Genomic DNA, 111,457 nt, shown 5'->3' with positions numbered 1-111,457 from the left:
GCCTTCACCAGCAGCGGGTTGAGGTCGAGGTCGTCGAGGTGCTCGCCGCCGCGGGAGACCTGCATGAGCAGGTCGGTGCGGCCGACCGCCTCCTCGAGCGAGCGCAGGCCTAGCTGGCTCAGGATCTCGCGGACTTCCTCGGCGATGAAGGTGAAGAGGTTGATCACCTTCTCCGGGCTGCCGGAGAACTTGGCGCGCAGCGCATCGTCCTGGGTGCAGACCCCCACCGGGCAGGTGTTGGAGTGGCATTGGCGCACCATGATGCAGCCCATGGCGATCAGGCTGGCGGTGCCGATGCCGAACTCCTCGGCGCCCAGCATGGCGGCGATCACCACGTCGCGGCCGGTGCGGATGCCGCCGTCGGTGCGCAGGCGCACGGAGTGGCGCAGGTTGTTGAGCGTCAGGACCTGGTTGGCTTCCGAGAGGCCCATCTCCCACGGTCCGCCGGCGTACTTGATCGAGGTCTGGGGCGAGGCGCCGGTCCCGCCGACGTTGCCGGAGATCAGGATGACGTCTGCTTTTGCTTTGGCGACGCCCGCCGCGATCGCGCCGATGCCGGTCATGGCCACCAGCTTCACGGTCACCCGCGCGTCGGGATTGATCTGCTTCAGGTCGTAGATGAGCTGGGCCAGGTCCTCGATGGAATAGATGTCGTGGTGCGGCGGGGGTGAGATCAGGGTCACGCCGGGGGTGGCGTGGCGCAGCTTCGCGATCAGCTCGGTGACCTTGAAGCCGGGCAGCTGGCCGCCTTCGCCGGGCTTGGCGCCCTGGCTGACCTTGATCTCGATCTCGCGGCACTGGTTCAGGTATTCGGCGGTGACGCCGAACCGGCCGGACGCGATCTGCTTCACCGCCGAGTTGGGGTTGTCGCCGTTGGGCAGCGGCTTGTAGCGGGCGCGGTCCTCGCCGCCCTCGCCGGAGACGCTCTTCGCGCCGATCCGGTTCATGGCGATGTTGAGCACGCCGTGCGCTTCGGGGGACAGCGCGCCCAGGCTCATGCCGGGGGTGACGAAGCGCTTGCGGATCTCGTTGACGCTCTCGACCTCGTCGATGGCGACGGGCTTGCCGTCCGCACGGATGTCGAGGAGGTCGCGCAGCTGGATGGCGGGCAGCTTCCGCATGCCCTCGGAGAAGCGTTTGTAGACCTGGTAGTCGCCGCGGTCGCAGGCGGTCTGCAGCGTGTGGATCATGCGCGCCTCGAAGGCGTGCGCCTCGCCCGCGCGGCGGGCCTTGTAGAAGCCGCCGACGGGGATGGAGAGGGCGGCCGGATTCCAGGCGCGGCGGTGCAGTTCGACGGCCTTGGCTTCCAGGCCGGCCAGGCCGATTCCGGAGATGCGCGAAGGCATGCCCGGGAAGAACTCGGCGACGAGACTGCGGGACAGGCCGACGGCCTCGAAGTTCAGGCCGCCGCGGTAGGATGCGATGACCGAGATGCCCATCTTGGCGATGATCTTCAGCAGCCCCGCCTCGATCGCGGTCTTGTAGTTCAGGCAGAGGTCGCGAAGGCTGAGCTCGCCGGTCAGGCCGCGGTCCTGGCGGTCGAGGAAGCTCTCCTGGGCCAGGTAAGCGTTCACGGCGGTGGCGCCGACGCCCACCAGGACGGCGAAGTAGTGGGTGTCCAGGCACTCGGCCGAGCGGACGACGAGCGAGACGTAGGACCGCAGGCCCTTGGCCACGAGCCAGGCGTGCACGCCGCCCGTGGCCAGGATCATCGGCAGGGCGACGCGGTCCTGGGCGGTGTTCACGTCCGACAGCACGATGGTTGAGCAGCCGCGCAGCGCCGCGTCCTCGGCCTCCATGCGGATGCGGTCGAGGTTGGCGCGCAGCGCATCGCCGGCCCGGGCCTCGGCGGCCGGGAGCGGCATGGTGCAGTCGACGACGGCGACGTTCTTCTCGCCGATCGCCTCGACCAGCCGCGCGTACATGCCGGTGGTGAGGACGGGGCTGTCGAGGACGAAGACGTCGGTCTGGGTCTCGTCCTCGGCGAGGATGTTGCCGAGGTTCTTGAAGCGGGTCTTCAGGCTCATCACCGCCGTCTCGCGCAGGGAGTCGATCGGCGGGTTGGTCACCTGGCTGAAGTTCTGCCGGAAGAAGTGGCTCAGCGGACGGTACTCGGCGGACAGCACCGCCAGCGGGGTGTCGTCGCCCATGGAGCCGACCGCTTCCTTGCCGTCCTCCACCATGGGGGCGAGGATCAGCTCGAGGTCCTCCAGGCTCATGCCGGCGGCGACCTGGCGGCGGACCAGCTCCTCGCGGCCAAACAGGCGGTCTTCCGAGCCTGGGCCGATGCGCTCCTCCAGCTCGACCATGTTGCCGAGCCAGCGGTCGTAGGGGTGCTGGGCGGCGAGCCGGTCGATGATCTGGTCCTCGCCGTAGAGGCAGCCCTCGGCCAGGTCGACGGCGAGCATGCGGCCGGGCGAGACGTGCGCCTTGCGGACGATGCGGCTCTCCTCGATCCGGCACATGCCGGCCTCGGAGCCCACGATCAGCAGGCCGTCGTCGGTGTAGGCCACGCGCATGGGGCGCAGGCCGTTGCGGTCCTTGCCGGCGACGACCCAACGGCCGTCGGTGCCGCAGACGGCGGCCGGGCCGTCCCAGGGCTCCATCACCGCGTTGCAGTAGGCGTAGAGGGCGCGGTGCGCGGGCTTGATCTGCTCCTGGGTGCGCGCGTTCCACGCCTCGGGCATCAGCAGGGTCTTGGCCATGGGGGCGTCGCGGCCGGCGCGCACCAGCACCTCGAAGGTGTTGTCCAGGGCGGCGCTGTCCGAGCCGCCCGGCTGGATCACCGGCTTCACGTCCTCCTGGTAGTCGCCGAAGGCGCCCGCGGCCATGCGGATCTCATGGCTCTTCATCCAGTTGCGGTTGCCCTTGAGCGTGTTGATCTCGCCGTTGTGGGCCAGCATCCGGAAGGGCTGCGCGAGGCGCCATTCGGGGAAGGTGTTGGTGGAGTAGCGCTGGTGGAACACCGCCACCGCGGCCGTGAACCGGGGGTCCTGCAGGTCGGGGTAGAAGGCGTCGATGTGCTCGGCCAGGAACATGCCCTTGTAGATCAGGGAGCGGGCCGAGAGGCTGCAGATGTAGAAATGCTGGATGTTGGCGGCGGCGACCTGGCGCTCGATCCGCTTGCGGCACAGGAACAGCGCGCGCTCCAGCGCCTCGCCCTCCAGGCCCTTCGGCGGGGAGAGCATGATCTGCTCGATCTCGGGGCGGGTGGCGTTGGCCTTCTCGCCGATCACCGAGGTGTCGGTGGGCACCTGGCGCCAGCCGTAGATGTAGAAGCCGAAGCGCAGGGCCTCGGCCTCGACGATGGTGCGGCACGCCTCCTGGGCGGCGAGATCGGTGCGCGGCAGGAAGACCTGGCCCACGGCGATCGGGCCGGGGCGCACCTGGTGCCCGATCCGCTCCACGTGGGCGGCGAAGAAGTCGCGGGGCACCGAGACCAGCACGCCCGCGCCGTCGCCGGTCTTGCCGTCGGCGTCGACGGCGCCGCGGTGCCAGACGGCCTTCAGCGCGCGGATGGCGAGCTCGACGACTTCGCGGCGCGGCTTGCCGTCGATGGCGCAGACGAGGCCCACGCCGCATGCGTCGCGCTCGCTGTCTGGATCGTAGGCGTGGCCCGCGATCAGCGCCTGGCGGTTCTTCCGGTAGAGGGAGACGTCGTTCATGGCTCTCACTCCGCGGCCATGAGCGCGTCGGCGCTGGCGTGGGCCTGGCAGTAGCGGTGGATGGCTTCAGCCGCGTCGCGGCCGTCGCGGATGGCCCAGACGACGAGGCTGGCGCCGCGCACGATGTCGCCGGCGGCGAAGACGCCCGGGATCGAGGTCTGCATGTTGCGGAAGTCGGCCTTCACCGTGCCCCAGCGCGTGGTGTCGAGGCCGGGGGCGGAGAACTCCGGATCGAAGCCGAGCGCCTTGATGACCAGGTCGGCCTTCAGCTCGAAGTCGGCGCCTTCCACCTCCTCCGGCGCCTGGCGGCCGGTGGCGTCGGGCGGGCCGAGCCGCATGCGGGCGGCCACGACGCCGGCGGCGGCGAGCGCATCGCCCGTGACGGCGCGCGGCGCGGCCAGCCATTCGAAGATCACGCCCTCTTCCTCGGCATGCGCCACCTCGCGCACCGAGCCCGGCATGTTGGCGCGGTCGCGGCGATAGAGGCAGGTGACGCTGGCGGCGCCCTGGCGGACGGCGGTGCGGACGCAGTCCATGGCGGTGTCGCCGCCGCCCACCACCACGACGTGCTTGCCGGCGGCGTCGAGGCCGGCGGGCAGGGGCTCGCCGAAGGCGGTGCGGTTCGACGCGACCAGGTAGTCGAGGGCGGGGACCACGCCTTGGGAGCCGGCGCCCGGCGCCTCCAGTTCGCGGGCTTTGTAGACGCCGGTGGCGACGAGGACGGCGTCGTGCTTCTGCCGCAGCTCGGCGAGGGTGGCGTCGCGGCCGACCTCGAAGTTCAGGCGGAAGGCGATGCCGCCGTCGGCCAAGCGCGTGGTGCGGCGCTCGACGACGTCCTTCTCCAGCTTGAAGCCCGGGATGCCGTAGATCAGCAAGCCGCCGGGGCGGTCGTGGCGGTCGTAGACGGTGACGGCGTAGCCCAGCTCACGCAGGCGCTCGGCCGCGGCGAGGCCGGCAGGGCCCGCGCCGACGACGCCGACGCTGCGGCCGCGGTCGGGACCGGCCACGAGCGGCTGGACCCAGCCTTCTTCCCAGGCCTTGTCCGTGAGGTACTTCTCCACCGCGCCGATCGTCACCGTGCCGTGGCCGGACTGCTCGATGACGCAGTTGCCTTCGCACAGCCGGTCCTGCGGGCAGATGCGGCCGCAGATCTCGGGCATCGAATTGGTGGCCTGGCTGAGCCGGTAGGCCTCCTCCAGCCGGCCGGCGGCGGTCATCCGCAGCCAGTCGGGGATGTTGTTGTGCAGCGGACAGTGGGTCTGACAGAACGGCACGCCGCACTGGGAGCAGCGGGAGGCCTGCTCGGCGGCCTTCTGGTCGATGAACTCGGCGTAGATTTCGTGGAAGTCGCCGGTGCGCGCGCCGGCATCCCGCTTGGGCGGGGTCGCCCTAGGCGTGGTGACGAACTTCAGCATGCGCTCGGCCATGAGGCGGCTCCCCGACAGGAGCGGCCCATGTAGGGCCCGTTCGCGCCTCAGGAAAGCCGATCATCCACAAACTGGACTACAAAGCTCAGCCGGACGGCGGTTTGGCGGCTGTGCCGCATCAATGTCTCAGAAGATAGTCCAATTTTGAGATGAACCCCATGTTCACCATAGTGCCGCCCCTCTTCCCCCCTGCCGATTTGCTTGGAGTGCGCCGTGCTGCCGGACTGGGCCTATGCCGTCATCCTTGGGGTCATCGAGGGGCTGACGGAGTTCATCCCGGTCTCGTCCACGGGGATGATGCTGCTGGCGAAGCATGGCATGGGGCTGACGGACCCCTTCTGGAACACCTTCGCGGTGATGATCCAGCTGGGCGCGATCCTGGCGGTGGTGGTGCTCTACTTCCAGAAGCTCTGGGGCGCCCTGATCACCTTGCCCACGCGGCCGGAGAGCCGGCACTTCGCGCTGACGGTGCTGATCGCCTTCATCCCTTCGGTGGTGCTCGGGCTCCTGCTGCACGACTTCATCAAGGGCGTGCTGTTCGACAATCCGACGGTGCAGTGCATCTCGCTGATCATCGGCGGCGTGGTGCTGCTGCTGATCGACCGCATGGCCCCGGCGCCCACCCAGGACGACCCGACGAAGCTCACCTACCGGACGGCGCTGGCCATCGGCCTCTTCCAGGTGCTGTCGATGATCCCCGGGACCTCGCGGTCGGGATCGACCATCGTGGGCGCCATGCTGATGCGGGTGGAGAAGCGGGCGGCGGCGGAGTTCACCTTCTTCCTGGCGATCCCGACCATGATGGGGGCCTTCGTGCTCGACGCCCTCGAGAGCAAGGACCAGCTCATGGCCAGCGGCCGGCTGGAGTTGCTGGCCATCGGCTTCGTGACCGCCTTCGTGGTGGCCATCGTGGTGATCAAGGCCATGCTGGCCATCGTCACCCGCCGCGGCTTCGCCCCGTTCGGCTGGCTGCGGATCGCGATCGGGGTGGTCGGCCTGGCGCTGCTGAACTTCGCCTAGCGGACGCCGCCGGCGAGGGCGCGCGCTTCCTGGTCGGCGTACTGGCCCCCGCGGCGGTAGCGGTAGAGGTAGCTCGGCAGCACCGACTCCAGGCTGGTCGGCGTGATCCCCAGGTCCTCGAGGCCGGGGTAGGCGCCGCTCACCACATTGTCGGCGCGCAGCATCCGGACCTGGTCGGTGGTGATCGGCGGCGGCAGGACCATGGCGGCGAGGTCGCCCAGCGTTCCGAGCATTTCCGCCGCGGGCCACGGAAGCGGCAGGAGCAGGCGCCGCCGGCCGGTCTCGGCCAGGGTCATCTCCAGCATCTCGCGGAAGGTGATCGTCGCGGGCCCGCCGAGCTCGTAGGTCCCGGCCGCGTCCGGCAGGGTCACCAGCCGGGCCAGCGCCTTGCCGACGTCGCCCACGAACACCGGCTGCATTCGGGTCCTGCCCCCGCCCATCAGCGGCAGGACCGGGCTGAAGGCCGCCATGAAGGCGAACTTGTTGAAGAACTGGTCCTCGGGACCGAACACGAACGACGGCCGCACGATCACTGCGTCCGGATAGACAGCCTGTACGGTCTGCTCGCCCTCGGCCTTGCTCCGTGCGTACTTCGACGCCGACGCGGCGTCGGCGCCCAAGGCCGACATCTGGACGACGCGGGTGACGCCGAGGTCGCGGGCGGCTTCGGCGACCGCGCGGGCGCCCTCGACGTGCACCGACTGGAAGCGCTGGCGGCCGCCTTCGTAGAGCACGCCCACCAGGTTCACCGAGGCCGTGGCGCCTTCCAGGGCGCGGCGGATGGACGCCTCGTTGCGGACGTTGGCCTGCACGACGTCGATCTGGCCCACGTCGCCCAGGAGGCGCATGCGATAGCCGAGGTTGGGATTGCGCACGGCGACCCGGATCCGCCAGCCGGCCTTGGCGAGCTGCCGCACCGCATGGGTCCCGATGAAGCCGGATCCGCCGAAGACCGTGACGAGATTTTGCATGGCCTGCCGATAGACGATGCCGCCCCGCGCCGCAATGCGGCGACGGCGTTGACCAGACGGGGCCGGGGCTCTAAGGAAGCCGCCTCGCGCGATCCGACGGGTCGGGCCCAGGTGGCGGAATTGGTAGACGCGCTGGCTTCAGGTGCCAGTGGCTTAACGGCCGTGAAGGTTCGAGTCCTTTCCTGGGCACCATCGGTTGGTCGGAGGTTCGCTCGGCGGTCCTTTCCCGGACGCCGCCCCGCTCTCTATATTGGAGAGCCGGGATTCGCCGGGGCGAACGAGTTTAGAGCGACGTGGCCATCTTCCTTCACAAAGGCGACCTGCCGGACGACGGGCTGGCGAACGCCGCCAGCGTCGCCATAGATTCGGAGACCATGGGCCTGCGGCTCGGCCGCGACCCGCTCTGCGTCGTGCAGCTGTCCGACGGCCAGGGCGACGCCCACCTGGTCCAGCTCGACCGCTCCAGCTACGACTGCCCGAACCTGAAGCGGCTGCTCACCGATCCGGCGGTCACCAAGCTCTTCCATTTCGGCCGCTTCGATATCGCCATGTTCTGGCTGCACCTTGGGGTGGTGACCGCCCCTGTGTACTGCACCAAGATCGCCTCGAAGCTCGCGCGCACCTACACCGACCGCCACGGGCTCAAGGACCTGGTGAAGGAGGTCCTGGGCGTCGACCTGTCGAAGGCGCAACAGAGCTCCGACTGGGGCGCGGCGGAGCTGACGGAAGAGCAGCTGAACTACGCCGCCTCCGACGTCCTGCATCTGCACGCGCTCCGCGTCCGTCTGGACGAGATGCTGGCCCGCGAAGGCCGCGACCGGCTGGCGAGGGCCTGCTTCGACTTCCTGCCGCACCGCTCGGTGCTGGACGTCGCCGGCTGGGAAGACGTCGACATCTTCGCGCACGCGTAGAGAGGGCCCTGCCTGTGTCCGCGGCCGAGTTCACCGTCGTTGCAGCGCCGCTCCGCCAGCGGGGCGTCGAACGGTGGCGGCGGCGCTCGCGGCTGGTGCGGACCCTGCGGCTGGTCCTGCCGGCGCTGATCGTCCTGATCCTGGGAGGCCTGGCCGGCGTGGTGGTCTACAATTCGGTCACCGCCGCGCCGCAGCAGCAGGCGGAGGACGACGCGCCCATCCGGCTGGTGAACCCCCGCTTCGTCGGCCGCGACGACAAGGGCCGCGCCTATGTGATCACCGCCGCAAGCGCCGTGCGCGACGCCAGCGACTATCAGCGGGTGATGCTCGACCGCCCGGCCCTCGTGCTCGACGAGGAGGGGCCCGATCCGCTGCGGATCGAGGCCAGGCAGGGCGTCTATCACGAGGGCACCCGCAAGCTGGACCTGCAGGGCGGGGTCAAGCTCGCCGGCGCCCAGGGGATCTTCGAAACCGCGGCGTCCCTGTTCGACACCAAGAGCGGCGAGATCGTCGGTTCAGGCCCTATTCACGGGTCGGGGAGTGTTGGAGAAATCACCGCGAAGTCCTATGCCGTGCAAGGCAAAGGCGAGCGGATGATCTTCAAGGGCGGGGTCAAGACCCGCCTGAATACGAATTAGCGGGCAGTCAGCACGATGCGCATCAAACTCCTGACGACGATCGCCGCGGTTGCGGCCCTCGCAGCCGCCTGGCCGGCAGCCGCGCAGGCGCCGGGTGGACCCACCGGGTCCGAGCCGATGGATATCGAGGCCGACGAGCTGGAGACGCTCCAGAGCCAGTGCGTCCTGATCTGGCGCGGCCGCGCCGAGGCCCTGCAGGCCGGCGCCCGGCTGCGCGCCGACGTCATGACCGCCCATCTCGAGAAGAAGAGCGGCGGCGGCGCCGGCGAGGGCGGCAACTGCGGCAACGTCCAAACGGTCGAGGCCAAGGGCACGGTCTACTACGTCTCGGCCCAGGGCGACCGGGCGCGCGGCGACACCGCCTTCTACGACGCGGCCAACAACACCGTGACCATGACCGGCGACGTGGTCGCCGTTCAGGGCAAGAATGTCCTGCGCGGCTCCAGGATGGTCTGGAACACCAAGACCGGCGAAGGTCGGATGCAGGGCCAGGCGACCGGCCGCAACAAGTCCGGCCGCGTGCGCGGCGTCTTCTATCCGGACCAGGACAACGCCCGGTCCGCCAAACGCTAGGCTGGTGAACGCCTTGAAGCAGGAGCGCTTCGCGACGCTGCCCGGCCTGGCCGGGGAAGGCCTCGTCGTCGACAACATCGGAAAGTCGTTCCGCGGCCGGCCGGTGGTGAAGGGCGTGTCCCTGCGCCTAGCCCGCGGCGAGGTGGCGGGCCTGCTGGGTCCCAACGGCGCCGGCAAGACCACCTGCTTCTACATGATCACAGGCCTGATCCCGGCCGACTACGGGGCCATCTACCTGGACGGCGAGAACATCACCGCCCAGCCGATGTACCAGCGCGCCCGCATGGGCGTGGGCTACCTGCCGCAGGAGACCTCGATCTTCCGCGGCATGACCGTGGGCGAGAACGTCATGTCGGTCGTGGAGCTTCGCGAGCGCGACAGGCGCAAGGCGCGCGAGATGGTCACCGAGCTGCTCGAGGAGCTGCACATCGAGCACCTGCGCAACGCTCCGGCGGTGTCGCTGTCGGGCGGCGAGCGCCGCCGCGTCGAGATTGCCCGCGCGCTGGCGTCCGAGCCCTCGTTCATGCTGCTGGACGAGCCGTTCGCCGGCATCGACCCGCTGGCCATCGCCGACATCCGCGAGGTGATCGCCTATCTGAAGAAGCGCGGCATCGGCATCCTGATCACCGACCACAACGTTCGCGAGACGCTCGACATCATCGACCGTGCGTCAATCATCCACGCCGGCGAGGTCTTGTTCGAAGGCCGGCCGGAGGAGATCGTGGACGACCCGGAAGTCCGCCGGGTCTACCTGGGCGATCGATTCAGCTGATGACACACAAGATCCTGCGCCGGACGATGCTCGCCGGCGCGCTGGCCGCGGCCCTGGCCTCGCCGGCGTCTGCCGCCGACGACCGCACGGTCGAAGCCAAGAAGGCGTTTCCGTTCCTGGACGCCTACTATCGCATCGCGCCGGCCGAGCGGTCACGCTTCCGGGTGGGCTACCTGATCTCCAACGACAAGGCCGCACCGGACATGGTCCTCGTCCATGAGGGCCGCCGCACGCCGATCCCGCTGGGCCGCGACGGCAAGGCGATGCGGTTGCCGACCGCCCAGGAGCTCGCGACAGGGCAGATCGAGACCTCGGCTGCGGCGGCGGCCGGCAAGACCAAGGTCAGCATGTTCGTGGAGCCGGCCGTGACGCCCGCGTCCGAGATCGATGCGGCGGCGATCTCGGCGGCGATCTCGCAGGCGGCGGTCAGCGTGAAGAAGGCCGCGCCCCTGGTGCTGCGGATGGCGATCCCCAAGTTCGACCAGGCGAGCTTCCGCGGCGTGGCCTCGGGCGAGGTGATCTATGGCGACGGCCGGCGCGCGGCCCTTCCCATGCCGAACGGCCGGCCGGTGTTCGAACCGGCCAAGCACCCCGGCGCCAAGACCCTACGCTTCCCGAGCGCGCCCTACCTGATCGTGCTGGGCAGCTAACCTCTCCCTCTCCGTCTTCGTGTGGAGAGGAGGTCAGGCCATCAGCTTTTCCATCTCGTCCAGCGTGCGCGAGAACTTGGTCAGCATGGCGCGGTAGGGATCGGCCGTGGTCATGTCGACGCCGGCGCGCTTCAGCACCTCCACCGGATAGTCCGAGCCGCCGGCCTTCAGGGCGCCCAGGTAGAGGTCGCGCTCGCGGGCGCCGCCGCCCAGGATCCGCTCGGCGAAGGCCGAGGCCGCGGTCACCGAGGTGGCGTACTGGTAGACGTAGTAGGTGTAGTTGAAGAAGTGCTGCGGCATGGCCCATTCGATGCCGTAGGCGTCGGGGACCTGCACCTTCGGCCCATGGTAGCGGCGCAGCAGGTCGAGGTAGATGGCGCTGAGCCGCTTGCCCGACAGCGCCTCGCCCTTCTCGGCCGCCTCGTGTGCCGCCAGTTCGAACTCGGCGAACATGGTCTGGCGGTAGAAGGTGGCCCGCATCATCTCGCAGACCCGGTCGAGGTAGAACAGCCGCTCGTCGCGGCCCTTGGCGCCCTTCAGCATGTGGGCGACCAGCAGCTGCTCGTTGACCGTCGAGGCCACTTCCGCGGTGAAGGTGGGATAGCCGGCCAGCTCGAACGGCTGGGCCTTCTGCGCCAGCAGGGTGTGCATGGCGTGGCCCCATTCGTGGGCGTAGGTCGACAGCCCCTCGTAGTTCTCGGTGTGGTTCAGCAGCATGTAGGGGTGCACGTCGTAGGCCGCGCCGAAGACGTAGGCGCCGTTCGCCTTCCCCTTCTGCGGATAGACGTGGACCCACGGCTGGGCGGTGGCCTGCGCGAACGCAGCGGAATACTCCGGCCCGAGCGGCTTCAGCGCCTCGATCGAGAGCCGCCGGGTGCTGGCGAGGTCGAACTTCGCCTCGAGCTTGGTGACCGGCGGATAGAGGTCGTAGTAGGCCATGTCCGGCAGGCCCAGCAGCCGGCGGCGGATGTCGAAATAGCGGTGCAGGATCGGCAGGCCGCGGTTCGCCTCGGCCACCAGGGTCCGGTAGACGCTCTCCGGGATGTTGGGACCGTCCACCGCCGCGGCCAGCGCCGTGGGATAGTTGCGCGCCTTGGCGTTGAAGACGTCGCCGTTGACCTTGGCCGACAGCGCCGCGCCCAGGCTGGATTCGAAGCCCTTGAAGGCGCCGAAGAAGGTGTCGAACACCTTCTTCCGCTCGGCGCGGTCCGCGACGGCGCGCAGGCGGGTGTAGCCCTGCAGGTCGAGCCGCTCGCTCTTGCCGCCCACCTCGACCTGGGGCCAGGGGATGTCGGAGAGCACCAGCTGGTTGCGGATCGACTGCGGCCCGTTCAGCGGATTGGCGGCGGCGGCCAGGAGCTGCTCGCCCTTGTCGTCCAGGGTGTGAGGCGCCTGGCGCACGGTATCGAGCAGACCGAACCGGAACTTGGCCAAGCCGGGGTCCGAGCTCACCAGCGTCTCGATGCGGGCGCGGCCGATGCGCAGCACCTCTGGGTTCACCCAGGCGGTAGCCTCGCCGGCCTTGGAGCCCAGCGCCTGGGCCCGGTCGCGGCGCTCCTGGTTGGCCGCGACCTGCAGGTCCTCGTCGGCCTTGAGCGTCGCGTAGACGATCAGGCGCAGGAGCCGCTTGTTGACCGCGGAGATGGCCTCCATCGCCGCCTTCAGCGTCGCGGCGCTCTCGCCGAGCCTGCCCTTGTAGGCGGAGAGGCCGGGCAGGGCGGCTTCCACCGCCTTGGCCTCGGCGTCCCAGGCCGCGTCGTTCGGATAGAGATGCGTCAGGTCCCAGACGGTGGGCAGCTGCGCGCCGGCGGTCTGGGCGAGGCTGAGCGACGGCGCGGCGGCGGCCGCGGCCGCCAGCAGCAGCGCCTGGCGGCGGGAAAGTTCGGTCATAAGAAGAGCCCCCAAGAAACTGCCGCGCACGCTAAGCGCCGCCGGGGCCGGGCGACAAATTACAGGATGTTCAGGATCTAAGCCGCGTCCGGCCGTTCGGCGGCTTCGCGGGCAGACTTGTGACGCTTCCACTGCTCGTAGGCGGCCTTGCGCCAGCGGGCGCGCAGCGCGGCGGGACGTTCGGGGAAGCGTTCCTCGAGGAAGGTCGCCTCGGTGACGCGGTCGGTCCGGAAGCTGCGGAAGTCGCCGCGCAGCTCGCACCAGCCGACCAGCAGGCGCACCGCCTCGTAGTAGCCCACGCCCACCGGCCAGATGACCCGCCGCGTCACCCGCTCCTGCTCGTCGGCGTAGGCGAGCGCGATCTTGCGGCCCCCGTGAATGGCGCGGCGCACCGCGGCCATATCGAGGGCGTCCTTGGGCCCGTTCCACTTGGGGATGGCGCGGCTCGCCGGCTCCATGACCAGCGGGCGCAGGTGCTCGGGGATGGCGACGGCGATCTTGGCGATCAGGTCCTGGGCGGCGCGGGAGAGCTCCGGGTCGCCGCGTGCCATGACCCACTGGGCGCCGAGCACGGCGGCCTCCACCTCTTCGGCCGTGAGCATCAGGGGCGGCAGGTCGAAGCCGCCTTCCAGCACATAGCCGACGCCCGCCTCGCCGCGGATCGGCACCCGCTGGCCGACCAGGTCGGCAATGTCGCGATAGACGGTGCGCTTGGAGGTCTCCAGCTCCTCGGCGATCGCGTCGGCGGTCACCGGGCCGCGGTGGCGGCGCAGGATCTGGATGATCTGGAACAGGCGGTCGGCGCGGCGCATCTGCTGACAGAGTGCTGCCAGCGATCGGGAGGCGCAAGCCGAAGACCGGCGATCGGCGAAAGAAGCCTGTGCAGTTAACCAATCGGTTGCGAACGCACCGATACGCTCCTCAGCAAGAAACAGGCCAGAGGGGACGTAACTTGGCGCTCGGCGCTCGACTGGAGATGCGGCAAGGCCAGGGGCTGGTGATCACGCCCCAGCTGCAGCAGGCGATCAAGCTGCTGCAGCTCTCCAACATGGAGCTGGAGGCCTTCGTCGAGCAGGAGCTGGAGCGCAATCCGCTCCTGCAGCGCGACGAGCGCGACGCCGATCCCGAGCCGGAAGCGCCGGTCGAGGCGCCGGCCGACCTCTCCACGGACCGGATCGACGATTCTTCGGCCCGCGCAGATCTCGACACCAGCCACGACGAAGCCTCTCCCGGCGAGCGCGCCACAGGCGACGCGGCCGACGAGGCGGCGGGTGACGCCGGCGGGGCCATCGACTGGTCGCGCGTGGGCAAGGGCGGCGGCGGGTTCGACAACGATGGCGAAGGCCTCGAAGGCGTGCTCACCCGCGAGAAGAACCTGCCCGAGCACCTGCACGACCAGCTGGCGGTGGCCGGCCTCACCGGCGTGGAAGCGGCGGTGGCCAGCGTGCTGATCGACGCCGTCGACGAGGGCGGCTACCTGCGCGCCGAGCTGGCGGAGATCGCTGACCGCCTGGGCTGTAGCCTGGAGCTGGTGGAGAAGGTGCTGGGCGTGATCCAGGGCTTCGAGCCGACGGGGGTGGCCGCCCGCGACGTGCGCGAATGCCTGATGCTGCAGCTGAAGGACCGCAACCGGTTCGATCCGGCCATGGACGCCCTTCTGGAGAACCTCCACCTGCTGGCCCGCCGCGACATGGTCGCGCTTCGCAAGGCCTGCGGGGTGGACGAGGAGGACCTGCGCGAGATGGTCGCCGAGCTGCGGGCGCTGACGCCCAGGCCCGGCTCGGCCTTCGGCGGCGAGCCCGCCCAGCCGGTGGCGCCGGACGTATTCGTGCGCGAAGGCCCCGGCGGCCTGTGGCACGTGGAGCTGAACTCCGAGACCCTGCCGCGGCTGCTGGTCGACCAGCGCTACCACGCCCGCGTCAGCTCCAAGGCCCGCTCGGACCAGGAGAAGACCTTCGTCGCCGACTGCATGGCGCAGGCGAACTGGCTGGTGAAGAGCCTCGACCAGCGGGCCAAGACCATCCTGAAGGTGTCCTCCGAGATCGTCCGCCAGCAGGACGCCTTCCTGGCGTTCGGGGTGGAGCACCTGCGGCCGCTGAACCTGAAGACCGTCGCCGACGCGATCGGCATGCACGAGTCGACGGTCAGCCGGGTGACCTCGAACAAGTACATCGCCACGCCGCGCGGGATGTTCGAGATGAAGTTCTTCTTCACCTCGGCCATCGCCTCCTCCGAAGGCGGCGAGGCGCACTCGGCCGAGAGCGTGCGGCACAAGATCAAGCAGCTGATCGAAGCCGAGCGGCGGGAGGACGACGTCCATTCCGACGACCGAATCGTCGAGATCCTCAAGGAGATGGGCGTCGACATCGCCCGGCGCACGGTCGCCAAGTACCGCGAGGCGATGCGCATCCCCTCCTCGGTGGAGCGGCGCCGCATCCTGAAAGAAGCGGTCTAAGCGTCACTTTCCCGGCGGGTGTGGCGCGGAATCCCTAGGCGGGAACGCCGGCGCCCACCAGATGTTCGGCTGTCCGATGCCCGACAGATCCGGCCACGATCACCTGCCCCTTTCAGAGGTCCTCCTGGAGCTCGGGGAGCATCATGAGTCGCAGATCAGCATCGGCCAGATGATGGAGCGGTTCGGCGGCCGGGCGATGGGCGGCCTGCTGCTGCTGTTCGGCCTGGCCTGCACCCTGCCCCTGCCGCCGGGCGGGACGACCATCTTCGGCCTGCCGCTCTGCCTGCTCGCGCCGCAGCTGCTGATCGGCGCGCGGGCGCCGTGGCTGCCGCTGCGGGTGCGCCAAGGCTCGATCGCCACCGCCGACCTGAAGAAGGGGCTGCCGAAGGTGCTGCCCTGGATCCGTCGGATGGAGGCGGTCTCGCGCCCCAGGCTCGACTTCCTGTTCGGCGGCATGGGCCAGCGGATGATCGGGCTGGTGTGCACCCTGCTCGCCCTAGTGCTGATCCTGCCGATCCCGCTGGGCAACATCCTGCCGGCCACGGCGGTGACGGTGCTGGCGCTGTCGCTGGTGCAGAGGGACGGCGTGCTGGCGCTCCTGGGCTACGCGCTGTCGGCGGCCAGCGTGGGCGTCCTGGTGCTCGCCGCAGGCGCCATCAGCAGCGTCGCCCAGCATGTTTTCAGACTCCTCGCCGGCGCTTGACACCTTCTGGCGTCGGGCGCGTTGATCGTCTCATGCAAGTCCAAGTTACCGGCAAACACGTCGACGTCGGCGAGGCTTTGCGATCGCGAGTCTCCGACGAACTTTCCAACAGCATCGAGAAGTATTTCGACCGCGGCGGCGGCGCCGACGTGGTGGTCAGCCGCGAGGGCCAGTCCTTCAAGGTCGACTGCGCCGTCACCCTGGCGTCAGGCCAGCAGCTGACCACGCACGGGGTCGGCGGCGACGCCCACGTGGCCTTCGACGCGGCCATGCAGAAGATGGCCAAGCGCATGCGGCGCTACAAGAACCGGCTGAAGGACCATCACACCCAGGCGCTCGCCAAGCAGGCCGAGACCGCCTCCTACTTCGTGATCCGCGCCACCGAGGACATCGAGGACGAGGGCGACGACACTGAATCGGCCGAGAGCTTCCCCGAGCCGATGGTGATCGCCGAGACCGAACGGCCGGTGCGCACCATGACCGTTTCCATGGCGGTGATGGAGCTGGACCTGACCGAATCTCAAACAATCGTGTTCAGGAACGCTGCGCACGGCGGATTGTCGGTGGTATATCGCCGCCCCGACGGGAACATCGGCTGGATCGACCCCGAGAGGACCAGCGGCGGGGACGGCGCCGACGGAACCAGCGAAGCCTGACTGCGCTTCGCCTCCCGTCGCGTACGGACCGCCGCGGGAGGCGGGCCGCCAGTAACAGGTTTCGTAGAGACAGATGCACATCGGCGAACTCCTCGATCGCAACGCGATCGCCCTGCGCGTGAGCGCGGCCAACAAGCGCCAGGCGCTGGCGGTGGTCGCGGAGATCGCCGCGCGGAACCTGAAGCTGGACGCCGGACAGATCCTGGACGCGCTGACCGAGCGCGAGCAGGCCGGCTCGACCGGCGTCGGCCACGGCGTGGCCGCCCCGCACGCCCGGCTGGAAGGCCTCGAGCGCATGCGCGGCGTCTTCGTGCGCCTCGAGCAGCCGGTGGAATTCGACGCAGTCGACGACCAGCCGGTGGACCTGATCTTCGCCCTCTTCGCGCCCAAGGGCGCCGGCGCCGAGCACCTGCGGGCTCTGGCCCGCGTCTCGCGCCTGCTGCGCCAGGCGGAGCTGCGCGAACAACTGCGCCAGGCGCGCACCGCCGACGCGATCCACGCCCTGCTGGTGCAGGAAGGCGGCTCGCCGGCCCGATCGAGCGCGGCCTAACCCTCGAGGCAATAAAAAAGCCGGCTCGCGCCGGCTCTCCACCCTCCCCGGCAGGGGAGGGGACGTTCGTCGCATCTGACTAGTGCACCGACACCGGGGCCAGTTCGTGGGCCAGGGCCGCGGCGACCGCGGATTCCTTGTCGGTGAGGACGGCGAGGCGTTCGCCGTCGGCGCGGTGCACCGCGTACAGGGTCTGCTCGGGATCGAGCTCGAAGCCCTGGACGGCGGCCGAAGGCACGCTGGCCAGGATCTCCGCCGCCTTCACGGGCCGCACGTAAACCAGGTGCGGCGCGCCGAGAGCAGCGAATGCTTCTGTTGTCAAGACCGGTGTCATCATGACCACCTCCAAAACCTCAACGCGTCGGACAGCGGGGGGTTCAGCCCTTTCTGTCCGCCCCTCAGGCCGCCGGACATCCGCACGCCCCCGGGGTTAACTAATGTGACCAGCTCAACCGCCCTTCCGGATCGGGATCGTAGTGATCCGCTTCTCCGGCTCGGGCCGGGCCAGGTCGATGTGGAGCAGGCCGTGCTCCAGGGTCGCGCCGTCCACCACCATGCCGTCGGCGAGCACGAAGCTGCGAACGAAGCCCCGGGCGGCGATGCCACGGTGGAGGTAGGCCTCCTCGGACTTGCCCGCGCCGTCCCGCTTGCCGGTCACGGTGAGCTGGCGGTCCTCGACGGTCACGGAAAGCTGATCCGGCGAGAACCCGGCCACCGCCAGGCTGATGCGAAGTCGCCCGCCGCCGTGATCCTCCACATTGTAGGGGGGATAGCTCTCCGCGGCCGCCTTGGCGGCGCGCTCTATGAGGCTGCGGGTGTGCTCGAAGCCCAACAGGAACGGGCTGTCGAAAAGTAGCGTCCGGTTCATCCTTCAGAGCCCTCTTGCGAAGCGACTCTCCGGCCGGACCGCCCTGGAGCGGCGCGGCTCGGCCGGACAGGTTCCATATGGGAACCGGGCTTGGCCGGTTCAATGCGGCCCCGGCTCAGGGCGGCAGGGCGCCCGCGAACCCGGGCGCGAAGCTGACCAGGTCGTAGGCGACGCTGGCGCGGCCGAAGGCCCCGTCGCCGCCGGCGGAGGTGAGGCGCATGGCGGTGACCGGCTCGCCGCCGCCTGCGGCCGGATCCAGCAGCACCGGCGCGGACAACGGCCACGCTGCCGGCAGCGGGGAAACGGCCGTCCCGAGCTCCGCCATGGCCGGCACGAAGCGGTAGGTGACCTCCCGTCCGGCGGCCGTGCGCAGGCTGATCCGCATCACCGGCTCGCGGAACAGGAAGCCCACGGCCCGGCCGGCAAGCGTCCGCTCGACGGAGACCCGCGCCATGATCAGGCGCCCCGGCGCGGCCGGGATGCGGTGCCAGGCGCCGAGCGTCAAGGACTGCGCCCGCGTGCGCTCCACCTGCATCGGCCGCGGCGTGGCCCGCCGGCGCAGCACGAGGCCCAGCGGGTCACGGTCGAGCGCGTCGTACCTCTGGCCGATCACCGGCAGCGAGGGCCCCAACGCTAGCGACGGCAGCCGGCCGTCTACGTCCTCTATGCGCAGGATCAGGGTGTCCGGCGCCGTGCGGCCTGCGAAGTGGGCGGCGTCCAGGGCCTGCAGCTTGGGGGTGTTGGACTGGTAGTTCTGCGGCACGGGGCGCGGCCGATACTCCAGGCCCGAGGCAATCAGCGGGGCGAGGTCCCAAGGCACGGCGTCTACCGTGCCGGTCACCGAGCGCGGGAAGTCCCGGGCAAGCGCGGCTTCGGCCTTGCGGCGCTTATCCGCGGCCTGGCCGAAGCCTTGGCCCGTGGCCCATTTCAGGCCGGTCTGCATGCGCGGCGCGAGACGCGTGACCACGCGTCCCGCATCGTGAGCAAGCGCCGGGCCCTCGACCTTGGCCGGCCGCACGGCGCGGTCGAGCGAAAACCGGGAGAGCAGCACGCTGCGCCAGTAGAAGGAGAAGAACAGGGCCCCAACCAGCCCCAGGAGGAAGAGCGCCGTCCGGGGCGCGCTGCGGTACTCCGGCCGGTCGAAATAGCCGACGGCGAGCGCCAGACCCGCGGGCGCGGCCATGTGGAAGACCATGGTGTGCACGTCCTGGCGCAGGAACCCCATCTTGAAGAGGCCGAACAGCAGCCAGACGAAGCCCAGCCAGGCAGCGACCGGACGCAGGTCGCGGCGGTCTTCGGCCCAGCGCCGCGCCGCCACAACGCCGACGAAGGCGATGCCCAGGCTCCAGGTCGTCAGGGTGGCGGCGAGTTCGGCGCGGTCCCCGGGGATCTGCTGGGCCGGGCCGTAGCCCAGGATGATCTCCAGGGCGTTGACCGCAAAGGTCGGGAAGGCGCCGAGCGGCTGTCCCGCGGCGACATAGGCGGCGACGATCGAGGCGGCCATGGCGACGGTGAGGTAGGGGACGCGCCGCGCGGTGGCCCGCTCCAGGTCGGCCAGCACCATCAGCGGCGCCAGCACCACGATGAAGGAGAGCTTGGCGAGCACGATGGGCCCGGTGAGCGCCACGAAGACCAGCGGCCAGGCCCGCTGCCGCTGCAGGGCGATCAGGAAGATGGCGAACAGGGTGACGGGGAAGAGGGCGTCGCTGGGCAGCCGGAGCACCAGAACCACCAGGGTGAGCCCTACGAGCGCGGCCAGCGAGCGGCGCCCCAGCGGCGTCCAGAACAGCGCCACGATGCAGAACACGTCGTAGGCGAGGACCAGCCGAAACCAGGCCGGGTCGTAGAAGCGCGTCGCGAGTGGATTGTACGGCCCGAAGGTGAAGATGAAGTCCCGTCCGAAGACGAGCCCGTGCTTGAGGGCGTACTCGCTGGCCATGGCCCAGGAGGAGTCCAGGTCGCCAGCCGGCATCGCCGGGTCGTAGAAGCTGAGCAGCAGCGACAGGCCCGCCAGCGCCAAGCCCACGGCGAGGGTGATGCGGTTCAGGCGTCGGGCTGCTGAATCGGACGCGCTCATGGCGCGCGGAACCTACCCAGCACACGGCCTGGGTGAAAGTGCTCCGCCGACGGAACCCAGCTCAAGCTCTGCCATTACCGCAAGGTGCAGCTTTTTTGAGTCGGCGGGATGGCCGGGGTGCTGACAAAGTTCCGGACAGACAGGCGTGGCGGCGTGGCCGTCATGCTGGGACTGGCGCTCGTGCCGCTGACCCTCGCCTCGCTCGGCGCGGTAGATGTCGCCTCCCTCTATACGGCGCGAGCCGAGCTGCAGGATTCCCTCGACGCGGCGGCGCTGGCGGCGGCGAAGGATGGCGCGATCAGCGACGCGACCGCGATGGAGGTCGGCTCCAAGATGCTCACCCAAGGCGTGGGCCCGCTGGCCAAGCTCGACGACCTGTCGATGAGTTTCCGCCTGACGGACAACGGCCGGATCGTCGAAGCCCAGGCGTCGCATAAGGTCGAGAGCATCGTGTTCGAGAGGTTCACCGGCCAGCCGATGATCGCCCGCGCCAAGACCCGGGCGCTGACCACCGGACCCTCGGCCTGCGTGATTGCCTTCAACCCCACCGCCGCCCGCAGCCTGTGGGTCAGCGGCTCCTTCTCCGTGACGCTGGAGTCCTGCTCGGCGTACGCCAACTCGGTCAGCAACGGGGCGTTCGAGATGAGCGGCTCGTCCTACCTGCAGGCGACCTCGGTGGAGGTGGTGGGCGGCGCAGGTTCCCTCGGCGGCCGGCTCGACGCCAAGCTGAACACCGGCGCGCGCCCGGCGATCGACCCGTTCGGCAATGTGCCCGTCCCCGCCTACGGCGGCTGCGAGCACAACGCCCTGGAGGTCACCAACAGCCAGCGCTTCGCCGCCGGCCCGACGCCGATGGTGTTCTGCGGCGGCCTGCAGGTCAGTGGCGGGACGGTGAATTTCGGACCGGGCATCTATGTGGTGCGGGGCGGGCCGCTGATCTTCAACGGCAACACCAACATCCGGGGCCAGGGCGTCACCTTCCTGCTCGCCGACGGCGCGACGGTGCAGATCAACGGCGGGGCCGACGTGAAGCTGTCGGCGCCGCGAGGCGGCGCCACTGCGGGGATCCTGTTCTTCCAGGAACGCGTGGCGACCGGCGCGACCAACATCTTCAACGGCGGCGCCGACCAGGATCTGGACGGCGCGCTTTATTTCCCGAAGCAGGCGGTGCGGTTCAACGGCAATACGCGGGTCGGCGGCGGTTGCACCACGCTCTACGCCGACACGGTCGAGTGGATCGGCAACGCCCATCTGCAGCTCGCCAACTGCGCCCGCGGCGGCGGCATGGTCAGGCTGCTGGAGTAGCCCCGGAAAGGCGAAAGCCCGCCGGGGTCACCGGCGGGCTTTCATGGTGGAGCTAAGCGGAGTCGAACCGCTGACCTCTTGAATGCCATTCAAGCGCTCTACCAACTGAGCTATAGCCCCGAGGTCGTCTTCCCGGTCGCCCGGAAGGCGCGGAACCTAGTCAGAAGCCTTGTTCCGATCAAGCCCGCGCCTTGGCATTTTTGTCGCGGGTGTTACCGCTCGTCGTCGCCCTCGTCGGGCAGGCCCTCGATCTCGGAATCGTCGAAGTCGTCCTCTTCCTCTTCCAGGAAGGGCACGTCGGCGTCGTCCTCCACCTCGTCCTCGTCGGCGAACTCACCGAGGTCGTCGGCGACCGGGCTCACGCCAGGCTCGGCGGTGTCTTCCTCGTCGTCGTCGGCGACCAGCGGCGGCTCGTCGGCCACTTCGTCGAGTTCGGGGGTGACAACGTCCTCTTCCTCTTCCTCCTCGGCCTCGGCCTCATCGCCCAGGACCTGGTCCTCGCGCTCTTCCTCGGCCTCGGGTTCGGGCGTCACCGCGCGGGCGCGCACGCGCCGGTTCCGGACGGCCTCGTCAGGATCGAAGTCGGACTGGCACTTCGGGCAGTGCGCCGGGCGCTTGTTGAGGTCGTAGAACTTGGCTTGGCAGGTGGGGCAAATCTGTTTGGTGCCCAGCTCGGGATTGGCCAAAGGCGGCGATCCTCTTTGATCAGGCGGTGCGGGAAGGGGGCTCCCCGCGGGAAGCGGGCTCCCTTGCCACGCGCGAACGTGGCTGTCAAAGCAATCGCCTGCCCACGAATCCGACCTCTTCGGGAGCCTCGATCATTCCATGTCCGCAGCTGGTCTGAGCGCCCGGCGCGGCGGCCCGCTGAAGGGGGTCGTGCGCGCCCCGGGCGACAAGTCGATCTCCCACCGCGCTCTGATCCTGGGCGCGCTCGCCAGCGGCGTCACCGAAGTCGAAGGGCTGCTGGAGGGCGAGGACGTCAAGCGCTCCGCCGCCGCCATGGCGGCCTTCGGGGCGAAGGTGGAACGGCTGGGCGAGGGACGGTGGCGCGTCGAAGGCCAGGGGGGCTTCGTCGAGCCGGTGGACGTGATCGACTGCGGCAACGCCGGCACCGGGGTGCGCCTGATCATGGGGGCCGCGGCCGGGTTCGAGCTGTCGGCCACCTTCACCGGCGACGCCTCGTTGCGGTCGCGGCCGATGATGCGGGTGCTCAAGCCGCTGGGGGAGATGGGCGCGACCTGGATCTGCCGGGCGGGTGGGCGCCTGCCGCTGACGCTGAAGGGCGGCGGGCTGCGCCCTCTGGCCTACCGCCTGCCCGAGCCCTCGGCGCAGGTGAAGTCGGCGGTGCTGCTGGCCGGCCTCAACGGCGCTGGCTGCGAGGTCATCGAGCCCGAGCCGACGCGGGACCACACCGAGCGGATGCTGCGGGCGTTCGGCGTCGAGGTGGATGTGACCGACACCGCCCACGGTCGCCGCGTCGTGCTGGCGGCCGGCCAGAAGCTGCGCGGCGCGACGCTACGGGTGCCGGGCGACCCCTCATCGGCGGCCTTCCCGCTGGTGGCGGCGCTGATCACCCCCGGCTCCGCGGTGACGGTGGAGGGCATGCTGCTCAACCCGCTGCGGATCGGCCTGCTGGAGACCCTGGGCGACATGGGCGCCGACCTCAGCGTCACCAACGTCCGCGACGATGGCGGCGAGACGATCGCCGACGTCACCGCGCGGCACTCGCAGCTGGAGGGCGTCGAGGTCCCCCCGGAAAGGGCGCCCTCGATGATCGACGAGTACCCGATCCTGGCCGTAGCCGCGGCCTTCGCGCAAGGCCGCACAGTCATGCGCGGCATCGCAGAGATGCGCGTGAAGGAAAGTGACCGCATCGCCCTCATGGCGGCCGGGCTATCGGCCTGCGGCGTGGCGGTGGAGGAGGGGCCGGACTTCATGACGGTGACCGGCGCTGGCCGCGTCGGCGGCGGCGCGCGGGTGACGACCGCCGGGGACCACCGCATCGCCATGAGCCACCTGGTGCTGGGCCTGGCGTCGGACCAGCCTGTGGCAGTGGACGAGCCCGGCATGATCGCCACGAGTTTCCCGGGCTTCGTGGACCTCATGCGCGGCCTGGGCGGCGAGATCGCGGAAGAGGCGTCGCAAGCAGCGTGAGGCCGCCGTTCGTGATCACGGTGGACGGGCCCGCGGCGTCTGGGAAGGGGACCGTCGCGGCTGGGCTGGCGGCGGTCTACGGGCTGGCGATGCTGGACTCGGGCCTGCTCTACCGGGCGGTGGGCGTGCTGGCGGAGCGCGCGGGGCTTGATCTCGACAACGCCGAGGCGGCCGCGGGGATCGCCCGCCGGCTGCGCGCCGAGGACCTGGGCGACCCCGCCTTCCGCACCCGTGGCGCCGGCGAGGCGGCGAGCCGGGTGGCGGTGCATCCCGCGGTTCGGCTGGCCTTGCGCGACCTTCAGCTGGCCTTTGCGCGGCGGCCCGAAGGCGCCGTGCTCGACGGCCGCGACCAGGGGACGGTGATCTGCCCAGAGGCGCCGGCCAAGCTCTATGTCACCGCCGCCCCCGGGGTCCGCGCCGAGCGCCGCTGGAAGCAGCTGCAGGCCCAAGGCGAGGCCGTGGGCTACGACGAGATCCTCGCCGACATCGTCAAACGCGACGAGCGCGACGGCAGCCGCGCCGACTCGCCGATGCGCCCGGCGGCGGACGCGGTCTTGCTGGACACGTCCCAAATGACTATAGAGCAGGCCGCCGATGCGGCCCGCCGCATCGTCGAGGCCGCGCGAGCCCGCTGGGAAGCCAGCTGAGCAAATCCAACCGCGCAGGCTTCCGTTCAGAAAACGACGGCTGCGGGCAGATCGAATTCACTTGAACCGACGCGACGACTCCGACTGCGGCTGCAGCGGGGCCTTACCGTCATTGCTAGACGAAAGAGCACATGGCTGACGATTTGAGCCTCAACCCCTCGCGCGACGACTTCGCCGCGCTTCTCGACGAGTCCCTCGGCGGACGCGACTTCATGGAAGGCCAAGTGGTCCACGGCAAGGTCGTGGCCATCGAGAAGGACTTCGCCATCATCGACGTCGGCCTGAAGACCGAAGGCCGCGTGTCGCTGAAGGAGTTCCTCGCCGGCCCCGGTGAGGAAGGCAAGCCCGCCCTCAAGGCCGGCGACACGGTCGAGGTCTTCCTCGAGCGCGTCGAGAACGCCATGGGCGAAGCGGTGATCAGCCGCGACAAGGCCCGCCGCGAAGAAGCCTGGACGCGCCTCGAGGCCGTCTACGAGCGCAACGAGCCGGTGATGGGCTCCATCGTCGGCCGCGTGAAGGGCGGCTTCACCGTCGACCTCGGCGGCGCCTCGGCGTTCCTGCCGGGCTCGCAGGTCGACATCCGTCCGGTGCGCGACGTCGGCCCGCTGATGGGCCGCGAGCAGCCGTTCGCCATCCTCAAGATGGATCGTCCCCGTGGGAACATCGTGGTTTCGCGTCGCGCGATCCTCGAGGAAGCCCGCGCCGAGCAGCGCACCGAGCTGGTGAGCCAGCTGCAAGAGGGTGAAGTCCGCGAAGGCGTGGTCAAGAACATCACCGACTACGGTGCGTTCGTGGACCTCGGCGGTATCGACGGCCTGCTGCACGTCACCGACATGAGCTGGAAGCGCGTCAACCACCCGAGCCAGGTGCTGGCGGTGGGCGACACGGTCAAGGTGCAGATCGTCAAGATCAACCCCGAGACCCAGCGCATCTCGCTCGGCATGAAGCAGCTGCAGTCCGACCCCTGGGACGGCGTGGAAGCCAAGTACCCGGTGGGCGCGAAGTTCACCGGCCGCATCACCAACATCACCGACTACGGCGCCTTCGTGGAGCTGGAAGCCGGCGTCGAGGGCCTGGTGCACGTTTCTGAAATGTCCTGGACCAAGAAGAACGTCCACCCGGGCAAGATCGTCTCCACCAGCCAAGAGGTGGAAGTGGTCGTCCTGGACGTCGATCCGTCCAAGCGCCGCGTGTCGCTCGGCCTCAAGCAGGCCATGGCCAACCCGTGGGACGCCTTCCTGGCCGCCCACCCGGTTGGCTCGACGGTGGAAGGCGAGGTCAAGAACGCCACCGAGTTCGGCCTCTTCATCGGCCTGGAGAACGACATCGACGGGATGGTGCACCTGTCCGACCTCGACTGGGCGACCCCGGGCGAGGAAGCGATCGCCAAGTACAACAAGGGCGACGTGGTGAAGGCGCGCGTGCTCGACGTCGACGTCGAGAAGGAACGCATTTCGCTGGGCATCAAGCAGCTCTCGGGCGACCCGATGCAGGGCGACACGTTCCGCAAGGGCCAGACCGTGACGGCGACCGTCACCGAGGTCACCTCGGGCGGCATCGAGGTGAAGTTCGGCGAAGACGCGGCCCCGATGACGGCCTTCATCCGCAAGTCGGACCTCTCCCGAGACCGCGCCGACCAGCGCCCCGAGCGCTTCGCCGTGGGTGACCGCGTCGACGCCCAGATCACCAACATCGACAAGGCGGCCCGCCGCGTGTCGCTGTCGATCAAGGCGCTGGAGATGGTCGAGGAAAAGGAAGCCATCGAGAAGTTCGGCTCCTCGGACGCCGGCGCCTCGCTGGGCGACATCCTGGGCGCCGCCCTGCGCGAGAAGGCCAAGAAGGACTAAGGTTCAGCTTGAAGGCTGAGCTTGTGAACGGCGGATCGGGAAACCGGTCCGCCGTTTTCATTTGTTGGCTGTGAGGTTGCGGCCACGGAGCGGCGAAAGCTGCGCCATTCCCGCAGCGTAAACCCTATTGATCCCTTGAATCGAAAGACTAACTCGCCCATGGTCCGCGCGTCTTAAGGGGCGCGCATGATCAAGTCGGAACTGATCGCGAAACTCGCGGAAGAGAATCCGCATCTCACCCAGCGCGACATCGAGCGCGTGGTGGGCGTGATCCTGGAGCGCATGATCCAGGCGCTCGAAGAGGGCGGCCGCGTCGAGTTGCGCGGCTTCGGCGCGCTGTCCGTGCGCTCGCGCGAGGCCCGCGCCGGGCGCAACCCGCGCACCGGCGAGCCGGTGGACGTGCGCGCCAAGCACGTGCCGTTCTTCAAGAGCGGCAAGGAGCTGCGCGAGCGGCTCAACATCAGCGGCGACGAATAGGCCTGAGGGATGCCCGTGGGCATCGAGCTGCCCGAGCCTGCCGAGGTCCTGAAGCGTCCGGTCAGCTGGATCCAGGAATTCCGCGAGTTCATCGCGCGCGGCAACGTGATCGATCTCGCGGTGGGCGTGATCATCGGCGCGGCGTTCAACGACATCGTCAAGGCGCTGGTCGACCTGGTGCTGATGCCGCCCATCGGGCTGCTGCTGTCGGGCCTCGACTTCTCACGCCTGCAGTGGGTGCTGAAGCCCGACAACCCCGCCACCAAGGTCAACGAGCTGGTGGCCGTCCAGTACGGCGCCTTCCTCAACACCCTGATCAAGTTCGTCATCGTCGCCTGGGCGGTGTTCATGCTGGTGAAGATGATCAACGTCATCCGCCGGCGTGAGGCGGAGAAGGGCGCACCCACCAAGCCCGCAGCGCCGCCGCAGGAGGTGCTGCTCGCCGAGATCCGCGACCTGCTGAAGGCGCAAGGGGACGCCTCGAAGGTCCCCTAGGCGCCCATCGGCGCGCTGATCGGCGCCTCCTCCTCGGCGGCTTCGCCGCCCTGCAGCGACAGCCCATGCTCTACGAAAGCCAGCTCGACCACGGTCACCATCTGCCGCGCGCGCCAGGCCGCCATTAGCACCCACAGCAGGCCGAAGCCGCTGATGGCGAGGAGCACCCAGTCCTTCGCATCCATGTGGACCCGCTTCAGCAGCGCCGGAGAGACCTGGGCGATCATCAGGATCGCCGAGGCCGGGGCGGTCACCGCCGCCACCGCCGTCCAGCGGGAGATCGCCTCCAGGCGTCGGTGATTGATAAGCGCGATGGCGTGCAGGCGCCGGGCGTCGACGGGGGCGAGGCGGCCGACGAGGCCGAAGACCCGGCGGCTGGAGCGGTTGAGCCGAAGCCCGCTGACGTAGTCCACGCCCCACTGCGACCAGACGCTGCGGGAGAAGAAGAACTCCAGCAGCAGGCTGCGCACGGACATGGTCCGCACGAGCTCCCGCCATGCCTGCCAGATGTCGTCCGCCATCGCGCCCCTCGTGAGGCGCAGATTGGCGGCGGCGCAGGGAGCCGTCTAGGCCACCTTGAAGCCTTCCCAGTTCATCATCCGCGTGAGGCGGGCGTTCTCCTCCGGCGGCAGGGCGTCGCGGAAGGCCGGGAAGATGTCCTCTTCCTCCTCGCGCATGTGCTCCTGCAGCTGGCCCCAGAACGCGCGGGCCTTGATCAGCCAGCGCGGGTCGGTGGAGCCGGTGCGGCGCAGATCGTAGATGAAGGTCTTGATCTCGGCGTGGTCATGGGTGAGGTGGTGCGCCTGGTCGGTGCGGGCGTTCTCGGCCAGCGCCGGGTAGATGACGTTCTCCTCCTCGATGCCGTGCTTGGTGATGGCGTAGGCGATCTTCGCCAGCAGCATGTCGCGCTTCATCTTCTCGTCGTCGCCGGTGGCGAGCAGCTGGTCGAACATCTTCTCCACCAGGCGGTGCTCGGCGGTCAGGGCCGCGACCCAGTCCCCGGCGGCAAGCGAGGGCCCCTGCATCACCGCCTTCTTGGCGTGCGGAATGGCGAGGCCGGCCATCAGGCCGAGGCCGGCGGCGGTCGCGATGCGGCCGAGGTGTCCGTTGGAATGGGTCATGGAAAGGCTCTCCTGGCGTCGGCGGAAGAACCGGCCGGGTCTTGCCCATGTTCCGGCTGATCCCCTAATCCCCTCCCATGAGCGTGCAGGCGAAGATCTGCGGGGTCTCGACCCCGGAAGCCGTGCGCGCCGCCCTCGACGGCGGCGCGGGCTACCTGGGCTTCGTCTACTTCGAAAAGAGCTCACGGCACCTGGCGCTGGAGGCCGCACGGCGGTTGGCCGAGCCGGTGCGCAACCGGGCCAAGGTGGTGGCCTTGGCCGTCGATCCGTCCGACGCGGTGGTGGACGCCATCTCCCGCGAGCTTGCGCCCGACTTCATCCAGCTGCACGGCAAGGAGAGCCCGAGCCGGGTGCGGGAGATCGCCGCCCGCAGTGGGGTGGGCGTGATCAAGGCGCTGCCGGTGTCCGACGCCTCGGACGTGGACGCGGCCGGCGACTACGACACCGTGGCCGACCACCTGATGTTCGACGCACGGGCGCCGAAGGACTCGCCGACGCCGGGCGGCACCGGCCGTTCGATCGACTGGGCCCTGCTGAAGGGCCGCCGCTTCCGCCGGCCGTGGTTCCTGGCGGGCGGGCTGGACCCCTGGAACGTGGCCGAGGCGGTGCAGCAGTCCGGCGCGCCGATCGTCGACGTTTCCTCTGGCGTGGAGCGCGGTCCCGGCCTAAAGGACCCGGCCTTGATCACGGCGTTCCTCGACGCCGTCCGCCGAGCCTGACGAGCCGCAAGAGACCGACCCGTGAACGCGCCGGCCCGCCCCAACGACTACACCGCCTATCCCGACGCCGACGGCCGGTTCGGGCAGTTCGGCGGGCGCTACGTGCCCGAGACGCTGATGCCGCTGGTCCACGAGCTGGACGCGGCCTATGCGGCGGCGAAGGCGGACGAGGGGTTCCAGGGGGAGCTCAAGAGTCTCCTGAAGCACTATGTGGGGCGGCCTAGTCCGCTCTACTTCGCCGAGCGGCTGACGGCCCACTACGGCGGCGCAAAGATATATCTAAAGCGCGAGGAGCTGAACCACACCGGGTCGCACAAGATCAACAACTGCATGGGCCAGATCCTGCTGGCCATGCGGATGGGCAAGACCCGGATCATCGCCGAGACCGGGGCCGGGCAGCACGGAGTGGCGACGGCCACGGTGTGCGCGCGGTATGGCCTGCCGTGCGTGGTCTACATGGGCGCGGTCGACGTGGAGCGGCAGAAGCCCAACGTCTTCCGGATGAACCTGCTGGGCGCGGAGGTCCGGCCGGTGACCTCGGGGTCGGCCACCCTGAAGGACGCCATGAACGAGGCGTTGCGGGACTGGGTGACCAACGTCCACGACACCTACTACCTGATCGGCACGGCGGCCGGGATGCACCCCTATCCGGCCATGGTGCGCGACTTCCAGGCGGTGATCGGCCAGGAGGTGCGCGAGCAGGTCCTTCAGATTGAGGGCCGGCTGCCGGACGCGATCGTGGCCTGCGTCGGCGGCGGCTCCAATGCGATCGGCCTGTTCCACCCGTTCCTGAACGATCCGGAGGTGAAGATCTTCGGCGTCGAAGCGGCGGGCGAAGGGATGGAGAGCGGCCGGCACGCCGCGGCCATCAACGGCGGGCGCCCCGGCGTCCTGCACGGCAACATGACCTACCTGCTGCAGGACCGCGAAGGCCAGATCGAGGAGGCGCACTCCATCTCGGCCGGCCTGGACTACCCCGGCATCGGGCCCGAGCATTCCTGGCTGCACGACGTGGGCCGGGCGACCTACCTCACCGCCACCGACGCGGAGTCGCTGGAGGCCTTCATGCTGCTCTCCAAGCTGGAGGGGATCCTCCCGGCCATCGAGTCCAGCCACGCCCTGGCGCGGGTGGGCGAGATCGCCCGCGACGTGGGCAGGGACGGGATCGTGGTGCTCAACCTCTCCGGCCGCGGCGACAAGGACGTGGCGACCGTCGCGGCGCACCTGGGACGCACCGTTTGACCAAGGCGCGCATCGACGCCCGGTTCGCGGCGCTGAAGGCGGAAGGCCGTGCGGCCTTCGTGGCCTATGTCATGGCCGGGGACCCCGACGCCGAAACGTCGCTGAAGATCCTCCAGGGCCTGCCGGGCGCCGGCGCCGACCTGATCGAGATCGGCTTTCCGTTCTCCGACCCCATGGCCGAGGGCCCGCCGATCCAGCGGGCGGCGCAGCGGGCGCTGATGAAGGGGATGACGCTGCGGGGCACGCTCGAGTTGGCGGCGGCCTTCCGCAAGGGAAACCAAGACACCCCGCTGATCCTGATGGGCTACATGAACCCCCTGCTCACCTGGGGGATCGAGGCCTTCGCCCACGACGCCGCGGAAGCCGGGATCGACGGCCTGATCGTGGTGGACTGCCCGCCAGAGGAGGCCGGGCCGCTGGCCGACGCCCTGGACGCCGCGGGCGTATCCCTGATCCGCCTGGCGACGCCGACCAGCGACGACAACCGCTTGAAAACCATCGTGAAACGCACCTCCGGCTTCGTCTATTACGTGTCGGTCGCCGGGGTCACCGGGGTGAAGGAAGCCGACGCCGAGGCGGTGGCGCCGCACGTCGAGCGGGTGCGCCGCGCCTCCGGCCTGCCGGTGGCTGTGGGCTTCGGCATCAAGACTCCGGAAAGGGCCGCTGCGATAGCACGCGTCGCGGACGCAGCAGTGGTTGGTTCTGCGCTGGTCGACGAGGTCGCCCACGCCCTGGAGAGAAACGAAGACGTGACCGTTCGAGTTCTTTCCAAAGTTGAATCCTTGGCTAAGTCTGTGCGCCTCGCGCGAACCGGCCAAACGACGACGGTCTAGAACCATGGCGATGGCTGAGCAGAAGAACGACAAGCCCCAACGTCCCACCCCGGCTCCGCGCCAGCGCGGCGGGTGGCTCTCGAAGATCGCGCCCGGGGTGCGCGGCGCCTTCGCCAAGCGCGAGACGCCTGAGAACCTGTGGGTGAAGTGCCCCGAGACCGGGGAGATGATCTACCGGCCCGACCTGGAGGCGGCCCTGTGGGTCACCCCGTCCGGCCACCACATGCGCATCGGCGCGGCGCAGCGGCTCTCCATCACCTTCGACGACGGCAAGTACGAGCCCATCGTGGCCCCCGTCGCCCCGGACGATCCCCTGAAGTTCACCGGTGACAAGCCCTACGCCGACCAGCTGAAGGCCGCCCGCAAGGCGCACAACCAGCAGGACGCCATGGCCATCGGCTACGGCCACATCCAGGGCCAGCCGGCGGTGGTCGTCGTCCAGAACTTCCTGTTCCTCGGCGGGTCGCTGGGCGTCGGCGCCGGCGAGGCCTTCATCAAGGCCGCGCAGGAGGCCGTGAAGCGCCAGGTCCCGTTCGTGATCTTCACCGCCTCGGGCGGCGCGCGCATGCAGGAGGGCACGCTCTCCCTGATGCAGATGGCGCGCACGACGCTGGCGGTGAACGAGGTGAAGGCCGCGGGCCTGCCCTATGTGGTGGTGCTCACCGATCCCACCACCGGCGGCGTGCTCGCCTCCTACGCCATGCTGGGCGACGTGCACCTGGCCGAGCCCAACGCCACCATCGGCTTCTCGGGGCGCCGGGTGATCGAGCAGACCATCCGGGAGACCCTGCCCGCCGCCTTCCAGAAGTCGGAATTCCTGGTAGAGCGCGGCATGGTCGACAAGGTCGCCACGCGCGCAGAGATGCCGGCGGTGCTGGCGTCGATCCTGAAAACCCTGATGATGGGGCGTGAGCGACTTCCCTCCGCCGCCTGACGCGACGACAGCCCTGGACCACGACCCGATCCGCGCCTCCGACGCGGTGATCCAGCGGCTGCGCGCCAACCACCCGAGCCTGATCGACCTGACCACCGGGCGCGTGGAGCGGCTGCTGGCCGCGCTGGGGCACCCGGAGAAGCGCCTGCCGCCGGTGATCCACGTGGCGGGCACCAACGGCAAGGGCTCGACGGTCGCCTACCTGCGCGCCATCGCCGAGGCCGCGGGCCTGAAGGTCCACGCGATCACCTCCCCGCACCTGGTGCGCTTCGCCGAGCGCATCCGGGTGGCCGGCGAGCTGATCTCCGACGCCCGGCTGGAAGAGCTCACCGACCAGCTGGAGGCCGCCAACGACGGCCAGCCGATCAGCTTCTTCGAGATCACCACGGTGCTGGCGTTCCAGGCCTTCGCCGAGACGCCGGCGGACCTGTGCGTGGTGGAGGTGGGCCTGGGCGGCCGCTTCGACGCCACCAACGTCTTCGACGCTCCGGCGGTGAGCGTGATCACCCCGGTGGACTACGACCACCTGGAGATGCTGGGCCCGGGCCTGGCCAAGATCGCCTGGGAGAAGGCCGGGGTCATCAAGACCGGCCGGCCGGTGGTGGTCGCCCGCCAGATGGACGAGGCGCTCGACATCATCGAGCGCGAGGCCGACGCCAAGATGGCCCCCATGCTGCTCATGGGCCGCGACTTCGACGCCTGGGAGGAGCGCGGGCGGCTGCTCGTGCAGATGCCGGAGCGACTGCTCGACCTGCCGCCGCCCAGCCTGTTCGGCGGCTACCAGTTCGCCAACGCAGGGCTCGCCGTGGCGGCGGCGCTCACGCTCGACCACGCGCTCTCGGAAGAGGCGATCGGGCAGGGGGTGGCCGCGGCCGTGTGGCCGGCCCGGTTCCAGCGCCTGACCAAGGGCCCGCTGGCCGAGCTCGCCCGGGCGCGGGGCTCGGACCTGTGGCTCGACGGCGGACATAACCCGCATGCCGGCAGGGCCCTGGCGGAGGCCGCGTCGCGGCTGGTGGACCGGGACGGACGGCCGCTGGTGCTGGTGGCCGGCATGTTCGCGCGCAAGGACGCCAAGGGCTTCTTCCAGCCGTTCGCGGAGATGCATCCCAAGGTGCTCGCGACGACGTTCGACTCGCCGCAGGCGGCGCCGGCCGACGACATCGCCGAGGCGGCGCGGTCGGCGGGGCTGAGCGTCGAGACCGTGTGTGATGTGGAGGCGGGCGTCCGCCGGGCGCTCTCCGGTGAGGGCCCGGCGCCGCACGTGCTGGTCTGCGGGGGGCTGCACTTCGCCGGCGAGGTGCTGGCGATGAGCCGCGAGACCTGGCCGACCTAGCGCGCACAAGAAAGCCCGCTCGTTCCCGCGAAGGCGGGAATCCAAGCGGGCTCTCCGCTAGATCAATTCAGCTTGGGTCCCCGCCTTCGCGGGGATGAGCGGCTTAAGCTGCGGCCGAGACCCCGACCTCGTTGAGCCACTCGAGGATCTTCTGCTTGGGCATGGCGCCGACCTTCATGGAGGCCATCTGGCCGCCCTTGAAGAGCATCATGGTGGGGATGCCGCGGACGCCGTAGCGGGAGGGCGTGGTGGGGCTCTCCTCGATGTTCAGCTTGGCCACGACGACCTGCTGGCCCAGCTCTTCGGAGATCTGCTCCAGGGCCGGCGCGATCTGCTTGCAGGGGCCGCACCACTCCGCCCAGAAATCCACCAGCACCGGCCCGTCGGCCTGCAGGACGTCCTTCTCGAAGGACTCGTCGGTGACCTTCACAGTGGCCATGGATAGCTCCTTATGCGTGGGCCATTTCCAAACGCGACCTCACGCTCGTTCGATCCGCGATGTAGGCGGCCCCTGACCTGGTATCAACCGCTGCGGCCAAGCTCGGCAAGGCTTTGGCCCATGAGTAATTCTGGCACCGGCATCAGCTTCGGGCCGTCGGTCCAGATCAGCGCCGCCTCGATGCGGCGGCCGGGGAACACCTCGCCCAGCACGGCCGCATAGACCGCCATCTGGCGCAGGTAGGCCGGGTCGGCGTCCTCGATGCGCGCCGGCGAGGGCCGGTTGGTCTTGAAATCGGCGACCAGCACCCGGTCGGGCAGCACCACCAGCCGGTCGATGCGGCCGGAGATGGCCAGCCCCTGCGGCAGGGCGGCGGCCGTGCCGGCTATGGCGACCTCCGCGCGGGAGCCGGGGCCGAACACCTCGGCGAAGCGCGGGTCCTCCAGCACCGACAGCGCCGCGGCGGTCATCTCCGCGCGCTGGACGTCGGTGAGGTCCGGCTCACGGGCGAGGATGCGGCGCGCGCCGTCCGAACGCGCGGCGGGGTCCAGGTCCGGCAGGATCTGCAGCAGCCGGTGGATCAGGTCGCCACGCCGGAAGCGCCCGAGGCCGCCCGCGTCGCGCAGCGGCGAGGGCGCCGGCGACCTCGCGCCGTCGCCCAGATCGGACGGAGAAGCGTAGCGAGCGAAGGCTTCCACGGCAGGCGCCTCGGCCGTCCAGGCGGGCAGGACGCCGGCCGTTTCCGCCGCGGCGGCGGCGCGGCCCATCGGCTGCGGGTCCGGCCCGTAGCGGCGGATCTGGAGGTCGCCGCAGGCGGTCTCGCGCACGTGCGGCTCGACGTCGGCGTGGGCGAAGGCGGCGGCGAGCGCGCCCCACCAGCCCTTCAGGTTCTCCGGCTTCGTCGTCGAGCCGATGCGGCCGCAGAGCACAAGCCGGTCACGGGCGCGGGTGAGCGCCACGTAGAGCAGGCGGTAGGCCTCGTCCTCCTCCGCACGTGCGCGGCGCTCGCGGGCCGCGGTCGAGGCTTCGCAGTCGCTGTCCTTCGAGGCGCACCACAGGAAGCCGCCGTCGGCCGTCTCCAGCAGCGGCGAGCCGCGGGCGGTGCGCGACAGGGTGGTCTCCGGCAGGATGACGATGGGCGCCTCCAGGCCCTTGGCGCCGTGGGCGGTCATCACGCGCACCTCGTCGCGGCCGGCCTCCATCTCCCGCTTCACGGTGATGTCCAGGCTGGCGAAGGCGTGGGCCAGGCTCTGCAGGTCGTGCACGCCGCGGGCCTCGGCCGCCAGCACCTGGGCCAGGAACTCGTCCAGCGCGTCCTGCGCCTCCCCGCCCAGGCGCGTGAGCAGGCGCCGGCGCATGGACTGGCCGAGCGTGTCGTTCAGCCCGAGGACGCGGCTGTAGAGCTCGAAGGGCCGCGCCCTGGCGGCGATCGCGCGCGCCGCGTCGAGGAAGGCGAGCGCCGAGCCCCAGTCCGTCCGCTCTCCCGCGCGCCGCTGCAGCTCCGGCCAAAGCCGGGCGCGCCGTCCGTGGGCGAGCGCGTAGAGGCTGTCGTCGGAGACGTCGCAGAACGGGCTGCGCAGCAGGGCCGCGAGCGTCAGGTCGTCCTCGGGGTAGAGGCAGAAGCGGGCCAGGGCCACGAGGTCGTCGAAGACGATATGCTCCGAGAGCGCCAGCCGGTCAGCGCCGGCCACCGGGATGTTGCGCCGCTTCAGCGCCCGCAGGATCTCCTCGAACAGCGCCTTGCGGCGGCGCACCAGGATCAGGACGTCGCCGGCGGTGGCGGGGCGGGGCTGGCGGGTCTCCTTGTCGAACACCGCATCGCCGCGGGCGATCAGGGCGTCGATCTCGCAGGCGATCTTCTCGGCCAGCCGGCGGTTGGCGCTCTGCTCCGGCTCGGCGTCGAGGGGGGCGTCCCAGGCGTCGCGTTCGGCGCCTTTCTCCTCCTGCTCCAGCGGCCAGAGGTCGACGCAGCCGGAATCGGTGCGGGTCGCCCGGTGGACGATCGGCTCCGGCTCCAGGCGCGGCATCACCGCCTGCGACAGCTCAGGCGGCGAGAAGGTCGCATCGACGAACGACAGCACCTGCGGGGCAGAGCGCCAGGAGGTCAGCAGGTCGACCCGCTCGAACCGGAAGCCGGCGCCGGTCGCCCGGTCGCGGTGGAACTCGAACTTCTTCAGCAGCAGCTCGGGCCGGGCGCCCTGGAAGGAGTAGATCGACTGCTTCTCGTCGCCGACCACGAACATGTTGCGCTCGAGCGCGCGCCCCGAGGGGCGGCCGGCCCCGGAGAAGAACTCCTCGGTCAGGGCATCGACGATGGTCCACTGGTCCTGGGCGGTGTCCTGGGCCTCGTCGACCAGGATGTGGTCGATGCCGCCGTCCAGCTTGTAGAGCACCCAGGCCGCCGCCGGGCGGCTGGCCAGCAGGGCGCAGGTCTTCTCGATCAGGTCCGCGAAGTCGAGGGCGCCGGCGTGGCGCTTCTCGGCGGCGTACTGCTCGACGTAGGTGGCGGCCAGCGTCAGCGCATAGACGGTGTCCCAGGCGACCGTCGCGGCCTTGGCCAGGCGGAATGCGTCGGCGATCCGCGCCTGCTCGGCGGTGAGCCACTCGCAGGCGTCGGGGTCAACCTGCTTGGTGGCGCAGGTCTTCCTGGGCTCGCCGGCGGCGGTGAACAGGATGGCGCGCACAATGTCGGGCCGGCTCTCGCCGCGGGCGGCGGCCTCGGCGACCTGGGCGGCCTTCAGGCTGTTGGGGACGTCGGTCTTCTCGCTGCCTTGCGCCAAGGCCTCGGCGGCCCAGCGCCAGGCCTCCGCGTCGAGCGCGGGGGGTAACAGCGCCTCGGCTTCGATGGCGGCGGGGTCCAGGAGTTCGGGTCCGCCGAGGCAAACCCGCGCCACGGCAGAAGGCACGCCCCCCCGGCCGCCGCAACGCCGGACGTACGCGTCGATCGCGGCGCGCTTCGTCTCGAAGGCCACGAACATCTGGTTGAAGCTCTCGAAGTCGAGGGCCACCGAGAAGCGGGCGTAGGCCTCGGCCACCGGGCCGTCCCCGCCCATGGCCTCCCGGGCCACGGCCTTGCGCGCGGCGGCCGCCACGGCGGCGGACGCGGCGTCGTCCATGACCCGGAAGCCGGGCGAGACGCCGGCCTCCAGCGGGAAGCGCCGCAGCAGCTTCTCGCAGAAGGCGTGGATGGTCTGGATCTTCAGGCCGCCGGGGGTCTCCAGGGCGCGGGCGAAGAGGGCGCGGGCCTTGGACAGCGCGAGGTGGTCGTAGGCGTCCTCGCTGCGGCCTTCGAGCTTCGCCAGCGCCTGGCGCAGACTCTCGTCGGGCGCGACGGACCAGCCGCCCAGCAGGTCGAAGAGCCGCCGCTGCATCTCGGCCGCCGCGGCCTTGGTGTAGGTCACGCAGAGCACGGTCTCGGGCGTCGCGCCGGCGAGCAGCAGCCGCGCCACCCGGTCGATCAGGGTCTTGGTCTTGCCGGACCCGGCGTTGGCGGTGACGAAGGCGGAGAGCTGCGGGTCGGCGGCGGTGCGCTGAGCCTCGCCGGCGGCGGGCCGCGGGTCAGGCTGGCGGGGAAACTGGACGACGGTCATTCGTCGCCCTCCTCGCCGGAGGTGGACCACTCGAACACGCGGGCCAGGTGGTCGTAGTCCGACGCGTAGAGCTTCACGAACTGCGGGGCCAGACGCGAGGTGTAGCCGCGCTCGGGGTCGCGGTACTGGCGGACCAGGTTGACCAGGCCCTCCAGCGCAGCGTCGGTGGCCTGGCGGCTCTCCAGCACCTTGTCGCCGTCGGCGCCGGGAGCGGCCCGGACCACCTCCTCACCCGCCGGCTTGCGGCCGGTGACGCGGACATAGACCAGCTCGCCGGGCTCGGCCGCCGCGATGTCCTCGAACCCGCCCTGGGCCAGGATGGCCGCCGTCAGGGTGAGCTGCGGCGAGAAGCCGGTGCGCACCATCTTGGCGGTCGGGGCGGCGCCGGTCTTGTAGTCCAGCACGTGGCCGAGGCCGTCCGGGCCGATCTCGATGCGGTCGGCCTTGGCCGAGAGCGTGAACGGCTCGCCGTCGATGGGCAGGGTGAGGCGGCCGGTCTTCTCGACGTGGACGGCGCGGCCGTCGGCTCGGCGGCGCGCCTCCAGCTCCACGACCCAGGCGGCCGCCTCGGCAGCGAGCGCCTGCTCGCGCACCAGGGCGTCGTCGGCCATGCCGCCCTCGTGCAAGGCCTCGAGGTAATAGGCCCGGAAGCGGTCGGCGGCGTCCTCGGGAAGGCGGTCGGGGAAGTCGGTGGCGAAGCGCTCGAAGGCGGCGTGGATGGCGGTGCCGCGGATGCGGACGTCGACGGTCTCGTCCGGCGGCGACAGCTCGCGCAGGTTCAGAATGTCGCGCGCCCAGACCGAATAGGGATCGCGGGTGAGGGCCTCCACGCGGGTGACGAAGAGGCTCGCCGGACGGTGCTCGATGGGGGGCTTCGGCGAGGGCCGCTTCTCCGGGGCGTATTTGCCGGGCGCGTCGAGCTGGCGGGCCCAGGCGAGCACGTCGGGGCGCATAGGGATCTCGACGCCGGCGCCGCGCGCCAGCGTCTCCAGCCGCCACAGCCAGCGGGACTTCACCGAGGGCCCGCCCTCGCGGCGCTCGGTGTGCAGCAGGACGACCTCGGGCGCGCAGGCGGCCTGGGCGAAGTCATGGGCGGAGAGGCCGACGCGGCGCTCCGGCGGCGGCAGGCCGAGCTTCGCGCGCATGGGGCGCGAGAGGAACGGGTCGAGCGGGGCGCCGCGCGGCCAGACGCCTTCCTCCAGGCCGGCCACGACGAGGCGGTCGGCGCGGACCAGGCGGGCCTCGATGGCGCCCAGGATGCGCAGGCGCGGATGGGTGGCGCCGCCGGTGCGGACGGTCTCGCCTTCCATCAGCCGCGACAGCAGGTCCGCGAAGCCGCGCCGCGTGGTGGGGGGCAGGCCGTCGGTGTCGTGGATCAGGCCGGACAGCAGCCGGCTCATGGCCTCGCCGCCGTGGCCGGTCCACAGCTCGCCGAGCTGGCCGTCGGCGTCGCGGGCAAGCGCCTCCATGGTCTCGGCGACGGAGGCCGCCATGTCGCTGACCGCCACGGTCTCGACGGCGAGGGGGGCGAGGCGCGCCTTCAGGTCGTCGGCGAGGGCGGCGGCGGCGTCGTGCCCGGCCAGCCGGCGGGTGAGCTCGTCCCAGTCGCGCGCCCTCGGGCCCCGCAGGCCTCGGCGCTCCAGGCCGGCGCTGTCGCCGGGCGCGCGGACGTAGGGGTGCTTGAGGATGGCCAGCAGGTTGACGGGGTTGAGCGGCTCGGCCGCAGCCTGGGCCACGAGCCCCGCCAGCACGCCGCACGGATGGCCCGCCAGCGGCTCGCCGGCGGAGTTGTCGGGGACGATGCCCCAGCGGGCGAGCTTCGCGGCGACGCGGCAAGCCAGCGCCTGGTCCGGGGCGACGAGGGCTGCAGTCTTGGTCGGGTCCTCCAATGCCTCGCGCAGCAGCAGGGCCGCGACGGTGGCCGCCTCCTCCTCAGAGCGGGCGCTCACCAGGGAGAGGCCGGCGAGGCCCAGGGCGATGCCGTCGAGCTTCTCGTCGGCGCCGCGGGCGGTGAGGTCGGTGATCACCTCCAGCCAGTCGGCGGTGCGCTCGGCGGGGCGCAGCGCCTCGTTGATCACCCGCTGGCGCCAGCGGCCCTGGGCGTCGAAGCTGAAGGAGGCGGGCCAGGGCTGCACCGCGGCGCGGGCGACGCCGGAGCGCTCCAGCAGGCGCTTCATGGCGCCCTGTGGATGCTGTTCGCCGACGTCCGCCCAGGCCTCCTCGGAGAGGCTCTCGTCGAGGCCCGGCAGCACCACGCAGCCCTGGGGGGCGCGGGCGATGACGGCCAGGAGGTTGGCCGTGGCGGGGGCTGTGCCGGTGGAGCCGGCCGCGACCAGCACGCCCTGCGGCGGCTTCGCGTGCCAGGCCTCGGCCAGGCGGCGCAGCAGGATGACGCGGCGCTGGCTGACGTCGACCACGCCGAGCTCGTCGAGGCGCTGGGGCCACAGGCGCAGGGCGGTCTCCAGGAACTCGCGGCTGACCCGCCAGTGCTCGGCGAGGTCGGCCTCCACCAGGTTGGCGAGGCGGTCGCCGGCCTCGATCTCCTCGATCTGCAGGCTGTCGAGGAAGCCGCCCAGGGCGTCGGCCAGCTCGAGCGCGGCCGAGGCGGTGATCTCGCGCCCGGGCAGCAGGTGGTGGTTCTCGGCGATCAGGCGGGTGAGCTCGAAGCGCCGGCGGAGCGGCTCGATGGCCGCGGGCAGGTCGAGGGAGAGGTCGCCGGGCTCGAAGGGCGGCTCGCCTTCTTCGAGGTCGCCAAGCGGGCGCATCTGCGGCGGCAGGATGGCGCGGCCGCCGCCGGCCTGGACGAAGGCGTCGGCGAGCGCGCGGGCGCCGCGGCGGGTGGGGGTGAGCACGATGGCCTGGGACAGGGCCTCGGGGTCGGGCCCGAGGGTCTCCACGAGGCCGGCGGCGAGGTCCTGGGCGAACGGGCGGTGCGCGGGGATCGTGAACCAGCGCGGGCCCGGCCGGTCCAGGAAGGCGGTCACTTCAGCCTCGCTTCCGCGGCGTCGCGGGCGGCGGGGTCGCCGACGTGCATCCAGAAGGCGTCCATCACCGCCCCGTGCAGCCGGCCTTCCGCCTGCAGCCGGCGCCAGACGGGCTGGATCTTGAACGGGCCGGTGCTGGGCTCGCCGTCGAGGACCTGCGGCTTCATGATCCCGAAGCCGACGTTGGCGAAGGGGGTGACCACGTCCTGGGCCACCGAGTGGGTGAGGCGGCCCTCGGCGTCCATGAAGAACCCCTGCGGGCCTTCGAAGCCGATGCCGTTGCCGCGCTTCACGAGCATCAGCAGCAGGTCCATGCGCGCCGGGTCCCAGGCGGCCTTGAGAGCCTCGAGCGCCGGCTTGCCCTGCTCGATCCAGAGGCTGTCGATGTTGGCGAGCATGATGGGCGCCTCGCCCAGCAGGGGCCGGGCGTGCTGGATGCCGCCGCCGGAATCCAGCAGCTGGTCGCGCTCGTCGGAGATCAGCACCTCGATGTCGCGCCGCCACTCCAGGTGGGCGGTGATCTGCTCGGCGTAGTGGTGCACGTTGACGACGGCGCGGCGGATCCCGGCCGCCGCCAGCCTGTCGAGCACGTGGTCGATCAGCGCGCGGCCGCCAACGGGCACGAGGGCCTTGGGCATGTGGTCGGTCAGCGGCCGCATGCGGGTGCCGAGCCCTGCGGCCAGCACCATGGCGGTGGTGGGGCCGGTCAAGCGCGAGCCTCGGCCGGGACGTGCGCGTCGAGCCAGGCCTTGAGCGGAGCGTTGGCGGGGTCGGCGAGGCAGCGGTCAAGGTAGCCCCAAAGCCTGGGCATCATGGCGGCGTAGCGGGGCTTGCCGTCGCGGGTCACCAGCCGGGCGAAGATGCCCAGGATGCGCACGATGTTGAGCGCGCCCAGGGTGTGGAAGTCCGCGAGGAACTGGCCCCCGTCGATGTCGGGGCGCAGGCGGAAGTAGAGGTCGAGGCAGGCCTGCTCGCGCTGGGCGGAGACGTCGCGCCGGGCGTCGTGCAGCAGCATGGACATGTCCCAGGCCGGGTGGGCCTTCACGGCGTCCTGGAAGTCCAGCAGGCCGACTCGCTGCGCGCCCTGGCGGTCCGGCAGCCAGATCAGGTTCTCGGCGTGGTAGTCGCGGTGGCAGAAGACGTGCGCGCCCTGAGCGCCATGCGCGCGCACCGGCGCCCAGAGCGCGTCCCAGTCGGCCAGGGCGCCGGCGTCGAAGGCCAGGCCGGTCTTCAGCCTGGGCAGCCACTCGACGAACAGGTTGTCGGCGGTCTGCAGGGCGACCTCGTCGTAGGCCAGCAGCGGCCAGCTGGAGCCGGCGTGCTGCAGCACGTCCGGCGGCTCCACCTCGTGCAGGCGCACCAGGGCCTCGATGGCGGCGTCGTAGAGGGGCGCCTCGTCCGCGCCGGCCTCGATGAGCCGCGCGAAGAGGTCGTCGCCCAGGTCTTCCAGCACCGCCAGCCCGCGCGGCGGGTCGGAAGCCAGGATGGCGGGCGCCGACAGCCCCTGCTCGCGCAGCCAGGCGGCGGTGCAGACGAAGGCGTCGACGCGGCCGGCCGCAAGCCTGGCCAGCGCATTGTAGCCCGACGCGCGGCGTTCCTCCGCCGTCCAGCCGGGCAGGCAGGGCGCGCTCTCCAAGGCCGGCGGCTGATCCATGAAGATGAGCGTGGTCCCGCCGTCGAGGTGAAGACGCTCGTAGGCGCGCGTGGAGGCGTCGCCGCTCAGCGCCTCGCGCCGGGCGGCGCCGAAGCCGTGGATCTGCATGAATTCGGCCTTCTCGGCCTCACGATCCGAACTCAAGCCCTCGTCCTTCCCAGGCGCCGTGGGGAATCAGCCGCACATACCGCGCCTCGTCGTCGCCCGTCTCGCCGAGCGCGATCTCTACATCGAGTCGGTCGGGGGGCAGGCGGCCCTCCAGGCGCTCAGGCCACTCGATGACGGCGGCGCCGTCCTCCAGCGCCTCGTCCAGACCGATCTCATAGGCCTCGTCGGGGTCCGAGAGCCGATAGAGGTCGAAGTGGGCGACCTTCAGTCGCGGGCCTTCGTAGAACTGGACCAGGGTGAAGGTGGGGCTGGGCACGTCCTCGTCGGGCGTGGTGAGCGCCCGGACCAGGGCCCGCGCCAGTGTGGATTTCCCCGCGCCCAGCGGCCCCGAGAGGCACACGGCCTCGCCGGCGGCGAGCTTCCCCGCGATCGCCGCGCCGAGCCGCGCGGTGGCGGCCTCGCCGGCCAGGCGGACGCCGCGTGCGGCGGGAAGCGTCATGCGAATGGCCGGTCGGGATCGGCGGGCAGCACCCGCTCCACGTAGTGCTTCACCTTCAGGGTCACCTCGCCGGCCTCGCCCTCCAGGGCGGACGGCGGGATCGGCTGGCCGACGATGAGGCCGAACTGCTGGCCCTGCTTGTTGAGGAGCTCGTGGAAGAGGGTGATGTCGCGCAGCTCGCCGGAGAAGCGGTTGAAGAAGTGAAAGAGGGTCGACCAGGGGCCGGTGACGTGGATCGGGACCACGGCAGCCTCGTGCTTGCGGGCGATGGAGATCGCGCTGGGCGCCCACGGCGGATCGGTGAGCAACCCCTCCGGCGAGCGGCGCGCCAGCCGGCCGGACGGGAAGATCACCAGGCAGCGCTCGGCCTCCAGCGCTTCGCGGGTGAGCTGCAGGGTCAGGCGGGTGCGCTCGCGGGTGCGCTTGGCCTCCACCCACTCCACGGGGATCAGCACCTCGTCGAGGCGCGGCGAGACGCGGTGGGCGTCGGAGTTGGCGTAGAAGCAGATGTCGGGGCGGAGGGCCTTCAGGGCGTCGTAGACCGCGACGCCGTCGGCGATGCCGGTGGGATGGTTGCAGACCACCACCAGCCGGCCCTGGCGCGGGATGCGCTCGAGGCCGCGGGCGGTGACCTGCACGGAGAGCAGCTTGGAGACGTGCTCCAGCGCCGCGCGGCCGGACAGCGGGGCGATGGCGTCGGCCATCCGGCGGGCCTTGGCATAGTCGAGGAGGGCGTAGAGCAGCGGCCGCGCCACCGGCCAGGCAAGGCTCTTCGACAGCTTGGGCGCGCGCTCGGCGATCAGCACGTCGACGATGTGGTCGCGGGCGCGTGCGGGTGTGACAGCCTGGGCCGGCGAGGCGACGGACATGGCGCGAAGATGCCCTTGGGCCGGAGTCCGGGGCAAGGCGCGAAAAACCCCCTCCCGTTTCCGGAAGGGGGCTTCGAGGCGAGCGCGACGTTGGGGCCTCGCGGCCGCGCCCGCCCAGACCTCCCCAAGCGGGGAGGCGGGGCTCTATGACCTAGTAGCCGTAGTAGGGCCGGCCGTAGCGGTCGTAGCGCGGCGTGCTGTAACGCGGAGCGCTGTAGCCGTAGCGGCTGTAGCTCGGGGCAGCGTAGTAGCCGCGGGCGTAGGGCTGCGAGTACGGCTGAGCGTAGCGGCCGTTGTAGTAGCCGTTGTTGTAGTAGCTCGAGTTGTAATCGCGGCAGTTGTCCTTGCCCTTGGCGATGGCGCTGCCGAGCAGGGCGCCGGCGACGGCGCCAAGCGCGGCGCCTTCCGTCCGGTTGTGGCGGTCGCCGGAGAGGCTCCGGCCGATCACCGCGCCGGCCACGCCGCCGACGATGGCGCCGGTGGCGGTGTTGGCGCTGCCCGAGCGGCACTCGTCGTAGGAATAGCTGCGGTACGGCTGGGCCGAGGCCGGGGCGGCGACCGCGCCGGCCGCAACGGTGGCGACGGCGGCCGCGGTCAGGGCGATCTTCTTCATGATCTGGCTCCTCATTCGCGTGCTGCGGCCAGGGACTCCCGACCACTTGAGGACGCACAATGGCGCATCGTCCCTGAACCGAGTCCGAGGGGGCCGGTCAGCTTCGGTTCATCGGGAAAGCAGGCGCTCCAGCGTCACCGGGCGGTAGTCCCAGACGTCGACGCCGACGTCGAACTGGCGGGGCATTTCCTTCAGGCGGCCGTGGCTGTGGCCGTGCAGGTTGAGGGCGCCCTTGTGCTGGCCGTTCCAGCTGCGGAAGGGGTAGTGGCACAGCACCAGCCTCCGGCCGGAAAGCTCCAGCTCGGCATAGGGCTGGACGCTCGCCCAGCCGTGGGCCGCCTCCGGACCAGGGTCGTTGTTGCCGACCACGAGGTGCTTCGTCCCGTTGAGCTCGCCTAGCACCTCGCCGGCCCGCCTGGACGTGCGGGCGAAGTCGCCGAGGTGCCAGACCTCGTCGTCGGGACCGACGGCGGCGTTCCAGCGCCGGACCAGCTCGGCGTCCATCTCGGCCACCGTGGCGAAGGGGCGCGGGTAGAGGTTGAGCACCCGATGGTCGCCGAAATGGGTGTCGCTGGTGAAGAAGACGGTCACGGCGGCTCAAACGCTGGCGGCGGCTATTGGGAGGCACTAGAACGCGGCCATGCGTGAGATCACCCACTTCATCGACGGCGTGTCCGTCGCAGGAACCTCCGGCCGCTACGGCGACGTCTTCAATCCCAACACCGGCGAGGTGCAGGCCCGCGTGACCCTGGCCACGGCGGCCGAGCTGGACGCCGCGGTCGGCTCCGCGGTCCGGGCGCAGCAGACCTGGGCGCTGGTGAACCCGCAGCGGCGGGCCCGGGTGATGTTCGAGTTCAAGCGGCTGGTGGAAGCCCGCATGGACGAGCTGGCCGAGCTGCTCTCGTCCGAGCACGGCAAGGTCATCGCCGACTCCAAGGGCGACATCCAGCGCGGCCTGGAGGTGATCGAGTTCGCCTGCGGCATCCCGCATGCGCTGAAGGGCGAGTACACCGAGGGCGCGGGTCCCGGGATCGACGTCTATTCCATGCGCCAGCCGCTGGGCGTGGCCGCGGGCATCACCCCGTTCAACTTCCCGGCGATGATCCCGATGTGGATGTTCGGGATCGCCATCGCGGTGGGCAACACCTTCATCCTGAAGCCGTCGGAGAAGGATCCGTCCGTGCCGGTCCGCCTGGCCGAGCTGATGATGGAAGCCGGGGCGCCCAAGGGCGTGCTGAACGTGGTGCACGGCGACAAGGTGGCGGTCGACGCCATCCTGGATCACCCCGACATCAAGGCGGTGAGCTTCGTGGGCTCCTCCGACATCGCCCACTACGTCTATTCCCGCGGCACGGCCAATGCGAAGCGCGTCCAGGCCATGGGCGGCGCCAAGAACCACGGCATCATCCTGCCGGACGCCGACCTGGAGCAGGCGACCAAGGACATCATCGGCGCGGCCTACGGCTCGGCAGGCGAGCGGTGCATGGCGCTGCCGGTGGTGGTGCCGGTGGGCAAGACGACCGCCGACGAGGTGCGCGAGCGGGTGCTGTCGGAGCTGGAGACGCTGAAGGTCGGCGTCTCCACCGACGCGGCCGCCCAGTACGGGCCGGTGGTCAGCGGGGCGCACAAGCAGCGGGTCTCCGACTACATCCAGATGGGCGTCGAGGAAGGCGCCGAGCTGGTGGTCGACGGCCGGGGCTTCGCCCTGCAGGGCTACGAGAAGGGCTTCTTCATCGGCCCCACGCTGTTCGACAACGTGAAGCCCTCGATGCGCACCTACCAGGAGGAGATCTTCGGGCCGGTGCTGCAGATCGTGCGGGCCGAGACCTTCGAGGAGGCCCTGCGGCTTCCGTCCGAGCACCAGTACGGCAACGGCGTCGCCATCTTCACCCGCAACGGCCGCGCGGCCCGCGAGTTCGCATCGCGCGTCAACGTCGGGATGGTCGGCATCAACGTGCCGATCCCGGTGCCGGTGGCCTACCATACCTTCGGCGGCTGGAAGCGCTCGGCGTTCGGGGACGTGAACCAGCACGGGATGGAGGGGGTGCGCTTCTACACCAAGGTGAAGACCATCACCGCCCGATGGCCGGAGGGCGCGGTCGAGGACTCGGCCTTCGTCATCCCGACCATGCGTTAGGACCGTCATGAACCGCCTGAAGCTCTGGGCCGGCCTGGCCCTCGTCCTCGGCGTCCTGGTCGGGGGCGTCTGGGCCTACTGGAACTTCGAGCTGCGCTGGCGGCCCAAGACGATCACCAAGCACCAGGCGGAGATCGCCGCGATCCTGCAGGCTTCGGGCTGGGTGTCGCCCAACCTGCCTGGCAAGAAACTCTACATGGTCTCGTTCCGGACCTGCCCCGACTGCATCCGCTTCAAGGACGAGCAGTTCCCCGACCTGCACAAGGCCAACGTCGATACCCGGGTGATCGAGATCGCCCGGCGCGACGTGAATGGCGTCGCCAAGTCGACGCCTGCGGAACGCGCCACCGTCGCCCAGCTGTGGATCACCCGCGACTGGAAGCTGCTGAACGCGTGGCACGCCGTCCCCCCCGCCGCGTGGAAGGCGACGGGCATCCCGCCGGCCGACGGCGACATGGCTCGCACGGCGGTCGTCGAGGCCGGACGATCCACGGTCGACAGGCTGAAGCCGCTGCTGAAGGACAACGGCGTCAACTTCGCCTACCCGCTGCTGGTGTGGTGGAACGACAAGGGCGAGATGAAGAGCTGCGCCTGCGAGAAGCGTGAGACGTACCGGTTCGTTCGCAAGGAGCTGGGGGTCTAGTTTCCCTCCCTTGATGGGGAGGGTGGCCGAGCGGAGCGAGGTCGGGTGAGGAAGTCGGGATCAAGCTCCGACGACGGCGCCTGGTCCACGCTTCCTCACCCGGACCGCTTCGCGGTCTGTCCCTCCCCGAAGGGAGGGAAACCTAAGCCCTACGTCCTTCGGCTGAACTGGTCCTTGTTGAAGGCGCGGGTCTTGGCGCCCTGGCCACGTTCCAGCTCGGTGCGGCCGCCGCGGTTGGAGTTGGTCGAGGAATAGACCGCGTCGGGAGCAGCCGGCTCGCCCCAATCCTGCTCGGGCTTGTCCCCCTGGCCCAGGTTGTGGATGTCGACGTTGGCCGGCGTGCCTTCGCCGAGGTCGCCGACCTCGCCGATCCCAGCCGCGTTGCGGTCGTCGCTGCCCTGCAGCCCGCCCTGGGGCTCGCCATCCGTGCCTTGGCTTTCGGAGCCTTCCTCCGAGCCGCCGAAGCTGCGGTCCTCCATGGCCGCGCCGGAGGCGTTGGCGCCGCCCTGGCTCACCGCGCCGGCGCCCATGTCGCTGGAGCCCTGACCACGGTCGTCGCCGGTCCCGGCGGGGTCGTTGTCGAAGCTGTCGGTGCGCTGTGGCGAGGTGGCGTGCTCGTCCCGGGTCGGCTGCTGCTGCTTGTCCATGTCGCTCTGGCCGAAGCCGTTGCCCTGCATGGCGGAGCGGTTGGAGTTGACGGTGCTCGGCTGATAGGTCCGGGGGTCTTCGGCCATAGGGGCTCTCCTTCTCTTCGTAGGGGACAACCCCCTCGCGCGGCGGGCCGTTCCTTGCGCTCGGGTGGAACGCTGAGTACGCCATCCAAAGATGCCTGAGACCCTCGCCGACGCCTTCGCCGCCCGCCTGGCCGCCGGCGAGATCCGCCAGGACCCGGCGCAGGACGCGGGGCTGCAGGCGCTGGTGCGGCTGGAGGCCGACCTGGCGAACGGGGGGCGCCGGCGGCTGTTCAAGAAGCCGGAGAGCCAGCGGGGCGTGTACCTCTTCGGACCGGTCGGCCGCGGCAAGTCCATGCTGATGGACCTGTTCTTCGAGACGGTCCCGGTGGAGCGGAAGCGGCGGACCCACTTCCACGTCTTCATGGGCGAGGTCCACCGGCTGATCGATGCCTGGCGCAAGGGCGATGCCGCCGCGCGCCGCGCCAGGTTCGGGCAGGCCAAAGGCGACGATCCGATCCCGCCGGTGGCGGACGTGGTGGCCGACGGCGCGCGCCTGCTCTGCTTTGACGAGTTCCAGGTCACCGACATCGCAGACGCCATGATCCTGGGGCGGCTGTTCGAGGCGCTGTTCGCCCGCGGCGTGACGTTAGTGGCGACGTCGAACCGCCACCCCGACGCGCTCTACAAGGACGGCATCAACCGACAGCTCTTCCTGCCGTTCATCGACCTGCTGAAGGCCAACGTCGACGTGGTGGAGGTCGCAGGCGCGCACGACTACCGGCTGGACCGGCTGCGGGCGGCCGGCACCTGGTTCTCGCCGAACGATCCGGACAACCGGCGCAGCTACGAGCGGCTCTGGAAGGAGATGCTGGCGGGCGAGGATGAGAGCGGGGCGACGCTCGAGGTGCTGGGCCGCAAGATCACCCTGCCGCATGCCTCCGGCGGGCTGGTGCGGGCCACCTTCTCCAGCCTCTGCTCGGTGGCGCTCGGGCCCAACGACTACGTGGCGCTGGCCGAGCGCTTCCACACCGTCTTCCTGGAGGACGTGCCGAAGCTGACGCCCAACCGGCGCGAGGAGGCGCGGCGGTTCGTGATCCTCATCGATGCGCTCTACGAGGCGAAGGCCCGGCTGATCGTGCTGGCCGAGGCCGAGCCCGCGAAGCTCTACCCGCAGGGCGACGGGGCCTTCGAGTTCGAGCGCACGGCCTCGCGCCTGCAGGAGATGCGCTCGGCCGACTGGCTGAAGGACCGCGACTGATGGCCAGCGTCGTCTATGGCGACCCGCCGGCGGACCTGGTGGAGCGCCCGGCCGGAGCGGTTCAGGTGTCGCCGCTGGTCCCCGGCGCCGCGTCGCTGGAGGACAGGGCGGCGGCGAGTCTGGACGCGGTGGCGATGGCCGCGCCGCCGGGGACGCTGGAGCGCCGCTACGCGCTGGCGCTGGCGCTGCGGGCCCTGAAGCCGGGCGCGCCGCTCACCGCGCTCGCGCCCAAGGACAAGGGCGGGTCGCGCATCGGCCGCGAGCTGGCGGCCTTCGGCTGCAAGGTCGAGGAAGAGGGCCGGCGCCACCAGCGGATCTGCCGGACGGTGCGGCCGCCGGAGCCGGTCGGCGTGGAGGCTGCGATCGCCGAAGGCGAGCCACGGCGGGACGGCGAGCTGTGGACCCAGCCCGGCGTGTTCAGCTGGGACCGCCTGGACCCCGGCAGCCGGCTGCTGCTCTCGGCGCTCCCGCCGCTGAAGGGGCGCGGCGTCGACCTCGGCTGCGGGATCGGCGTGCTGAGCCGCGCGGTGCTGGCCTCGCCGGCGGTGACGCGGCTGGACCTGGTGGAGATCGACCGCCGCGCGCTGGAGGCCGCGCGCCGCAACGTGATGGACGAGCGGGCGCAGTTCCACTGGGCGGACGCCCGGACGGCGCCGGAGCTGGACGGGCTCGACTTCGTGGTCACCAACCCGCCGTTCCACGAGGGGGGCAATGAGGATCGGGCGCTGGGGCTGGCGTTCCTGCGGCGCGCGCACCGGGCGCTGCGGAAGGGCGGCGTTCTGTGGGTGGTGGCCAACCGGCACCTGCCGTACGAGGCGCTGCTGGCCGAGCTGTTCGGCAAGCCTGTCCTGAAGGCCGACAGCGGCGGCTTCAAGGTCTACGAGGCCCGCAAGTGAGCGCCACCCTGAGGCTTGACAAGCTCCTCGCCAACATGGGCTACGGCTCGCGCCGCGAGGTGCAGGAGCTGGTGCGCCTAGGGGCGGTGGTGCTCGACGGCGCGCCGGTGCGGACCGCGGACATGCGCATCCCGGCGACGCCCGACCTGCCGGCGCGCATGGTGGTGGACGGCGAGCCGCTCGACCCACCGCCGGGGCTGGTGCTGATGCTGCACAAGCCGCTGGGCGTCACCTGCTCGCACAAGGAGACGGGCGCGCTGGTCTACGAGCTGCTGCCGTCCCGGTGGCGGCAGCGGGAGCCGGCGATCTCGACGGTGGGCCGGTTGGACAAGGAGACCTCGGGCCTGCTGCTGATGACCGACGACGGGGCGCTGCTGCACAAGATCATCTCGCCGAAGCGGCACGTGGCGAAGCGGTACGTGGCGACGCTGGACCGGCCGCTGAAGGGCGACGAGGGCGAGCTCTTCGCGTCGGGCGAGATGATGCTGGAGGGCGAGGACAAGCCGCTGCTGCCGGCGGTGCTGGAGCCGCTCACGCCCACCAGCGCCCGCCTGACCATCACCGAGGGCCGCTACCACCAGGTGCGGCGGATGTTCGCCGCGGTGGGCAACCACGTGGTCGCCCTGCACCGCGACCGCATCGGCGGCCTCGAGCTTCCGGCCGACCTGGCGCCCGGCCGGTGGCGGCTGATGGATGGGGACGACGTCGCCGCGGTGTTCGCCTAGGCCCTGAGGCTCTCCACCAGCTCGCGGGCGTAAGGGCGCAGCTCGTCTTCGGTGCGGACGACGATCTTGAGCTCGCGGAGCGCCCAGTCGTCCGCGAGCTGGACCACGGCGAGCGCCATCGTCCTCGACGCCCGGGCGGCGGTGGTGGCGGGCACGACGCCGATGCCCACGCCGCACTCCACGAGCCGGCAGACGGCGTCGAAGCTGCGGAGCTGGACGCGCAGGCGCAGCGGCCGGCCTTCGCGCGCGGCCTTGGAGGCCAGGAACCGCTGCAGGGAGCTCGACCGGTCGAGGCCGACGAAGTCCTGGTCCAGCACCTCGGCGAACGGGACCTTCTTGCGCCGGGCCAGCGGGTGGCCTGCAGCGGTCACCACCACGAAGCGGTCCTCGCGGAACGGGTAGGTGGCCAGCGCCCCGACCTCGACCGGGCCGGCGACGATGCCGATGTCGGCCACCCCTTCGGCGACCAGGCCAACGATCTCGTCGGAGAGCCGCTCTTCCAGGTCGACGCTGACGTGCGGATGGCTGGCCAGGAAGGACGACAGCGCCTCGGGCAGGAACTCGGTCACCGCGTTGGTGTTGGCCAGCACCTTCACCTCGCCGGAGAGGCCGCCTGCGTAGGCGCCGAGGTCCTCCCGCAGCCGGGCGCTCTGGGCGAGGATGGCGCGGGCGTGCTTGAGCAGCATGCGGCCGGCCGGCGTCGGCGCGACGCCCTGGCGCGAGCGGGTGAGCAGGGCCGAGCCCAGGGTCTCCTCCATGCCGCGGATGCGGGTCGAGGCGGCGGCCAGGGCGAGCGCGCTGCGTTCGGCGCCTTTTGTTATGGAGCCGGCGTCCACCACTTCGCAGAACAGCCGCAGGTCGGTCAGATCGAAGCGCATCCTTCGCCTTTCGCGAAGGAACGCTACAGCAAAGACGGATTGCGCGGGAGAGCCGAAGTGCGCGACTTAAGCTCCCGCGAAGGCCGGGCCTTGGCCGGCGCGGGCGTTTGACACCCTCCCGCACCGGCTTAAAAGCGGTCGCGTCGAGGGGTTGAGGGAGCGAGCATGAGCGACGCAAGAGTCCCGCGGGAGAGGCCGCTCTCGCCCCACCTCACGGTCTGGCGCTGGCACATCACCATGGCCGCCTCGATCCTGCACCGGGTGACCGGTGTGGGCCTGTATCTGGGCGCCCTGATCGTGGCCTGGTGGGCGGTCTCGCTGGCGGCCGGTCCCGAGGCCTACGACCAGTTCCGCGGGCTGATCGGCTCGCCACTCGGCAAGTTCGTGCTGTTCGGCATGACCGTATCGTTCTTCTACCACCTGGCCTCGGGCATCCGGCACTCGGTGTGGGACCTCGGCCACGGGCTGACCATCAAGAGCGCCAATGCGCTGGCGGTGGCGAGCTTCGCCTTCGCGATCGCCGCGACCGTGGCGGTCTGGTTCATCGCCTTCACGACGGGAGCGCTTTGATGGCCAGCTACCGCACTCCGCTGGGCCGCGCCCGCGGCCTGGGCAGCGCCAAGCACGGCGCCGTCGACTGGCTGTCCGAACGCTTCGCCGCGCTGGCGCTCGTGCCGCTCACCCTGTGGGCGGTGTTCGGCGTGCTGCGGCTCGCCACGCTCGACTACCTGGGGGCGGTGCAGTGGGTGGCGCATCCGCTGAACGCGACGCTGCTGGTGCTCACCGTGGCGGTGAGCTTCTGGCACATGCACCGCGGCATGCGGGTGGTGGTGGAGGACTACATCCACAAGAACATGAGCAAGCTCGGCCTGCTGCTGCTCAACTTCCTCGTCTGCGGCCTGGCGGGCGCGCTGGCGGTGTTCTCGATCCTGAAAGTCGCGTTCAGCGGCGGAGCCTACTGATCCCATGGCGGCCTACGAATTCATCGACCACAAGTTCGACGTCGTCGTGGTGGGGGCCGGCGGCTCCGGCCTGCGCGCCGCACTGGGCTGCGCCCAGGCTGGGCTGAAGACGGCCTGCGTGACCAAGGTCTTCCCGACGCGCTCGCACACCGTGGCGGCGCAGGGCGGCATCTCCGCGAGCCTCGGCAACATGAGCGAGGACGACTGGCGCTGGCACATGTACGACACCGTCAAGGGGTCCGACTGGCTGGGCGACCAGGACGCCATCGAATACCTGTGCCGCAACGCGCCGGCGGCGGTCTACGAGCTCGAGCACTGGGGCGTGCCGTTCTCGCGCACGCCGGACGGCAAGATCTACCAGCGCGCCTTCGGCGGCATGACGCGCAACTTCGGCGAGGCGCCGATCCAGCGCACCTGCGCCGCAGCCGACCGCACCGGCCACGCCATGCTCCATACGATGTATGGCCAGTCCCTGGCGCACGACACCGAGTTCTTCATCGAGTACTTCGCCCTGGACCTGATCATGGACGAGGGCGTCTGCCGCGGCGTCACGGCGTGGAAGCTGGACGACGGCACCCTGCACCGCTTCCAGGCGCAGCTGGTGATCCTGGCCACCGGCGGCTACGGCCGGGCCTACTTCTCATGCACGTCCGCGCACACCTGCACCGGCGACGGCAACGCCATGGTGCTGCGCGCCGGGCTGCCGCTGCAGGACATGGAGTTCGTGCAGTTCCACCCCACGGGGATCTATGGCGCGGGCTGCCTGATCACGGAAGGCGCGCGCGGCGAGGGCGGGTACCTGACGAATTCCGAGGGCGAGCGGTTCATGGAGCGCTATGCGCCGACCGTGAAGGACCTCGCGCCGCGCGACATGGTCAGCCGCGCCATGACCATCGAAATCCGTGAAGGGCGCGGCGTCGGCCCGAACAAGGACCACATCTTCCTGCACCTCGATCACCTCGACCCGGCGATCCTCGCCGAACGGCTGCCGGGCATCTCGGAGAGCGCCAAGATCTTCGCCGGGGTGGACGTCACCAAGGAGCCGATCCCGGTGCTGCCGACCGTGCACTACAACATGGGCGGCATCCCGACGAACTTCTACTCGGAGGTGGTGACCAAGGCCGGCAAGAACCCGGACCAGGTGGTGCCGGGCCTGATGGCGGTTGGCGAGGCGGCGTGCGTGAGCGTGCACGGCGCGAACCGGCTGGGCTCCAACAGCCTGATCGACTTGGTGGTGTTCGGCCGCTCCGCCGCCCTGCGCGCCGCCGAGACGGTGAAGCCGGGCGACAAGCAGCCCGAGCTCTCCGACGCCATGACCCAGTCCCACCTGGCCCGCTTCGACCGGCTGCGCCACGCCAACGGGGCGATCCCGACCGCGGCGCTGCGTCTCGAGATGCAACGCGCCATGCAGGAGGACGCCGCCGTCTTCCGCACCACGGAGGCGCTCAAGTCCGGCGTGAAGCGGCTCGCCGCCGTGCAGGCCAAGCGCAAGGAGATCCGCGTCTCGGACCGCGGCCTGATCTGGAACACCGACCTGATGGAGACCCTGGAGTTCGACAACCTTGTCGGCCAGGCCACCGTCACCGTCGCCGGCGCCGCCAACCGCACCGAGAGCCGCGGCGCGCATGCCCACGAGAACTTCCCCGATCGCGACGACAAGACCTGGATGAAGCACACGCTCGCCTGGTTCGATGACGCCTCCGGCAAGGTGAAGATCGACTACCGGCCGGTGCACAACTTCACCATGACCAACGACATCGCCTACATCCCGCCCAAGGCGCGGGTGTACTGAGGACAGCCCATGGTCGAGCTCGCGCTTCCCAAGAATTCCCGCGTCACCAAGGGCCGGCACTGGCCTGCGCCTGAGGGCGCCAAGCGGGTGAAGACCTTCAAGGTCTACCGCTACGATCCGGAGGGGACCGAGAACCCCCGCTGGGACACCTACGACGTGGACGTGGACGCCTGCGGGCCGATGGTCCTGGACGTGCTGATCCACATCAAGAACACCATGGACCCAAGCCTGGCGTTCCGGCGCTCGTGCCGCGAGGGGGTGTGCGGGTCGTGCGCCATGAACATCGCCGGGCGCAACACCCTGGCCTGCACCCATGGCTGGGAAGAGGCGCCGGGCAAGGACGTGTCGATCAGCCCGCTGCCGCACATGCCGGTGGTCAAGGACCTGGTCCCCGACCTGACCATGTTCTACGCCCAGTACGCCTCGGTGGAGCCGTGGCTGCACACCACCACGCCGGAGCCGCAGCGGGAGTGGAAGCAGTCGCCTGAGGACCGCGAAAAGCTGGACGGCCTCTACGAATGCATCCTGTGCGCCTGCTGCACGACGAGCTGCCCGAGCTACTGGTGGAACGGCGACAAGTACCTGGGCCCGGCGGCCCTGCTGCACGCCTACCGCTGGCTGATCGACAGCCGCGACGAGGCGACGGGGGATCGGCTGGATGCGCTGGAGGATCCGTTCAAGCTCTATCGCTGCCACACCATCATGAACTGCGCCCAGGTCTGCCCAAAGGGCCTGAACCCCGCCAAGGCCATCGCCGAGGTAAAGAAGATGCTGGTGGAGCGGGTGGTCTAAGAAGCCTCCCTCTCCCGCAGCGCGGGAGAGGGCCGGGGTGAGGCCCGGCTCGTACCGCGGGATTGCACCGGATGCCGGTGCGCGGGCCCTCGCTCTGTCTTCCGGTGTCAGCCCAGCCGGACCCTCACCCTGCCCTCTCCCGTTCGCTGCCGCTCACGGGCGAGGGTAATGATCCTCGTAGGTCCCCAGCTTGCAGCTGTAGCCCTCGGGCGGCGGGGTGAGCTTGAAGCGACGGGGGTTCGATCCCTTCGGGTGTGAGGCGAGGGTCTTGAGCGCCCAGCTGTTGAACGCCTGGGTGTTCTTCTGCGGCCACATGTGGCCGTGGTCGGCGGTGCAGGCGACGTGGACCACGTTCCGGAAGCTCGAGAAGTAGTTGGCGCCGGCCTGGGTGCTGGGACGGTAGTCGGCGCAGAGCACGCCGTTGCAGTTCCACAGGTCCTTCTCGCCGCCCCAGACGGTGATCACGATCATCGGAGAGAGCCTGGTCTTCAGCGGGTAGGGACCCACGCGGCCCTGGTGGATCTTCTTCGGCGCGGCGATCACCGCCTGGCGGGCGGCGTCGAAGGAGAGCGGGCTCCCGTCGTCCTTGCTGACGTACCATTCGCCGGAGATCGGCAGGCCGCCGGCCCAGAAGCCGGTGTCGAAGGTCAGCGCGCGGTTGGTGAAGGTCCCGCCGGAGGAGATGCCGCCGAGGTACAGACGCCGTTCGTCAAGCGTCCACTTGGTGGCGACGCAGCGCGCCGCCGCCTCCAGGAACGACACGTCGGGGCCCGCGTCCTGCTTCCACTTGTCTCCCGCGGCCGATGCGGCGCGGCCCTCGCGCCAGGGCATCCAGTTCCAGCCGTCCTTGCCAGGGCCGTTGCAGGCCTGGCTGCGGTCGTTGGGGTCCTGGTTGGAGCAGTGGCGCACCGGCCCGATGACCATGAAGCCGTGGTCGGCCATGAGGGCGTTGGCGCCGCTGCGCGGGGTGCGCAGGTTCTGCTCGGTGGACTCGACGGTGCCGGTGAGCGGGATCCAGAGCGGCGCGGGGCCCTTGGCGCCCTTCGGCGGCACGACCACGAAAGCGCGCATCTCGCCCTTGTGCGGGAAGTCGCGGTTCAGGCCTTCCTTCACTTGGTAGCCGTCGGGGCACTGGCCCTTCAGCGCCGCGGAGGCGGCCTGTGGCGCCAGCGCGGCGATACCGAGAGCAAGAACCGCCAGTCGACGAGCGAGCATCATGGTTGATTGCCTCCCGTGCGAACGGTGCGGCAGGCGGGCGAGGGCGTCAAGCCGAGCCCTGAGTATCTGGTATGGGTGTACAGCAAAGACGGGGCCGCCGCCGTTGAGTATCCGGTATGCGATCGGTCGCGGCGAGACCTTGACCTGCGCCCACGTGCACCTCCAACCTGGACCCAGGAGGACGCCGTCATGGGATCCAAGCTGTGGGCCGCCGCTCTGGCGGTGGTGGCCCTGGTCGCGCTCGGGGCGAGCGCGCCGGAGCCGGACAGCAACGGCGTCATGGGCCACCTCACCGGAGAGGCGGGCGATCCGAAGCTGGGCGCGGTGCTCTACGCCGCTCGCTGCGCCTCCTGTCATGACAACCCCGTCGAGCGGACGCCCTCGAAGGCGCAGCTCTCGGGGCACACGCGCGCCTTCATCGCCCAGACGATGTTTCAGGGCGTGATGCGGCCGATGGCGCAGGGCCTGAAGCCGCAGGAGATCAGCGCGATCGCCGCGCACCTTTCCAACCGCACCGGCGGCCGTCCGCTCGCCGAGGAAGCCCCGCTCTGCCGCGCCCGCCCGCCCATGCACCTGGATGGCCCGAGCTGGGCGGACTGGGGGAACGGCGTCACCCACGGGCGCTACCAGCCGAACCCGGGCTTCGCCGCCGCGGACGTCCCGCGGCTGAAGCTGAAGTGGGCCTTCGCGCTCTCCGGCGGCCGGAACGGACAGCCAACGCTGGCGGGAGGACGGATCTTCGTGAGCTCGTTCTCCGGCGCCGTCTATGCGCTCGACGCCAAGACCGGCTGCGCCTACTGGCGCTTCGACACCAAGGCCGGCGCCCGCAGCACCGTGGCGGTGGCCCGGCTGGCCGGCGCCAAGCCGCGCTACGCGGCCTTCGTCACCGACTTCGCCCGCATAACCTACGCCATCGACGCCGAGACCGGGAAGCTGATCTGGCAGCGGCAGGTGGACGAGCAGCGGGAGGTCCAGATGACCGGCTCGCCAATCGTCGCGGAGGGCAAGCTCTTCGTGCCGGTTTCCTCGGCCGAGGAGGCGATCGCGACGGACGACGCCTATGAATGCTGCAAGTTCCGCGGCGCGCTGGTGGCGCTGGACGCCGCCACCGGGCGGGTCCTCTGGAAGACCTACATGGCCCCGCCGGCCAAGCCATTCCGCAAGAACGCCAAGGGCGTCCAGATGTACGGTCCCGCGGGCTCCGCCATCTGGTCCGCGCCCACCTATGACTCGAAGCGCAGGCTCATCTATGTGGCGACCGGCGACTCCTACACCGAGGCTCCGCTGGACACGTCCGACGCGATCGTCGCGCTGGACGCCCGCACCGGCGCGATCCGCTGGAAGAACCAGCTCACCGCCAACGACAACTACATCATCGGCTGTGGACGGGAGCAGCGGGCGGCGAACTGCCCGGAAGAGGTGGGGCCGGACCACGACTTCGGCGCCTCCCCGATCCTGCACACGCTGGCGTCCGGCAAGCAGGTCCTGCTGGCGGGCCAGAAGTCGAGCCAGGTCTATGCGCTGGATCCGGACGCCAACGGCCGCCTGATCTGGGAGCGGCGGTTGAGCAGCGGCGGCGCGCTGGGCGGCATCGAGTTTGGCATGGCCGACGATGGCGAGGTCCTCTACGTGCCGGTTGCCGACGTCTATCCGACCCCGCCGGGTCCGCCGAAGCCGGGCCTCTCCGCCATTCGGGTGGCGGACGGCGCGTTGCTGTGGACGACCCCCACGCCCAAGCTGCCGTGCGCCTGGAAGGGCAATTACTGCTCGCCGGCCATGTCGCAGGCCGTCAGCGCCATCCCTGGCGCAGTCTTCGGCGGCTCGATGGACGGCCGCTTCCGGGCCTTCGACGCCAAGACCGGGCGCGTGGTCTGGGAGATCGACACGGCGGCCAAGCCGGTCATGACGGTCTCCGGCCGCGAGGCGCAGGGCGGGGTGATCGACGCGGCGGGACCGACGATCGCGGGCGGCCACGTCTATGTGCTCTCCGGCTACCAGGCGCGGTCGGGCGTTCCCGGCGCGGTGCTGATGGCGTTCTCAGTGGACGGACGCTAGCTTCGGGCCACGACAGCCCGGGGTGACCATGCAGACGCGTATCCTCTCGCCGGCGCTCGGCGCGCTGAGCCTCCTCCTCGCCACCTGCGCGATGTGCGCCGTCCCCGCGCCGGCCCAGGCGCAGACGGCGGCCAGCGCGGAAGATGCGCGGATCACTGCCTTCTTCGACCGCGAGTTCGAGCAGGAGCTGGAGCTTCGCCCGCAGCTCGCCACGCGCCTGGGCTTGAGGACCGGCATGGACCGGCTGGACGACTTCAGCGAGGCCGGCCAGCTGACGCTGCTGCAGTGGCGGCGCGGCAGCGTCGCGCGCCTGAAGGCCCAGTTCGACCGGTCGAAGCTCTCGCCCGAGCTGCAGGCCAGCTACGACATGTGGGTGGGCGAGCTGGAGCGGGCCGAACTCGCCCACCGCTTCCGCGCGTATGCGCCGCCGCTCTACTCGTTCCTGGACTCCGTCCACACCGACCTGCCGAGCTTCCTGGTGAACACCCACCCCGTGGCCGAGGCGTCCGACATGCGCGGCTACGTCGCCCGCCTGCGCGCCGTGCCGGCGGCGCTGGACACCGCAATCGCGGAGACCCGCAAGTCCGCGGCCCAGGGCATCCGGGCGCCGCGCTTCCAGTACGAGTCCATCGTCTCCGGCAGCCGCCAGCTGATCGCCGGCGCGCCATTCGACGCCTCGGGCAAGGACTCCCCGCTGTGGGCGGACGCGAAGGAGAAGGTCGCCAAGCTGCAGTCGGCCGGGAAGGTCACACCCGCTGAGGCGCAGGCGCTGCTGGCGGACGCCCGCGCGGCGGTGCTGGCGCTGAAGCCCGCCTACCAGCGGGTGATCGCCTGGGCCGAGGTCGACAAGGTCCACGCGAAGTCCGGCGCCAGGGGCGCGGTGACCCTGCCGGGCGGCGGGCCGTGGTACGCGGCGGCCCTGAAGCTCCACACCACCACGGACATGACGCCGGAGCAGGTGCACCAGCTCGGCCTCTCGGAAGTCGCCAGGATCACCCGCGAGCAGGACGCGCTGGCCCGCAAGGCCGGCGTCGCCGACGCGGCCGCCTACTACGCCGAGCGCGCCCGGCGCCACCCGCCGGCGCCATGGACTGACGCGCTGCGCGCCGAGTACCTGGCCGAGTCCAACCGGTTCGTCGGGGCCGTCCGGGCGAAGCTGCCGGCCTGGTTCGGCGAGCTCCCCGTGCACCGTGTGGAGGTCGTGCGCGAGCCTTCCTTCAGCGAGGTTGCAGGCGGGGCCGCGCACGCCGCGCCGCCGACGCCGGACGGCTCACGGCCCGGACGGGCCTATGTGCACCTGCTGGGCGTCACCGAGGACCCGGCAGCGCTCTACACCCTGATGTGCCACGAGGCGATCCCGGGGCATGTGCTGCAGGGCGACATCCAGGTGCGCAAGCAGGGCGGGCCGAGGTTCCGCCGCGGCTACCGTTACGTGTCGTACGGCGAAGGCTGGGCGCTGTACGCCGAGCAGCTCTGCAGCGAGATGGGCGCCTTTCCAGACGTCGCGGCCGACTTCATGCGCCTGGACGCCGAGCTGTTCCGGGCCGCGCGGCTGGTGGTCGACACCGGCATCCACGCCAAGGGTTGGACCGAGGACCAGGCCGTCGACTACATGATCAGGATCGGCCGGCAGACGCCCGACGGCTCGCGGGCCGAGGTCCGGCGCTACATCACCTGGCCCGGCCAGGCGACGGGCTACAAGATCGGCATGATCCGCATCCAGCAGCTCCGCGCCAAGGCGCAGCGCGAGCTAGGCCCGCGCTTCGACATCAAGGGTTTCCACGACCTAGTAGTGGGCGGCGGCTCTGTGCCGCTGACCGTGCTCGACCGGGCGGTGGACGAGTGGATCGCGCGGCGGAAGGCGGCGGCCTAGGCCACCACCCAGCCGTCGTCGTCGAGGATGGTCGCCGGCGCCGAGCCCACGCCGATCGTGGCGCCGCGGGCGTTGGAGAGGCCGACCATGAAGTCCTCGTCGGGCTCGGCGATGGAATCGCCCACCACCTCGATGCGGACCACCTTCGAGGTCTCGCCTGCCGCGAAGTAGACGGTGCCCGTGGTGCGGCCGGTGAAGTCGGCGGCGTTGGTCTCGCCCACTAGCCAGTAGTCGACCATCACGAAGTTGCTGGCGTCGCCCGAGCGCGTGACGGTGAAGTCAAAGAAGGTGTTCGAGCCATCGCCTTCCGCCAGGGCGCCGGGGCCGCTGATCGACACGCTGGCCGGCGGGGTGGCGCCGGTGTCGTCGTTGACGATCTTGCCCGGGTTGCGGGGGTTCTGGATCGTGGCGCCGGGCGAGTTGAACAGCTCGACGTAGAAGCCCTCGTCGCCCTCCGGCGCGGTGTCGCCGGCGACGTTGACCGTGAACTGCTTTGAGGTCTCGCCGGGCGCGAAGCTGAGGGAGCCGGTCATGGCGCCTGTGAAGTCGTCGGCGCTGGAGGCGGCGCCGCCCGGCTGGGTCGCGGTGGGCAGGACGCGCCACTCCACGGTGGTCGTGCCGCTCGTCTCGCCGGAGCGGTTGACCGTGTAGGTGTAGGCCGTGGTCCCGCTGTCGCCCTCGTTCTGCGTGATGCCGCCGGGCGGCGTGCCCCAGGTGAGGGTGGCCATCGGCGGGGTGTCGGAATCATCGTTGAGGATGGCGGTGGTGGCCTGCTGGGTGGTGATCGTGCCGCCCCGAGGGTTGGAGATGCCGACGAAGAAGCTTTCGTCCCCCTCGCGGGCGGAGTCGCCGACCACGTTCAGCGTGATGGTCTTGGAGGTCTCGCCGGCGGCGAAATAGACCGTGCCGCCCGTTGGGCCGGAGAATTCGGCGGAGTCGGTCTGGCCCACGGTGTACCAGTCGACCATGCCGAGCTGCGAAGCGTCGCCGCTGCGCGTCACGGTGAACTGGAAGGGCGTCGTCCCACCCGTGCCTTCGGCGGCGGGCGCGGGGCCCGAGATGGCGAAGGTGGGCGTGGTGGCGATGCCGTCGTCGTTGTTGATGCGGCCGGGGCGGCTGTCGAAGGGCAGGGTGGCGCCGGGCGCGTTGCGGAGCTCGACCTGGAAAGCCTCGTCGTTTTCAGGCGTGGTGTCCCCGCGGACCTGGACGTCGATAGTCTTGGAATTTTCGCCGGGGCCGAAGGTGATCGTCCCCGACAGCGGGCCGGCGAAGTCGTCGGCGTTGGCCGAGCTCGGGCGGACGAGCCAGTCGACAGTCGTCGTGCCGCTCGTATCGCCGGCGCGGTTCACCACGTAGCTGAAGGTGGTGACGCCCGCGTCGCCTTCCTGGCGGGTCACCCCGGCGGAGCTGGTGCCCCAGGTGATGTTGCTGACCGGCGGCGTCTCCGCCCCGTCGTCGTTGAGGATGGTGGTGGTGGCGCGTCCCGCGGTCCCGGAGATGGTGTCCCCGCCGCGCGGATTGGAGAGTGCGATGGTGAAGCTCTCGTCCGGCTCCACCGTGGTGTCGCCAGCCACCTGGATAGTGATCGTCTTGGTGGTCTCGCCAGCGGCGAAGTAGACGGTCCCGCCCGGCATCCGGTTCGGCGTGCCGAAGTCGGTGGTGTTGGTGAAGCCCGGTCCGCCGTTATCCCACGCCTTGTAGTAGTCCACCGCGGCGGCCGCGCTGGCGTCCCCCGAGCGCGTCACGGTGAAGGTGAAGGTCTTGAACCCGGAATCGCCTTCGGTGGCCGGTTCGGGGGCAGTGATCGAGATGACAGCCATGGTCTGATAGCTCCTGAACGAACCCACGGGCACGCCACCGCTCCCCGCATGGAAGGCATGCGGGAGCGGGCGCACGGGCCGTGTCGCCCTCGTCTGGGCGGTCAACCTGGAACCCAGGCGCGATGTTCCGCAGGCGGACCGCACGACATACCGATAACTCGAAGGTGAAATGGCGACGCTCCCGCGGAGGCGGCGTTTCCCGTGGCGCGGCAGGAGCGCTAAGAGGGGCCGGGAACCTTCCTCAGCCGGCGGCATCCAAGTTGACGCTGCCGTCACTTTTGGGCATCCGGGGCCGATGAGCGAAGCCGTAGGGCATGTGGTGATCGTGGGCGCCGGCCACGCCGGCGGGACCGCCGCGGCGCTGCTGCGCCAGTACGGCTACCCGGGTCCGATCACCCTGCTCGGCGAGGAGCCGATCCCGCCGTACCAGCGGCCGCCACTGTCGAAGGCCTGGTTGAAGGGCGAAGCCAACGCCGAGGACCTGGCCCTGAAGCCGCTGGAGTTCTACGCCGACCACGACATCGACTTCCGGGCGAACACCACGGCGGAACGGCTCGAGCGGGCGGCGAAGAAGGTGGTGCTCTCCGACGGCTCGGAACTCACCTACGACAGCCTGATCCTGGCGACGGGCGCGCGGGCCATCGCCCTGCCGATCGCCGGCGCGGACCTGGACGGCGTGCTCTTCCTGCGCACCGCCGCGGACGCCGAGACCCTCAAGGCGCGCGTCGGGCCGGGCAAGCGGCTGGCGGTGGTCGGCGGCGGCTACATCGGCCTGGAGGTCGCCGCCTCGGGCCGGGCCCTGGGCGCCGAGGTGGTCGTGCTGGAGCGCGAGCCCCGCCTGTTGGCGCGGGTGGCCTGCGAGGCGCTTTCCGACTTCTTCAAGGGCTACCACGAGGTCAAGGGTGTCGCCTTCGAGCTGGGCTGCAGCGTCACCGCGTTCGAGGGCGAGGGCGGGAAGATCGCCGGCGTGCGCCTGGCCGACGGGCGGGTGATCCCCTGCGACGCGGTCGTCGTAGGCGTGGGCGCCCAGCCCAACGACGAGATCGCCCGCGACGCCGGGCTCGAATGCGCCCGGGGCGTCGTCGTGGACCTCGAGGGCCGCACCTCGGACCCGGCGGTCTTCGCCATTGGCGACGTGGCGCACCGGCCGCTGCCTCTCTACGACCGCATGTTCCGGCTGGAGAGCGTGCCCAACGCGCTGGAGCAGGCCAAACAGGCGGCCTCTGCCATCGCCGGACGTCCCGCGCCGGCCGGCGAGGTGCCCTGGTTCTGGTCCGACCAGTACGACCTGAAGCTCCAGATCGCGGGCCTCCCCTTCGACGCCGACCGCATCCTGCTGCGTGGCGATCCCGCCAGCGCGAAGTTCGCCGTCTTCCATCTGAAGGGTGACCAGGTGCAGGCGGTGGAGGCGGTCAACGCCCCGCCGGAATTCATGATGGGCAAGCAGCTGATCGGGCGTCGCCAGCCGGTGAACGTCGATAAGCTTGCGGACCCGGCGGTTTCCATGAAAGAGGTCGCGGCCTGAGCGGGCTGCGGAAGACGATGGCCAAGATCACCTACATCGAGTTTGACGGCACGGAGCACCAGGTCGAGGTGAAGCCCGGCCTGTCGGTCATGGAAGGCGCCGTGAAGAACAACATCCCGGGCATCGACGCCGACTGCGGCGGCGCGTGCGCCTGCGCCACCTGCCACGTCTATGTGGACGCAGCCTGGCAGGCGAAGACCGGGACCAAGTCGGCGATGGAGGAGTCGATGCTCGACTTCGCCGAGAACGTCGAGGACAACAGCCGCCTGTCCTGCCAGATCAAGGTGTCGGACGACCTGGACGGCCTCGTCGTCCGCATGCCGGAGAGCCAGCACTAGCTGGCCTCGAGACGGAGGTCCTGAAGATGGCCGAGCCGAAGGACCCGCCCGCCGACGAGACGCCCATGCAGCGCGCCCTGCGGCTGAAGAAGGCCGCCGAGGAGTCCCGCCCCAAGCCGCCCCGCGGCGGCAAGTTCCAGCGCGAGCAGGCCCAGGCCAAGCTGATGGGCAAGTCCAAGCCCTGGATGTCGCGCTAGGCGGCCTGGCCGCCGCACCATGTTACCCAAGGTCATGCGATTGGCGCGGCGCGTCATGGCGCCTGGACGCCCATGGCGCGAAGCTCCCCTCAGTAAACTCCAATGAATCCGAGGGGATCATGCGTCTGATTTCGAGCCTGATCGTCATCGCCGCCCTTGCGGCGGGCGCCGCCGAGGCGGGCCCGTACAAGGCCCCGCGCAACAAGGCGGGCCAGCCGGACTTCCAGGGCATCTGGACCAACACCGCGCTGACCTTCCTGACGCGGCCGCCGATCATCAAGGGCCTGGTGCCCACGCCGGAGGAGCAGGCGAACTTCAAGAAGATGTTCCTGAGCATGGCGGGCGAGATCGCCAGCGATGCGCCGATCGACCCGAACAAGCCCGCGCCGCCGGAAGTGAAGGAGGTCGCCAACGCCGACTTCCTCGAGATGGACATGAACTTCGGCAAGGTCCGCGGCCAGGTGCGCAGCTCGTGGATCATCGAGCCCAGCGACGGGAAGATCGCCCTGACCGACGAAGGCCGCGCGCTCGGCCGCGCCAAGTTCAACGGCAAGACGTTCGACAATCCGGAGAACCGCCCGGTAGACGAGCGATGCCTCACCGCCATCGGCCGGCCGGAGGGGCCGCCGATGATGAACACCGGCTTCAACGGCCACTACCAGTTCGTTCAGACCGAGGACCACGTGGCCATCCTGGTCGAGATGAACCATGACGTCCGCATCGTCCGGCTGAAGGATCACAAGCGGCCGCACAAGACCATCACGCCCTGGATGGGCGACTCCATCGGCTGGTGGGAAGGGGACACCCTGGTGGTGGAGACCACCCAGGTGCATCCGAACGGCGCGAGCTTCGGGTCGATGATGGGGAACTACGCCTTCAAGGCCACTTCGGTCGTACGCGAGCGGTTCACGCGGATCGGCAAGGACGAGCTGCTCTACGAGTTCACAGTCGACGACCCCACGCTCTACGCCAAGCCGTGGAAGGCGGAGATGTCCTTCCGGCCGGCGACGGGGCCGATCTACGAATACGCCTGCCACGAGGGGAACTACTCCCTGACCAACATCCTCGCCGGCGCTCGGGTGCAGGAGAAGGAAGCTGCCAAAGCTCCGCCCTCCGCCGCGAAGCCTGGCGTCCACTGATGGATGACCGCCACGCCTGAGCCGCTAGAGTGGGTCCCCTGAACGGTCGGGGGACCCATGAAGCTACGTCTTGTGCTGAGCGGCCTGGCCCTGGCGCTGCTCGCGCTCTACCTCGCCAACGCCTCATGGATGGCGCGGCCGCAGGGGCGGCTCACGATCCTGGCCCATCGGGGCGTGTCGCAGACCTTTCCGCACGACGGCGTCGACGACGCCACCTGCACCGCGACGCGCATCCGCACCCCCACCCACGGGTTCCTGGAGAACACCCTGCCGTCCATGCGCCGCGCCTTCGAGCTGGGCGCCGACGTGGTGGAGATCGACGTCCACCCCACGACGGACGGCGAGTTCGTGGTCTTCCACGACTGGACGGTGGACTGCCGCACGGACGGCAAGGGGCCGACTCGGAAGAAGACGCTGGCGGAGTTGCGGGCCCTGGACATCGGCTACGGCTACACGGCCGACGGCGGGAAGACCTATCCGTTCCGCGGTAAGGGCCATGGCCCGATGCCGACGCTGGCCGAGGTGCTCGCGGCGTTCCCGGCGGGCCGGTTCATGATCAACGTGAAGAGCAATGACCCAGCCGAGGGCGAGGCGCTGGCGCGCTACGTTGCTCGGACGGCGCCCGGGACGGAGCCCAGGCTGGTGGTGTTCGGCGGTTGGAAGCCTGTCGAACGCGTGCGCGCCGTGAACCCGCAGCTGCGCGCCTTCCACAAAGGCCAGTTCAAGGACTGCATGGTTGGCTATCTCGCGACGGGCTGGTTCGGCCGCGTGCCGGACGAGTGCCGCGGGACCATGGTGTTCGTGCCGCAGAAGCAGGGGTGGCTGCTGTGGGGCTGGCCGAACCGGTTCCTTGTGCGCATGCAGAAGGCGGGCGCGGAGGTCTACATCGCCGGCGACGCCCAGCTCACCGGCCGCCAGAGCCTGCACGGCCTCGACGATCCCGAGCGGGCTAAGAAGATCCCCAGGGGCTGGAAGGGCGGGGTGTCCACCGACCGCGTGGAGCTGATCGGGCCGGTGCTGAAGCCCTAGCCTACATCTGCAGTTCGGGCTGGGCGGCCGCGGCCTGCGCCTCTTCGGGAAGGTGGCAGGTGAAGGTGGCGCCGGCGCCGGGTTCGCTTTCCAGGGCGACCCAGCCGCCGTGCAGCTCGGTGAGCGCCTTGACCAGCGCCAGGCCCAGGCCCGGGCCGCCGCGCTCGCGGCCGATGAAGCGGTCGAAGATGTGCGCCTGGACGTGGAAGGGGATACCGCGCCCGCTGTCGGAGACCTGCAACTGCACCTCGCCCAGCGCGCGGCGGGCCGCCACCGTGACCGTCCCGTCCGGCGGGGTCTGCGACAGCGCGTTCTCCACCAGATGGTCGAGGATCTGGGCGAGCCGCTTGGTGTCGCCGCGGATCACGCCGATGTCGTCCGGCCGCTCCACGATCAAAGAGACTTTCTGCGCCTCGGCCTGCTTCAGCCACCGGCTGGCGACGCTGATCAGCAGGTCGGAGACGCGCACGTCCTCCATGTCGAGGGCCATCTCCTCGGCGTCGATCTGAGCCATGTCGAGCACGTCGTCGATGGAGCGCGCGAGCTGGGTGGCGGCGGCCTTGACCGCGCCGGCATGGGCGCGCCCGCGCTCGGACAGGTTTTCGCCCGAGCTCTCCAGCAGCTCGGAGTAGCCGATGATCGTGGTCAGCGGGGTGCGCAGCTCGTAGGAGACGTTGCCGACGAAGTCCCGCTTCAGCCGCTCGGCTTCGGACAGCGCCGCCTCGCGCGCGGCCAGCGCACTCTCCAGCTTGCGCGTATCGGTGACGTCGGCGAAGGCGATCAGCGTCGCCCCGTCCGGCAGCGGGCGCGACTGGTAGGCGACGATGCGGCTGTCGGAGGTCTTCACCTCGCCGGACATGGGCGAGCGGGCCGACGGGTCGGGGTCGGCCACGCGGCCCTTCAGCTCGCGCCAGAAGTTCATGTCGTGCAGCTTGGGCACGCAGAGGTCGACGACGCCCTCGAAGTCGCCGGCGGCCTCCAGCTGCTGGGGCCCGATGTTCCAGAACCGCTCGAAGGCCTCGTTGTGGAGGCGAAGCCGCCCGTCGGAGCCGAACACCGCGACCGCGTCGTTGAGCTTGTCGAGCGTGGCCTGCTGGACCTGGATGAGCGCGTTGTACTGGGCCTTCAGCTTCAGCTCGCCGGTGATGTCGCTGAACAGCAGCAGCAGGCCGCCCATCGGGTGCGGCTGGCGCACCACCTTCAGGGTGCGCCCGTCCGGCACGCTCCAGAGGTCGTCTGGGCCGACGCTGAGCTGTTCGTAGTGGTCGAGCTCGTTTGCCTTCCACTTGCCGTAGTCCGCCGTCTCCGGCAGGCGGCGGCGCTGGCGCAGGCGGTCCAGCACCTCGCCATGGGTGGGCCGCTCGGCGAGCCAGGCGGGCTCCAGCCCCCACAGCTCAGCGAAGGCCGCATTGTGGAAGATCAGCCGTTTGCCCTCGCCGAATATGGCGACGGCCTCGGCGATGTGGTTCAGCGTCTTGTCGTGGGCCTCGATGTTGCGCTTGAGGACCTCGCGCATCTCCTCGACCTCGGTGACGTCGTCGGTCCAGACCCCCACCCCGCCGCCTTCTAAGGGCTGGGCCCAGATGCGGAAGGCGCGCCGGCGCCCGCCGACGGTGGCCCAGCGCACCATGTCGCGCATCTGGCCGAGGTTGGCCGCTTCGCTGGCCAGGGCATCGACGGTGCGGTCGAACGAGACGCCGCGGCTGGCCGCCTCGTCGAGGGAGGCCGCGTCGACCGCCTTCAGCCACGCTGCATTGACCCACACCGGCGAGCCGTCGGCCGCCGCGATCCAGGCTGGGCAGGCCCGGGCGTTCAGGAAGGCGGCGAACCGCGGGGCGGTGGGCAGGGCGGCGTCCTGGCCCATCGCCGCGGAGAGCCTGAGCCAGGCGAGCGCGCCGGCGGCGCGGCCTTCGACCGTCACGACGCCGGAGGGCCCCTGGACCTCGAAGGCGCAGGTCTCGCCGCGCTCGAAGAGGGCGCGCAGGCGGCGCGTGTGGTCGGGGTCCGCCCGCATCAGGGCGTTGACCAAGGCCTGCGGGTCGGCTTCGGCCAAGCCCAGGGCCTGGGCGCAGTTGGCGAGGCTCTCCTCACCCGACGCCAGCATGGCCTGGCCGTCCTCGACGGCGAGCAGGGCGGAATCGAAGGCTTCGGCGGACGCCTGGGCGGCTTCCGCGCGGGCTTCCAGCGCCTGGAGATCGGCCGCCAGGGCCTCGACCCGGGCCTGGGCCTGGCGGCGCTGGGCGAGCGCCCAGAGCACGGCGCAGATAGCGAGCGAGACCGCGCCCGCCGCCGCCGCCAGGATCAGTTGGTCCGCGCTCATCCCAAACCTGGCCCGCTCCGGCGAATCACTCCTTCGGAGCTTACGGCGGCTAGCCATCCGCCGCACGTGCGCCCAAGTATCCTGCACAGTCTTTTGTGCGCATGATCAGGGACATGACCGCGATCCTCTATCCCATTGCCACGAACGCCGAGCTGGCGCTCAGCCAGCCGCGCGGCCGGGCGGCGCGCGAGAAGGACGCCGCGAAGGTGGCGGGCGAGGCGGTGGTGTTCACCACGGACGCCGTGGGGCCGGCCTTCGCGACCGAGGCGGCGGCGCTGCAGGCCTACGGCGAGCGGGTCGAGGCGCCTGACGCCGCCGACCGCTATTGCCGGCTGACCGAGCAGATACTGCCGGAGCCGGGGCGCAGCTTCGCGCCGGTGCAGCCCACCTACGAGGACGGCCGGCGCTGGCCGAAGCCCGCCCCGGCGCCGCGCACCGCCTGGCGGCTGATGGTGTCCTACTGGCGGCTTGCGTCGGCCGAGCGGCCGATCGAGGCGCCGCAGGCCCGCCAGGCCCGGCGCGCCAAGCAGAACCTCGCGCCCGAGACCCTGCGCGCCATCGCCCGCCAGCCTCTGAGGCCTGTCGAGCCGCAGCAGCCGCTGGACATCGGCCTCTTCGAGACCCGCCTGCCAGAGAACCCGAACATCGTGGTCCCGGATGAGTGAGCCCCGCTTCGGCAAGGCGCCCTCGCTGGACGATCTCGCGGCGCTCGCAGAGGCCGCCTACGCTGGCCTGCCCGAGGGCTTCCGCAAGATGGTCGGCGACGTGATCTTCCGCGTCGACGACTTTCCGCCTGACGAGGTGCTGGACGAGCTGGGCATCGAGGACAGCTTCGGCCTGACCGGCCTCTACCAGGGCGTCGACCTGTCCCGCCGCAGCGTGTTCGACCCGAGCCCGCAGCCGTCGATGATCTTTCTCTACCGAAGGCCGATCCTGGACGAGTGGGCGGAGAACGGCGAGGTCACCCTGGAGGAGCTCGTCGCCCACGTGCTGGTGCACGAGATCGGCCACCATTTCGGGCTATCGGACGCGGACATCGACACGATCGAGGCGGCCGCCGAGAGCGCGTGAGGGTTACCTAACGAGAAGTTGACGCGTCCGTCATCTTTGTTGACTGAACGGCGTTCAGATGGCACGGTCGGACCCAAGCGAGACTGGGCCGAAACTGCGCCCGGCGGACCAGGAGCGAGACGATGGCCGACGGCAACATCACCAAGGACGTAATCTACGACGCCGTCGCGCCCGACGACTTCGAGTCGATGCTCGAGCTCGACCGCTACAACGCCCGCTCGACCGCCTTCGACAAGATCATCAGCGCGACCCACGACCACTTCTGGGATCCGCTGGACGCCAAGTACATCGACTTCTCCGAGCCGTTCGACATGGAAAACACCATGATCCTGCCGGAGAAGATGATCGGCGCGCTGCAGCTGGACTACGTCAACGAGACGCTCGGCTCCGAGAAGCGCCGCATCGCGTTCGCGAACGCCCAGACGCTGCGGACCTTCTCCTCGATCCTGCATGGCGAGCAGGGCGCGCTTAACCTGTCGGCCAGCCTCTGCCACGTGCTGAAGGACCAGGGCGCGCAGGAGTACGCCGCGAACCAGACCCGCGAAGAAGCCCGCCACGTCACGGCCTTCGCCAAGTACATCAAGGCCCGCTGGGGCCGCCCGGTGGAATGCGGGCCGGTGCTGAAGGACCTGCTCGTGGAGATCATCCACGCGCCGGAGGTCTACAAGAAGATCATCGGCATGCAGATGCTGGTGGAGGGCCTGGCGATGGGCGCCTTCGCGACGATCTTCAAGGAAACCAACGACCCGCTGGCGCGCAAGCTGACGCAGCTGGTGATGACCGATGAGGCCTTCCACCACAAGTTCGGGAAGATCTGGGCCGACCGGACCATCCCGCACCTGACGGAAGCCGAGCACGAGATCATCGAGATGTGGGCGGCGCACTGCTTCCAGACGCTGCTCTTCAACCTCGTGGCGCCCACCCAGAACGTCGGCCTGTACGAGGAGTTCGGCCTCGACCCGAACCGGGTGATCGCCGAGATGGGTGAGCTCATCAACGACGAGCGCCGCCGCGAGGACATGAAGGAGGCCACCAACATCTTCCGGGTGCTGGTGAAGACCCTCCTGAACGCCGGCATCATCACCGAGCGCACCAAGGCCTTCTACGGCGTCTATGTCGACATGGACGAGCTGAAGGGCGAGGGCGACAAGATGGTCGGCGACGACATCGCCGAAGAGGGCATCAAGTACCTCCAGGAAATCAACTTCAAGGACCGTGCGCGGCAGGTGCTGATCGCGGCCGAATAGGCTCTCTCTCCTAGTCGAGCGTACCTCGCCCGCCGGCTCCCGCCGGCGGGCGTTTTCTTGCCGCAAGGGAATTGGGGTATCCTCCCGGCAAAAGCGCTCTGGGAGGAGCCGTGATGGCCGACGGCAACATCACCAAGGACGTCATGTACGGCGCCGTGGCGCCCGACGACTTCGAGTCCATGCTGACGCTGGACCGCTACGGCGAGCGCACGACCGCCTTCGACAAGATCATCAGCGCCACCCACGACCACTTCTGGGACCCGCTGGATCCCAAGTACATCGACTTCTCCGAGCCGTTCGACCTCGAGAACGAGGCCATGATGCCGGAGGAGACGCAGCCGCTGCTGCGGCTGCCTTACATCGCCGAGACGCTGACCGACCCGAAGGAGAAGGTCCGCTTCATCAACTACATGCAGCTGCGCAGCTTCTCCTCGATCCTGCACGGCGAGCAGGGCGCGCTGAACCTCTCCGCCAGCCTCTGCCACGTGCTCTACGACCAGGGGGCCCAGGAGTACGCGGCCAACCAGACGCGGGAGGAGGCGCGCCACGTCACCGCCTTCGCCAAGTACATCAAGGCCCGCTGGGGCCGGCCGGTGGAATGCGGCGCGGCGTTGAAGAGCCTGCTCGTGGAGATCATCGAGGCGCCGGAGGTCTACAAGAAGATCGTCGGCATGCAGATGCTGGTCGAGGGCCTGGCGATGGGCGCCTTCGCCAACGGGTACAGGTACAACCGCGATCCGCTGGCGCGGAAGCTGTTCCAGCTGGTGATGACGGACGAGGCCTTCCACCACAAGTTCGGGAAGATCTGGGCCGACCGGACCGTGCCGCACCTCACCGAGGCCGAACGCAACCAGGTCGAGGACTGGACCGCCCACTGCGCCCAGAAGCTGCTGTTCGACCGCGGCGACCCGCGGCAGATGGCGGAGATCTTCGGCGAGTTCGGCCTCGATCCGGAGCGGGTGGTCGCCGATATCGTCCAGCGCCGGAAGGAGCGCGACCCGAACCGCAAGTTCAAGGGCGAGACCAACGTCTTCCGCGTCCTGATCAAGACCCTGCTCAAGGGCGGACTGATCACTGAGCGGACGCGCAGCTTCTACGCCATGTACGTCGACCTTGAAGAACTGGCGGCGGAGGGCGAGCGGATGATCGGCGACGACATTGCCGAGGACGGCATCCGCTACCTGCAGGAGATCAACTTCAAGGACCAAGCGCGGCCCGTGACGATCGCGGCCGAGTAGGCTAAGCGCTCAGCCTCATGGTGAAGCTTGCCCCTCTGACGGCCGTCGTCTGCCTGGCCGCGGCCCCGGTCGCCGCGCAGGAGAAGGTCGAGCTCACGTCCATGATGGGCCGCTGGTACGAGGTCGCCCGGGCGCCCAACAGCCTCCAGAAGGGATGCCTCGCCGGGGCCTCGGACTGGGTGCGGGTCTCCGACGGCTTCTCGGTGGTGCAGTCCTGCCGCAAGGGCTCAGCTGACGGGCCGCTGGCGCAATGGAAGGCGAAGGCCCGCGTCCTCGATCCGGGCGCGAACACCCGCTTCAAGATGACGTTCTTCGGCGGCATGATCTCCCAGGAGTACCGCGTCCTCGAGCACAAGGCGGAGCAGGGCTGGCTGATCCTCGCCACCAAGGACGGCAAGTACCTGTGGCTGATGAGCCAGAAGCCCGTCCTACCCGCCCCGGTGCGGACCGAGGCGATCACCCGGATCCGGCAGCTCGGGTTCGATCCGGGCCGGCTCGAGTTCCCGCTGCCGCCGCGGAGTTGATGTCGCACTTGATCGGCGAACGAAGGCGGAACAAGGTGCCGGCATGGACGTCGCCGTCACCGTCGTTTCCGTCTCGCGTCCCGAGACCACCGCGTCCGTCACCCGCGGGGCGGCGCGGCTCCTGACGGCGCTGGGCTATGCCCCGCTGGCCGAGGTCACCCTGCCGAACGGCCGGCGCGCCGACCTTATGGCGCTCGGGCCCAAGGGGCAGATCTTCATCGTCGAGGTGAAGTCCTGCGTCGACGACTTCCGGGTCGACCAGAAATGGCAGGAGTACGAGCCCTACTGCGACGCCTTCGCCTTCGCCGTGCCCCCGGAGTTCCCGCGCGAGATCCTGCCGCAGGAGCCGGGTCTGATCGTGGCCGACGGGTTCGGCGGCGCCGTGCTGCGCGAGGCGCCGGCCGTTGCGCTGGCCGGGGCGCGGCGCAAGGCGCTCACCTTGGCGTTCGGGCGGCTCGCGGCGATGCGCGCCGCCGGCGTGCAGACCAACCTGCTCGAATAGCGGTTAGCGCGGCGCGCGCTTGGCGAGGATCCGCTGCAACGTGCGGCGGTGCATGTTGAGGCGGCGCGCGGTCTCCGAGACGTTGTGGTTGCAGAGCTCGTAGACGCGCTGGATGTGCTCCCAGCGAACCCGGTCGGCGCTCATCGGGTTCTCGGGCGGGGCCGGCGAGGAGTCGCCCTTGGCCAGCAGGGCGCGGGCCACGTCGTCGGCGTCGGCGGGTTTCGAGAGGTAGTCCACCGCGCCGGCCTTCACCGCCTGCACGGCGGTGGCGATGTTGCCGTAGCCGGTGAGCATGATGATGCGGGCGTCGGGCCGGGCGTCGCGCACCGCCTCCACCACCTTCAGCCCCGAGCCGTCCTCCAGCCGCATGTCCAGCACCGCAAAGGCGGGCGGCCGCGACTTCACCGCTGTCAGCGCCTCCTGGACGCTGCCGACCAGCGTAGGCTCGAAGCCGCGCTGCTCGAGCGCCCGGCCCAGGCGGGTCCGCAGGGGGGCGTCGTCGTCGAGCACCAGCAGCGACTTGTCCGGCAGGGCGGCGACGTCGGAGGAAAGATCGGTCATGCAGTCACCCCGTTTGCGGGGTCCCTCTACTTGGCGCGGCATCCTGTCGCAGGTTCTTACCTTTCGGCAATTGAAACTGCGCCGTCAACCGGCTCCCACCTCAATCCTAGATCGAGGCCAGCGTGCGGATACAACCGCCCCTCTCGGCCGTCCGTTCTGAAACGTCACAACAGCCCCTGTCCGTTCCAACAGGGTCTTCGAGATGAAGAAGCCCAGGCCCATGCCGATGTGGCCGGTGCGCCCGCCCTCGACTCCCGGCCGGGAGGTCACATAGGGCTCGCCCAGCTTGGCCAGGATCTCGGGCGCGAAGCCGGGGCCGTCGTCGCGGACCTCGATGGAGACCGTCTCGGCGTCGAAGCGGGCCGAGACCAGCACCTCGGAATTGGCGAAGTCGACGGCGTTCTCGACGAAGGAGGTCATGGCGTGGGTGATCTCCGGGAAGCGCCAGATGTCCGGCGCCTTCACCCCGGACGCGCCGGTGACGATGGCCTCGACGCGGACGTCCTTCACCGATGCGTGGGGCTCGATCACCTCGTGCACAAGCTGCCGCAGGCTCATGCGCTCGTGCACCTCGTCGGAGGCCTTTTCCGGTGTCTCGGAGAGGCGCTTGAGGATCTCGCGGCAGCGCTCGGCCTGGGCCATGAGCAGTTCGGCGTCCTCCTTCACCTGCGGCGTCGGCGCCTCGCGCATCATCTCCTTGGAGACGATGGAGATGGTGGCGAGCGGCGTGCCGAGCTCGTGCGCGGCGGCGGCGGCCAGGGCGCCCAGGGCCGAGAGCCGCTGTTCGCGGGCGAGCACCGCCTGGGTCACGTCCAGCGCCAGCGCCATGCGGGCCGACTCCTCGGCCGCCTGGCGTACGTAGCCGGCGATCAGGGCGATGCCGGCCATGTTGGCGATGGCCGCGCCGATCCGGTAGCTCTGCGGGATGAGGCTGTCCGCGCCTGGCGCCTCGGGCAGCGGCATGGCGAAGAAGGCGAGCAGCACCGAGGCCGCCGCCGCCAGCGCCCCCAGCGTGGCCACCGGCCAGGCCGGCAGGGTGGCCGCCGCCAGCGTCACCGGCGCGATCAGCAGCAGGACGAAGGGGTTGGCCGTGCCGCCAGTGAGGAACACCAGGGCGGAGATCTGCACCACGTCCACGGCGAGCTGGGCCGTTGCCTCGCCGTCCGCGAAGATCCGCTGGCCCGGCGAGGCCACGCCGGTGAGCAGGTTGATCCAGGCCGCGGCGCCGACCACGGCGAAGCAAAGGGGATAGGGGGCATGGTAGTTCAGGCCCAGGCCCACCACGAGCAGCAGCAGCACTTCGCCGGCGATGATCATCCAGCGCAGGGTGACGAGGGTGCGGACCCGTAGCTGGCTGCGGCGGACGCCGACGCTGTCGGCCTCCACCTCGCCGTGCAGGCCGGCGGCGTCGACGATGGCGGCGGTGGGCGCCTTGGCCGGGTTAGCCATGCGCAGGGGCCTGCCTATCGCGAGTAAGACGCGCTAAGGACCCAGGCATGAGCCGTCGAACACTCGCCATCCTCGCTGTCCTGGCGCTCGCCTTCGCCATTCTGACCGGCCTCGCCGTCCGCTCGGGCATCCTCGCCACCAAGCCGCAAACCGCCGCCGTGGGCGGACCGTTCCAGCTGGTGGACCAGACGGGGCGCACCGTCGACGAACGGCTGCTGAAGGGCAAGTGGAGCGCGGTCTTTTTCGGCTTCACCTACTGCCCGGACGTCTGCCCGACGACCATGTTCGCCCTGGGACAGGCGGAAAAAGCCCTGGGCGCGGAGGCGAAGGACTTCCAGACGGTGCTGATCTCCGTGGATCCCGGGCGCGACACGCCGCAGCAGATGGCCACCTACCTCTCCAACGGGTCGTTCCCGCAGAAGGCCTGGGGGCTGACCGGCTCGCCGCAGCAGGTGGACGCCGCGGCCGGCGTCTACCGCGTGTTCCACCAGAAGGCCGGCGAGGGTGCGGACTACACGGTCAACCACTCCACCGTGACCTACCTGATGAACCCGCGAGGCGAGTTCACCTGCGCCATCCCCTACAACACGCCACCGGACGTGATCGCCAAGAAGGTCCGGGCCGCGATGCAGCAAGGACCCCGCGCCCGCTCCTGCTGACCGGCGGCGCACAGCGCCCACGGTTCATCCAACGCTGGTCAGGAACTCGGCAAGTCGCTGCGGCGCAGAATCAAGCTTTACCTTGTGCATCCGTTTAACCGTTCGCATGTTAATGCTGCGGCGCACAAAGGAGCGGCGACTTGCTCTACACCCTCTACGAGGCCGGCTATTACGGCTCGACTCCGCTCCGGATGGCGGCGCGGATGACGCGCGACTTCTGGAGCTCGCCGCTCAATCCGGCGGCCGACACCGAGTTCGGCCGCAGCCTCTATGCGGGCGCCGACCTGTTCGCGAACCTGACCCGCCGCTACGGCAAGCCGGCGTGGGGCGTCGACAGCGTGAAGATCGATGGCCAGCCCGTGCGGGTGCGGCCCACCGAGGTGTGGTCGAGCCCGTGGGTGAAGCTCACCCACTTCAGCCGCGACATGGCCGACATGCGAAAGGCTGGCCGGCGCGAGCTGGAGCCGGCGGTGCTGATCGTGGCGCCGCTCTCCGGCCACTACGCCACCCTGCTGCGCGGCACGGTCGAGGCCTTCCTGCAGGACCATGAGGTGTTCATCACCGAATGGACCAACGCGCGCGAGGTGCCGATCTCCGAGGGCCGGTTCGACTTCCACGACTACATCGACCACGTCCGCAAGATGCTGCAGCTGCTCGGTCCGCGCCCGCACGTGGTGGCCGTCTGCCAGCCCGGCCCGCCCGTGCTGGCCGCCGCGGCCCTGATGGCGGAGGACGGCGACGAGAGCCGGCCCGCCACCATGACCTTCATGGGCTCGCCGATCGATGCGCGCCTGTCGCCCACGGTGACCAACAAGCTGGCCGAGGAGAGGCCGTTCGCCTGGTTCGAGTCGAACATGATCTACACCGTGCCCGCGCCGTACGCGGGCCTGGGCCGGCGCGTCTATCCGGGCTTCGTGCAGCTCGCCAGTTTCATGTCCATGAACCTCGAGAAGCACCAGGAGGCGCACCTGCGCTACCTGCAGCAGCTGATGGCGGGCGACGGCGACAGCGCCGACCAGCACCTGAAGTTCTATGACGAGTACCTCTCCGTCCTCGACCTTACGGAGGAGTTCTACCTCCAGACCGTCGACGTGGTGTTCCAGCGCTACCTGCTGCCGAAGGGCGAGCTCGTGCACCGCGGCCGCCCGGTTCGCCCGGAGCTGATCACCGACATCGGCCTGCTCACCGTCGAGGGCGAGATGGACGATATCTCCGGCATCGGCCAGACCCAGGCGGCCCACACCCTCTGTTCGGGCCTGCCGGACGAGCTGAAGGAAGACTACGTCCAGCCGCACGTCGGCCACTACGGCGTCTTCAACGGCCGCCGGTTCCGCGAGGAGATCTACCCGCGCGTCCGCGCCTTCGTGCGCACGGCGGATCGTCGCTTCGACAAAGCCCGAGTCGCCGCCTAACTAGGGACCATGAGTCCCTTCGGCCGCGCGTTCGCCGATGGCGACCGGCTTGAGGTGGCCGGCGCCGTCGTGACCCTGAAAGTGCACCGGCGTGCGCGCCGCGTGTCGCTGCGGCTCGACCGCACGAAGCGCATGATCGTGGCCACCGCGCCCTCAGCCCGCCGGCTCTCGGAAGCCGCCGCCTTCGCCCGCGAGCGCGCGGGCTGGATCGCCGACCGCATGGCCGAGCTGCCCGACGCCTCACCCGTCCATCCCGGCATGACCATCGAGGTCTTGGGCGAGCCGGTACGCCTCGAAGCAGGGGAGGGCCGGGCGAAGTGGATCGAGGCTACGGAGACCGAGCCGCATCGCATCGCCGCCATGGGAGAGGGCGAAGGCTACGCCCGCGCCGTGATCCTGATGATCCGCAAACGCGCGCTGGCGGTGCTGAGCGAACGCACGGCCGTCCATGCGGCGCGGCTGGGCGCGCCGATGCCGAAGGTCACGCTCACGGACGCCAAGGCCCGGTGGGGCTCCTGCAGGCCCACGACGCGCGGGATGCCGGCGTCGATCCGCTATTCCTGGCGTCTTGCGCTCGCGCCCTTCGCGGTGGCCGACTATGTCGCCGCCCACGAGTGCGCCCACCTGCTGGAAATGAACCACGGCCCGAAGTTCTGGGCCCACGTGAAGACCCTGATTGGCGACGAGCGGCGCCACCGCGCCTGGCTGCGCGAGCACGGAGCCCGGCTGCACGCCTTCGGACGGGTCTAGGCGACCTCGGCCTTCGAGGCTGGGCCCACCCAGGAGGCGACTATGCCCCGCTCGGCAAGGCCGTCGAGCAGGCGCTTCACGTGCACAGGGTTCTGCATCAGCAGGAGCGTCATCCGCGGACTGTGCAGGGCGGCTCGGCTGAGCACCAGGCCGCGACCGCGGCGGACGGCGAGGCCGGCCTCGACCAGGCCGTTGACGTGGCGGCGCGCCGTCTCGGCCGGCAGCTTCAGCCGCTCGGCCAGGGCGCGGGTGGAGAGCGGCGGCGTCTCGTCCTCTTCCCTGGCCAGGGTCTCGACCACCAGCGCCATCAGCATGAGGGTCGAGACCACGTCGCCGGCTTCGGCGCGGAACGGCTCGGTCACCCGCAGGACGTAGTCGGCCACCAGGCCGGCGGCGCCGCGGATCGGCTCGGCCTCGGAGGTGTCGTAGTTGGGCTTGGGCATCCGGCCGATCAGGTCCTGCCGGGCCAGCTCCTCGTACATCATCTTGAGCCGGCCGTAGGCGAAGAGCACGCTGGCGAGGTAGCGTGCGGACGACAGGAAGCTCGCGGGCACATAGACGCCGTCCGGTCCGACGGCGCAGGCCCCATGCTCCGTCAGCCGCCTGATGCGCTGGCGCACCGTCTCGAACGGCAGGCTCAGCGAGGTGGCGATGGCGCTGACGCTCACGCGACGTCGCTCGTCGTCCCTGGCCGGCGCGTCCAGCGAGCCGTAGCGCTCGCGGGCCTCTGGATCCCGCCGCAGCGGGGCGATGTTGGCCTGGTTGACGGCCAGCACGATCAGCCCATCCAGCGGCTTCAGATCGCCGACCCCGCCCGCCGCCACGTCCAGCGCGAACGCCAGCGACGGCTTGGCGATCATCATGTCGCGCAGGGTCACCTGGCTCGCCGGGGGCGGGATCGGGCTCATGGGACCGGATCACCGCAAGCGGGGCTTATCCACAAGGCGCCCAGAGGCCGCACGACGGGATTTGGTACTCAGATTGGGGACTAGAAAGGCGGATCTTCGCGCCGGACGCGCGGCGTCTCGTCGAAGGCCGAGGGCGGCGGCGCCTCGGGATCCTGCAACGGCGGCTCGCCTTCGACGAACGTTTCAGGGTCCTCCAGCGGCTGCGGCGGCGGCTGCACCACCGATCCCGGGATCGGCTGCACGCGTAGCCGGGGCAGGGCGGCAGCCATGAAGTCGTGCCAGATGCCTGCGGGGGCGCCGCCGCCGGTCACGCGCTTCATCGGCTTGTTGTCGTCCTTGCCGACCCACACGGCGGTGACGAAGCCGCCTGTGTAGCCAACGAACCACGCATCCTTGTAGTCGCTCGTCGTGCCGGTCTTCCCAGCCAGGTCGTAGTTGGGGACATTGGCCCGCGTGCCGGTGCCGGCGTCGATCACCCGGCGCATCATCTGGCCCATGTAGGCGAGCGCCGGCTGGCCGATGACGGGGGTCCGCGGCGGCTTGTCGACGCCGTGGTCGTAGAGCACGCGGCCGCTGGCCGTGCGGATCCGCTCCACCCCGTACCCCCTGGCCATGAAGCCGCCGTTCGCGAACGGGGCGTAGGCCTGGGCCATCTCCAGCGGGCTCACCTCGACCGCGCCGAGGGCCATGGACGGGTCGAGCTGGATCGGCGAGGAAATGCCCAGCCGCCTCGCCGTGGCCGCCACGTTGGAGGTGCCCACCTCGTTGGCCAGCCGCGCGGCCACCGTGTTGATGGACTGCTCCAGCGCCTTTTCCAGGGTGATCGGCCCCAGGTACTGGCCGGTGTAGTTGCGCGGCGTCCAGTTGCCGATCTTCACCGGCTCGTCGACGACCGGCGTCTCCGGGGTGCGGCCGGCCTCCATCGCCGTCAGGTAGACGAACGGCTTGAAGGCCGAGCCCGCCTGGCGCCGCGCCTGGGTCGCCCGGTCGAACTGGCTCTGCAGGTAGTTCACCCCGCCGACGTAGGCGCGGATGCGGCCCTCGCCGTCGATGGCGATCAGCGCTGCCTGTTGCACCCCCTGGCTCTCGGCCGCGGCGACGCCCTTCTGGACGGAGAGCTCGGCGGCGGCCTGCAGCGGCAGGTCGAGGGTGGTCTCCACCACCAGGTCCTCGGTGGGCTCCCCCACCAGGCTGCGGACCTGGTCGTCCACCCAGTCGGTGAAGTACTGCGCGCGCTGATTGGCGAGCACCGGGTTGACGCGTACCTTGGTCTGGAAGGCCTGTTCGCGCTCGGCCGGGGTGATGAACTTGTTGCGGACCATCTCGTCGAGCACGATCGTCGCGCGCCGCGCGGCCCGGTCGGTGGCGGCCACCGGCGAATAGCGCGATGGCCCCTTCATCATGCCGGCCAGCAGCGCGCTCTCGCCGAGGGTCAGCCTCGAGGCGGGCTTGCCGAAGTAGCGCTGGGAGGCGGCCTCGATGCCGTAGGCCCCCGCGCCGAAATAGACGCGGTTCAGATAGAGCTCGAGGATCTGTTTCTTGGAGAACCGGGCCTCCAGCCAGATCGCCAGGATCAGCTCCTGGGCCTTGCGGCGGTAGGTCTGGTTCGGCGTCAGGAAGAGGTTGCGCGCCAGCTGCTGGCTGATCGTCGAGCCGCCGCGCAGGGGCCCGCCCTTGCCGCGGTGGGTCAGGTTGTAGATCTGCGAGCGGGCGATGCCCCAGGGGTTGAAGCCGAAGTGGTAGTAGTACCAGCGGTCCTCGATGGCGATGAACGCCTTGGGCACATGGTCCGGCAGGCGATCCAGGTCGACCGGGGGCGCGTACTGGCTGCCGCGCACCGCGACCAGGGCGCCTGAGCGGTCCAGGTAGGAGATCGAGGGCTGGCGCTTGACGTCGTAGAGCTTCGAGGTGTCAGGCAGGTCGACGGCGAAAACCGCGAAGAAGGCGACGATGAAGATCAGGCCCCAGACCCCCAGGACCATGGTCCAGTAGAGCAGCGCCTGGAGGGGCGATCGCTTCGGGCGGGGCTCGCTCGGACCGCGACCCCCTGGTCCCGGCGACTGCGCATTGGCCATGTCGTCGTCCTGCCTGGTAGCCGCCCCCGGCCGGGGCGTTCCTTATCACTGGCACCGAACAGCCAACAAGGTTGACGAGGCATGAACGCGCCACCCGCGCCACCGCTGTGCATTGGCGCATAGCGGCGCTGCGAAATTTGCGGTTGCGCCCGATCTTAACACTGTTATCTTAGCGATGCTTAGTTCGCGTCGCGACGTTCGGTGGGGATACCGGCGTCGAGCCACGGTGCGGACGAGGCCGGCGTCTTGAGCAGGGACGCCGCACACTCCCCGAAACGCCTGGAGGGCTCAATGAAGCTCCAACTCCTCGCGGCCTGCGTGGCCGCCTCCACCCTCGCCGCCGGCGCCGCGCTCGCGGCCGAACCTGTCACCGCCAAGCTGCAGGCCCCTGTGGCCGAGAAGACCAAGTTCATCGCGGGCGGCGCCATGTTCGTCTGCGAAGCCGACACCTGCGTGGCCAGCGCGCCGATGTCCCAGACCTTCAGCACCGGCGCCTGCAAGGCGATCGCGTCCAAGGTCGGTCCGGTGGTCAGCTTCGGCGCCCGCAAAAGCTTCGAGGCCGACCGCCTCGCCGACTGCAACGCGACCGCGATCGCCAAGGCCGGCGCCGGCCCGCAGCTCGCCAAGCAGTAAGCCGCTCTCCCAGCAGCTCTCTCTAGAGCTCTGTCACTAAGGGCGCCGGAGCGATCCGGCGCCCTTTTCTTTAGGCGATCCAGTCTCCCGCCCCGATCTGCCCCGGCGAAACGCCGGTGAGGGTCGTGATCAGGAACGGCCAGTCGCCGGCGTTGGGCGCGTCTCGGTCGAAATAGGCCTGTGTATTGCCCTGGCTGTCCGAGCGGAACTCCACCGAGCCGCCGGGCGAGGCGTCGAACAGGCCGGAGAGGTCCAGCTTGTCCACACCCGCCGTGAAGTCGGTGATCCGGCCGGCGTTCCACGGCGTGTCATTGAACACGAAGTGGTCGCGTCCGGCGCCGCCGGTCAGTTGGTCGGGGCCGCGGCCGGCGATCAGGGTGTCGTGCCCGTCGCCGCCCTGCAGGGTGTCGCCGTATTGGTCGGAGACCAGCACCTGGCCGGTCGGGTTGTCGTCATTGACGATGCGCCCGCCGATCGCCGCGATCCCGAAGCTCGCGCCTGAGGCGTTGGAGAGCGAGACGGAGAAGTCCTCGTCCGGCTCCAGCGCCGTGTCGCCCGCGACCCGCACCTCGACGACCTTGCTCGTTTCGCCGGGCGCGAAGGTCACCGTGCCGGCGGGCAGCACCCCGCCCACAAAATCGGCGGCGTCGGCCTTGTTGGCGCCTGTGCCCATCACACTCCACTGAGCGCTGGAGGTCCCCGACGTGTCGCCGGTGCGGGTGACCGTGTACTGGTAGATGGTGGTCGTGGTCGCGCCGCCTTCCGGCTGCACCTGACCCTGGCCTGTGAAGCCGATCTGGGTCGCGCTCGGCGGCGGCGGCTGGCCCGTTCCGCTGCCGAGACCCGCCCAGGTGAGGCCCGAGGCCGAGACCCCCTGAAGGGTGGTGATGTTGAACCAGATGGTGTTGCCGCTGGCCCTACCATCGGTGTCCACCAGCACGCGGGCGCCGCCGGAGGTCTGCTCGAAGCGCACCCAGCCGTCGGCCACCGGATCGGAGCCGGTGTAGCCGTTGTCGGCGAGCAGCTCCGAGAGGTCGAGCTTGTCGGTCCCCACCGCGAAGTCCGTGATCACCCCAGCGTTCCAGGGCGTCTCGCGGATGATGAAGACGTCGCCCGCGCCGCCGCCGGTCATCTGGTCGGGACCGCGGCCGGCCAGCAGGGTGTCGGCGCCGGAGCCGCCCACCAGGGTGTCGCCATAGCGTTGCGAGATGATCACCCGGCCTTCGCCCTGAGGCGGCGGCTGGGTGCTGTCGTCGTTGAGGATGTCGCCCCGCGCGGCGGATGGGCCGAGCGTCCCGCCGGTGACGTTCTGGAGGTTGATCGCGAAGCCCTCGTTGGGCTCCACCGAGCTGTCGCCGGCCACGGCGATGTCGATGAACTTCGTGGTCTCGCCCGCCGCGAAGGTGAGCGTCCCTGAGGGCATCGCGCCGCCCGAAAAGTCCGCGGCGTCGGCCGGCGTGCTGCCGGCGCCGACCACCGAGTACTGAACGGTCGTCTGGCCACTCGTGTCGCCCTGCCGGTTCACCGTGAAGCGCATCGTCGTGACGCCGCTCGAGCCCTCGTTCTGGCCGAGGTAGTTGCTTGAGTAGAAGCCGACCGAGGGCTGTGGCGGGGGAGGCGGCGGACTGGAGCCGCCGCTAAGCTGGGACCAGGTGAGATAGCTGGTTCCGAAGCGCTCGCCGCCGCCGTAGACGCCGTCGAGGGTGATGATGTGGCTGCCCCACTGGTCGGCGGTCCCGCGGCCGTCGCTGTCGAGATAGATCGCCGTGCCGGAGTTGGAGTTGATGATGCGGATGTATCCGTCGGCCACGGGGTCCGAGCCGGTATAGCCCACGTCGGACAGGGCGCCGGTGAGGTTGAGCCGGTCCGTCCCGACCACGAAGTCGGTGACGCGCGCAGCGCTCCAGGGGACATCCGCCCACGCGAAGACGTCGCCGGATCCGCCACCGGTGAGCACATCCGGACCCCGGCTGGCGTTCAGGGTGTCGGCGCCGGCTCCGCCGGTAAGCGTCGAGCCCGGCCCGGGCGAGTTGATCACCTGCCCCGACGAGCCGCTGCCGCCCTGAACGGTGATGCTGAGCTCCAGGGGGAACTTGCCGGGCACGCCGTCGCCGTCGGCGTCGCGCAGCACATACTGGAAGGTGTCGCGCGAGCCGTCCGCGACCCCTGCCCTGGCCGCATAGCTATAGTTGCCCGACTGGTGGAGCGTCAGCGTGCCGAAGCGGCCCTCGACCACGAGATTGCCGTTGCCGTCGTAGGTGTTGTCGAAGGTGTTGCCGCCCTGGCCGGACACGGTGGTGATGCTGCCGCCGTCTCCCCCGAACCTGTCGTTGGCCAGAATGTTGCCGGTCACCGCCGGGCCGCCCGCCGTGGCGGTCGCGCCCTCGCCGCCGCCGTTAGGATTGTCGTCGGTGACGCTGAGGACCATGTGCGTCCCGCCGGTCGCGCCGTTCACGTCCGTGGCGGTGACCGTGAAGAAGTCCCGCACGGTGAAGTCGTTCGCGCCATTGTCAGCAACACGGTCGTGGAAGACCGGGCTCTGGAGGGTGTACGACCAGCTCAGCTTGCCGGCCGCGGCGTCCCAGCCGGTGATCTTCAGGACCCCGCCCAGTGTCTGAATGTCGGCCGCCGTGAACACCCCATCGCGCACGACGGTCACGCCGTCGAAGACCACGTCGTCGATGGCGGCCGAGGCGGTGATCGTGACGGCGCCGCTCTTGGTCAGCGCGGCGGCGTTGGGATGGGTCCCCTTCGGCAGATCGCCTTCGTCCACGGCGAAGTCCGATCCGGTCACCCGCGGCGCGTCGGCGGCTATGGTCAGGTTGAAAGCCTGCGAGGCTGGCCCGATGTTGCCGGCGAAGTCGGCCACCTGCGCGGTCAGCGCGTGCTGGCCGTTGCTGAGCGTCGGCGTCCAGGTGATGTAGCCGCGCTGCACGTCCTCCTGGCCGATGTGGAAGATGTTCACCTGCTGGCCGTTGTCGAAGACCAGCACCTTGTCGAGCCACTGCACGCCGATGCCCGTGAGCGGAATATGGACTGCAGGGGTGGTGTCGTCCGTGGTGGCGCCGTTGGAGATGTCACCCTGTTGCGCCCCGACGTTGTCGGCCGCCTTCGCCAGGACAGGCGCGCCCGGCGCCTGGGTGTCGACCCGCATGGGAATCGACCGCTCGGCGCTCACCAGGCCGTCGGCGTTCTCGAAGCGCGCGGCCAGCTCATAATTGTTGTCCGACAGCGGCGAGGTGACGGCGATCTCGACGTATCCCCTCGCAACGTCTTCCGGCGTGACCTGGACGAAGTTGCTGGGATTGGTCGGCGCATTTGTGCCGAACCCGCTGGAATAGGCGATCTCGTACGCCACCCAGCCGACCTGGGAGACGCCGATGCGAACGGTGGGGGTCGCGTCGTCCGTGCCTCCGCCCCCGCTATAGACGCCTTGGGTGGCGCCCACGTTGTCCACCCACGCCACCGACGGCGGCGGCGGCGGGGGCGTGAACGCCGGAGGATTCTGCGGGTCGATCTCAAGTGTGTGGGAATTGCCGCCCCGGTCCGTCCAGGTGGCATGGAAGTCGCCTTCCGCGTCGACCGTGATCTCGGGACCGGCCTTGGCCGAAATGGTGGCCGTGCGCACCACCTGGCCCGTGTTGTCGTAGAGCTGCAGCCGCGCGTCCGGAACCGTCATGCCATGGTGAACCGTGGTGATCGAGCCCACCAGGAAGCCGCCGTCGGGGGAGACCTCCAGGTCCCACTGCGACCCGCCGAACAGCGACCTTAGCTGGGTCCCGTCGGCGCCGAAGACGCCGCCCACCAGGGTGAGGCCGTCCATGGTGTTGTTGGTGGCGCCTACGACGTAGCCGCCGTTGCTGAGCGCGTAGACCTGGTACTTTTCGGTGGTGTTCACCTGGGTGGTGAACTCCGCTCCGAGCTTTTGGCCGGCGCTGCCGTACTTCTGGGCGTGGATCACCCCCCGGAACGTCGAGTTCGGGTCCTGTTCGACCCAGTAGTCCACGCGCCCGCCATCAGTCGTCGCGATCGTCTCCACCGCCATCGGAATTCTCCCAGCCAGCACGACGGGTCGCCCGAGGGGACGGCGCGCCCGTTTTGCCCCGCCAACATGGGCCGCGTCCGGAATGTTCCCTGGGTGGAGGAGGTCAATCGAATGTGAGGTATGGCGTCACTGTAACAAGCGCCACGGCGCGGCAGCGCGGTCGCCCAGCGCATGGGTGCGTCGTCGATCAGCATCAGGTCGCCGTTCTTCGTCTGGCCACGCTTGAACCGCCCACCGGTAGGCGGACTGTGTTCCCCCAGCCCGGGATTAGATCCGGGCTCTCACAGGCCTCGTGACAAATCCTCGACGGCTGGGTCATCCCCCTTGGTTGCGGTGCGGGAGGTCGCGTGCTATCAGGCGCGCGGCTTTGGGCCGGGGGTCTTTCAGGCCCTTGTTTCCGAAGTGCTTTTCCTGAGCGCTTTCAAGCCTTTAGGTTGCAGCGGAAGAACCCGCGGCGGCCCACATGACACGCACCGGGCGGACATTTAAGTGGCGGACGATTCACAGGCTTCGAACGTGGGTGGCAGATATGCCCAGGCCCTGTTCGATCTCGCGAATGAGCAGAACCAGATTCCGGCCGTCGAGGCCGACCTCAAGTCACTGAAGGCGGCGCTCGCCGACAGCCGCGACCTGCAGATCCTGCTTAACTCGCCGTCCTTCGACGCCGAGGCGAAGGGAAAGGGGCTGGCGGCCATCGCCGACAAGGCGCAGTTCCACCCGACGACCAAGAAGTTCCTGGGTCTTCTGTCGGCCAACGGGCGCGTCGCGGCGCTGCCCTCTGTCATTTCGGCCTTCGAGCGCCTATCTGCAAACGCCCGCGGCGTGGTCTCCGCCCAGGTGACCACCGCCGTCCCCCTGACGCCCGCCCAGTCCAAGGGCGTGGCGGCCGCGCTCCGCCAGGCGCTCGGCAAGGACCCTGAAATCGAGACCCGCGTCGATCCCGCCATCCTCGGCGGCATCAAGGTGCGGGTCGGATCCCGTCTGTTCGACGCTTCGCTGAAGTCGAAGCTCGATTCCCTCAAGTTCGCCCTCAAGAGAGCGTAAGATCCATGGATATCCGCGCCGCCGAAATTTCGGCCATCCTGAAGTCGCAGATCGCCAACTTCGGCGAGGAAGCTGACGTCTCCGACGTCGGCTCCGTCCTCTCCGTCGGTGACGGCATCGCCCGCGTGTTCGGCCTCGACAACGTCCAGGCCGGCGAAATGGTGGAGTTCCCCTCCGCCGGCGTGAAGGGCATGGCGCTGAACCTGGAGCGCGACAACGTCGGCGTCGTGATCTTCGGCCAGGACCAGCAGATCAAGGAAGGCGACGAAGTCCGCCGCCTCGGCGAGATTGTGGACGTGCCGGTGGGCAAGGCGCTGCTGGGCCGCGTCGTCAATCCCCTGGGCGAGCCGATCGACGGCAAGGGCCCGCTGACCGGCGTGGCCGAGCGCCGCCGCGTGGACGTGAAGGCTCCGGGCATCATCCCGCGCAAGAGCGTGCACGAGCCGGTGCAGACCGGCCTGAAGGCGATCGACACCCTGATCCCGATCGGCCGCGGCCAGCGCGAGCTGATCATCGGCGACCGCCAGACCGGCAAGACGGCGGTGGCCATCGACGCCATCCTGAACCAGAAGCAGGTCAACGCCTCGGGCGACGAGAGCGCCAAGCTCTATTGCATCTACGTCGCCATCGGCCAGAAGCGCTCGACGGTCGCCCAGATTGTCAAGACGCTCGAGGAGCGCGGCGCGCTGGACTACACGATCGTGGTCTCGGCCACCGCCTCGGAGCCGGCCCCGCTGCAGTTCCTGGCGCCCTTCGCCGGCTGCGCCATGGGCGAGTGGTTCCGCGACAACGGCATGCATGCCGTGATCATCTACGACGACCTTTCCAAGCAGGCCGTCGCCTACCGGCAGATGTCGCTGCTGCTGCGCCGCCCGCCGGGCCGCGAAGCCTATCCGGGCGACGTGTTCTACCTGCATAGCCGCCTGCTGGAGCGCGCGGCGAAGCTGAACGAGGAGAACGGCTCCGGTTCGCTGACGGCCCTGCCGCTCATCGAGACCCAGGCCAACGACGTGTCGGCCTACATCCCGACCAACGTGATCTCGATCACCGACGGCCAGATCTTCCTCGAGACCGACCTGTTCTTCCAGGGCATCCGCCCGGCCGTGAACGTCGGCATCTCGGTGTCGCGCGTGGGCTCCTCGGCCCAGATCAAGGCGATGAAGACCGCGGCCGGGCCCATCAAGGGCGAGCTCGCCCAGTACCGCGAGATGGCAGCCTTCGCGAAGTTCGGCTCCGACCTCGACGTCGCTACCCAGCGCATGCTGGCGCGCGGCGAGCGCCTGACCGAGCTCCTGAAGCAGCCGCAGTACTCCCCGCTGGCCGTGGAAGAGCAGGTCGTCAGCGTCTACGCCGGCACCCGCGGCTACCTCGACAAGGTCCCGACCAACCAGGTCGGCCGCTTCGAGTCCGAGCTGCTCAGCCACATGCACGGCAAGCACCAGGACATCCTCGACGAGATCCGCACCAAGAAGGACCTCGGCCCCGTCGAAGATCGCCTGAAGCAGGTGCTCTCCGCCTTCGCCGACAACTTCGCCTAAGACCTGGCCGACGGAGAAAGTAGCCGGCGATGGCCAGCCTCAAGGAGATGCGCAATCGGATCGGAAGCGTGAAAGCCACGCAGAAGATCACGAAGGCGATGCAGATGGTGGCGGCGGCGAAGCTGCGCAAAGCGCAGGACGCCGCCCAGAACGCGCGCCCCTATGCCACGCGCATGGCGGCCGTGATCGCCAACCTGGCGGCGGGCGTGACCGGCGACGGCGCGCCGCGCCTGCTGGTCGGCACGGGACAGGACCGGCGCCACCTCGTCGTAGTGGCGACTTCCGACCGCGGCCTCGCCGGCGGCTTCAACTCCTCCATCGTGCGCGCTGCGCGCGAGCGTATCTCGAGCCTCCTCAGCGAAGGCAAGGACGTCCGTATCCTGACGGTCGGCCGCAAGGCCCGCGACCAGTTGCGCCGTCTGTACGGGGACCGCGCGGTGGGCACGTTCGAAGTGGGCGGCAGCCCCTCTCTGGCGGTGGCCGAGGAGGTCTCGCAGCGCATCCAGGAGTTGTTCGAGGCCGGCGACGTGGACGTCGTCACCCTGTTCTACAGCCGCTTCAAGTCGGTGGTCACCCAGACCCCGACCGCCAAGCAGTTGATCCCCGCCGAGGTGGAAGGCGGCGGCCCCGCCATCGACCTGAAGGGCGCGGCCTACGAGTACGAGCCGGAAGAAGGCGCGATCCTCGAGGCGCTGCTGCCGCGCAACATCACCACCCAGCTGTTCTCCGCCATGCTGGAGAACCAGGCCGGCTTCTTCGCCGCCCAGATGACGGCGATGGACAACGCCACCCGCAACGCCGGCGACATGATCGCCAGCCTCACCCTGCAGTACAACCGCTCACGCCAGGCGCAGATCACCAAGGAGCTGATCGAGATCATCTCCGGCGCCGAAGCGCTCTAGCTACCGAAAGAAACCGCCATGTCTGAAGCTCCCGCCAAGCGCACCCGCAAGACCCCCGCCAAGGCCGCCGGCGCCACCGCCGCGCCGGTCGCCGCGCAGGGCGTCGCCACCGGCCGCATCGTCCAGATCATCGGCGCCGTGTGCGACGTCGAGTTCGAAGGCCACCTGCCGGCGATCATGAACGCGCTGGAGACCACCAACACCGACCAGCGTACCGGCGAGCCGTTCCGCCTGGTGCTCGAGGTGGCCCAGCACCTGGGCGAGAACACCGTGCGCACCATCGCCATGGACACCACCGAGGGCCTGACCCGCGGCCAGCCGGTGGTCGACACTGGCCGCCCGATCACGGTGCCTGTCGGCCCGGCCACGCTCGGCCGGATTATGAACGTCATCGGCGACCCGATCGACGAGGCCGGCCCGATTTCCACCGAGTTCACCTCGCCGATCCACCGCGAGGCCCCGTCCTTCGCCGAGCAGTCCACCTCGGCCGAAGTGCTGGTCACGGGCATCAAGGTCATCGACCTGCTCTGCCCCTACACGAAGGGCGGCAAGATCGGTCTGTTCGGCGGCGCCGGCGTCGGCAAGACCGTGACCATGCAGGAGCTGATCAACAACATCGCCAAGGCCTACGGGGGCTACTCCGTGCTGGCGGGCGTGGGCGAGCGGACCCGTGAAGGGAACGACCTCTACCACGAGATGATCGAGTCCAACGTGAACGTGGACCCTCGCAAGTCCGGCTCCACCGAGGGCTCCAAGTGCGCCCTGGTCTACGGCCAGATGAACGAGCCCCCGGGCGCCCGCGCCCGCGTCGCCCTGACCGGCCTCGCCCAGGCCGAGTACTTCCGCGACCAGGAGGGCAAGGACGTCCTGCTGTTCATCGACAACATCTTCCGCTTCACCCAGGCCGGCTCGGAAGTGTCGGCGCTGCTGGGCCGCATCCCCTCGGCGGTGGGCTATCAGCCGACGCTCGCCACCGAGATGGGCAACCTGCAGGAGCGCATCACCTCCACGGCCAAGGGCTCGATCACCTCGGTGCAGGCCATCTACGTGCCCGCCGACGACCTGACCGACCCGGCGCCGGCCACCTCCTTCGCCCACCTGGACGCCACCACGGTGCTGAGCCGCGACATCGCCGCCCAGGGCATCTTCCCGGCCGTGGACCCGCTCGACTCCACCTCGCGGATCATGGACCCGCTGGTGATCGGCGAGGAGCACTACACCGTCGCCCGCCGCGTGCAGGAAGTGCTGCAGCAGTACAAGGCGCTGAAGGACATCATCGCCATCCTCGGCATGGACGAGCTGTCCGAAGACGACAAGATGATCGTCGCCCGCGCCCGGAAGATCAGCCGCTTCCTGTCGCAGCCCTTCCACGTGGCCGAAGCCTTCACCAACCAGCCGGGCAAGTTCGTCGACCTGGCCGACACGATCCGCTCGTTCAAGGCGATCGTCGACGGCGAGTATGACCACCTGCCGGAGCCGGCCTTCTACATGGTCGGCGCCATCGAAGAAGCCGTGGCCAAGGCCGAGCAGCTGGCGTCGGAAGCCTAGGGACCGATGGCCGACAAGCTCCACTTCTCGCTGGTCTCCCCGGAACGCGAGCTCTTCTCCGGGCTCGTGGACCAGGTCGACGCGCCGGGCTCCGAAGGCGACTTCGGGGTCCTGGCCGGCCACGCGCCATTCATGACGGCGCTGAAGGAAGGCCAGGTGCGGGTGCACAACGACGGCCAGGTGCGGGTGTTCGACGTCCGCGGCGGTTTCGCAGATGTGACCCCCGAAGGCCTGACCGTGCTGGCCGAGCACGCCCAGGAAGCTGCATAGTACAGGCCTAATTTTCGGCGCCGTCAGGCCTTGCGCATGACGCCTGGCTCACGTTTCATGCAGCCGAAAAGTCAGGGGAAACCTTCAATGCGTACCGCTCTCGCCAGCCTGGTCCTCGCGGCCGGCCTCGCTACCGCCGCCCAGGCCCAGGATCAGGCGGCCCAGCCCGCCACGCCCGCCACCCAGGCTCCGCCTGCGGCGACCACCCCGGCCCCGCCCGCCGCGACGGCTACGCCGCCCGCCGCCGAGGCCGCCCCGCCGGCTCCGACCCTGCCGACGACCGGCACGGGAGCCGCCGTCCTGCAGATCCTGGAGCGCATCTGCGTTCCGGCGGTGCGCGGCCAGAGCCCCGACCAGACCGCGAAGGGCATGGGCTTCAAGCAGAACAAGCGCGACGGCACCTGGACCACCTCCTTGGGCACCGGGGACAAGAACCACGTGATCATCGTGCTGCCGCAGTACTCCCAGAAGGACGTCTGCCGCGCCGAGGTCCGCTACCCGATCGGCCAGGATGCGCCGATCGTCAGCGCGCTTAACGTCTGGTCCTTCCTGCACCAGCCCGAGCTGATCCTGCAGGCCAACTACGTCAACACCGACCCGGACGGCCTAAAGCGCGTCCGCAAGTCGTGGGAGCATCTGGAGGCGAACGCCTCGACCGCGGTGAACTTCACCGTCGAGCGCAAGGCCGACGACACCCCGGTGCACAAGGCCTACGACCGCGGCATCCTGTACTACCAGGAGCGCAAGTTCTAAGCCGACGCGGATCGGCGGATCGTTTCCAGCGCGCCGGGCAGCCCCCGGCGCGCTCTTCGTATGCGGGGGCCCCAGATGGCGTGGATCATCCTCTTCGTGGCCGGCCTGTTCGAGATCGGCTGGGCCATCGGCCTGAAGTACACCGAGGGCTTCACGCGCCTCGTGCCGACAGCGCTCACGGGCGTCAGCCTGGTCGCGAGCATGGGCCTGCTCGGCGTAGCGGTGCGCACGCTTCCGATCGGCACCGCCTACGCGGTGTGGACGGGCATCGGCGCGGCCGGCACGGTCATCCTCGGCATCGTGCTCTTCAAGGAGCCGGCGACGGTCGCGCGCCTGTTCTGCGTCGGCCTGATCCTGGCCGGCATCGTCGGCCTGAAGCTGGTCACCCGCGAAGGCGCCTAGGCGGCGGCGCGAGCCTCGTCCGCCAGCCAGCGGATCACGCGCTCGGCGACCACGTCCCAGCCGGGCTCGCCGATCAGCCAGTGGCTCATGCCGGGCAGCACCTCGCAGGTCGCGCCGACCCGCTCCGCCGTGGCGGCCACGGTCTGCGACGGGTGCACGGTGTCGGTCTCGCCACCCAGCGCCAGCACGGGCCCCGGCAGCGGCCCAGGCCCCACGCTGGTGGTCATGAACGGGTCCAGCCACCAGTTCAGCGTCTGGCGCAGCGCCAACGCGCTCTCAGCGCGCAGGCGCGCGACGATCGCCTCCCGCTCGGCCGGCGGCATGCGGTCGAGGCTGTAGCGGCGCATCACGTCCCGGTCCGGCTCGACCGCGCCGCTGAGCGAACTCAGCATCTGCACGCCGAACGCGGTGACCGCCTCCTCCAGGCTTGAGCCCGCCACGCCCCACGGCGGCGAGGGGGCGAGCAGCACGAGCGCCTTGAGCTTCGTACGCCGCGCCGCCAGCTGGCCCACCAGTCCGCCCAGGGAGTGGCCGACTAGCACCGGCGGCTCGCCGAAGCCCGCGCAGAGGTCGGCGATGTCGCGGGCATATTCGCTCATCGAGCAGCCGCTCACCGCAGACGATGGCTCGCCAAGCGCGTGGCCGCGCAGGTCCGGGGCGGCCACGGAGTAACCGCGCGCCTCGAATGGCTCGCGGAAGCGCTCGAAGGCCCAGCCGCCGCAGAAGGCGCCGTGCACCATCACGATGTGGGTCATGCGGGCCTTTATGCCCGCTTGGCGGCGAGGTGCGCAAACGCGCGCGCGACCTCTTGGTAGGCTCCGCGCTTGAACGGCACGATCAGGGCAGGCGCCTCGTCGAGGTAGCCCCATCGCCAAGCGTCGAACTCCGGCTCGTGGTGGGCAGCCAGGTCGAACTCGGCGTCGTCGCCTTCGAAGCGGAAGGCGAACCACACCTGCTTCTGGCCCTTCCAGTTGCGGCTTTGGTGAGGCGGCATGCCCGGCGGGAAGTCGTAGACGATCCAGCCGTCGGTGCGGCCCAGCAGCGTCGCAGTGCGGGCGCCGGTCTCTTCCTGAAGCTCGCGGCGGGCCGCCGCCTCCAGGTCCTCCCCTTCGTCCACGCCGCCCTGCGGGAACTGCCAGTTGTGGGGACCCGGCGTGCCGGCGCGCCGGCCGAACCAGACCCGCCCGTCGCGATGAAAGAGCACCACCCCCACGTTCGGCCGGTGATGGGGGAGGTCGTCGTCCGGGGTCACCGCTTGGCGGCCAGCGCCGAGGCGGGTGCGAGCTGGTAGCCCCGCTCCTCGACCGCCGCGGCCCAGCGGGCCACCTTCTCCAGGGTGACCGGATAGGCGAAGCCGGAGCCCAGCGCCTGGCCGCGTTGCAAGGCGCTCGCCTCCAAGGCCAGCAGCTGCTGGTCGATGGCGGCCTGCGATAGCTGGTCGTCGATCACCCGCTCGGCCGTTGCGCGGGGGATCTCCCCGCCGCGGCGCGCCGCCGAGCCGTCGTCAATGAAGCCGAGCCCCCGGCCCCGCGCCGCCGCCGCGAAGGCGCCGTAGGCCTTCTCGTCGGCCAGGAAGCGCGAGCCCAGGTAGTTGGTCAGGCCGAAGTAGCCGGTGGCCCGCGACAGAATCCACTCCAGCTTCTTCGAGGTCTCCGGCGCCTCGGCCTCCGCCATCAGGGTGTAGGGCCCCGGGTCGTTGTCCGGATAGTCGATCGGCTCCATCGGCGTCTCGAGCAGCACCTCGTGGCCGTGCGCGCGCGCCATGTCGATCCAGCCCTGCAGCCCCTCGGCATAGGGGACGAAGGACAGGGTGATCTCGGGCCGCAGCGTCTGGATCGCCTGCTGGGTGGCCCGGGCGTTGAGTCCCAGCCCGCCGATCACCAGCGCCACCTTCGGTCGGCCGTTCGATGCGAAAGGCCTCGCATAGGCCTCGAACGGGGTGCGTCCGTCCTGGGCGATGATCGGCAGCGGCCCCCCGGGCCCCGGTGCGAAGAAGCCGGCGATCGGCGCCGGCGGCAGCGGCCCACCGGCCATGACGGGCACCCGCCGGACCGCGGCGTTCCAGCCCTGGCTAGCCATCGGCGCCAGCGGGCGCTCGGAGAGCCGCACCACGTCCTCGGTGATGGTCAGGCCGTGCGGGGCGGTCAGCGCCTGGCGCCACCCCTGCGGCGCCTTCCTGAACACCGACGACAGCGAGGTCTTCACGACGGGCGCGCCGGCCCCGCCCACGGGTCCGATCATCGCCAGCATGGTCGCCATCGCGCCGGCCAGCAGCCCCGCCGCCGCTGTCGGCCCGACCCAAGGGGCAGACAGCGCCTCGCGCAGCTTCGCGCCGCTGAACGCCGGCGCCTGCAGACGGGGGATCGCAATCATCGCCAAGGTAGGGAAACTCCTCGTCCCAGCCTCCGGCGATATGGTTAATGAAGCGCTGAGACGCGCGCGCCGGACCGCGGCGAAGCCGCATTGTTCGTGGCCAAACAAAAAAGGCGGCCGTTGCCGGCCGCCCCTTCTGCGTTCTTGAGCCTCAGCCCTACTTCTGGACCGGCTTGGCCTCGGCCACGCGGGCCTTGGGCGCGACGATGCCGGCCATCTTGGGCGTGGGCTTCGGCAGCTTCGGCACGGCCGCGACCGAGCCGTACTTCAGCACCTCGGCGGCGCGGGCGAGCTGGAAGTCCTTCTTCTCGTCGAAGCTTTCCGGCGGCGCCTCTGCCGGCTCGTGGGCGCCGCGGCGCACCTTGCCCTCGTCGGCGTTCAGGGCGTTGCGGAACGTCGCTTCCGAGAACAGGAAGGCGCGGTTGGCGATGTTCTGGGCCTCCTCGCGGCTGGAGGCGACCTCGAGGTCCGGCTCGATGCCGGTCTTCTGGATCGAGCGGCCCGACGGTGTGAAGTAGCGCGCCGTCGTCAGCTTCAGCGCCCCGTCCATGCCGCCGCGCAGCGGGATCACGGTCTGCACCGAGCCCTTGCCGAAGGAGGTGAGGCCCACCAGCTCGGCGCGCTTCCTGTCCTGCAGGGCGCCGGCAACGATTTCAGCCGCTGACGCGGAACCTGAGTTGATCAGCACCACCATTGGCAGGCCGCCGGTGATGTCGCCCGGCCGGGCGTTGTAGCGCTCCACGTCGCGCGGATCGCGGCCGCGCTGGGACACGATCTCGCCGCCTTCCAGGAACAGGTCGGAGATCCCGACCGCCTGGTCGAGCAGGCCGCCCGGGTTGTTGCGCAGGTCGAGGATCAGCCCCTTCATCTTGGGGTTGGCCGCCTTCAGCTTTGCGAAGGCTTCCTGGGCCTCGTCGGTGGTCTTCTCGTTGAAGGCGGAGACGCGCAGCACGCCGTACTCGCCTTCCATCGACGCCTTGGCCGAGCGCGGCTTGATCACCTCGCGCAGCAGCTTCACGTCGAAGGGATCGCTTTTTTCGCGGGCGATGGTCAGCGTCACGGCCTCGCCGGGCCGGCCGCGCATCTGCTTGACGGCCTCGTTGACGGACAGGCCGAGCACGCTCTCGCCGTTCACCGCGGTGATGTAGTCGCCGGCCTTCAGCCCGGCCTTGGCGGCAGGGGTGTCGTCCATCGGCGTGATCACCTTCACCACGCCGTCCTCGTTGGTGACCTCGATGCCGAGCCCGCCGTACTCGCCGCGCGTCTGGTCACGCATGTCGTCGAAGCTCTCGGGGTCGAGGTAGCCGGAGTGCGGGTCCAGCGAGGTGAGCATCCCGTCGATGGCGGCCTGGATCAGCTTCTTGTCGTCCACTTCGGTGACGTACTGGCGCTCGACGGTGTCGAGCACGTCGCCGAACAGGCCCAGCATGCGATAGGTGGCCGCGCGCGGCTGTGCGCCTGCGATGGCCTGCTGGCTGAGGTAGGCCATGGAGCCTGCGCCGAGCACGAAGGCCGAGACGCCGATCAGGAGATACTTCTTCATCGCGCGCTACACGCTCCCTTTGCGGCTTTTCGGGCCGCTTTCAAAACTGGCCTTAGGGGCGCCTCCACGCGGACGCTCACCCTGTAGATCTGCCCAGCCAGCGCGCCGGGTCCACCGGCGAGCCTTGTTCCCGGACCTCCAGATAGAGCTCCGAGGTCGACTGTCGACCATCGGCCATCCATCCGACAGGCTGCCCCGGCGCGACGGATTGTCCGACGTTGACCGACGTTCGATCAAGACCAGCAAGCACAAGATGGTAGCCGCCCGCCAGTCTTAAAATCACAATCACGCCCCAGCCCTTCACCGGGCCCACGTACTGGACGAGGCCGGTTCCGGGGCTCGCCACCCGCGCCCCCTTCGGCGCAGCCAGCGTCAGTCCGTTGGACCGCCCGCCCCCGGCGAGCGGGTCGCCGAACCTGCGGATCACCGGTCCGGAGACCGGCATAGAGAGCTGCGATGGCGGGATGATGGCCGCATCGGACAGGTGTTGCGGCGCGGTGGGCCCGCGCAGCCCCAGGTCCGGCCCCGATGGCTCCGGGGCGGCGTCGGCGGCCAGGCTCTCGCGGGAGAACAGGGCCTCGCTCTGAATCGCCGCCAGCCGGCGCTGGCGCGCCATTTCGCCCGCTGCCGAGGCGTAGCCCTGGGCGCGGCGCTGCAGTTCCGGAGTCATCGCCTTGACGAGGATCGCGGCGCGCACCGCCTCCTTGGCGTCCTGAGGTGACACAAGCAGGGCGGGCGGCGGGTCGCGGCGGATCTGCTGCAGCACCGAAAGGAGACGGGCCAGCTCGCTCATGTTCTGGGCCTGCTCGGCGGAGAGCTCGGTCTCCTGCAGGTTCAGCCGCGCCAGCTTGTCCCCCGTCTGGGCCAGAGCCACCACGCCCATGCTCCCCAGGAGCAGGAGGGGGGCGAGCAAGGCCGCGGGGAGGGCGAGTGCGTGGCGCATCAGTCCCGATGATAGGGCGAGCCGCCGAGGATCGACACGGCCCGATACACCTGCTCCGCCAGCAAGACCCGCGCCAGGGCGTGCGGCCAGGTCTGCGGCCCGAACGCGAGCTTGCCCTGGGCGGCCGCCAGCAGGCCCGGATCGAGCCCGTCGGCCCCGCCGATCACGAAGGCGAGTTTGCGCACCCCTTGGTCCCTCAGGCGCTCCAGCTCTGCGGCAAACGCGCGGGAGGCGCGGGCGGTCCCATGTTCGTCGCACGCGATCACGTGAGCGCCCTCAAGGTGAGGCTTCAAGGCTTCGGCCTCCGCGGCCTTGCCGGGCTTGCGGCTCTCCACCTCGACGAGGTCGACGGGACCGAGGCTGAGCCCCCGGCCCGCGTTGGTGGCGCGCTCCACATAGGTCTTCACCAGATCCGTCTCCGGAGACTTGGCCAGCCGGCCGATGGCGACGATGACGATCCTCACGCCCTACGGATAGGGCGCGCGCCGCCACCTTCCAAGCTCGGCCGCGTTTAGTCGGCGGGACGACTCTTGGAGCTGCTCAGATGAAGACCCTTCTCGCCGCTGCCGCCACCCTGACCCTCGCCGGCGCGGCCGTCGCTCAGCCCTACAACGCGCCCCCGCCGGGCAGCTACCAGCGCCAGTGCACGGACATCCGCATGGAGGGGCAGTTCCTCCACGCCCGCTGTCGCGGCGCAGTGTCCTCAATCAATGTGCTGAGCTGCTCCACCGACATCGGTATCGGGCCGGACGGCGGCCTCGTCTGCGGCGGGCCGGGCTCGGCGGCTGCCCCACGCGGGCCGGCCTACAGTCCCGCGCCCGAGTACGGCCGCGCCCCGGCCTACGGGCAGGACCCGCGCTATCGCGACGGCCAGCGCTACGGCCAGCGCGGAGGCTACGGCCGCGACGCGGTGACGATCTTCTCCGGCCGCAACTCGCGGGGGCCATCCCTGCAGGTCGAGGGCGAGGTCCCGAACCTCGACCAGCTCGGCCTAAATGACCGGGTGCGCTCCATCCGCCTCGGCCGTCGCTCGGGCCCGTGGGAAATCTGCGAGCACGCCAACTTCCGCGGCCCCTGCCGGACCGTGACGGCGAGCATCTCCGACACCCGCCGCCTTGGGCTGGAGGGGATCTCCTCGCTGCGCCCGATCTACTGAACCGGCCTACTAAAGCAGCACGCGCTCAGCGATCTGCACCGCGTTGAGCGCGGCGCCCTTCAGGAGCTGGTCGCCCGCCAGCAGCATCGCGACCGAGCGGCAGGACGGGTCGCCCAGGTCGCGCCGGATGCGGCCGACCAGGACGTCGCCCTGGTGCTGCGCCTCCACGGGCATCGGGAAGTGGTTCGCCGCCCGGTCATCGACGAGGCGCACGCCGGCCGCCTCCGCCAGCGCCTCGCGCACGGCGGCGGGCGGCACGGGCGCGTCCAGCTCGGCGCTCACCGCCAGGGTGTGGGCGCGCAGCACCGGCACCCGCACGCAGGTGATGCCGATGGGCAGCAGGCCCGAGCCCAGGATCCGCCGGGTCTCGGCCATCACCTTCTGCTCCTCGCCGTTGTAGCCGGAGGCGAGGTCCACCGCGTCGTTGTGGCTGAAGACGTTGAAGGCGTAGGGATGCGGCAGGACCTTGGGCGTGAACGGCTTGCCGGCCAGGTAGGCCTCGGTGGAGGCCACCAGCTCGTCCATCGCCGGCTGTCCGGCCCCGGAGGCCGCCTGGTAGGTCGCCACCTGCAGCCGCCGCAGCCCGAACTTCCGCTGCAGCGGCGCGGCTGCCACGCAGAGGATGATGGCGGTGCAGTTCGGGTTGGCGATGATCCCGCGGTGATGCGAGAGCGTCTCGGCGTTCACCTCCGGCACCACCAGCGGACAGTCGAGGTCCATCCGGAAGGCCGACGAGTTGTCCACCACCAGGGCGCCGGCGGCCCGGGCGAGCGGAGCATACCGACGCGACGTCTCCGCGTCCGCCGCGAACAGCGCCAGCTCCACGCCGGCGAAGCTGTCCTCGCCCAAGGCTTCCACCGTCACCGCTTCGCCGCGAAAGGCGAGTGTCCTGCCGGCCGATCGTTCGGAAGCTAGCAGCCGCAGCTTCGAGACCGGCAGGTCGCGTGTCTGCAGGACGCGGATCAGCTCGCCGCCGACCGCGCCGGTGGCGCCGACGATGGCCACGGACAGGCTTCGCTGGCCGGGTCGGGCCGCGCGGTTGGGGGCTTCGAGAACAGGCATCTTCAAGACCTCTCTGGGTGAGGCCCGATGCGTGGAGGTGTCCGGATATCAAAGAGCCCCGCGCATCAGGCGGGGCTTCTTCGGGTTTGTGCGGCTCTAGACCGCGCACGCCCCCGCGACGCCCCGCACGTGGCGGGTCGTTTTGCGGGTAATGGTCATGGTGCGCGCGAACGGCATCGGTCCGCGTCTAGCGGCTCCGACCTTCGCTGTAAACGTCAGGCTTAGACGGCGGCGCGGTTCGCCGGGGGCTCGACCGACCAGATCTTCTCGATGTTGTAGAACGCGCGGACCTCGGGACGGAACAGGTGGACGATGACGTCCCCGGTGTCGATCAGCACCCAGTCGCAACTGGGCAGGCCCTCGATGCGGGCCTTGCCGTAGCCTTCCTCCTTCAGGGCGCGCAGCAGGTGGTCGGCCATGGCGCCCACGTGCCGGTGCGAGCGACCGGAGGCGATCACGAGTCCGTCGGCCACGGCGCTCTTGCCCTTGAGGTCGATGAAAACGACGTCCTGCGCCTTGTCGTCATCCAGGCGGGCCAGGATCAGATCTTCCAGAGCGGCGATACGGCCCTGGGCATCTTGGGAAGGCGCGCCCTTGGCGGCCTTCTGCGCACGTGGCGCGGTCTCACGGTTCAGCGGGATAGCTCCTTCGGTTTCCTCGCCTTTTGGACGCTAACACGAGATTTGGGTCCGGTCAGCGCCCGAATATCAAGACTTGGAGCGCCGTCTGCGTTCCCGCCACCCCTCAGGGACGAGAGGAGAGGAAATATTTTCAACGTGTTCGGGCGCGCTTGCGCCGCGCCCTCAGCGCGGTGGAGGACTGGAAGTTGAACCGCCCGCGCAGGTAGGCCCAGGCGGGCGGCCTGGCCTTGGGCAGGCCGGTGGCCTCGATGGCGCTCTTGCGGAAGCGGCGGAAGCGCAGGGCGGCCGGCGAGAACCGGCTCTTCAGCGAGATCCACGGGCGCGACACCACCGCCACCGGGATCTCCCGCATGATCTGGGTCCAGCCGCGCCAGCGGTGGAAGGTCGCCAGGCTGTCGGCGCCCATGATCCAGACGAACCGCACCTTCGGAAACCGCGCCTTCAGCGCCCGCACGGTGTCGATCGTGTACTGCGCTCCCAGCCGGGTCTCCGCATCGGAGACAATCATGCCCGGCCCGCGCGCAAAGCGGCGCGCGCCTTCCATCCGCTCGGCGAGGTCGGCCGTCTCGCTCGCCGGCTTGAGCGGGTTCTGCGGCGAGACCAGCCAGATCACCTTGTCCAGCTTCAGCCGCCGCCGGGCGGTTTCGGCCACGTGGGCGTGACCCTCGTGCGCGGGGTTGAACGAGCCGCCGAACAGCCCGACCCGCATGCCGGGCTCCAGATGGAATCCGAGCCTCAGGGCGCCGGGGCGGCCCCCCTCAGGGCCGCGTCTGGCCGGTCCCGCGAACCACATACTTGAAGGTCGTGAGCTGCTCCGCGCCGACGGGGCCGCGGGCGTGCAGCCGGTCCGTGGCGATGCCGATCTCCGCGCCGAAGCCGAACTCGCCGCCGTCGGCGTACTGGGTCGAGGCGTTGATCAGCACGATCGCCGAGTCCACGAGGACGGCGAACCGCTCGGCCGCCTGGGCGTCCTCGGCGACGATGGCGTCGGTGTGCGCCGAGCCGTAGCGGGCGATATGCTCGGCGGCGCCGTCGACGCCGTCGACCACCGCCACGCTCATGATCGGCGCCAGGTACTCGGTCGACCAGTCGGCTTCGGTGGCTTCAGCCATCGGGAAGATCGCTCGGGCCGCGCCGTCGCCGCGCAGCTCGCAGCCGGCGACTGCGAGCGCCTTCGCCACCGGCGGCAGCAGCGCCTCGGCTGCCGCGCGGTCCACCAGCAGCGTCTCCGCCGCCCCGCAGACCGACACCCGGCGCATCTTTGCGTTGACCGCCACCGCCACGGCCTTCGCGACGTCGGCGCTCTCGTGCAGGAAGACGTGGTTGATCCCCTCCAGGTGGCCGAGGACGGCGACGCGCGCCTCCTGCTGCACGCGCGCCACCAGGCTCTTGCCGCCGCGCGGGATGATCAGGTCGATGGCGCCGTCGAGGCCGCCGAGCATCATGCCCACGGCAGCCCGGTCCGACGTGCGCACAACCTGCACGCACGCCTCGGGAAGGCCCGCGGCCTTCAACCCCTTCGCCACTGCCGCGTGGATCGCCAGGTTGGTCGCCAGGCACTCCGAGCCGCCGCGCAGGATCGCCGCATTGCCCGCCCGCACGCACAGCGCCGCGGCGTCGGCGGTCACGTTCGGCCGGCTCTCGTAGATGATGCCGATCACCCCGATCGGGGTGCGCACGCGGGCGATGTCCAGCCCGTTCGGCCGCGTCCAGCGCTCGGTCTCCGCCCCCACCGGATCGGGAATGGCCGCCACCGTCTCCAGCGCCTGGGCCACCCCCTCCAGCCTGCCCTCGTCCAGCAGCAGCCGGTCGACCATGTGGCTCGCCAAGCCCGAGGCCGCCGCAATGTCCTTGGCGTTAGCCGCCAGGATCGCCGCCGCCTCCTCGCGCACCGCCGCCGCCATCGCCGCGATCGCTGCTGTCCGCTGCTCCGGCGACGCCAGGCGCAGCGCCGCCGCGCCCTCGCGGGCCGCACGGCCCATGGCGGCCATCTCCGCCTGCAGTGTCACGCCCGCGTCGTCCATGACCCCATATGCTCAGCTTGAGCCCAAGGCGGCAACGGCGAGGTCGTCGGCGTGCACCACGGGGCCCGAGGTGTAGCCCAGAACCCCTTCGATGGCCTCGCTCTTCAGGCCGCAGATGCGCACCGCGTCCGCCGCCTCGTAGCGCGACAGTCCGCGCGCGATCTCGGCGCCGGCCTCGTCGCGGATCACCACCGCGTCGCCCTTGTCGAAGCGCCCCTCGACCCGGCGCACGCCGGCCGCCAGCAGGCTCTTGCCGCGCAGTACCGCCGCCGCCGCGCCCTCGTCCACCACCAGCACGCCGGCCGGCGACAGCGAGCCGCCGATCCAGGCCTTGTAGGCGGCCTTGGGCGTGGTCGAGGCCTCGACCACGGTCGCCTTCTCGCCGTGCTCCACCGCCCACAGGGGCGAGGGCCGATGTCCCATGGTGATCACCGTCACGCAGCCGGCGGCAGACGCGATCCGCGCCGCCTGCAGCTTGGTCGCCATGCCGCCGGTGCCCACGCCGGCCTGGGCGTTCGCTCCCCCCGCCATGGCCTCGATCTCCGGCGTCAGGCGCGCGATGCGCCCCACGTGCTCGGCGTTCGGGTCGCGCCGGGGGTCGGCAGTGTAGAGCCCGTCCACGTCGGACAGCAGCACCAGCACGTCGGCGCCGACCATCTGCGCGACGCGCGCCGACAGCCGGTCGTTGTCGCCGACGCGGATCTCCTCGGTGACGACGGTGTCGTTCTCGTTGACCACCGGGATCACGCCCAGCGCGAGCAGGGTCTCCATGGTCGCGCGCGCGTTCAGCCAGCGGCGGCGGACCTCGGTGTCGTCGCGGGTCAGCAGGATCTGGGCGCACGTCATGGCGTGCGGCTCCAGCGCCTCCTCCCAGGCCCGCATCAGGGCCGACTGCCCGGCCGCCGCGGCCGCCTGCTTCTCCGGCAGGGTCAGGGGGCGCTTGGGCAGGGCGAGGCGCCGGCGCCCCAGGGCCACCGCGCCGGACGAGACGATCACCACCTGCTGCCCGCGCGCCACCAGCCGCTTCAGGTCGCCGGCGAAGGCCGCCAGCCAGTGGCGGTCGGCGCCGTCCTGGCCGGCCACCAGGGCCGACCCCACCTTCACCACGATCCGCTTCGCCCCCGCCAGGTCCATCAGGGGCTCCAGCCCTCGTCGGTCCGAGGCTCGGCCTCTTCCTCGGCCGCCTCGCCCCGGCGCACGCGCACCAGCCGCCAGGCCTGGCGCAGCAGCTCGGTCACGCCTTCGCCGGAGACGCCGGAGCAGATCCGCACCTCTTCGCCGGAGGCCTCCGCCAGCTCGGCCCGCTTGGCCTCCCGGGTCTCCTCGTCGAGCGCGTCGACCTTGTTCAGCGCCAGCAGCTCCGGCTTGTCGGCCAGCTCCTCGCCATAGGCCTCCAGCTCCGTCCGGACCGTCCGCCAGGCGCCCGCCACGTCCTCCTGGGTCCCGTCCACCAGGTGCACCAGCACCGCGGTGCGCTCCACGTGGCCCAGGAACCGCGTGCCAATCCCCGCGCCCTCGCTGGCGCCCTCGATCAGGCCGGGGATGTCGGCCAGCACGAACCGCTCGCCCTCCGACAGGTCCACCACGCCCAGGTTGGGCGTCAGCGTCGTGAAGGGATAGTCGGCGATCTTCGGCTTGGCCGCGCTCGACGCCGCCAGGAAGGTCGACTTGCCGGCGTTGGGCAGCCCCACCAGGCCCACATCCGCAATGAGTTTCAGGCGCAGCCAGATCCAGCGCTCCTCGCCCTCCTGGCCGGGGTTGGCGTGCATCGGCGCCTGGTTCACCGGGCCCTTGAAGTAGGCGTTGCCGAACCCGCCGTTGCCGCCCTTCAGGAGCCGCACCCGCATGCCGGCCTTGTCGAGGTCGTGGAGCAGGGTCTCCTTGTCCTCGTCCAGCACCTGCGTGCCCACCGGCACCCGCAGCACCGCGTCGGCGCCGTTCGCGCCATGCCGGTTGCGGCCCATGCCGTGGCCGCCGGTCTCGGCCTTGAAGTGCTGGGAATAGCGGTAGTCGATCAGGGTGTTCAGGCCCTCGACCGCCTCGATCCAGACGTCGCCGCCCTTGCCGCCGTCGCCGCCGTCCGGGCCGCCGTACTCGATGTACTTCTCGCGCCGGAACGACACGGCCCCGCCCCCGCCGTTGCCGGAGCGGCAGTAGATCTTCACCTGGTCGAGGAACTTCATGCCGCTCTCTTACGCGCCAGGGCGACTTCCGCCAGCAGCACCACGCCCGCCGCCAGCACCGACTTCACCAGCGCCCCCATCAGGAACGGCGACACCCCGTCCTTCCACGCGGCCGCAGCGCCGACCTGTCCGGCCAGCCAGGCCCAGCCGAACGCCAGCACGATCAGGTGGCAGACCAGGAACACCGCCGTGAGCCGCACCGCCGGCAGCCGCTCGGCCAGCCCGCCGGCCAGCGGCCCGGCCACAAGCATGCCGATCAGGTAGCCGCCGGTCGGCCCGGCGAACGCCTCCAGGCCGGAGGCGCCGCCCGCCAGCACCGGCAAGCCCAGCGCCGCCTGCGCCAGCCACACCAGCACCACCTCGAAGGTCATCCGCATCCCGGCCAGCCCGGCGATGGCGAACAGCGCCAGCGTCTGCAGCGTCATCGGCACCGGGAACATCGGGACCTCGGCCCAGGACCCCGCCGCCATGACCCAGCTCAACGCCAGGACGGCGAGCGCGCGCAGCACCAGGGGCCGGCCGGCCAGCAGGCGCGGGATGGGAGCGCGGGCGATGGGGAGCACGTCGGTCATGTCAGCAGGGGCGATAGCACTTACCTCCCCCATCGCGGAAGCGAAGGGGGAGGCAGGGGCCTCAAGCCAGCCACACCATCCGGCGCGCCGGCACGTCCATGCCGCGGGCGAGGCAGGGCCTGAGCTCCACGTCGCCCGTGTAGAGGAAGCCCGCCTTGCACAGCACCTGGCCGGACGCAGCGTTGTCGGTGAAGTGGGCGGCCTCGACCACGTTCTTGCGCCAGTCGCGCCTGGTCCACTTCAGGACCCCGCGCACCGCCTCGGTCATGTAGCCGCGGTTCCAGTACGGCCGCCCGATCCAGAACCCGAGCTCGGGCCGCGCCGCATCGGTCCCGGCCTTGAAGCCGATCATCCCGACGAGCCCGAAGTTGCGGTGCTCGATCGCGAACTCCGGCTCCCGGTCCCAGTCGCGGGCGTGCACGCTCTCGAGGAAGGCCTCGGCGTGCTCCATCCGGTACGGGTGGGGCATCCGGCCGAGCATGCCGGCCACGTTGAAGTCGCCGGCCAGCCGGTAGATCGCCTCCGCGTCGGTCCGCACCGGCCCGCGCAGCACCAGCCGCTCCGTACTGATGACGGGGGTCACTTCGATTGCGCACATCTCTTCACCCTCCCGGGCCCTCTTTGCCGTGGGGCCCAAAACGAAAGCGGGGAGCCCGGCTGACCGGACTCCCCGCTTAGGTTCGTCTTCCGGTCCGCCTGTTGAAGGAACTGGCGGACCCGAAACTGGAGGGTGCGCCTTACTCGGCTGCCATCACCTCGGCCGGGACCACCGTCACGTAGGTTCGGTCGTCGCGCTTGGTGATGAATTTCACCGCGCCGGTGGCCTTGGCGAAAAGGGTGTGGTCCTTGCCAATGCCTACGTTGGCGCCCGGCCAGAACTTGGTGCCGCGCTGACGCACGAGGATGTTGCCGGCGAGCACCTGCTCACCGCCGAACTTCTTCACGCCGAGACGCTGACCGGCGGAGTCGCGACCGTTGCGCGAGGAGCCGCCTGATTTCTTGTGAGCCATACTGCTCTCCTACTCTCTAAAGGGGCTGCAGGGCTTACTCGCCCGCGCCCTCGTCCTTCTTGGTCTTCTTGGCGGCAGGCTTCTTGGCCGGAGCGGCCTCGTCGCCGGCGGCTTCGGCCTTGGGGGCCTTGGCCTTCTTCGCCGGAGCAGCTTCGCCCGCGTCGGCCTCGGCGGCCGGCGCAGCGGCGGCCTTCTTGGCCGGCTTCGCCTTGGCTTCGGTCTCCACCGGAGCGTTCACCTCGGCCGACGCCATGGCTTCCACCACGGCCGGATCGGCGAGCACTTCTTCAGCCTTCGCGGCCTTCGGAGCCGCGGCCTTCTTCGGCGCGGCGGCCTTGGCGGCCGGAGCCGGCGCCGCGGCGGCGGCTTCCGCCGCGGCCGGGGCCGTGTAGGTCAGGCCACGCGAGCGGGCGTTCAGCTCGGCCTTGGTGGTCAGGCTGACTTCGCCGTCCCACTTGGCGGCTTCCTTGCCGCCCTCGCCGGCGATGGCGGTGACGCGCAGGACGCTTTCGAACTGGCGGTGGCCGCGGGTGCGGCGATAGCCCTGGCGGCGGATCTTCTTGAAGATCTTCACCTTCTCGCCCTTGCGGGTCTCGATCAGGGTGGCCGACACGCTGGCGCCGGCCACGGTCGGGCCGCCCAGGGTCACGGCGTCGCCGTCGCCCAGCATCAGGACCTCGCCGAAGGCCACCTTGTCGCCCGGCTGGCCGTCGAGCTTCTCGACCACCAGCAGGTCGCCGGCCTGGACCCGGTACTGCTTGCCGCCGGTCTTGATCACCGCGTACATCTTCGCGCGCCTTCGAAAACTAGAGTGTGTGCAAAACGGAATGCGCCCGCGAGAGGCCCGCGGGCGAGAGGGCTGGCGTTATACAGCCGAGAGGCGGAGAGTCAACGCCGAGGGGGGGCGAACCAACTGCCCTACAAATAGGCGAGTCAGCATGCTTGCGTCAGACGTTTCCAAGCTTACACCGTCATCGAGCCAAGCTCGATGGACTGTGGTGCCGCGGGGGACTCGCGGTTGCGCAAAGATTTCGCGGAACGGGTGACGCTTGTGGCCAGATCTCCCTATCGAATTCAACGTGCTAGGGACGCCTGTAAGCTTCCAAAGCGATAACCCTAAATCCAAAGCGGAGTGGAAGGCGAAAGTCCTCGAGGCTGCATTGGCGGCAATTCAGCCAGGTAGCTGGTGCTTTATGGAAGAACGTTTAGCGGTGACGCTCTACTATTTCCCCCAGGACGCTATGCCGGGCGACGTCGATAACATCGTGAAGCTCACCGTCGATGCTTTGATTCCAAACGTTTACACTGATGACTGCTTGATTGACAGAGTCCTAGTGCAACGCTTCGACCCTGCATCGCCTTTCAGTTTCAGAGACCCAAGCCGGAAGCTCGTTGAAGCCATGGCCACCGATGCACCGGTGCTTCATGTTCGCATCTACGAAGCGCCGCTCGAGGATCTAGTTCAATGATCAGCGCTGAAGAATCTGAAAGGGCCGCGCTTGATCAATATGAGCCGCGCTGGGAAGCGGAGGGCTACCGCGTAATTCGCCACCCAGGTGCGGATGTGATTCCCGAGTTCCTAGGTCGGTTTCAACCTGACGCGATAGCTGTGGGACGAGAGCCAAAACTTCTCATCGAGGTGATCCGGAAGGGAGCGCCACACGCCGAAGAGAAGGTCCGCCGGCTTAAGGCGCTGATTGGCGATCGAACGGATTGGCAACTAGAGGTATTGTATTCTGGAGAGGAAGAGCGCGGTGTTGCGCCCGCCGACGCTGACGACATCAGCCGTTTGCTCGTTACCGTGCGGCACTTGGCAGTCAACGAGCCGCGGGCGGCTCTCTTAATGGCCTGGGCCGGGTTAGAAGCTCTCGCCCGCCGCCTTGAGCCGCAGCGCGCGGTTCGCCCCCAAACACCCGGACGAGTGGTCGAGTTGCTGGCAGGCGCGGGCTATATTGCCCCGTCAGAAGCTCATTTATTGCGCGCTGCCGCCGACGTCCGAAATAAGCTAATCCACGGTGATCTTTCGGTTCATCCGACCCCCGCTGACATAGAAGAGGTCGAAAAAATTGCTGGCGCTCTTCTCACGCAAATTAAGGGCCGCTAGCTCACTTCTAGACGCCCGCCGGATGAGGAAGTCTCAGAAGTGTACGCTTTCGGGCTGCTGCTGAGGCAATCCTGAAATGGCTACCAAGAGCCCGGTGGCAATCCATCAGCGCGCGCGCCGGTTACGCAGCCGTGCGCTCCTCGACGCTCGCGCGCTATCAGACCTAGGCATGGCCGAGGCGTTTGCCAAAAAGTGCGGTCGAGCTCTGGAGCGACGATCTTCCGCCCACCGTGGTGACCAGTCTCTACCAGTCCGCGGTTGTGTCTTACGCTAGGCCGTTCGTACATTCCCGTGCCGCTTCCCAGCCAACTTATCCTACGAGGGAGCTTAGACGGTCGCCGGGGTTCGACCTGCAGCTTCATGATCACCTGCTGGCGCTTCGACATCGGTTCTTTGCGCATTCAGATCGCGAAGCTTATCAGCCGCAATTCGGAATCCAGTCGGCGGCATTCGAAACCGAAACTGACGAGAGAGCTACCGCAGTGGTGGGGGTGATGGCGTGTGCGTTTGGTTGGGATGGTGTCGAGGACCAAAGCTACGTTTCGCGCCTGCTCGCCCACATCAAGGCCGCCGTTACCGCGATACAGGCGGGACTAGATCAACGATTGCGCGAAATATTGCTTCTCCTCGGGCAAGATTCGAATGCTTGGCTGGCGGCGTCGAGACGAGGTTGGCCACGACTGAGGTTGCAGGTGATGGAGGCGGTGGGGCGGAATTGCCGATTCGAGCGGTGCTGGACTCAGCCTTTCGCGCTCCTGACTTGGAAATCGCTGGTCCGCAATACCGCTATCACATGATCACACGTACCGTTGCAGCACCCCGTGTGCTGGTAAAATTTCCGTCAGGTACTGCGGCCTTCACCACAGGTTTTCATGACGCTAAAACAGGTAAAACGACTTTTGAATACTCTAACGCTTCGGTCGTTCCCCGCAATGGATAGCTGCTCGACGTGGCGGTCAGGAGATGTGCCTGAGGTCTGCCAAGCCAATTATGAAGTTCGGCTCCGAACCCACCCAAGCATTGATCTCACGGCAGGCGCGCATCACCGTGAGATGAATCGCCGAATGCGTCCCAAGGAGAGGCTTTACCGGCCCGCCCTCCCCCGCGCCCCTTCAAGCAGCCGCCGTCTCTTCCGCTCCGCCAGCAGGAGGTCGACGCCGTAGCGTTTCGGCATGAGGCGGAAGTCGAGCTTGCCGTCGATCCGGAAGCGGGTCGGCGGGACGGACCAGTCGAAGAGGTCGGGCAGCAGGACCTCGCCGCGGCTGTCCAGCGCGCGCTCGCGGGCGACGGCGAGGTCCCACTGGAAGTCCTCGTCCAATTCGAGCAGGCGCCGCAGGGTCCACATGGCGGGCATGTGGTCTTCCTGCATGATCCGGCGCAGCGGCTCGCCGGCGCTAAGCCGGGCGCAGACCTCGGCCTTCAGGGCTTCGTGGTCGTAGGGGCTTTTCTCGAAATAGCGCCCGCTGCGCGCGGCGTTGACGGCGGCGCGGACCGCGCGGCTGAACTCCGGGACTTCGCGGCGCCAGCGCTTCAGCGTGAAGCGGCCCGGCAGGGCAGGGTCGCGCCAGAGGTCGCGCAGGAGCTCGCCGCCGTAGATGCGGAAGACGATGTGGGCGGCGAGCTTCGGGTCGAAGGGGCGGGGCGGTCGGGCGCGGGGCATGGGACCAGCGTCTCACGCAGGCCGAAGAACCGACGAAGAAAAGGTGGGTCGAATTGGGCGCGACGGCCGCGCCCCCGCCCGCTCCCCTCTTTTGACACAACCTTTTCCGTCCGCGGCGCGTTGAAGCTGCGCCGTGATGCTTCCGATGCGGCCCCTGTCCCGCTGAACGAAGAAGGAAAATGGCCATGAGACATCCCATGCTGGCGCTGCTGGCCGCCACCGCCCTTACCCTGGCCGCGCCTGCGGTCGCCTCTGCCCAGTCCATCGGCGAGCGCCAGGTCAGCCTCGACCAGCGCATCGACGCCGGCATCCGCTCCGGCCAGCTGACGTCCACCGAGGCGGCGCAACTGCGCGCCGAGTTCAACGACCTCCTCCGCCTGGAGTCGCGCTACCGCCGTGACGGCCTCTCCGCCGCCGAGCGGGACGACCTCGACCGCCGCTTCGACATGCTGTCCCAGCGCATCCGGGTGGAGCGCCGCGACGGCCAGGATCGCGGCGACCGCTACGACCGCGACCGCGGCGACGGCGAGCGCGTGGGCGGCAACATCAACCAGCGGGAACGCGACATCGAAGCCCGCATCGAGGCCGGTGTCCGCAATCGCACCCTGACCCGGTACGAGGCCGCCGAGCTGCGGAACGAGTTGGACGCCCTGGAGCGCATCGAGGCCGACTACCGCGCCAGCGGCCGGGGCCTGAGCCCCGTCGAGCGCGAGTACCTGGACCGGCGGCTCGACCTGCTCGAGCGCCGACTGCGGGTGGAGCGGCAGGACGACGACCGCCGCTGGAGCCGGCTCGACGCCCGCCAAGCGGCCTTCGACCAGCAGCTGGACCAGGCGGTCCGCGACCGCCGGCTGAGCCCGAGCGCAGCGGCCAACCTGCGCGCCGAGTTCCGCGCCACGGCCCGGCTGGAGCGGCAGTACCGCGCCAACGGGATCACGCCGGCCGAGCGTGCTGAGCTCAACCGCCGCCTCGACCGGATGGAGGCGAACCTGCGGGCCACGACCGCGCCGACGCCCAACCTGTTCGACCTGCTGTTCGGGATCGTCGGCGGCCAGCAGCCGCGCTAGCGGCAGCGACGGCGGGCGGGAGGTCTCTTCGCGCCCGCCGCCTGCCGTTCGGCCCAGGTTCGCTCCCGAACCTGTTCAGCCATTGATCTCATGGCAGCCAGTCTGCCTGCCGGCCTGAGCAACTCAAGGATCGCGCGCATGCGCGACCGCGCCGCGGCGGGCCTGCGGCCCGTCCTTGACTTGCTCGGGCCGGCAGGCTCGCATCCACCGTGAGATGAATGCCGGAATGCGCCCTGAAGGGCGCTTGGCGGGAGGGGCCGTGTTCGTCACGGAGGAGGATCGCGCCCGCGCCGACTGGCCGCTAATGCGCGACGGCGGCGTGGCGCTCTACTGGCGGCCGGCGATCTTCGACGCCGCCAAGGCCGAGCTCGCGGCCCTGGGCTACAAGCTGGTGGAGGTCTCCTGCCGCTCGATGTCTAAGCTGTGCGAGGACTTCAGCGCCGGGGTCGGCTGGCGGGACGTCTTCGGCGCCTGGGCCTCATGGGAGGGCAATCTCAATCAGCTCGACGACCTGCTCTACAGCTGGCCCGACGACTGGCCCGGGGACCGGGCGATCTGCCTCTCGGCCTTCCACACGATCGTCGAACTGGAGCCGGATTGGTCGCGTGGCTTCGTGGGCGCGCTCGCCCGCGGCTCGTGGTCCCAGGCGATCCAGGGGCAACGGCTGATCACCCTCATCCACACCGACGACGCGGACTTTGCGTGGGACGGGCTCGGCGGCGTGAGCACCTCGTGGAACTGGCGGGAATGGTTCACCGCCAATCGTTTGCCCGGCTCGGAGCCCAAGGGCGCCGGATAGGCTGGGGCGCCGGCCTACAGGACGTCCCCCGCCTCTTCGCGCCGAACCTCCCGCGGGTCCTTGTCGTCGCGCAGGCCCAGGAACGTCGCCTGCCGCAGCTTGCCCGAGCCCGTCCACTCGGCGAACTCGACGTTCGCCACCAGCTCGGGCCGGGCCCAGCGGGTCTCGGCGGTGCGGGCGGGCTTGTCGCCGGCGGTGAAGGGGGAGCGGTCGGCCTCCACGGCCTCCAGCCGCTGCACCAGGCCCGGGTGGCCGGCGAAGCCCGCCTTCACCGTGCCGACGTAGCGGAAGTCGTCGCCGTCGTAGACGCCGACCATCAGGGCCTTGAAGGCGCGGCCCTTCTCCTGCCGCCAGCCGCCGATCACCACCTCCTGGCCTGGGCGGCACTTGGCCTTCACCCAGGCGTCGGTGCGGCCGGGCTGGTAGCGGGCGTCGCGGCGTTTCGAGACGATGCCCTCCAGCCCGAGCCGGCAGGCGGCGGCCAGCAGCGCGGGCCCGTTCTGCGGCAGGGCCTCGACCAGCCGGATCCTGGGCCCCGGCGCGGCCTCCAGCAGGCGGGCCAGGGCCGCCTTGCGGTCCTTGAGCGCGAAGGTGCGCAGGTCGTCCTGGCCGCGCCACAGAAGGTCGAAGGCGAAGTAGACCAGCCCCGCGGTCTGGCCGCGGCCGATGGCGGCGCGCAGGCCGGAGAAGGTGGGCTTGCCATTGGCGTCCAGGAAGCACAGCTCGCCGTCGAGGATGCAGTCCGGCAGCTCCGCGGCGTCCTCGGCGAGCTCGGGCAGCTTCGTCGTCCAGTCGTGGCCGCGGCGGGTGAACACCGTGGCCCGCCCGC

At 70.1% G+C, this 111,457-nt stretch carries 107 protein-coding genes, 2 tRNA genes and 1 pseudogene (2 of these 110 only partly in view); 61 read left to right on the top strand and 49 right to left on the bottom strand.

Going from position 1 to position 111,457, the window contains the following annotated elements; translation table 11 throughout:
* Both gltB and VIL76_RS12835 read right to left on the bottom strand, forming a co-directional pair.
* Positions 1-3,665, bottom strand: partial view of a glutamate synthase large subunit gene (gene gltB, locus VIL76_RS12840; protein WP_332045426.1) — the 5' portion only. It extends 871 nt beyond the left edge of the window; the window shows 3,665 of its 4,536 coding nt (coding positions 1-3,665); its start codon is at positions 3,663-3,665; its stop codon lies off the left edge, out of view.
* Positions 3,666-3,670: 5 nt separating this feature from the next.
* Positions 3,671-5,092, bottom strand: coding sequence for an NAD(P)-dependent oxidoreductase (locus VIL76_RS12835; RefSeq protein ID WP_332045425.1), 1,422 nt, complete (start codon positions 5,090-5,092; stop codon positions 3,671-3,673).
* Positions 5,093-5,308: 216 nt separating this feature from the next.
* On the opposite strand from VIL76_RS12835, the gene VIL76_RS12830 reads away from it, so the two are divergent.
* Positions 5,309-6,112 carry an undecaprenyl-diphosphate phosphatase gene (locus tag VIL76_RS12830; protein ID WP_332046497.1) on the top strand — a complete coding sequence of 268 codons (804 nt, stop codon included), beginning with the start codon at positions 5,309-5,311 and terminating at the stop codon, positions 6,110-6,112.
* On the opposite strand, the gene VIL76_RS12825 is transcribed toward VIL76_RS12830, so the two are convergent.
* Positions 6,109-7,083 (bottom strand): complex I NDUFA9 subunit family protein, encoded by a 975-nt coding sequence (locus VIL76_RS12825; protein WP_332045424.1) that lies wholly within the window; start codon positions 7,081-7,083, stop codon positions 6,109-6,111. The two genes, VIL76_RS12830 and VIL76_RS12825, sit on opposite strands and share 4 nt — an antisense overlap.
* Positions 7,084-7,188: 105 nt before the next feature.
* Here VIL76_RS12825 and VIL76_RS12820 point away from each other — a divergent pair.
* From VIL76_RS12820 to VIL76_RS12795, 6 genes are all read left to right on the top strand, one after another.
* A tRNA-Leu gene (locus tag VIL76_RS12820) sits at positions 7,189-7,275 on the top strand.
* A gap of 101 nt (positions 7,276-7,376) precedes the next feature.
* Positions 7,377-7,994: a ribonuclease D gene (locus VIL76_RS12815; RefSeq protein WP_332045423.1), complete on the top strand. Its 618-nt coding sequence runs from the start codon at positions 7,377-7,379 to the stop codon at positions 7,992-7,994.
* A 14-nt stretch (positions 7,995-8,008) separates the two neighbouring features.
* Positions 8,009-8,632 carry an LPS export ABC transporter periplasmic protein LptC gene (gene lptC, locus VIL76_RS12810; protein ID WP_332045422.1) on the top strand — a complete coding sequence of 208 codons (624 nt, stop codon included), beginning with the start codon at positions 8,009-8,011 and terminating at the stop codon, positions 8,630-8,632.
* Positions 8,633-8,647: 15 nt separating this feature from the next.
* Positions 8,648-9,205 carry an LptA/OstA family protein gene (locus tag VIL76_RS12805; protein ID WP_332045421.1) on the top strand — a complete coding sequence of 186 codons (558 nt, stop codon included), beginning with the start codon at positions 8,648-8,650 and terminating at the stop codon, positions 9,203-9,205.
* A gap of 37 nt (positions 9,206-9,242) precedes the next feature.
* Positions 9,243-9,977, top strand: coding sequence for an LPS export ABC transporter ATP-binding protein (gene lptB, locus VIL76_RS12800; RefSeq protein WP_332046496.1), 735 nt, complete (start codon positions 9,243-9,245; stop codon positions 9,975-9,977).
* A complete protein-coding gene (locus VIL76_RS12795) occupies positions 9,977-10,627 on the top strand; it encodes a hypothetical protein (protein WP_332045420.1) in 651 nt (216 codons plus the stop codon). Before lptB ends, VIL76_RS12795 begins: the two co-directional genes overlap by 1 nt.
* A gap of 33 nt (positions 10,628-10,660) precedes the next feature.
* Here the strand turns inward: VIL76_RS12795 and VIL76_RS12790 are convergent, their stop codons facing one another.
* On the bottom strand, positions 10,661-12,517 hold the full coding sequence (locus tag VIL76_RS12790) for a M3 family oligoendopeptidase (protein WP_332045419.1): 1,857 nt from the start codon (positions 12,515-12,517) through the stop codon (positions 10,661-10,663).
* Between the two features lie 77 nt (positions 12,518-12,594).
* Positions 12,595-13,329, bottom strand: a complete 735-nt coding sequence (locus VIL76_RS12785) for a YafY family protein (RefSeq protein WP_332045418.1) — start codon at positions 13,327-13,329, stop codon at positions 12,595-12,597.
* Between the two features lie 140 nt (positions 13,330-13,469).
* Between VIL76_RS12785 and rpoN the strand changes: the two genes are divergently transcribed.
* From rpoN to ptsN, 4 genes are all read left to right on the top strand, one after another.
* Positions 13,470-14,972, top strand: coding sequence for an RNA polymerase factor sigma-54 (gene rpoN, locus VIL76_RS12780; RefSeq protein ID WP_332045417.1), 1,503 nt, complete (start codon positions 13,470-13,472; stop codon positions 14,970-14,972).
* A gap of 76 nt (positions 14,973-15,048) precedes the next feature.
* Entirely contained in the window at positions 15,049-15,675 is a 627-nt protein-coding gene (locus VIL76_RS12775) for an exopolysaccharide biosynthesis protein (protein WP_332045416.1), read from the top strand.
* Between the two features lie 32 nt (positions 15,676-15,707).
* A complete protein-coding gene (hpf, locus tag VIL76_RS12770; RefSeq protein ID WP_332045415.1) occupies positions 15,708-16,331 on the top strand; it encodes a ribosome hibernation-promoting factor, HPF/YfiA family in 624 nt (207 codons plus the stop codon).
* 73 nt (positions 16,332-16,404) lie between these two features.
* A complete protein-coding gene (ptsN, locus tag VIL76_RS12765) occupies positions 16,405-16,881 on the top strand; it encodes a PTS IIA-like nitrogen regulatory protein PtsN (protein ID WP_332045414.1) in 477 nt (158 codons plus the stop codon).
* A gap of 79 nt (positions 16,882-16,960) precedes the next feature.
* Here the strand turns inward: ptsN and VIL76_RS12760 are convergent, their stop codons facing one another.
* The 3 genes from VIL76_RS12760 to VIL76_RS12750 form a co-directional block, all read right to left on the bottom strand.
* Positions 16,961-17,218: a DUF1150 domain-containing protein gene (locus tag VIL76_RS12760; protein ID WP_332045413.1), complete on the bottom strand. Its 258-nt coding sequence runs from the start codon at positions 17,216-17,218 to the stop codon at positions 16,961-16,963.
* 111 nt (positions 17,219-17,329) lie between these two features.
* A complete protein-coding gene (locus tag VIL76_RS12755; RefSeq protein WP_332045412.1) occupies positions 17,330-17,749 on the bottom strand; it encodes an Hsp20 family protein in 420 nt (139 codons plus the stop codon).
* Between the two features lie 115 nt (positions 17,750-17,864).
* Positions 17,865-19,826 (bottom strand): hypothetical protein, encoded by a 1,962-nt coding sequence (locus VIL76_RS12750; RefSeq protein WP_332045411.1) that lies wholly within the window; start codon positions 19,824-19,826, stop codon positions 17,865-17,867.
* A 162-nt stretch (positions 19,827-19,988) separates the two neighbouring features.
* Between VIL76_RS12750 and VIL76_RS12745 the strand changes: the two genes are divergently transcribed.
* Positions 19,989-21,131: a pilus assembly protein TadG-related protein gene (locus VIL76_RS12745; RefSeq protein WP_414695444.1), complete on the top strand. Its 1,143-nt coding sequence runs from the start codon at positions 19,989-19,991 to the stop codon at positions 21,129-21,131.
* 44 nt (positions 21,132-21,175) lie between these two features.
* Here VIL76_RS12745 and VIL76_RS12740 read toward each other — a convergent pair.
* Both VIL76_RS12740 and VIL76_RS12735 read right to left on the bottom strand, forming a co-directional pair.
* Positions 21,176-21,251 (bottom strand) — tRNA-Ala (locus tag VIL76_RS12740).
* A gap of 92 nt (positions 21,252-21,343) precedes the next feature.
* Positions 21,344-21,817, bottom strand: a complete 474-nt coding sequence (locus tag VIL76_RS12735; protein WP_332045409.1) for a TIGR02300 family protein — start codon at positions 21,815-21,817, stop codon at positions 21,344-21,346.
* 139 nt (positions 21,818-21,956) lie between these two features.
* Here VIL76_RS12735 and aroA point away from each other — a divergent pair, with 139 nt between their 5' ends.
* The 5 genes from aroA to mscL all read left to right on the top strand — a co-directional run bounded on the left by aroA (position 21,957) and on the right by mscL (position 26,751).
* Positions 21,957-23,285 (top strand): 3-phosphoshikimate 1-carboxyvinyltransferase, encoded by a 1,329-nt coding sequence (gene aroA, locus VIL76_RS12730; protein ID WP_332045408.1) that lies wholly within the window; start codon positions 21,957-21,959, stop codon positions 23,283-23,285.
* The gene (gene cmk / locus VIL76_RS12725) at positions 23,282-23,932 is read left to right on the top strand and encodes a (d)CMP kinase (RefSeq protein ID WP_332045407.1); all 651 of its coding nucleotides are present in this window, start codon (positions 23,282-23,284) and stop codon (positions 23,930-23,932) included. Before aroA ends, cmk begins: the two co-directional genes overlap by 4 nt.
* 131 nt (positions 23,933-24,063) lie before the next feature.
* A complete protein-coding gene (rpsA, locus tag VIL76_RS12720; protein ID WP_332045406.1) occupies positions 24,064-25,779 on the top strand; it encodes a 30S ribosomal protein S1 in 1,716 nt (571 codons plus the stop codon).
* A 186-nt stretch (positions 25,780-25,965) separates the two neighbouring features.
* The gene (locus VIL76_RS12715) at positions 25,966-26,256 is read left to right on the top strand and encodes an integration host factor subunit beta (protein WP_332045405.1); all 291 of its coding nucleotides are present in this window, start codon (positions 25,966-25,968) and stop codon (positions 26,254-26,256) included.
* A gap of 9 nt (positions 26,257-26,265) precedes the next feature.
* Positions 26,266-26,751, top strand: coding sequence for a large-conductance mechanosensitive channel protein MscL (mscL, locus tag VIL76_RS12710; protein ID WP_332045404.1), 486 nt, complete (start codon positions 26,266-26,268; stop codon positions 26,749-26,751).
* Here mscL and VIL76_RS12705 read toward each other — a convergent pair.
* Together VIL76_RS12705 and VIL76_RS12700 are read right to left on the bottom strand one after the other, a co-directional pair.
* Positions 26,748-27,272 (bottom strand): hypothetical protein, encoded by a 525-nt coding sequence (locus VIL76_RS12705; RefSeq protein WP_332045403.1) that lies wholly within the window; start codon positions 27,270-27,272, stop codon positions 26,748-26,750. The two genes, mscL and VIL76_RS12705, sit on opposite strands and share 4 nt — an antisense overlap.
* Before the next feature lie 45 nt (positions 27,273-27,317).
* Complete coding sequence (locus VIL76_RS12700) at positions 27,318-27,872, bottom strand: hemerythrin domain-containing protein (protein ID WP_332045402.1); 555 nt, start codon at positions 27,870-27,872, stop codon at positions 27,318-27,320.
* A gap of 77 nt (positions 27,873-27,949) precedes the next feature.
* Here VIL76_RS12700 and VIL76_RS12695 point away from each other — a divergent pair, with 77 nt between their 5' ends.
* From VIL76_RS12695 to VIL76_RS12675, 5 genes are read left to right on the top strand one after another with little or no spacing between them, the layout of a single operon-like run.
* Positions 27,950-28,591 carry a phosphoribosylanthranilate isomerase gene (locus VIL76_RS12695; protein WP_332045401.1) on the top strand — a complete coding sequence of 214 codons (642 nt, stop codon included), beginning with the start codon at positions 27,950-27,952 and terminating at the stop codon, positions 28,589-28,591.
* A 21-nt stretch (positions 28,592-28,612) separates the two neighbouring features.
* Positions 28,613-29,833: a tryptophan synthase subunit beta gene (trpB, locus tag VIL76_RS12690; RefSeq protein WP_332045400.1), complete on the top strand. Its 1,221-nt coding sequence runs from the start codon at positions 28,613-28,615 to the stop codon at positions 29,831-29,833.
* Positions 29,830-30,666 (top strand): tryptophan synthase subunit alpha, encoded by an 837-nt coding sequence (gene trpA / locus VIL76_RS12685; protein WP_332045399.1) that lies wholly within the window; start codon positions 29,830-29,832, stop codon positions 30,664-30,666. The genes trpB and trpA overlap by 4 nt, the downstream gene beginning before the upstream one ends.
* A gap of 4 nt (positions 30,667-30,670) precedes the next feature.
* A complete protein-coding gene (locus tag VIL76_RS12680) occupies positions 30,671-31,600 on the top strand; it encodes an acetyl-CoA carboxylase carboxyltransferase subunit beta (protein WP_332045398.1) in 930 nt (309 codons plus the stop codon).
* Complete coding sequence (locus VIL76_RS12675) at positions 31,575-32,933, top strand: folylpolyglutamate synthase/dihydrofolate synthase family protein (protein ID WP_332045397.1); 1,359 nt, start codon at positions 31,575-31,577, stop codon at positions 32,931-32,933. Before VIL76_RS12680 ends, VIL76_RS12675 begins: the two co-directional genes overlap by 26 nt.
* Before the next feature lie 103 nt (positions 32,934-33,036).
* Here the strand turns inward: VIL76_RS12675 and trxA are convergent, their stop codons facing one another.
* The 9 genes from trxA to VIL76_RS12630 form a co-directional block, all read right to left on the bottom strand.
* A complete protein-coding gene (trxA, locus tag VIL76_RS12670) occupies positions 33,037-33,372 on the bottom strand; it encodes a thioredoxin (protein ID WP_332045396.1) in 336 nt (111 codons plus the stop codon).
* An 83-nt stretch (positions 33,373-33,455) separates the two neighbouring features.
* Positions 33,456-36,962 (bottom strand): double-strand break repair helicase AddA, encoded by a 3,507-nt coding sequence (gene addA / locus VIL76_RS12665; RefSeq protein WP_332045395.1) that lies wholly within the window; start codon positions 36,960-36,962, stop codon positions 33,456-33,458.
* Positions 36,959-39,946 (bottom strand): double-strand break repair protein AddB, encoded by a 2,988-nt coding sequence (addB, locus tag VIL76_RS12660; RefSeq protein ID WP_332045394.1) that lies wholly within the window; start codon positions 39,944-39,946, stop codon positions 36,959-36,961. The genes addA and addB overlap by 4 nt, the downstream gene beginning before the upstream one ends.
* Entirely contained in the window at positions 39,943-40,656 is a 714-nt protein-coding gene (locus VIL76_RS12655; protein WP_332045393.1) for a nucleotidyltransferase family protein, read from the bottom strand. Before VIL76_RS12655 ends, addB begins: the two co-directional genes overlap by 4 nt.
* A complete protein-coding gene (gene amgK, locus VIL76_RS12650) occupies positions 40,653-41,744 on the bottom strand; it encodes an N-acetylmuramate/N-acetylglucosamine kinase AmgK (RefSeq protein WP_332045392.1) in 1,092 nt (363 codons plus the stop codon). Before amgK ends, VIL76_RS12655 begins: the two co-directional genes overlap by 4 nt.
* Positions 41,728-42,207 carry a tRNA (adenosine(37)-N6)-threonylcarbamoyltransferase complex ATPase subunit type 1 TsaE gene (tsaE, locus tag VIL76_RS12645; protein ID WP_332045391.1) on the bottom strand — a complete coding sequence of 160 codons (480 nt, stop codon included), beginning with the start codon at positions 42,205-42,207 and terminating at the stop codon, positions 41,728-41,730. Before tsaE ends, amgK begins: the two co-directional genes overlap by 17 nt.
* Entirely contained in the window at positions 42,204-43,076 is an 873-nt protein-coding gene (locus tag VIL76_RS12640) for a GNAT family N-acetyltransferase (protein WP_332045390.1), read from the bottom strand. The genes tsaE and VIL76_RS12640 overlap by 4 nt, the downstream gene beginning before the upstream one ends.
* A gap of 151 nt (positions 43,077-43,227) precedes the next feature.
* Complete coding sequence (locus VIL76_RS12635) at positions 43,228-43,689, bottom strand: glycine zipper 2TM domain-containing protein (RefSeq protein WP_332045389.1); 462 nt, start codon at positions 43,687-43,689, stop codon at positions 43,228-43,230.
* Positions 43,690-43,797: 108 nt separating this feature from the next.
* Positions 43,798-44,280, bottom strand: coding sequence for a metallophosphoesterase family protein (locus VIL76_RS12630; protein WP_332045388.1), 483 nt, complete (start codon positions 44,278-44,280; stop codon positions 43,798-43,800).
* Between the two features lie 49 nt (positions 44,281-44,329).
* Here VIL76_RS12630 and VIL76_RS12625 point away from each other — a divergent pair, with 49 nt between their 5' ends.
* Both VIL76_RS12625 and VIL76_RS12620 read left to right on the top strand, forming a co-directional pair.
* Positions 44,330-45,826, top strand: a complete 1,497-nt coding sequence (locus tag VIL76_RS12625) for a CoA-acylating methylmalonate-semialdehyde dehydrogenase (RefSeq protein ID WP_332045387.1) — start codon at positions 44,330-44,332, stop codon at positions 45,824-45,826.
* A 7-nt stretch (positions 45,827-45,833) separates the two neighbouring features.
* Entirely contained in the window at positions 45,834-46,469 is a 636-nt protein-coding gene (locus tag VIL76_RS12620) for a hypothetical protein (RefSeq protein WP_332045386.1), read from the top strand.
* Between the two features lie 149 nt (positions 46,470-46,618).
* On the opposite strand, the gene VIL76_RS12615 is transcribed toward VIL76_RS12620, so the two are convergent.
* Complete coding sequence (locus tag VIL76_RS12615; protein WP_332045385.1) at positions 46,619-47,203, bottom strand: hypothetical protein; 585 nt, start codon at positions 47,201-47,203, stop codon at positions 46,619-46,621.
* Between the two features lie 91 nt (positions 47,204-47,294).
* Between VIL76_RS12615 and zapE the strand changes: the two genes are divergently transcribed.
* The 3 genes from zapE to VIL76_RS12600 are packed head-to-tail and all read left to right on the top strand — an operon-like array spanning position 47,295 to position 50,022.
* Entirely contained in the window at positions 47,295-48,401 is a 1,107-nt protein-coding gene (zapE, locus tag VIL76_RS12610; protein ID WP_332045384.1) for a cell division protein ZapE, read from the top strand.
* A complete protein-coding gene (locus VIL76_RS12605) occupies positions 48,401-49,297 on the top strand; it encodes a class I SAM-dependent methyltransferase (RefSeq protein WP_332045383.1) in 897 nt (298 codons plus the stop codon). The genes zapE and VIL76_RS12605 overlap by 1 nt, the downstream gene beginning before the upstream one ends.
* Complete coding sequence (locus tag VIL76_RS12600) at positions 49,294-50,022, top strand: pseudouridine synthase (RefSeq protein ID WP_332045382.1); 729 nt, start codon at positions 49,294-49,296, stop codon at positions 50,020-50,022. Before VIL76_RS12605 ends, VIL76_RS12600 begins: the two co-directional genes overlap by 4 nt.
* On the opposite strand, the gene VIL76_RS12595 is transcribed toward VIL76_RS12600, so the two are convergent.
* Positions 50,019-50,900 (bottom strand): LysR substrate-binding domain-containing protein, encoded by an 882-nt coding sequence (locus VIL76_RS12595; protein ID WP_332045381.1) that lies wholly within the window; start codon positions 50,898-50,900, stop codon positions 50,019-50,021. The genes VIL76_RS12600 and VIL76_RS12595 overlap by 4 nt on opposite strands.
* A gap of 165 nt (positions 50,901-51,065) precedes the next feature.
* Between VIL76_RS12595 and sdhC the strand changes: the two genes are divergently transcribed.
* Genes sdhC through VIL76_RS12575 form a run of 4 tightly spaced genes read left to right on the top strand, consistent with a single transcriptional unit; the run spans position 51,066 to position 54,446 of the window.
* A complete protein-coding gene (sdhC, locus tag VIL76_RS12590; RefSeq protein ID WP_332045380.1) occupies positions 51,066-51,470 on the top strand; it encodes a succinate dehydrogenase, cytochrome b556 subunit in 405 nt (134 codons plus the stop codon).
* A complete protein-coding gene (gene sdhD, locus VIL76_RS12585; protein WP_332045379.1) occupies positions 51,470-51,862 on the top strand; it encodes a succinate dehydrogenase, hydrophobic membrane anchor protein in 393 nt (130 codons plus the stop codon). The genes sdhC and sdhD overlap by 1 nt, the downstream gene beginning before the upstream one ends.
* A gap of 4 nt (positions 51,863-51,866) precedes the next feature.
* Positions 51,867-53,654 (top strand): succinate dehydrogenase flavoprotein subunit, encoded by a 1,788-nt coding sequence (gene sdhA / locus VIL76_RS12580; RefSeq protein WP_332045378.1) that lies wholly within the window; start codon positions 51,867-51,869, stop codon positions 53,652-53,654.
* A gap of 9 nt (positions 53,655-53,663) precedes the next feature.
* Positions 53,664-54,446: a succinate dehydrogenase iron-sulfur subunit gene (locus tag VIL76_RS12575; protein WP_332045377.1), complete on the top strand. Its 783-nt coding sequence runs from the start codon at positions 53,664-53,666 to the stop codon at positions 54,444-54,446.
* A gap of 153 nt (positions 54,447-54,599) precedes the next feature.
* Here the strand turns inward: VIL76_RS12575 and VIL76_RS12570 are convergent, their stop codons facing one another.
* Positions 54,600-55,664: a hypothetical protein gene (locus tag VIL76_RS12570; protein ID WP_332045376.1), complete on the bottom strand. Its 1,065-nt coding sequence runs from the start codon at positions 55,662-55,664 to the stop codon at positions 54,600-54,602.
* Between the two features lie 189 nt (positions 55,665-55,853).
* Here VIL76_RS12570 and VIL76_RS12565 point away from each other — a divergent pair, with 189 nt between their 5' ends.
* A complete protein-coding gene (locus VIL76_RS12565) occupies positions 55,854-57,719 on the top strand; it encodes a PQQ-binding-like beta-propeller repeat protein (RefSeq protein WP_332045375.1) in 1,866 nt (621 codons plus the stop codon).
* Positions 57,720-57,747: 28 nt separating this feature from the next.
* A complete protein-coding gene (locus VIL76_RS12560; RefSeq protein WP_332045374.1) occupies positions 57,748-59,592 on the top strand; it encodes a DUF885 domain-containing protein in 1,845 nt (614 codons plus the stop codon).
* Here VIL76_RS12560 and VIL76_RS12555 read toward each other — a convergent pair.
* Positions 59,589-61,412, bottom strand: a complete 1,824-nt coding sequence (locus VIL76_RS12555; RefSeq protein ID WP_332045373.1) for a Calx-beta domain-containing protein — start codon at positions 61,410-61,412, stop codon at positions 59,589-59,591. The genes VIL76_RS12560 and VIL76_RS12555 overlap by 4 nt on opposite strands.
* Before the next feature lie 295 nt (positions 61,413-61,707).
* Between VIL76_RS12555 and VIL76_RS12550 the strand changes: the two genes are divergently transcribed.
* The 5 genes from VIL76_RS12550 (at position 61,708) to VIL76_RS12530 (ending at position 65,640) form a co-directional block, all read left to right on the top strand.
* Positions 61,708-62,937, top strand: a complete 1,230-nt coding sequence (locus VIL76_RS12550) for an NAD(P)/FAD-dependent oxidoreductase (protein WP_332045372.1) — start codon at positions 61,708-61,710, stop codon at positions 62,935-62,937.
* Positions 62,938-62,954: 17 nt separating this feature from the next.
* Entirely contained in the window at positions 62,955-63,275 is a 321-nt protein-coding gene (locus VIL76_RS12545) for a 2Fe-2S iron-sulfur cluster-binding protein (RefSeq protein WP_332045371.1), read from the top strand.
* 26 nt (positions 63,276-63,301) lie between these two features.
* Positions 63,302-63,472, top strand: a complete 171-nt coding sequence (locus VIL76_RS12540; protein WP_332045370.1) for a hypothetical protein — start codon at positions 63,302-63,304, stop codon at positions 63,470-63,472.
* Positions 63,473-63,591: 119 nt separating this feature from the next.
* Positions 63,592-64,611 (top strand): hypothetical protein, encoded by a 1,020-nt coding sequence (locus VIL76_RS12535; RefSeq protein ID WP_332045369.1) that lies wholly within the window; start codon positions 63,592-63,594, stop codon positions 64,609-64,611.
* Positions 64,612-64,668: 57 nt separating this feature from the next.
* Positions 64,669-65,640 carry a glycerophosphodiester phosphodiesterase family protein gene (locus VIL76_RS12530; RefSeq protein WP_332045368.1) on the top strand — a complete coding sequence of 324 codons (972 nt, stop codon included), beginning with the start codon at positions 64,669-64,671 and terminating at the stop codon, positions 65,638-65,640.
* 1 nt (position 65,641) lies between these two features.
* On the opposite strand, the gene VIL76_RS12525 is transcribed toward VIL76_RS12530, so the two are convergent.
* On the bottom strand, positions 65,642-67,960 hold the full coding sequence (locus VIL76_RS12525) for a sensor histidine kinase (protein ID WP_332045367.1): 2,319 nt from the start codon (positions 67,958-67,960) through the stop codon (positions 65,642-65,644).
* Positions 67,961-68,073: 113 nt separating this feature from the next.
* Here VIL76_RS12525 and VIL76_RS12520 point away from each other — a divergent pair, with 113 nt between their 5' ends.
* The 6 genes from VIL76_RS12520 to mmcB all read left to right on the top strand — a co-directional run bounded on the left by VIL76_RS12520 (position 68,074) and on the right by mmcB (position 72,542).
* Positions 68,074-68,625: a hypothetical protein gene (locus tag VIL76_RS12520; protein WP_332045366.1), complete on the top strand. Its 552-nt coding sequence runs from the start codon at positions 68,074-68,076 to the stop codon at positions 68,623-68,625.
* Positions 68,618-69,031, top strand: a complete 414-nt coding sequence (locus VIL76_RS12515) for a metallopeptidase family protein (RefSeq protein WP_332045365.1) — start codon at positions 68,618-68,620, stop codon at positions 69,029-69,031. The genes VIL76_RS12520 and VIL76_RS12515 overlap by 8 nt, the downstream gene beginning before the upstream one ends.
* A gap of 122 nt (positions 69,032-69,153) precedes the next feature.
* Complete coding sequence (locus VIL76_RS12510) at positions 69,154-70,278, top strand: ferritin-like domain-containing protein (protein WP_332045364.1); 1,125 nt, start codon at positions 69,154-69,156, stop codon at positions 70,276-70,278.
* Between the two features lie 113 nt (positions 70,279-70,391).
* The gene (locus tag VIL76_RS12505; RefSeq protein WP_332045363.1) at positions 70,392-71,516 is read left to right on the top strand and encodes a ferritin-like domain-containing protein; all 1,125 of its coding nucleotides are present in this window, start codon (positions 70,392-70,394) and stop codon (positions 71,514-71,516) included.
* Positions 71,517-71,533: 17 nt separating this feature from the next.
* Positions 71,534-72,040 carry a lipocalin family protein gene (locus tag VIL76_RS12500; protein WP_332045362.1) on the top strand — a complete coding sequence of 169 codons (507 nt, stop codon included), beginning with the start codon at positions 71,534-71,536 and terminating at the stop codon, positions 72,038-72,040.
* Positions 72,041-72,083: 43 nt separating this feature from the next.
* Positions 72,084-72,542, top strand: a complete 459-nt coding sequence (mmcB, locus tag VIL76_RS12495; protein WP_332045361.1) for a DNA repair putative endonuclease MmcB — start codon at positions 72,084-72,086, stop codon at positions 72,540-72,542.
* A 3-nt stretch (positions 72,543-72,545) separates the two neighbouring features.
* Here mmcB and VIL76_RS12490 read toward each other — a convergent pair whose 3' ends face one another.
* Both VIL76_RS12490 and VIL76_RS12485 read right to left on the bottom strand, forming a co-directional pair.
* Positions 72,546-73,103, bottom strand: a complete 558-nt coding sequence (locus VIL76_RS12490) for an ActR/PrrA/RegA family redox response regulator transcription factor (protein ID WP_332045360.1) — start codon at positions 73,101-73,103, stop codon at positions 72,546-72,548.
* Between the two features lie 84 nt (positions 73,104-73,187).
* Positions 73,188-74,552 (bottom strand): ActS/PrrB/RegB family redox-sensitive histidine kinase, encoded by a 1,365-nt coding sequence (locus tag VIL76_RS12485; RefSeq protein ID WP_332045359.1) that lies wholly within the window; start codon positions 74,550-74,552, stop codon positions 73,188-73,190.
* A gap of 47 nt (positions 74,553-74,599) precedes the next feature.
* On the opposite strand from VIL76_RS12485, the gene VIL76_RS12480 reads away from it, so the two are divergent.
* The 3 genes from VIL76_RS12480 (at position 74,600) to VIL76_RS12470 (ending at position 77,373) form a co-directional block, all read left to right on the top strand.
* Positions 74,600-75,211: an SCO family protein gene (locus VIL76_RS12480; RefSeq protein WP_332045358.1), complete on the top strand. Its 612-nt coding sequence runs from the start codon at positions 74,600-74,602 to the stop codon at positions 75,209-75,211.
* 140 nt (positions 75,212-75,351) lie between these two features.
* Entirely contained in the window at positions 75,352-76,623 is a 1,272-nt protein-coding gene (locus VIL76_RS12475) for a polyhydroxyalkanoate depolymerase (protein ID WP_332045357.1), read from the top strand.
* Positions 76,624-76,632: 9 nt separating this feature from the next.
* Positions 76,633-77,373 (top strand): SprT family zinc-dependent metalloprotease, encoded by a 741-nt coding sequence (locus VIL76_RS12470; RefSeq protein ID WP_332045356.1) that lies wholly within the window; start codon positions 76,633-76,635, stop codon positions 77,371-77,373.
* On the opposite strand, the gene VIL76_RS12465 is transcribed toward VIL76_RS12470, so the two are convergent.
* Positions 77,370-78,281, bottom strand: coding sequence for a hypothetical protein (locus VIL76_RS12465; protein WP_332045355.1), 912 nt, complete (start codon positions 78,279-78,281; stop codon positions 77,370-77,372). The two genes, VIL76_RS12470 and VIL76_RS12465, sit on opposite strands and share 4 nt — an antisense overlap.
* Positions 78,282-78,361: 80 nt before the next feature.
* A complete protein-coding gene (locus tag VIL76_RS12460) occupies positions 78,362-80,356 on the bottom strand; it encodes a penicillin-binding protein 1A (RefSeq protein WP_332045354.1) in 1,995 nt (664 codons plus the stop codon).
* A gap of 291 nt (positions 80,357-80,647) precedes the next feature.
* Between VIL76_RS12460 and VIL76_RS12455 the strand changes: the two genes are divergently transcribed.
* Positions 80,648-80,989 (top strand): CC_3452 family protein, encoded by a 342-nt coding sequence (locus VIL76_RS12455; protein ID WP_332045353.1) that lies wholly within the window; start codon positions 80,648-80,650, stop codon positions 80,987-80,989.
* Between the two features lie 70 nt (positions 80,990-81,059).
* Here the strand turns inward: VIL76_RS12455 and VIL76_RS12450 are convergent, their stop codons facing one another.
* Positions 81,060-85,034 (bottom strand): type I secretion C-terminal target domain-containing protein, encoded by a 3,975-nt coding sequence (locus VIL76_RS12450; protein ID WP_332045352.1) that lies wholly within the window; start codon positions 85,032-85,034, stop codon positions 81,060-81,062.
* 489 nt (positions 85,035-85,523) lie between these two features.
* Between VIL76_RS12450 and VIL76_RS12445 the strand changes: the two genes are divergently transcribed.
* The 7 genes from VIL76_RS12445 (at position 85,524) to sugE (ending at position 91,491) form a co-directional block, all read left to right on the top strand.
* Positions 85,524-86,078 (top strand): F0F1 ATP synthase subunit delta, encoded by a 555-nt coding sequence (locus VIL76_RS12445; protein WP_332045351.1) that lies wholly within the window; start codon positions 85,524-85,526, stop codon positions 86,076-86,078.
* A gap of 5 nt (positions 86,079-86,083) precedes the next feature.
* The gene (gene atpA / locus VIL76_RS12440; RefSeq protein ID WP_332045350.1) at positions 86,084-87,616 is read left to right on the top strand and encodes a F0F1 ATP synthase subunit alpha; all 1,533 of its coding nucleotides are present in this window, start codon (positions 86,084-86,086) and stop codon (positions 87,614-87,616) included.
* A gap of 29 nt (positions 87,617-87,645) precedes the next feature.
* A complete protein-coding gene (locus tag VIL76_RS12435; protein ID WP_332045349.1) occupies positions 87,646-88,518 on the top strand; it encodes a F0F1 ATP synthase subunit gamma in 873 nt (290 codons plus the stop codon).
* Positions 88,519-88,536: 18 nt separating this feature from the next.
* The gene (gene atpD / locus VIL76_RS12430) at positions 88,537-90,066 is read left to right on the top strand and encodes a F0F1 ATP synthase subunit beta (protein ID WP_414695431.1); all 1,530 of its coding nucleotides are present in this window, start codon (positions 88,537-88,539) and stop codon (positions 90,064-90,066) included.
* 6 nt (positions 90,067-90,072) lie between these two features.
* Entirely contained in the window at positions 90,073-90,336 is a 264-nt protein-coding gene (locus VIL76_RS12425) for an ATP synthase F1 subunit epsilon (protein ID WP_332045348.1), read from the top strand.
* 87 nt (positions 90,337-90,423) lie between these two features.
* Entirely contained in the window at positions 90,424-91,089 is a 666-nt protein-coding gene (locus VIL76_RS12420) for a hypothetical protein (protein WP_332045347.1), read from the top strand.
* Between the two features lie 75 nt (positions 91,090-91,164).
* Complete coding sequence (sugE, locus tag VIL76_RS12415) at positions 91,165-91,491, top strand: quaternary ammonium compound efflux SMR transporter SugE (RefSeq protein WP_332045346.1); 327 nt, start codon at positions 91,165-91,167, stop codon at positions 91,489-91,491.
* Here the strand turns inward: sugE and VIL76_RS12410 are convergent.
* The 6 genes from VIL76_RS12410 to rlmH form a co-directional block, all read right to left on the bottom strand.
* Positions 91,488-92,246, bottom strand: coding sequence for an alpha/beta hydrolase (locus tag VIL76_RS12410; RefSeq protein ID WP_332045345.1), 759 nt, complete (start codon positions 92,244-92,246; stop codon positions 91,488-91,490). The genes sugE and VIL76_RS12410 overlap by 4 nt on opposite strands.
* Before the next feature lie 8 nt (positions 92,247-92,254).
* Positions 92,255-92,743 (bottom strand): RNA pyrophosphohydrolase, encoded by a 489-nt coding sequence (locus tag VIL76_RS12405; RefSeq protein ID WP_332045344.1) that lies wholly within the window; start codon positions 92,741-92,743, stop codon positions 92,255-92,257.
* A complete protein-coding gene (locus tag VIL76_RS12400; RefSeq protein ID WP_332046495.1) occupies positions 92,740-93,864 on the bottom strand; it encodes a divergent polysaccharide deacetylase family protein in 1,125 nt (374 codons plus the stop codon). The genes VIL76_RS12405 and VIL76_RS12400 overlap by 4 nt, the downstream gene beginning before the upstream one ends.
* A gap of 157 nt (positions 93,865-94,021) precedes the next feature.
* Positions 94,022-95,407 (bottom strand): S41 family peptidase, encoded by a 1,386-nt coding sequence (locus VIL76_RS12395; RefSeq protein ID WP_332045343.1) that lies wholly within the window; start codon positions 95,405-95,407, stop codon positions 94,022-94,024.
* A 76-nt stretch (positions 95,408-95,483) separates the two neighbouring features.
* Positions 95,484-96,350, bottom strand: a complete 867-nt coding sequence (locus VIL76_RS12390) for a murein hydrolase activator EnvC family protein (protein ID WP_332045342.1) — start codon at positions 96,348-96,350, stop codon at positions 95,484-95,486.
* Positions 96,350-96,814, bottom strand: a complete 465-nt coding sequence (gene rlmH, locus VIL76_RS12385) for a 23S rRNA (pseudouridine(1915)-N(3))-methyltransferase RlmH (RefSeq protein WP_332045341.1) — start codon at positions 96,812-96,814, stop codon at positions 96,350-96,352. Before rlmH ends, VIL76_RS12390 begins: the two co-directional genes overlap by 1 nt.
* Positions 96,815-96,894: 80 nt before the next feature.
* Between rlmH and VIL76_RS12380 the strand changes: the two genes are divergently transcribed.
* Positions 96,895-97,506, top strand: coding sequence for a beta/gamma crystallin-related protein (locus tag VIL76_RS12380; RefSeq protein ID WP_332045340.1), 612 nt, complete (start codon positions 96,895-96,897; stop codon positions 97,504-97,506).
* A 9-nt stretch (positions 97,507-97,515) separates the two neighbouring features.
* On the opposite strand, the gene VIL76_RS12375 is transcribed toward VIL76_RS12380, so the two are convergent.
* From VIL76_RS12375 to rplU, 10 genes and pseudogenes are all read right to left on the bottom strand, one after another.
* Complete coding sequence (locus VIL76_RS12375; RefSeq protein WP_332045339.1) at positions 97,516-98,568, bottom strand: aspartate-semialdehyde dehydrogenase; 1,053 nt, start codon at positions 98,566-98,568, stop codon at positions 97,516-97,518.
* Between the two features lie 221 nt (positions 98,569-98,789).
* On the bottom strand, positions 98,790-99,209 hold the full coding sequence (rsfS, locus tag VIL76_RS12370) for a ribosome silencing factor (RefSeq protein ID WP_332046494.1): 420 nt from the start codon (positions 99,207-99,209) through the stop codon (positions 98,790-98,792).
* Positions 99,210-99,339: 130 nt separating this feature from the next.
* Positions 99,340-100,002, bottom strand: a complete 663-nt coding sequence (locus VIL76_RS12365; RefSeq protein WP_332045338.1) for a nicotinate-nucleotide adenylyltransferase — start codon at positions 100,000-100,002, stop codon at positions 99,340-99,342.
* The gene (locus tag VIL76_RS12360; RefSeq protein WP_332045337.1) at positions 99,968-101,233 is read right to left on the bottom strand and encodes a glutamate-5-semialdehyde dehydrogenase; all 1,266 of its coding nucleotides are present in this window, start codon (positions 101,231-101,233) and stop codon (positions 99,968-99,970) included. Before VIL76_RS12360 ends, VIL76_RS12365 begins: the two co-directional genes overlap by 35 nt.
* 12 nt (positions 101,234-101,245) lie before the next feature.
* Positions 101,246-102,367, bottom strand: coding sequence for a glutamate 5-kinase (gene proB / locus VIL76_RS12355; RefSeq protein WP_332045336.1), 1,122 nt, complete (start codon positions 102,365-102,367; stop codon positions 101,246-101,248).
* Positions 102,367-103,416, bottom strand: a complete 1,050-nt coding sequence (obgE, locus tag VIL76_RS12350) for a GTPase ObgE (protein ID WP_332045335.1) — start codon at positions 103,414-103,416, stop codon at positions 102,367-102,369. The genes proB and obgE overlap by 1 nt, the downstream gene beginning before the upstream one ends.
* Complete coding sequence (locus VIL76_RS12345; protein WP_332045334.1) at positions 103,413-103,988, bottom strand: biotin transporter BioY; 576 nt, start codon at positions 103,986-103,988, stop codon at positions 103,413-103,415. The genes obgE and VIL76_RS12345 overlap by 4 nt, the downstream gene beginning before the upstream one ends.
* Before the next feature lie 61 nt (positions 103,989-104,049).
* Complete coding sequence (locus VIL76_RS12340; protein WP_332045333.1) at positions 104,050-104,571, bottom strand: GNAT family N-acetyltransferase; 522 nt, start codon at positions 104,569-104,571, stop codon at positions 104,050-104,052.
* A 154-nt stretch (positions 104,572-104,725) separates the two neighbouring features.
* Complete coding sequence (rpmA, locus tag VIL76_RS12335; RefSeq protein ID WP_332045332.1) at positions 104,726-104,998, bottom strand: 50S ribosomal protein L27; 273 nt, start codon at positions 104,996-104,998, stop codon at positions 104,726-104,728.
* 274 nt (positions 104,999-105,272) lie between these two features.
* Positions 105,273-105,785: pseudogene (gene rplU / locus VIL76_RS12330) on the bottom strand (50S ribosomal protein L21); the annotation flags it as partial.
* A gap of 262 nt (positions 105,786-106,047) precedes the next feature.
* On the opposite strand from rplU, the gene VIL76_RS12325 reads away from it, so the two are divergent.
* From VIL76_RS12325 to VIL76_RS12315, 3 genes are all read left to right on the top strand, one after another.
* Positions 106,048-106,467, top strand: a complete 420-nt coding sequence (locus VIL76_RS12325) for a RusA family crossover junction endodeoxyribonuclease (protein ID WP_332045331.1) — start codon at positions 106,048-106,050, stop codon at positions 106,465-106,467.
* On the top strand, positions 106,464-107,102 hold the full coding sequence (locus VIL76_RS12320; RefSeq protein ID WP_332045330.1) for a hypothetical protein: 639 nt from the start codon (positions 106,464-106,466) through the stop codon (positions 107,100-107,102). Before VIL76_RS12325 ends, VIL76_RS12320 begins: the two co-directional genes overlap by 4 nt.
* A gap of 670 nt (positions 107,103-107,772) precedes the next feature.
* The gene (locus VIL76_RS12315; RefSeq protein ID WP_332045329.1) at positions 107,773-108,042 is read left to right on the top strand and encodes a hypothetical protein; all 270 of its coding nucleotides are present in this window, start codon (positions 107,773-107,775) and stop codon (positions 108,040-108,042) included.
* 144 nt (positions 108,043-108,186) lie between these two features.
* Here the strand turns inward: VIL76_RS12315 and VIL76_RS12310 are convergent, their stop codons facing one another.
* Positions 108,187-108,762 (bottom strand): hypothetical protein, encoded by a 576-nt coding sequence (locus VIL76_RS12310; RefSeq protein ID WP_332045328.1) that lies wholly within the window; start codon positions 108,760-108,762, stop codon positions 108,187-108,189.
* Positions 108,763-108,947: 185 nt separating this feature from the next.
* Here VIL76_RS12310 and VIL76_RS12305 point away from each other — a divergent pair, with 185 nt between their 5' ends.
* Together VIL76_RS12305 and VIL76_RS12300 are read left to right on the top strand one after the other, a co-directional pair.
* The gene (locus VIL76_RS12305; RefSeq protein ID WP_332045327.1) at positions 108,948-109,829 is read left to right on the top strand and encodes a hypothetical protein; all 882 of its coding nucleotides are present in this window, start codon (positions 108,948-108,950) and stop codon (positions 109,827-109,829) included.
* Between the two features lie 259 nt (positions 109,830-110,088).
* Positions 110,089-110,628, top strand: coding sequence for a hypothetical protein (locus VIL76_RS12300; RefSeq protein WP_332045326.1), 540 nt, complete (start codon positions 110,089-110,091; stop codon positions 110,626-110,628).
* 14 nt (positions 110,629-110,642) lie between these two features.
* On the opposite strand, the gene ligD is transcribed toward VIL76_RS12300, so the two are convergent.
* Positions 110,643-111,457: the 3' portion of a non-homologous end-joining DNA ligase gene (ligD, locus tag VIL76_RS12295; protein ID WP_332045325.1), read on the bottom strand. Its footprint extends 166 nt past the window's final position; the window shows 815 of its 981 coding nt (coding positions 167-981); its start codon lies off the right edge, out of view — the gene reads right to left on this strand; it ends in the stop codon at positions 110,643-110,645.

This window comes from Phenylobacterium sp., from assembly GCF_036563285.1.
GTDB lineage: Bacteria > Pseudomonadota > Alphaproteobacteria > Caulobacterales > Caulobacteraceae > Phenylobacterium.
The sequence above is the reverse complement of the archived record's forward strand: the minus strand, read 5'-3'. Positions and strand labels throughout refer to the sequence as shown.

Coding starts and splice junctions, on each gene's coding strand:
- VIL76_RS12545 (WP_332045371.1), top strand. CDS start 62,955: ATGGCCAAGATCACCTACATCGAGTTTGACGGCACGGAGCACCAGGTC.
- VIL76_RS12525 (WP_332045367.1), bottom strand. CDS start 67,960: ATGAGCGCGGACCAACTGATCCTGGCGGCGGCGGCGGGCGCGGTCTCG.
- VIL76_RS12425 (WP_332045348.1), top strand. CDS start 90,073: ATGGCCGACAAGCTCCACTTCTCGCTGGTCTCCCCGGAACGCGAGCTC.
- VIL76_RS12435 (WP_332045349.1), top strand. CDS start 87,646: ATGGCCAGCCTCAAGGAGATGCGCAATCGGATCGGAAGCGTGAAAGCC.
- VIL76_RS12625 (WP_332045387.1), top strand. CDS start 44,330: ATGCGTGAGATCACCCACTTCATCGACGGCGTGTCCGTCGCAGGAACC.
- proB (WP_332045336.1), bottom strand. CDS start 102,367: ATGGACCTGGCGGGGGCGAAGCGGATCGTGGTGAAGGTGGGGTCGGCC.
- VIL76_RS12550 (WP_332045372.1), top strand. CDS start 61,708: ATGAGCGAAGCCGTAGGGCATGTGGTGATCGTGGGCGCCGGCCACGCC.
- mscL (WP_332045404.1), top strand. CDS start 26,266: ATGCCCGTGGGCATCGAGCTGCCCGAGCCTGCCGAGGTCCTGAAGCGT.
- VIL76_RS12715 (WP_332045405.1), top strand. CDS start 25,966: ATGATCAAGTCGGAACTGATCGCGAAACTCGCGGAAGAGAATCCGCAT.
- VIL76_RS12790 (WP_332045419.1), bottom strand. CDS start 12,517: ATGACCGAACTTTCCCGCCGCCAGGCGCTGCTGCTGGCGGCCGCGGCC.
- VIL76_RS12310 (WP_332045328.1), bottom strand. CDS start 108,762: ATGCCCCGCGCCCGACCGCCCCGCCCCTTCGACCCGAAGCTCGCCGCC.
- VIL76_RS12565 (WP_332045375.1), top strand. CDS start 55,854: ATGGGATCCAAGCTGTGGGCCGCCGCTCTGGCGGTGGTGGCCCTGGTC.
- trxA (WP_332045396.1), bottom strand. CDS start 33,372: ATGGCCACTGTGAAGGTCACCGACGAGTCCTTCGAGAAGGACGTCCTG.
- VIL76_RS12395 (WP_332045343.1), bottom strand. CDS start 95,407: ATGAAGAAGTATCTCCTGATCGGCGTCTCGGCCTTCGTGCTCGGCGCA.
- obgE (WP_332045335.1), bottom strand. CDS start 103,416: ATGAAGTTCCTCGACCAGGTGAAGATCTACTGCCGCTCCGGCAACGGC.
- VIL76_RS12700 (WP_332045402.1), bottom strand. CDS start 27,872: ATGACCCATTCCAACGGACACCTCGGCCGCATCGCGACCGCCGCCGGC.
- VIL76_RS12575 (WP_332045377.1), top strand. CDS start 53,664: ATGGTCGAGCTCGCGCTTCCCAAGAATTCCCGCGTCACCAAGGGCCGG.
- VIL76_RS12540 (WP_332045370.1), top strand. CDS start 63,302: ATGGCCGAGCCGAAGGACCCGCCCGCCGACGAGACGCCCATGCAGCGC.
- aroA (WP_332045408.1), top strand. CDS start 21,957: ATGTCCGCAGCTGGTCTGAGCGCCCGGCGCGGCGGCCCGCTGAAGGGG.
- VIL76_RS12420 (WP_332045347.1), top strand. CDS start 90,424: ATGCGTACCGCTCTCGCCAGCCTGGTCCTCGCGGCCGGCCTCGCTACC.
- VIL76_RS12785 (WP_332045418.1), bottom strand. CDS start 13,329: ATGCGCCGCGCCGACCGCCTGTTCCAGATCATCCAGATCCTGCGCCGC.
- VIL76_RS12455 (WP_332045353.1), top strand. CDS start 80,648: ATGAAGCTCCAACTCCTCGCGGCCTGCGTGGCCGCCTCCACCCTCGCC.
- VIL76_RS12640 (WP_332045390.1), bottom strand. CDS start 43,076: ATGTCCGTCGCCTCGCCGGCCCAGGCTGTCACACCCGCACGCGCCCGC.
- VIL76_RS12400 (WP_332046495.1), bottom strand. CDS start 93,864: ATGATTGCGATCCCCCGTCTGCAGGCGCCGGCGTTCAGCGGCGCGAAG.
- VIL76_RS12825 (WP_332045424.1), bottom strand. CDS start 7,083: ATGCAAAATCTCGTCACGGTCTTCGGCGGATCCGGCTTCATCGGGACC.
- VIL76_RS12795 (WP_332045420.1), top strand. CDS start 9,977: ATGACACACAAGATCCTGCGCCGGACGATGCTCGCCGGCGCGCTGGCC.
- tsaE (WP_332045391.1), bottom strand. CDS start 42,207: ATGACGCTTCCCGCCGCACGCGGCGTCCGCCTGGCCGGCGAGGCCGCC.
- VIL76_RS12620 (WP_332045386.1), top strand. CDS start 45,834: ATGAACCGCCTGAAGCTCTGGGCCGGCCTGGCCCTCGTCCTCGGCGTC.
- VIL76_RS12805 (WP_332045421.1), top strand. CDS start 8,648: ATGCGCATCAAACTCCTGACGACGATCGCCGCGGTTGCGGCCCTCGCA.
- VIL76_RS12505 (WP_332045363.1), top strand. CDS start 70,392: ATGGCCGACGGCAACATCACCAAGGACGTCATGTACGGCGCCGTGGCG.
- atpD (WP_414695431.1), top strand. CDS start 88,537: ATGTCTGAAGCTCCCGCCAAGCGCACCCGCAAGACCCCCGCCAAGGCC.
- mmcB (WP_332045361.1), top strand. CDS start 72,084: ATGGACGTCGCCGTCACCGTCGTTTCCGTCTCGCGTCCCGAGACCACC.
- VIL76_RS12490 (WP_332045360.1), bottom strand. CDS start 73,103: ATGACCGATCTTTCCTCCGACGTCGCCGCCCTGCCGGACAAGTCGCTG.
- VIL76_RS12305 (WP_332045327.1), top strand. CDS start 108,948: ATGAGACATCCCATGCTGGCGCTGCTGGCCGCCACCGCCCTTACCCTG.
- VIL76_RS12560 (WP_332045374.1), top strand. CDS start 57,748: ATGCAGACGCGTATCCTCTCGCCGGCGCTCGGCGCGCTGAGCCTCCTC.
- VIL76_RS12605 (WP_332045383.1), top strand. CDS start 48,401: ATGGCCAGCGTCGTCTATGGCGACCCGCCGGCGGACCTGGTGGAGCGC.
- VIL76_RS12345 (WP_332045334.1), bottom strand. CDS start 103,988: ATGACCGACGTGCTCCCCATCGCCCGCGCTCCCATCCCGCGCCTGCTG.
- VIL76_RS12775 (WP_332045416.1), top strand. CDS start 15,049: ATGCCCGACAGATCCGGCCACGATCACCTGCCCCTTTCAGAGGTCCTC.
- VIL76_RS12510 (WP_332045364.1), top strand. CDS start 69,154: ATGGCCGACGGCAACATCACCAAGGACGTAATCTACGACGCCGTCGCG.
- VIL76_RS12460 (WP_332045354.1), bottom strand. CDS start 80,356: ATGGCCAATGCGCAGTCGCCGGGACCAGGGGGTCGCGGTCCGAGCGAG.
- VIL76_RS12555 (WP_332045373.1), bottom strand. CDS start 61,412: ATGGCTGTCATCTCGATCACTGCCCCCGAACCGGCCACCGAAGGCGAT.
- VIL76_RS12835 (WP_332045425.1), bottom strand. CDS start 5,092: ATGGCCGAGCGCATGCTGAAGTTCGTCACCACGCCTAGGGCGACCCCG.
- VIL76_RS12570 (WP_332045376.1), bottom strand. CDS start 55,664: ATGATGCTCGCTCGTCGACTGGCGGTTCTTGCTCTCGGTATCGCCGCG.
- VIL76_RS12465 (WP_332045355.1), bottom strand. CDS start 78,281: ATGAGCCCGATCCCGCCCCCGGCGAGCCAGGTGACCCTGCGCGACATG.
- VIL76_RS12380 (WP_332045340.1), top strand. CDS start 96,895: ATGAAGACCCTTCTCGCCGCTGCCGCCACCCTGACCCTCGCCGGCGCG.
- ptsN (WP_332045414.1), top strand. CDS start 16,405: ATGCACATCGGCGAACTCCTCGATCGCAACGCGATCGCCCTGCGCGTG.
- VIL76_RS12485 (WP_332045359.1), bottom strand. CDS start 74,552: ATGGCTAACCCGGCCAAGGCGCCCACCGCCGCCATCGTCGACGCCGCC.
- VIL76_RS12695 (WP_332045401.1), top strand. CDS start 27,950: ATGAGCGTGCAGGCGAAGATCTGCGGGGTCTCGACCCCGGAAGCCGTG.
- VIL76_RS12745 (WP_414695444.1), top strand. CDS start 19,989: ATGCTGGGACTGGCGCTCGTGCCGCTGACCCTCGCCTCGCTCGGCGCG.
- VIL76_RS12520 (WP_332045366.1), top strand. CDS start 68,074: ATGACCGCGATCCTCTATCCCATTGCCACGAACGCCGAGCTGGCGCTC.
- atpA (WP_332045350.1), top strand. CDS start 86,084: ATGGATATCCGCGCCGCCGAAATTTCGGCCATCCTGAAGTCGCAGATC.
- rpmA (WP_332045332.1), bottom strand. CDS start 104,998: ATGGCTCACAAGAAATCAGGCGGCTCCTCGCGCAACGGTCGCGACTCC.
- sdhD (WP_332045379.1), top strand. CDS start 51,470: ATGGCCAGCTACCGCACTCCGCTGGGCCGCGCCCGCGGCCTGGGCAGC.
- VIL76_RS12375 (WP_332045339.1), bottom strand. CDS start 98,568: ATGCCTGTTCTCGAAGCCCCCAACCGCGCGGCCCGACCCGGCCAGCGA.
- VIL76_RS12365 (WP_332045338.1), bottom strand. CDS start 100,002: ATGTGGTTCGCGGGACCGGCCAGACGCGGCCCTGAGGGGGGCCGCCCC.
- sdhA (WP_332045378.1), top strand. CDS start 51,867: ATGGCGGCCTACGAATTCATCGACCACAAGTTCGACGTCGTCGTGGTG.
- VIL76_RS12595 (WP_332045381.1), bottom strand. CDS start 50,900: ATGCGCTTCGATCTGACCGACCTGCGGCTGTTCTGCGAAGTGGTGGAC.
- VIL76_RS12360 (WP_332045337.1), bottom strand. CDS start 101,233: ATGGACGACGCGGGCGTGACACTGCAGGCGGAGATGGCCGCCATGGGC.
- VIL76_RS12615 (WP_332045385.1), bottom strand. CDS start 47,203: ATGGCCGAAGACCCCCGGACCTATCAGCCGAGCACCGTCAACTCCAAC.
- sugE (WP_332045346.1), top strand. CDS start 91,165: ATGGCGTGGATCATCCTCTTCGTGGCCGGCCTGTTCGAGATCGGCTGG.
- VIL76_RS12705 (WP_332045403.1), bottom strand. CDS start 27,272: ATGGCGGACGACATCTGGCAGGCATGGCGGGAGCTCGTGCGGACCATG.
- VIL76_RS12450 (WP_332045352.1), bottom strand. CDS start 85,034: ATGGCGGTGGAGACGATCGCGACGACTGATGGCGGGCGCGTGGACTAC.
- VIL76_RS12410 (WP_332045345.1), bottom strand. CDS start 92,246: ATGACCCACATCGTGATGGTGCACGGCGCCTTCTGCGGCGGCTGGGCC.
- VIL76_RS12750 (WP_332045411.1), bottom strand. CDS start 19,826: ATGAGCGCGTCCGATTCAGCAGCCCGACGCCTGAACCGCATCACCCTC.
- VIL76_RS12680 (WP_332045398.1), top strand. CDS start 30,671: ATGGCGATGGCTGAGCAGAAGAACGACAAGCCCCAACGTCCCACCCCG.
- VIL76_RS12390 (WP_332045342.1), bottom strand. CDS start 96,350: ATGCGCCACGCACTCGCCCTCCCCGCGGCCTTGCTCGCCCCCCTCCTG.
- VIL76_RS12480 (WP_332045358.1), top strand. CDS start 74,600: ATGAGCCGTCGAACACTCGCCATCCTCGCTGTCCTGGCGCTCGCCTTC.
- VIL76_RS12530 (WP_332045368.1), top strand. CDS start 64,669: ATGAAGCTACGTCTTGTGCTGAGCGGCCTGGCCCTGGCGCTGCTCGCG.
- VIL76_RS12500 (WP_332045362.1), top strand. CDS start 71,534: ATGGTGAAGCTTGCCCCTCTGACGGCCGTCGTCTGCCTGGCCGCGGCC.
- VIL76_RS12320 (WP_332045330.1), top strand. CDS start 106,464: ATGATCAGCGCTGAAGAATCTGAAAGGGCCGCGCTTGATCAATATGAG.
- rpsA (WP_332045406.1), top strand. CDS start 24,064: ATGGCTGACGATTTGAGCCTCAACCCCTCGCGCGACGACTTCGCCGCG.
- VIL76_RS12635 (WP_332045389.1), bottom strand. CDS start 43,689: ATGAAGAAGATCGCCCTGACCGCGGCCGCCGTCGCCACCGTTGCGGCC.
- VIL76_RS12515 (WP_332045365.1), top strand. CDS start 68,618: ATGAGTGAGCCCCGCTTCGGCAAGGCGCCCTCGCTGGACGATCTCGCG.
- addA (WP_332045395.1), bottom strand. CDS start 36,962: ATGACCGTCGTCCAGTTTCCCCGCCAGCCTGACCCGCGGCCCGCCGCC.
- hpf (WP_332045415.1), top strand. CDS start 15,708: ATGCAAGTCCAAGTTACCGGCAAACACGTCGACGTCGGCGAGGCTTTG.
- sdhC (WP_332045380.1), top strand. CDS start 51,066: ATGAGCGACGCAAGAGTCCCGCGGGAGAGGCCGCTCTCGCCCCACCTC.
- VIL76_RS12760 (WP_332045413.1), bottom strand. CDS start 17,218: ATGATGACACCGGTCTTGACAACAGAAGCATTCGCTGCTCTCGGCGCG.
- VIL76_RS12535 (WP_332045369.1), top strand. CDS start 63,592: ATGCGTCTGATTTCGAGCCTGATCGTCATCGCCGCCCTTGCGGCGGGC.
- VIL76_RS12470 (WP_332045356.1), top strand. CDS start 76,633: ATGAGTCCCTTCGGCCGCGCGTTCGCCGATGGCGACCGGCTTGAGGTG.
- VIL76_RS12755 (WP_332045412.1), bottom strand. CDS start 17,749: ATGAACCGGACGCTACTTTTCGACAGCCCGTTCCTGTTGGGCTTCGAG.
- zapE (WP_332045384.1), top strand. CDS start 47,295: ATGCCTGAGACCCTCGCCGACGCCTTCGCCGCCCGCCTGGCCGCCGGC.